The sequence below is a fragment of the Vibrio sp. THAF64 genome, from assembly GCF_009363455.1.
Lineage (GTDB): Bacteria > Pseudomonadota > Gammaproteobacteria > Enterobacterales > Vibrionaceae > Vibrio > Vibrio coralliilyticus.
Genome location: NZ_CP045355.1, coordinates 459,366 through 574,708, shown reverse-complemented (window position 1 = coordinate 574,708; position 115,343 = coordinate 459,366). Strand labels below are relative to the sequence as shown.

Genomic DNA, 115,343 nt, shown 5'->3' with positions numbered 1-115,343 from the left:
CATGGCATTAGGTGCCACCCCAGTATTCTGGATTACTGACACAAACTATTTGTGGACCATCTTGATCACCTGTCTGCTAACGATGATCATTGTTCGCCGCCCTAAACGCTTAGCTTGGTGGATTTTGCCAGTATGTGATGCAATAGGTCTTGCGGTGTTTGTTGGTATTGGTGTTGATAAAACCATGGCCTATCAGGATTCAGCACTGGTTGCGATCATCATGGGTGTGATTACCGGGTGTGGCGGCGGTATCATCCGTGATGTACTCGCTCGGGAAGTCCCAATGGTACTAAGAAGTGAAGTCTATGCCACGGCGTGTATTATTGGCGGGGTATTCCACACCACAGCGCTGGCGATGGGACATGATCCTGACACTGCATTCTTAGCCGGTGTCTTTTCTACTTTGTTGATTCGCCTAGGCGCGATTCGCTGGCACTTGTCTCTACCAACATTTGCGCTCAATCGTTAATTAAAACGCTCAAGGCACACAAAAAAAGGTCACCGAGGTGACCTTTTTGCTTTCAGTGACAAATTACTTTTGAACTCGACGCAGAACGTCTTTCAGCAAGTCAAAGTCATTGGCAAGATCTTCAGAAAGCAGTTCCATCGCGGCATGTTTTGCCAGCGGACCTGGCAAATCAATGTCGGAGTCCAAAATCTCATCCACGACTTCTTTGAATTTCGCAGGGTGAGCCGTACAAAGGAATAGACCCGTTTCGCCTTCTTGTAATTGCTCTTCCAGGACGCGGTATGCAATGGCACCGTGTGGCTCACATAGGTAACCGAGCGAGTGCAAATCTTTCACTGACTGCGCACTTTGCTCATCAGAAACCGCACCTTTACCTAATGTCTCCAGTCCCCACTCTTTCACGCGGCATAGCTCTTCGATGCGCGGCCAGTTGTTTGGCTGGCTTACATCCATCGCATTCGATGTCGTCGCAACTGTTGGTTTTGGCTCCCAATTACCTGTCTCTAGGTAACGTGGCACAGTATCGTTGGCGTTCGTTGCAGCAATAAAGCGTTTAATTGGCAGACCCAGCGCTTTCGCCAATAGACCAGCGGTTAAGTTACCGAAGTTACCACTTGGCACTGACACAACAAGATTCTCACGCTGCTCTTTACTCATTTGCGCTGCAGCTTCAAAGTAATAACAGATTTGCGCCATCAAACGACTGATGTTGATTGAGTTTGCAGAGTTTAGACCAATTTCTTCACGCAATGCCGCGTCATCGAAAGCTTGCTTAACAAGTGCCTGACAAGCATCGAAGTCACCATCGATCGCTACGGTGTGAATATTGTTACCAAGCGTACAGAATAGCTTCTCTTGCAGTGGGCTGATCTTGCCTTTCGGGTAAAGAATCACAACATTGATGTCTTCCATACCGTAGAAAGCGTGTGCCACGGCTGCACCAGTGTCGCCAGAGGTTGCGGTCAGAATAGTAATCTTGCCGCCGTCTGATACCGCCGCAAGAGATTGCGCCATAAAGCGACCACCGAAGTCTTTAAAGGCTAGAGTTGGACCATGGAACAACTCTAAGGCATAGACACCATCTTTAACCTGATTGATTGGTGCAGGGAACTGAAACGCCGCGTCAACCATAGAGTTAACTTGATCTTCACTCAGCTCATCACCAATCAACACTGACAAAATTTTAGTGCTACGAGAGACGAAGTCTTCTGCTAGCAGCGCATCAACATCATCAAATTTCGGCAATTCCGATGGAAAAAACAGACCTTGATTACGGCCTAACCCTTGGCGAACGGCTTGGCCAAAGGAAACTTGTTCATCATTTTCTTTTATATTGTAAAGCTTCATAGCTCACTTCCTGTTACTTTCGAGCCCTGCTTGTCTAATCGGCAAACATGGACGAATCCTTCTTGGTTTTGTACGTAATTTTGTTCTAACCAGCGAGCAACTCGCTCAGCGACATCTTTATCTTTGCAAATACTAAACAGCGTCGGGCCACTTCCTGAAATGCCCGTCGCCAGAGCGCCTGCTGTTGCCGCATATTTACGTGCATCAGCAAAGCCCGGTAGCAGTTTCTCACGATACGGTTCAGCGATCACGTCTTTGATCATCTTAGCCGCCAGCTCTGGCTGGTTCGAGTGGCAAGCATGGATAAAGCCGGCCAAGTGTCGACCATGAGCAATGATATCCTGACGACGATATTGAGATGGTAGGATCTCACGAGCTTCCGCCGTTGATACCTTAATACCCGGGTACGCCATTACCCAGTACCAGTCATCAAAACATGGCACTTCCTGACTGATGATGCCGAGCTCTTCAAGCATTAGTTGAACACCACCCAGATAGCATGGTGCGACATTGTCGTAATGTACGCCACCAGATATCTGCCCTTCCATCTCACCCATTAATGCCAATAGCTCAGTTTTATCCAACGGATTACCATGGAACTGGTTTAACGCATCCAGAGCCGCGACAATAGAGCAGGCACTGGAGCCTAACCCAGAACCGATCGGCATGTTCTTCTCAAGCGTCATTTCAAGAGGTAACAGAGTCACGCCTTTCTTATCTAGCTCTCTGGCGAACACTTGCCAACAATCATAAACGATATTTTCTTTAGGGTTTTCCGGTAGCTTGGAAACAAAATCGCCCGCTGTTTTGAGGCTAAAAGACTCGTTTCCAGCTTTCACCATCACTCGGTCACCAAGCAAGGTGCCATCAATAGGCGATACCGCAGCACCGAGCACATCAAAACCAACACTCACGTTACCTATTGACGCTGGGGCGTAAACCACCACATCCATACCACTACTCATTCGTTTTAAACCCCTAGTTTCCATCCTAAAGTACGCATCACATCTGAGAATACCCCAGCAGCAGTTACTTCTGTACCCGCACCATAACCACGCAATACCAGTGGAATTGGCTGATAGTAACGGCTGTAGAAGGCCAATGCGTTCTCACCATCCTTGATCTTGAACATAGGATCATTTTCATCAACGGCAGCAATGCTAACACGACATTGGCCATCATTGATTTCTCCAACATAACGTAGCACTTTGCCATCTTCCGCAGCCTTGGCAGACCACTCTTGAAAGTACGCATCCGCCTCAGGCAATCGTTCCATGAACTCATCTACGCTGCCTGAATCATCAAAACCTGGTGGTAATGCTTGATCAACAATCACATCTTCCAGTTCTAAATTCATGCCGGCTTCACGTGCAAGAATTAGTAGCTTACGAGCGACATCCATACCAGACAGATCATCACGTGGATCTGGCTCGGTAAAGCCATTATCTTTAGCAATATTGGTTGCCTGACTTAGCGTCATACCTTCATCAAGCTTACCGAAGATGTAGGACAGCGAACCAGAAAGAATTCCGCTAAAGCGCTCAAGTTCATCCCCTGCGGAGATAAGATTTTGCAGGTTTTCGATCACTGGTAGGCCAGCGCCAACTGTTGTTTCATACATTAACTTGCGACGTGAACTACGGGCAATATCGCGCAGCTGATGGTAATAGGCCATGCTCGCCGTGTTGGCTTTTTTGTTTGGTGTGACAACGTGGAAGCCCGCTGCCAAGAAATCCGCATATTGGTTAGCGATAGATTCCGAAGAGGTACAATCCACCAGCACTGGGTTGATAATGTGGTTGCGCTGGACGAGAGAAATCAATCGCGCGAGGCTAAACTCTTCAGTTGCGTCGTTCATGCGGTCACGCCAGTGCTCTAAAGGCAGACCTTCACTATCGAGCAGTAGCCCCTTGCTATTCGCCAAACCACAAACTCTTAGAATGATGCCTTTTTCCGCCAGTTTCGCTTGCTGACGCTGAATTTGATCCACCAGCTCACCACCAACGCCGCCTACACCAACCACAAATACATCCAAGAAGTGTTTAGAGTTAAACAGGTTCTCATGACACGCTTTGATCGCTTCAGAAATCTTATCTTCGGGGATCACAGCAGAAATCGCACGTTCCGATGAGCCTTGGGCGATAGCCACGATGTTAACGTTCACTTCTGCCAAAGATGAGAAGAACTGAGATGCGACGCCGCGAGAAGTGCGCATACCATCACCAACCAGAGTAACAATGGCTACATCGTCCATAAACTCAACTGGCTCAAGAAGACCATCTTTGAGCTCCAACTCGAACGAGTCGCTGAGAGCTTGCTGAGCGATGGCTTTATCTTCCGCTTCAATACAGAAACTGATGCTGTACTCGGAAGAAGACTGAGTGATCAACACAATTGAGACACCCGCTGAAGACATGGCACCGAAGACGCGGCTCGCCATTCCTACCATGCCTTTCATACCAGGACCTGAAACATTGACCATAGTCAGGTCGCTCAGCGTGGTAATACCCTTAATGGAAAGCTTGTCTTCCCCAGTATCTTGGCCGATTAACGTGCCCGCTCCTTGTGGGTTAAAGCTGTTTTTGATCAGACATGGGATATGGAATTGGGCAATCGGAGCAATAGTTTTAGGATGAAGTACGGAAGCGCCAAAGTAAGACAGCTCCATCGCTTCCTGATAGCTAAGTGATTTCAGTAGACGCGCATCATCAACCAGGCGTGGGTCACAGTTGTAGACGCCATCGACATCTGTCCAAATTTCGCAGCAATCAGCACGCAGACACGCTGCTAATACTGCAGCCGAGTAGTCAGAGCCGTTGCGACCTAGAGTGACAAGTTCGCCCTCTTCATTACCTGCAGTAAAGCCAGGCATGATATTGACGTGGCCTTTAGGCAGTGGATTTTGACGGAAATTCTGAGTAGAGACCTCAACATCAACCATAGCCTCTAAGTGTTCACCGTTCGCATAAAGGTATTTAACTGGATCAATCAGGCTAGCGGGTTGGCCTTTTGCTTCCAATACCGCTTTCATAAGCTGAATGGATACACGCTCACCTTTACTAATGATACGAGCATTGACGTTATCTGGACACATACCCAGCAGGTTAATACCGTGCACAAACTGACGCAGTTGAGTCAGAGATGTTTTTACTTGGTTGTCATAGCCTGAACCATCAATGTTAGGCAGGACTTGTTTGATATCCTGATACAGATCGCGGAAAGAGTCTTCCAACTCAGCGATTTGCAGCTCGGCCTCACCATTTTTCAACGCTCCATCAATAACGGCAACCAGTTTATTGGTTGTTTTACCTGGTGCAGAGAGAACAACAGCAACCTCTTCCTGCTGAGCATTATTAGCAATAATATCTGCTGCTCGTAAAAAACGATCAGCATCTGCTAATGATGAGCCTCCAAACTTTAAAACACGCATCCCTTCCTCCAAATATCTGTAAATTTAGTTATAAAAAAAGGCCTGTATCTTGTGGGATACAGGCCTTTTTTTTGAATTTCTTTCGCTTAGCAGCCTGCCCCAACATGTGTAATGTCGGTAATAATAATGGTTGTGGTCATTACTAGGTGGCTGTGGTTTTGCATAGTTTAATTTTGTTGCGATTGTGTGTTTGCTTACCCATACGTTTAACCTATTTGTTTAGCATGAGTCAACGAAAAGTTTTTATTTTTTGTTTACACTTCGGCCTAATTGGCTTCTGTGAGCCAGTTCAATAAGTTATCTCATCAGAAAACAAAATGAGTCAGAGTGCATATTAATTAGATCCAGTTTTAGCTGAAAAAGATTCTCCCAGTGCTTTTGTTTTATGCTTTAATTGATCTTGCAGTGGATAAATAACGACCAAGGAGTGGCAAATGAAAAAAACACTAAGCCTTTTGCTTACTCTTGTTGCGTGCTCGTCAGTGGCTACAGAGCTCCCTGCTTTACCATCACAGCAAAAAGCATCCCCACATAAGCTATTCCTCTCCAGTGAGACCGATCAACACGACTTTGATACTTGGAAGATTGATGGCGGTTACTCTTATAATGTGTTTGATAACATTGATTTGTATGTAGGAGCCCGTGTTAATCAAGGGAGTAATACCAACGAAAGTGGATTTTTAAGTGGTGTAAGCTATCAGATAACGCCAAGAGTCTCGGTAAAAAGTACCCTGCATTCTTACAACGAAGAAAACACGGCAGAGGGGACGGATAAAGTCATTGCCGCAGAAGTTTCAAGTCGCATGAGATTGACTGAAAATCTCGATCTCCATGCCACTCTCGAACATCAAGAGTGGCAACAAGAGCTGGAAGTCGGTATCGGCTTTCGCTTCTAACTCCAATCCAACAATTCTGTAGAGGTTAACACTCCATTCCAGTCGGCGTAGACGTAGTCGCCAGGCTGGATCATTTGGTTGTGTATCGTCAAAGTCACATTCGTATCACCCGCCCCACGCTTTTCCGTTTTAAATGGGCTGGTTCCGAGCGCCTTGACTCCCAGTTCCATTTCCGCCATTGCAGCTGCATCACGGATCGCACCATAAACAATTACGCCTTCCCAATTGTTATCAATCGCTAGGATCACCAATTGATCACCAAGCAAGGCTTTTTGGCAGGAACCATGCCCATCGACGATCAGCACTTTGCCTTTACCGTCCTGGCTTAAGGTTTCTCTCACTTTGGAGTTATCGTGATAGCAGCGCACCGTGACAATTTCTCCCCAGAATGCACTTTTGTTACCAAAAGTGTGTAGGGGCAAATCCAACGACGTTACTTTATCTTCATGTTTATCACATATATCCGGTGTTATATCTTTCATTTTTCCTCCATGAATATGGCTTTAATTTCTTATCTGCATCGATACTTCCACTCACCTAAACTGACTTTCGCTTTGTCAGCCAGACAGGAGAGTAAAAACAGCTCATTACCATCAACATAGTAAATCGCGTTCTGCTGATATTTACGCCCTAGCTCTAGTGCCTGTAGCTCATCAATATCGACGGCGAAACTCTCTTCAGCCCAACCGAAACTTTCATCTCCCACTAACACTTCAACAAAGTAAGTATGGCTAAATTCTTGAACTAAGTAGCGATTATTTCGCTGATTTTGTTGTTTGGACTGCCACTGACTGGCGGGGTTCCACGCCGTGATAATGGCAAACTGATGACAGCTCGGCGAGCGAATGAATTTGAAGTAAGGGTCTGAATATTCTTGCCAAAGTTGTGCATCAACCATCATATAAACCACAGTTTTACATTTGTTTTAGACTATTAATATTTGTTACATTCGAACTCTTGATATAAATCAACAAAGTGCATGGAATTAACATTCTGACGTTGTTAGCATGCTGTTAACATTATAGAATCCGCCTCAAAGACTAATAGAACGTGTGAGGAAAAGGGACCTCAAGAAGCGAATTGGGACCAAGGAAGGCGGGCAACCAAAGAAACAATGTATTTTTACAGTCTTTGGTTTATTATCAACATCACATTACCTGTATGTTAGGTTTTTGCCTAGAATTTATTCTATTAGCACAATTTTTTCACAAGTTTAGGTACCGCCAATGCAAACCCCGCACATTCTTATTGTTGAAGATGAGCAAGTAACTCGTAACACTCTAAAGAGTATTTTTGAAGCAGAGGGATACGCTGTTTTCGAGGCCAGTGACGGTGAAGAGATGCACCAGGTGTTGTCTGACAACCAGGTAAATCTGGTTATTATGGACATCAACCTTCCAGGTAAAAATGGCCTTCTGCTTGCACGTGAACTGCGTGAGCAAGCAAATGTGGCATTAATGTTCCTGACTGGTCGTGACAACGAAGTCGACAAGATCCTTGGTCTTGAGATCGGTGCAGACGACTACATTACTAAGCCGTTCAACCCACGCGAACTCACTATCCGTGCTCGTAACCTGCTAAACCGCTCGATGAGCACCAGTGTAGCAACGGAAGAGAAACGTAGCGTTGAGAAATACGAATTCAACGGCTGGGTATTGGATATCAATAGTCGCTCACTGGTTAGCCCAAGTGGCGATGGCTACAAGCTACCACGTTCTGAGTTCCGTGCCCTGCTTCACTTCTGTGAAAACCCTGGCAAGATCCAGACACGTGCTGACCTGCTTAAGAAGATGACTGGTCGTGAGCTTAAGCCACATGACCGTACTGTCGATGTGACTATCCGTCGTATCCGTAAGCACTTTGAGTCAGTCTCTGGTACGCCAGAAATCATCGCGACAATTCATGGTGAAGGTTACCGATTCTGTGGTGATTTAGAAGAGTAATCACCGAGATGAAGAAAGAAAAATGGAGCCAATTGGCTCCATTTTTTGTTTTTTCTTTGTCAGCTGTGACTAAAATGGTAACAACTTATGAGCAAACTTTGATTCAGGCAGAGCTTAATAACACTCTGCCGAATGTGCCTTTAGCCTTTGCCACCTTTGATGGCATCAATGATCTCAGTCGTTGAGCAACCATCTTCAAAGTTAAGTACTTTAACTTCACCTCCATTGGCAATCACTTCTTTACCACCCGCAATCTCTTCAGGCTTGTAATCACCGCCTTTCACAAGCATGTCTGGCAATACTTCTGAAATCAGGCGTTGAGGCGTTTCTTCGCCAAACGGGACAACCCAATCAACCGCACCAAGACCAGCCAGAACCGCCATACGGCGATCTGTTGGGTTAACCGGACGACCAGGGCCTTTCAAACGCTTAACAGATTCATCCGTGTTCACAGCGACAATCAGGCGGTCACCCAATTCAGCAGCATGGTTCAGGTAAGAAACGTGTCCAGCGTGCAGAATGTCGAAGCAACCATTGGTCATCACTACCTTCTCGCCCTTCGATTGTGCGTTCTTGACCGCTTCAATCAGAGCCTGTTCAGTGATGACACCAAAATCAGTGTCTTGACTACCATGAACCGCTTCCGCCAATTCAATGGTTGATACCGTTGATGTACCCAGCTTACCAACCACGACACCTGCGGCTGCATTTGCCAATGCACAAGCTTCATCAAGCGGTTTACCCGCAGCAACTGACGCAGCAAGGACAGAAATCACAGTATCACCGGCACCTGTAACGTCATAGACCTCTTTGGCAAGAGTTGGCAGGTGGAACGGCTCCTGACCGCGGCGTAGTAATGTCATACCGTGTTCACTGCGCGTCACCAACAGTGCCTCAAAGTCGAACTCTTCAATCAGCGCTAAGCCTTTCTCGACCAGTTCTTCTTCAGATTTTACCTTACCCACAACCAGCTCAAATTCTGCCATGTTTGGAGTCAGTAATGTCGCACCACGGTAGCGTTCAAAGTCTGCGCCTTTAGGGTCAATAAACACAGGAACCTTGGCAGCACGTGCTTTCTGAATAAACTGCTGAACGTGCTCCAATGCACCTTTCGCATAATCAGACAGAACAACCGACTTCACTTTTGGCAATGCCTGTTCCATACGGTCTAAAATCAGCTCGGCATCGGTATTTTCAAATTTGTCTTCGAAATCTAGGCGAATCAGCTGCTGACCACGGCTCAAAACACGAAGTTTAGTAATAGTTGGATAGTTTGGCAGAGCCACAAAGTCACACTTTACTTTCAGTGCAGACAGCGTCTCATTGAGCACTTTGGCAGGCTCATCAATCCCAGTTAAACCTACGATATGCGCATGGCCGCCCAAAGAAGCAATGTTCATTGCTACGTTAGCTGCACCGCCTGGACGCTCCTCGTTATTTTCTACTTTTACTACAGGAACTGGGGCTTCTGGGGAAATGCGTCCAGTAGGGCCATACCAGTAACGATCAAGCATGACGTCACCGATGATCAATACACCAGAATCACTATAGTTCGGTAGGATTGGTTTCATTATGGGTCTCCAAATTCTAATTCGGGCAAGAGTTTAACACAGGGGATAAGGACCCTAAACCTATTCTAGCCACTCATGCCAAAGCGCTTTAACCAGCTCTCGCTCTTTGGTCAGTTTTTCTTCAGCCACATCCGCATCGAGATTGAGCAAATTGCGATGGTGAATTTGATCGCGCATCGTTGTGTATGCCTGAGTCAATGCCATCGCAGGGGCTTCATCCAGAATGCTTTGTGCCATCATGGATTCAAAGATTCGGACGTTATCACTCCATCGAGTCAGCTTAGGCTTTTCATGACTAAATCTTAAGACCAGATACTGAGCAAGAAATTCCACATCGGTAATACCACCAGGGTCTTGTTTGAGCATAAAACGGCCTGACTTTTTCCCACCAAGGTGTTCACGCATTTTCACCCGCATCTCAGCCACATCCGTTTTGAGCTTTGATTCCTCTCGCGCCAAACTCAAGATGTCGTGCCTTGTTTGAGAAAATGCCTGTTGTAGAGGTTGATCGCCGTAGATCATCCGAGCCCTCACTAACGCTTGGTGTTCCCATGTCCAGGCTTCATTATGCTGGTATTCATCAAATGCATCTGCCGGACTTACTAGCAAGCCCGAAGCCCCTGAAGGGCGTAAGCGAGTATCCGCCTCGTACAAGATGCCTGATGCCGTTCTTGTTGAGAATATATGGATGATGCGCTGCGCCAAACGTAAGTAAAATTGACGGCCATCAATCTCTTTTTTGCCATCGGTATAGGCATGAACTGGGCAGTCATGCATAAAGACGATATCCAGATCCGAGTTGTACCCCAGCTCCCAGCCGCCCACTTTGCCGTAACCAATCACAGCAAAGCCTCGACCCTCTCTGTCTTTTAAGTGCGTCGGCTCACCATATTTCTCCGCCATTTGCAGCCACGCTTGATTCACCACAGACTCAACAATCGCTTCGGCGAGGTAAGTTAAGTGGTCACTGACTTTCATGACAGGCAGCACTCCTGCAATGTCTGCAGCAGCAATGCGTAAAATACAGATCTGCTTGAACTGACGCAGTGCTTCCATCTGTTGCTCCATATCGTCTTCCGGGATACGAGCAAGGAAATCACGCAGTTCAGTGCGGTAGCTTTCCAATGGTACGGGATTGTATAACTGCTGAGGGTCAATCAACTCATCAAGCAGAATCGGATAACGCCCAAGTTGCTCTGAAATCATTGGACTGGCCGTGCAAAGGCGAACCAGTTGTGTCAGTGCCGCTGGGTGCTCATCCAGCAATTCCAGATAAGTTGTTCGGGTCACTATCTTATGTAGTAAATGCAGGACGCGAGGTAAACCAAATTTGGCATCCTGATGAGAATATATGGCCGCGAATATCTTCGGCATTAAGCGGTTGAGCACTTCCCTGCCTCTTGGGCCCAGCGTTTTCTTGGCTAAGTCTTTCTTAAACTGAATGATGGTCGACGCCATCTCAGCGGCCTCAGTAGTGCCAATGTCCTGTTCTAGAACCGCTTCAATTACGTCGGGCTTTTCCGCCATGTCCCATAGTTCATGGAAGTGCTTGGCGACTTCTGAACACTCTTCTTCCTCATCGCCGATAAGATTATTGAATACTTGATGGACGTTGTGCATATGTTGACGCACTTGTTCGATTAACGAGGTCCAATCTGGATACCCCATTGCAACAGCGAGTTGCAATTGTTCATTCTCACATTCAGGCAGTGTTTGCGTTTGCTTGTCGGCCATTGCCTGCAACAGGTTCTCTAACCGGCGCAGGAATTTATACGACAGCTTAAGGTTATTAACCTCTTCACTGGTCAGCTGCTCCAACTCTTCAATCGCATCGAGGGTCACTAACAACCCGCGTTGGCGCAGATTCGGCTCACGGCCACCACGAATCAACTGAAATACCTGAGCGATAAACTCAATTTCACGAATGCCGCCCGCGCCGAGTTTAATATTGTTGCTTAACCCCCGTCGACGCACTTCGCTGCTGATCATCGACTTCATACGCCTCAGGGACTGAATCGCACTGAAGTCGATGTAGCGACGGAACACAAACGGACGCAGCATCTGACGCAACTCTTGATACTGTGGGTACATTTCACGCCCCATCACTCGCGCTTTAATCATTGCGTAGCGTTCCCAGTCGCGCCCCTGCTCCTGATAGTAATCTTCGAGCGCTGCGTAGCTCATCACCAATGGACCGCTGTCGCCAAAAGGACGCAAGCGCATGTCCACGCGATAACAGAAGCCATCAAAGGTCTGCTGGTCGAGCGCTTTGATTATGCGTTGTCCTAGACGAGTAAAAAACTGAGCATTGGCAATGCTACGACGAGCACCTTGAGTCTCACCGTTCTCCGGATAAGTAAAGATCAGATCGATATCTGAAGAGAAGTTCAGCTCACCACCACCCAGTTTACCCATACCAATAACCAGCATAGGCTGCGCCTCACCTGCATCATTGCATGGCGTGCCCCACAGCTCACAACACGCTTTGTACTGCCACTGATAGGTTTCGAAAATCATTGCTTCTGCCAACTGAGACAGATGCTCTAGGCTTTGCTCAAGCTTCCAATTACCTATGAAGTCACGCCATGCAATGTATGTCATCTCTCGATTACGAAACTGTCTGAGTACTCGGTGACCTTGCATTTCATCACTGCATCCAGCCAATAACTCGGCCAAACGCTGTCGATATGTTTCGTGTCGAGACTCTACCTCTAACATCTTTGGCAAGTGTTGATGCAAATACTCATCTTGCTGCAGGGTATCGACAATAAACTGACTCAATCCGGCCACATAATTGAGCTCCTCACGATAAGAGTCAGGCCACTCTTGAATAGCCTGATGTTGCAGTAAGGACTCCAGAGCAGTCTGGGAAACAGAAGCAAGACTCGCGGGCAATTGCATGGTTCTTCCTTGGGTCGATAAATTCGTTGATAGGGATTTTATACCAATAAAAAACGCCCACTAACAATGAGTGGGCGCTTATTCGTACTATTCTGGCGATCAGACTTTAAAGGATGTGATCTTGGCATCCAGAGCTTCAGCATTTTTCTGCATGATTTCCGAGGTTTCGAGCAATTCAGATACCACAGTCACCGATGCTTCCACCAGCTCACGTACGTTCGTCAAGTTCTGATTCATCTCTTCTGCGACGCTGCTTTGCTGACCCGCTGCCGTCGCAATCTGGAAGTTCATGTCGTTGATTTGATTGACCTGAGCAACAATCCCGTCTAGCTCGCTCCCAGCATTAGTAACCAAATCAACGCCCTCAGCCGCCTCAACAACACTCTTCTCCATCAATTCCACTGCAGAGCTCGCGCTGGATTGTAGTTGAGTGATCATTTCCTGAATTTCGACCGTCGCTCCTTGAGTACGCTGCGCAAGGTTTCTCACTTCATCAGCCACGACTGCAAAACCTCGACCGGCTTCGCCCGCTCGTGCCGCTTCGATAGCCGCATTCAGTGCCAGTAAGTTGGTCTGCTCTGAGATTCCCTGAATCGTACCAACCACACTGCCAATCGATTCGACGCTCTCTTCAACCTGATTAACAGCTTGAGCAGAGGCGGAAATGTCTTTCGATAAATCACTGATTTTCTGCACTGTCCCTTGCACAAAGCGCTGACCACTTTCCGCCTGACCAGACGCATTCTCCGTTAGCGAGGAAGCATTTTGTGCATGATCAGCAACAGTCTGTACTGTGGACGACATTTCACTCATCGCCGTTGCCAGTTGATCAATCTCGTTAAACTCTTCTTGTGCTGACTCTTTGGTTTCTGACATGCTCATAGTCATGACTTCAGTCAGCCCTGCAAGCTCTTGTGATGCGTCAATTTGTAGCTTGATCATTTCCTGCAGTTGCATCCGTGTCTTTTCCAGTTCACGTGCCACATCACCGTATTCGTCTTTACAGTCCATCTCAATCGGTACCGATAGATTGCGGTCCGCCATTAACTTGATAGAGTCACTAAGATACTGTGTCTGACGCAGCATGATACGTGCTGCAAACAAGAGTAAAACGACAAATACCACGATCATGGCTGCCGTCTGCCAGGCCACCTGTACCATGTAAGCTTCGTAATGTTCCTGAGCAACCTGAGCGTTTTGAGTAGCGGCGAGAAGAGAATCATAGAAGGTGCTCGCATCCCATAATTGCTTGCCGATGATCAGAATGGTACTGAACACCATCAACATCACCATCTTGGGAACCAGACGAATATCCGTGATCACTCGCTCCCATGGCTTAAATGCCATTTTGGTCATTGTTAGTTCTCCGCTAAGTCTTATATATTGTTTTTATTCCTGATAACTGTCAGGACACTATTAACTATCGCTCGTTACCATCATCTAGATAGCGAATATGTATTTATTTTGAGCCTCGTATGAATAGAAATGATATCAAATCTGATACAAAACCAATGAGCTTACTGTCACTAATCCTGTCTTTCATGGCGTTATTTGTGATCTCTGGCCTGCTGTTTTTCCCTCTAAGCAGCCAAACGCGTCAGGTTCTTATCGGCTTAGACTTTATTATCTGTAGCGTCTTTCTCCTTCAACTGAGCATAGATTTGATCCGCGCAACAGATCGTGTGCAATTTATGAAACGGCATTGGATAGACTTCCTAGCTAGTATTCCTATGATTGAGCCGTTGCGCTTTGCGCGCCTGTTCCACATCTTGCGCGTGATTCTAGTCATCCGCTCAAGTAACTTTCTCATCAAGCAGTTGCTGGTAAATCGCCGAGAAACAACCCTTGCATCGATTCTGTTGTTAATGGTGGTCTTGCTGACCATAGGCTCGAGTATGATGTTGTTTGTTGAAGGCAAATCACCTGATGCCAATATTCAAACTGGCGGCGATGCGATGTGGTGGGCACTCGTCACCATTTCAACGGTGGGTTATGGGGATCATTTCCCTGTCACGGACGCAGGTAAAATCTTAGCCTCTGGGTTGATCATCTGTGGCGTTGGCATTTTCGGTATGATTTCAGGTTTGATCACTTCGCTGATCACCTCACCGACGGAAGTTCAAGCAAGACGTTCTGAAAACAAAGAGCGGCTATTGTTAGAGCTGGTACAAAAGCAAGATGAAATTCTGCGCCGTCTAGACCGATTAGAACAGCAGGAAGAAAAAAAACGGGAGCCGTAAAGCTCCCGTTTCACAAATCACTATTATCCACTTAGTCTTGCCAGTAAGGCTCCGCTTCAATACAGATAATGCGAGTCTGTTCCATGGCATGAAGAATGGAGCTCTCTTGGCGAGACAACCAGCGCTGAAGCTGTTCTTGTTCATCACCTTCCAGCTTATCGACCATATTGTCTAACGTGCGGAGTTTAAGGAGATCATCGATACCGTGGAGTAAATCGCTCCATGGTAGGCGGAAACTGTTGCGCTCTTCAAAATCGAACAAACTCGCGAAGCTCACCCCCGTATAAAGGTTACGCATCAGGCGATATTGTTGATCAATATAGTCCTGACTGTTCAGCGCACGCTCTGGCGGAAAGGCTTCCATTAACTCAGCCCAAGTGCGATCCAACTGCTTCACAGAAAAAGGTTCAACCGTTAGTGCCATCTTGTCGCGCGCTTTGTCATCAAGAAATGGCTGCCAGCCCCGGGTCAGGATCCAACGACTGAGATCAAGCAAAAGACCCGTGTATCTGGCGGAATTGAGTAACGTCAGCATCTCTTCACGATCAGGCAAGGCTTCTTGAACCAATTTCAGCTCACCGACCAGAAACTTACGCGCATCAAGCTTACGCAGAGCATGACCTTTATCGTCGAGTAACGCTTCTAAATAGTCATAGTCATTTAACCATTCTAGCTCTTGCTCAAGCCACTTGAGTTCCTGACGTACTAATGCACTAGCACGACGAGGGACCACGCCTCCGTATACCGTCAGCAGTTGACGAATAAAACTGATAGAGCTTTTAATTTCATTCAAGGCTTCTACCGATTCACGCTCAACATAAATTTGCTCGTGGTAATGCCAGTGTGACAAACCATGCTCCAAAGAGTTGATAAAGCAAGACTCAACCGTGTCGTGTTTGTCCGTACTGACTAAAGCCAGCGGTTTGACGTCATCGCCAGTGTAACCACTTGCTAAACGATAACCTTTAGCCGCCTTGCTGAGATTACCAAGGCGCATGCCCCCTTCTTCAGAGAAGCTACGCGCAAGCGTAAATAGAGCGTCTGTTTGGCCTGATTTCAGCTCTAGCTCTACTTCACAAATCGGGTCTTCTTTATCACCTGCTTCTACTTTGCCCTGATCGAAAGCGACTTCGATTTGGCTGCCGTCTGGCATGGCAATCAACCATTGCTCACGAGTGAAGTTTGTCGAGAAAAGCGGGGTAAGTTCGGATTGCAGCGTTTCAGTGTCTTTGCCAGTCGGCCAGATATCTGATGGGTGAAGAGAAAGAAGCGGATCATTGCTGTCATGCTCGGCGTTGAATTCAGGTCGCTGGTGTAAACCTGCCACCACACGTCCGGACGTCTTGACCGTCTGGACATACACATCGTCAAAACGGCGAATTCTTAAGCCAATGTCATGCTGGCGTAACCAATTGTCGGGAGTATCAAAGTAGGTATTTCCTAGCTCACGACAACTGTGCTGAAGTACTTTGGTTTGGGAGATTTTATCTCGTAAAGCATTTGAAAAATCAGGAGAAACAAAAAACTTCAGTTCTATCTCGGTTTCCATAGTTATACCTTTTAAAGCAGATACAAACAGGATATTGCCAATTTTCGTACTGGGCAAGAAAGAAATATCGCAGCAATGATGATCTAAAACAGTTTTAATGATGGATTTAATGCGTTAACATGCGCGCCTTTATAGCCATCGTTCAACATTTCACCACGAATGGTGTATGTTATTTTTAGGTTATATTAATTAGGTTGAATGACCATGCCAGTAAATACAATTATGGGGTTATTTGCAAAGTCCCCAATTAAGCCTTTGCAGCGCCACGTAGTGTGTGTCAACGAATGTTGTTCTCACCTAGTGAATTTCTTTGAAGTCAGTTCAAAGGGTGACTGGGAAAAAGCATCAGAAATTCGTGCACAGATTTCTCACCTTGAGAAAGAAGCTGACGTACTTAAGCGCGAAATTCGCCTTAAACTTCCTCGCGGTTTGTTTATGCCAGTAGATCGTAGCGACATGCTTGAACTACTGACTCAGCAAGACAAACTGGCAAACCTAGCAAAAGATATTGCTGGCCGTGTATACGGTCGTCAATTGACTTTCCCAGAGCCTCTCCAAGAAAACTTCATTGCGTATGTTAAACGTTGTCTCGATGCAGCGAATCAGGCGCAAAAAGTCATCAATGAGCTCGATGAGTTATTGGAAACTGGATTTAAAGGCCGCGAAGTAACGCTTGTGGCTGAAATGATCCATCAACTGGATGTGATTGAGGACGATACTGACGCGATGCAGATTCAACTTCGCCAACAACTGATGGCGGTTGAAAACGATCTGAATCCGATCGATGTAATGTTCCTTTATAAGATTCTTGAATGGGTAGGTGGCATAGCTGATCAGGCGCAACGTGTTGGTGCGCGTCTAGAGCTAATGTTGTCTCGCTCATAAACAAATAAGTTAACCAAATAACGAAGAGCATTTTAATAGCACTCCCCTGATAGGCGTTAAATAATGAGACGCCGAAGGGGTTTTTTCGTGCCGAATTTGCTCCGCTTGTTATCAACAACTAGGTATTACGATGGATATCCTTGCGAACTACGGCACTGTCCTGATTATTATTGCAGCAGTTTTTGGCTTTATGATGGCTATTGGTATTGGCGCGAATGACGTAGCCAATGCGATGGGTACATCGGTAGGCTCTAAAGCGCTAACCGTAAAACAAGCGATCATTATCGCGATGATCTTTGAATTTGCGGGGGCATACCTTGCAGGCGGTGAAGTAACCGACACTATCCGTAAAGGCGTAATCGAAACGTCACTCTTTGCTAGCCAGCCGGACGTTCTTGTCTTCGGTATGATGTCAGCCCTTCTTGCGGCAGGTACATGGCTTCTTCTTGCTTCTTATATGGGTTGGCCTGTATCAACTACTCACTCGATCATTGGTGCCATCATCGGCTTTGCCTGTGTGTCTGTGGGTACCGAAGCGGTCGATTGGGGCTCAGTTCAAGGCATCGTAGGTAGCTGGATCATTACTCCAGTCATCTCAGGTTTCTTTGCGTACGTGATTTTCGTCAGCGCCCAGCGCTTAATCTTTGATACCGAGAAACCACTCTTCAACGCTAAACGTTTCGTCCCAGTCTACATGTTCATCACTACCATGGTGATTGCGCTGGTAACGATCAAAAAAGGCCTTAAGCACGTTGGTCTGCACCTTTCTGACGGCGAAGCATGGATGTGGGCAGCTGCGGTATCTGCACTGGTTATGGCGGGCGGTTACTTCTACATTCAGAAGAAATTCTCAAGCCGCGAAGATGATCACGGTTTCGCTGGCGTAGAAGGTATCTTCAGCGTACTTATGGTTATCACAGCATGTGCAATGGCATTCGCTCACGGTTCAAACGACGTTGCTAACGCGATTGGCCCTCTGTCTGCAGTTGTATCTACCATTGAACACATGGGCGAAATCACAACTAAGAGCACCATCGCTTGGTGGATTCTACCTCTTGGCGGTTTCGGTATCGTTGTTGGTCTGGCGACGCTTGGTCACAAAGTAATGGCAACTGTTGGTACAGGCATCACTGAACTGACACCAAGCCGCGGTTTCGCAGCTCAGCTAGCAACAGCGTGTACTGTTGTTCTGGCATCAGGTACTGGTCTTCCTATCTCGACCACACAAACACTAGTTGGTGCGGTATTAGGTGTTGGTTTTGCTCGCGGTATCGCAGCATTGAACCTAGGTGTTGTACGTAACATCGTTGCATCTTGGATTGTGACCCTGCCAGCAGGTGCACTACTTGCGGTTGTGTTCTTCTACGCAATTCAGGCAATGTTCATCTGATGAGCAAGTCAATGATGTGTTAACACACTGTCATTATTGACTCAAATCCACAGAAAGGGAGGCTCAGCCTCCCTTCTTTGTTGCAGTGACTGGGGAAACTACTTACTATTTGGCACTAGCAAGTTATAGACAAAAGACTGTTAAAGGATTTACCGTGAAAAAACTGGTTTGCTTCGTTCTAGCATCACTGCTCGCTGTTCCAGCAGCAATGGCTCAAGACCGATACATTTCTGATAAGCTATTTACCTACATGCACTCTGGTCCTAGCAACCAATTCCGCATTATCGGCAGTGTCGATGCCGGTGACAAAGTGAAGCAACTTTCGACCAACCGAGATACTGGCTACACCCAGATTGAAGACGCCAAAGGTCGCAAAGGCTGGGTAGAAAGCCGTTTCGTCACAAGACAAGAAAGCATGGCGCTTCGTCTTCCTAAACTAGAGAAAGAACTGGCAGATGTTAAAGGAAAGCTTGCCAATGCTCGATCTAGCGCTGACCAAGAAAAAGCAGGTCTAGCGGATTCACTAGAAAACCGTAATCGCCAGATTGCCGACCTTGAGAAGAGCTACGGTGAAATCAGTCAACAACTGACAGCCTCACAAGAAGAAGTCCGTAATCTACGTGCTAAGCTGGATACGCAGAAAGATGACCTACTACTGAAGTACTTTATGTACGGTGGTGGTGTAGCGGGTATTGGATTACTATTTGGCCTGCTCTTGCCACACATTATTCCACGCAAAAAACGCTCTCCATCTGGCTGGGCTTAAATACAGAACATCAAAAAAGGTCGCCTTGGCGACCTTTTTTATTATCCTTTCCAGTCATATAAAGCTGGCACTTCAATCACCGAGCCTTTAAATGAAATCGCACTGCGTTGCGGTTCAATGTGCTGCAACTGAATGTCATTGCTAATCCAGTCACCTTCGCGATATTCGGTCCCATTGACTTTCACCCAACGTTTGTCTGGGTTGCTTGAGTAAACGTGTGTCTGGAAATTCAGCGGTGGCAGCTTTCCTTGCCACTGGCGGCTGTGTATCGCTAGATCGGACGCCTCACTGTCATCATATTTCGGCTCTGGGTTTGCACTCGACTCCAGTGCAGATTCAACCCGCATAGCCAGTTCAGGTGATAAGCCAGATAAATCTAAACCATCCAATAGTGTACTGTTTTGTGACTGAGCAGGCGGCTGAACGCGCGGTAGAACAGGTTCTTGAGGTTGAACCACTGGTGGTTGAGTTTCTTCGCTTGCCACTTCTATATGACCAGTGTCAGCCTTAGCATATTCGTAAGTTTCACGAAGCTCGCTAAATGATGGGTAAGGCAAAGTCTGATACGCAAACGGGACTTCTAGCACTTGAGGTTTCGCTTGATGGCTCGCCTGCCATTGCCCTCGTTGCTCGAGGTAACTCTGATATGTACTTAGAGCTCCCGTCACCAACGCAGGGGCAACAATAACCGTAGCTAACAACCAGCCTGATACCGTCCGTCGAGGTCGCACATCATTGACTGATTGGTAATGATTCACGCCGTTAAATGTCTGATGGTTTTGCTCAGAGTGGTCTAAAGCCTGCAGTACTTTTGACATTATGCTTTCTCCTCTGAGGCAGTTAACGAAGGGGCATGCTCTTGAGATAACTTTTCAAGACGCTGCAAGGTTCTTCGTCCGGCAATGCCATCCACATGGAGTCCCTGCCATTGCTGGAAAAGCTCAACCTTACGCATCAGTTCCTGATCATAAACATCGGACTCTCTTTCGGGCTCACCCAGAACTTTAGACAAACGATCATCCAATTCAGCGATCGCACGTCCTGACATATTAGGTTTCAAAGTCTGATGCCAGTAACCTTGCCAGATCTGGTGATATTGCCCCTGCCATAATTCCTTGAGCTTGGAGATAGGCAGTTCAATTCGCTCCGTTCCTAACAAGAGCTGAGCAGAATTCTGTGTGAGCTTATATAGCACAGCATAACTTTGCAGGCTGTCTTTGCTGAGAGACAAAAGCACGGGAACATTAGCTTGTCTGAGCGTATTCAGCGTGCCGCGTGATTGAGTACAACGGAACGCACTTTGGTCACTTTGCTGGCAAAGACGCTCAGCCACAGACGCATTCAGCCCCCACACATGATAAAGCTCCGCAATACCCTGCTGGAAATCCGTTGCACGAGCAAGAGTGGATTGTAATTCAACAGGAAAAACTTCCTTTTCTATCGCTTCCACATTTGACGCTGGGTACGCTTCACTTAGGTGCGCTTCAATCGACGCACTGAAAAGCATTGGAGCTAACCAATAACTACCGACAGCCAGTACAGCTCCTACGGCAGCGGCAATACCAATTGGAGAACGCTGTGGCAATGAAGGCACTGGTTGAGCGGGCTGATGATACGAGGTTTGAAAACTCATCACCTCTTCACAAGCCGCTTCAACACTTGAATGGCTCGGTACCGCTTCTCCGATGCTGTAAGCTCGTTTTAAAGCCGCATCACAAATCAGATTAATCAGGCGTGGAATACCCAGCGACTGCTGAGCAATATGCTTGAGCGACTTAGCAGAAAGCAAACTCGCTTCGCCACCCGCCAATTCAAGACGATACTGAATATAACTGGCGGTTTCTTTGCTATCCAATGGCAACAGGTGGTATCGCCCCGTAATACGCTGCGCTAGCTGGCGCAATTGAGGCATCTGCAATTTCTGTTGTAACTCTGGTTGGCCAACAAGTAGCACTTTGAGTAGCTTCTGGTTGTCCGTTTCAAGATTAGTCAATAAGCGCAACTGCTCTAGCACTTCAGCGGACAAATGCTGTGCTTCGTCGATCACCAGCAAAGTCTGAATACCATTCGCATATGTACTTAGCAGAAATTCATGAATCTTCTGATTCAGTTGTTTGAGCGTTGCGCCAGATTGATACTCAATCGAAAATTCATCGCAGATTGCTTCAAGCAACTCTATGCTTGAAAAGGTAGGGTTGAGGATTAGACCAGGCTGAGTATCCGTACCGAGTGATTTCAGCAATGCGCGTGCAACGGTTGTCTTCCCGGTACCAACTTCACCAGACAACATCGCAAAGCCCCCACCCTCGCCAAGGCCTACTTGTAAGCGAAACAGCGCTTCTTTGTGCCTTTGGCTTTGGAACAGGAAACGAGAATTCGGCACAATCGAAAACGGCAGCTCTGTGAATCCAAAATGTTGTTTATACATACTTCTCGTCTCTGGGAATTTACCGATAAGAAAAGTACCATTGCTGGCATGAATAGCCAATTCTAAAATCCGAATTTAAGAGAGACATCTGTGCAAATATTTCTGGTTGGTGGTGCAGTCCGCGATAAACTGCTGAAAATCGACGTTTACGACCAAGACTGGGTCGTGGTTGGCGCATCGCCTCAGGTATTACTGGACCAGGGGTTTGTTGCTGTTGGAAAGGACTTCCCTGTGTTCCTACACCCTAAAACCAAGCAAGAGCATGCCCTAGCAAGAACCGAACGCAAAACTGGCTCAGGCTACAAAGGCTTTGATTGTTATTTTGCTCCTGATGTCACCCTTGAAGAGGACCTGATTCGCCGAGACCTGACTATCAATGCAATGGCAGAAGATGAGCAAGGTCGGATTATCGACCCTTACGGCGGCCAAAAAGATCTCAATGATCGCGTTCTTCGCCACGTTTCAGATGCTTTTACAGAAGATCCTCTTCGCGTACTTAGAGTCGCGCGCTTCGCGGCGAAATTGCATCACCTTGGTTTTACCATCGCCCCAGAAACTCAACAGCTAATGGCTCAGATTGTCCAGTCTGGAGAGCTAATTCATTTAACGGCTGAACGTGTGTGGCAGGAATGGCACAAATCGCTATCAACCCAAGATCCACAGATTTTTCTATCGGTCCTGCGTGACTGCGGTGCCCTCAAAGTGATACTTCCTGAATTGGATCGCTTGTTTGGTGTACCTCAACCAGAAAAGTGGCACCCAGAAATTGATACCGGTATTCACAACCTTTTAGTGGCGAAACAGGCTGCCCTACTCAGCCCCTCTAACAGAGTGCGCTTTGCCGCGCAGATGCACGATTTAGGCAAGGGAGTGACCCCAAAAAATGAGTGGCCGAGCCACAAGAAGCACTGTCACACGGGCCTTAGCATCATCAAAAAACTGTGTGAGCGTGTCCGTATTCCGAATGAATATCGCGATCTTGCGTTAATGGTGTGTGAGCAACACTCCAATATCCACCGAGCAGCAGAGCTTAGAGCCGATACCATTATCAAGATCCTCAATGGCTTTGATGTATGGCGTAAGCCCGAACGTTTAGAAGAAATCTTGCTGTCTTGCATGGCTGACAGCCGCGGTCGTACCGGCTTCGAAGATATTGAGTACCCTCAAAAAACTATTTTTGAGCAGGCATACCAAGCAGCACTGGCGGTTAACGTTCAAGACATCATACAAGATGGATTCAAAGGTTCCGCAATACGAGGAGAAATGGAGAAACGCCGAATAGAAGCCGTTCGGGTAACAAGAGGTTAAACATTGCATTCAAAGAAAGGCAAAACCCGAAAAACCTAGCGTTAGTGCCTGCTTGACTTACCCCTGCCTAGTCTCTTCCCTAAAAACAAAAACGCCCCCGAAACCGGAGGCGTTTTTAAAGCTTTAAGCTAATAATTCAAGCTATGAATTACTGACCTTTAACTTCTTTTAGACCGTTGTAAGGAGCTTTAGCACCTAGAGCTTCTTCGATACGGATTAGTTGGTTGCTTTCTTTTAGGTGTAGCAGCAACACGGTCAGAACGTCTCATAGTTCCTAAGCTCTAAAACGCAAAATGCCTCACTAAAAAGTGAGGCATTCATTAAAGCTTTAAAGCTAATAATGCAAACTATGAATTACTGACCTTTAACTTCTTTAAGACCGTTGAAAGGAGCTTTAGCGCCTAGAGCTTCTTCGATACGGATTAGTTGGTTGTACTTAGCAACACGGTCAGAACGGCTCATAGAACCAGTCTTGATTTGACCTGCAGCTGTACCTACCGCTAGGTCAGCGATAGTTGCATCTTCAGTTTCGCCAGAACGGTGAGAGATTACTGCTGTGTAACCTGCGTCTTTAGCCATCTTGATTGCAGCTAGAGTCTCAGTTAGAGAACCGATTTGGTTGAACTTGATTAGGATAGAGTTAGCTACGCCTTTCTCGATACCTTCAGCAAGGATCTTAGTGTTAGTAACGAATAGGTCGTCACCAACTAGTTGAAGCTTGCTACCTAGTAGTTCAGTTTGGTGCTTGAAGCCATCCCAGTCAGATTCGTCTAGACCATCTTCGATAGAAACGATTGGGAATTGGTTAGCTAGCTCAGCTAGGTAGTGGTTGAACTCTTCAGAAGAGAAAGTCTTACCTTCGCCTTTCATGTTGTAGATGCCAGCTTCTTTGTCGAAGAACTCAGATGCCGCACAGTCCATCGCTAGAGTAACGTCTTTACCTAGTTCGTAACCAGCAGCTGCAACAGCTTCTGCGATAACTTCTAGAGCTTCAGCGTTAGACTTAAGATTAGGAGCGAAACCACCTTCGTCACCAACTGCAGTGCTGTAGCCTTTAGACTTAAGAACTTTAGCTAGGTTGTGGAATACTTCTGCACCGATACGTAGACCTTCTTTAAGAGTCTTAGCGCCAACTGGTTGGATCATGAACTCTTGGATGTCAACGTTGTTGTCTGCGTGCTCACCACCGTTGATGATGTTCATCATTGGTAGAGGCATAGAGAACTGACCAGCAGTACCGTTTAGTTCAGCGATGTGCTCGTATAGAGGCATGCCTTTAGCCGCAGCAGCAGCTTTAGCGTTAGCTAGAGAAACAGCTAGGATTGCGTTAGCACCGAACTTAGATTTGTTCTCAGTACCGTCTAGCTCGATCATTACTGCGTCGATTGCAGCTTGGTCTTTAGCGTCTTTACCAACTAGAGCTTCAGCGATTTCACCGTTTACCGCTTCAACAGCTTTAAGAACACCTTTACCTAGGAAACGAGCTTTATCGCCATCACGTAGCTCAAGAGCTTCACGTGAACCAGTTGATGCGCCAGATGGAGCAGCAGCCATACCTACGAAACCGCCTTCTAGGTGTACTTCAGCTTCTACAGTTGGGTTACCACGTGAGTCGATGATTTCACGACCTAGAACTTTAACGATCTTAGACATTAATGTTTCCTCTCGTTCAAATATAAATGTCAAATTTAAAAGGCAGCAGCACAACCTTCGCCACTGCCCGTATCCTTTTTACTTCTCTAATTCGCCGCGTTGGAATTCACCAGCCGCTTTTACGAACCCTGCGAATAGTGGGTGACCATCGCGAGGTGTCGAAGTGAACTCTGGGTGGAATTGAGCCGCTACAAACCATGGGTGAGCTGGATTCTCAATAACTTCCACAAGTTTCTTATCTGCTGACAGGCCTGACACTTTTAGGCCCGCTTTTTCAATTTTTGGACGCAGATTGTTGTTCACTTCGTAACGGTGGCGGTGACGTTCATGAATCGTCGCGCTACCGTAGAGTTCACGAGCTTTAGTCCCTTTCTCTAGGTGACATAGCTGCGAACCAAGACGCATCGTACCGCCTAGGTCAGACTTTTCGGTACGTTCTTCAACTTTACCTTCGCCGTCTACCCACTCTGTGATCAAACCTACCACAGGGTACTTCGTCTCTTTGTTAAATTCTGTTGAATGTGCACCTTCCATACCCGCAACGTTACGCGCGTATTCAATCAGTGCCACTTGCATACCCAGACAAATACCTAGGTAAGGAAGCTTGTTTTCACGAGCGTATTGCGCAGCACGGATCTTGCCTTCCACCCCACGATCACCGAAACCACCAGGTACCAAGATAGCATCTAGACCTTCCAGCGCTTCTTCACCTTTGGTTTCTACGTCTTGTGAGTCAACGTACTTAATCTTAACGCTCAAACGGTTCTTCAGACCTGCGTGTTTCAGCGCTTCGTTGACTGACTTGTAAGCATCCGGCAGTTCGATGTACTTACCGACCATACCAATGGTCACTTCTGCCGTTGGGTTTGCTTCTTCATAGATAACCTGTTCCCACTCAGTCAGATCAGCTTCAGGAGCAGAAATACCGAAACGAGAACAAACTAGGTCGTCAAGACCTTGAGATTTGATCAATTGAGGGATCTTGTAGATTGAATCTACGTCCTTCATAGAGATAACCGCTTTTTCTTGCACGTTACAGAAAAGAGCGATCTTCTTACGCTCGTTCGCTGGGATCATGCGATCAGAGCGACAAACAAGAATATCTGGTTGGATACCGATAGACAGCAGCTCTTTAACTGAGTGCTGAGTCGGCTTAGTTTTCACTTCACCTGCTGCGGCAAGGTAAGGAACCAGTGTCAGGTGCATGAACATAGCACGCTCACGGCCTAGCTCTACAGCCAGCTGACGAATTGCTTCCATAAATGGTAGTGATTCAATATCACCAACCGTACCACCCACTTCAACGATAGCAACGTCATGACCTTCAGAACCTGCGATTACGCGGTCTTTGATGGCGTTAGTGATATGAGGGATAACCTGAATCGTTGCGCCTAGGTAATCACCGCGACGCTCTTTGCGTAGAACATCTGCGTAAACACGACCGGCAGTGAAGTTGTTGCGCTTAGTCATCTTGGTGCGAATGAAACGCTCGTAGTGACCAAGGTCTAGGTCAGTTTCTGCGCCATCTTCCGTAACGAACACTTCACCGTGCTGAGTTGGGCTCATTGTGCCCGGATCAACGTTGATGTAAGGGTCAAGCTTCATCATAGTCACTTTAAGACCACGAGCTTCAAGAATAGCGGCAAGAGATGCTGCTGCAATACCTTTACCTAGAGAGGATACAACCCCGCCAGTAACAAAAATGTAATTTGTCGTCATGTTTAACCTGAAATTGGTTGAATGAGGGAAATGGATTTCTTCTGGACGGGAGATAAATATACCAGAAGACCCTTATCGCCACAACGTGAAATCTATCACACTGTAATTTTTTATTTTTTGCTTCAAATCAAATTCGAGCAGCTCGATACACTGGGTTTATTGTTGCGACTCTCGCCGTTTCACCTCATCCCACATGCTATCAAGTTGCTGTAAATCGAAGTCCGTCAACTGCTTACTTTGCTCAGCCACCATCTTCTCAACACTTTTAAATCGACGAGAGAATTTGAGGTTTGCTTTGCTTAATGCCGATTCAGGATTTTGTCCAAGATGACGGCTTAAGTTGACGACCGCAAACAACAAATCCCCAAGCTCAAGCTCTACTTTTTCATCATCGGGGGCAACTTGCAGCGCCTCATCCATGACTTCATCGACCTCTTCGCGCACCTTGCCCACAACCGGACCTAGTGAGTCCCAATCAAAACCAAATTTAGCGCACTTTGTCTGAATTTTGGTCGCTCGTGAAAGGGCCGGGAGCGAACTCGGTATTGAGTCTAGGATACTTTGCTCTTTTTTGCCGACTTCGGCTTTTTCTTTGGCTTTTTCCGCTTCCCAGTTGGCGTTGATTTCTTCGTCCGATTCAAATTCAACATCAGAAAAAACATGGGGGTGACGGCGAGTCAGCTTCTCATTCACTGTGTCAACAACATCTGAGAATTCAAACAGCCCCTGCTCTTTCGCCAGTTGGCTGTAAAAAATCACCTGAAACAACAAATCCCCTAGCTCTTCCTGCAAATTCGGCCAGTCACGATTATGAATCGCATCCACCACTTCGTAGGTTTCCTCAATGGTATGAGGAACAATTGTGTCAAAGCTTTGTTTTAGGTCCCAAGGGCAACCATTCTCAGGGTCACGAAGCTGCGACATTATCGCTTCTAGTCGTTCAATCGGGTGATTCATAATCTTTGTTCCTTTAAACCTATCTAAAGAAAAAGGTGAGCGGTACAACCACTCACCTTTAAAAATTTATTGTCATCCCCAATCGCTCGTTTCACTCTAGGGAATGACTACTCTTTTTTACTAAGTAGTTGGCTCTTCTAACAAGGCAACAAACTTACGAGACTCCTGAACATAGCTTGCCTATGTGATGGAGCGAGTATAGTGAAGTTAACGCTGTTAGAAAGCCAAATACGACGTAAAAACTAGCCGAGGCGTTTTACCGACATAACATCTTTAATCTGTTCAACTCGCTTCGACACACGCTGCAGAATCTCAATGTTAGTGACCTCTAGATCAAAGTCCATAATCGATAGCTGCTTACGGTAATCAACACGGCTCTTCATGCTGGTGACTTTGATTTTCTCGTTGGCAAACAAGGTGGTGATGTCTTTGAGTAGTCCACTACGCTCCATCGCTTCCACACGGACGGTCAGGATGTAAGAACCAACAAAACCACTGCCCCAAACGGTATCGATGATACGCTCTGGAGCGTGATGACGCAGCTCTTCAAGCTGTTCACAGTCGGCGCGGTGAACCGAAATACCTCGACCTTGAGTGATATAACCTGCGATTTCATCCCCTGGAATCGGCTGACAGCAACGCGCAAGGTGCGTCATCAGGTTATCAACCCCTTCCACAACCACTGCGTCTTTCTTAGGACGGCTTTGCGCAGGCGCTTTGGTTTCAGCTTCCTGTAACTTCTCTAGCGCTTGCTGATCTTCTTCCTCGGCAGTGGGCTTATTCACCAAGGCATTAATGTGGTTAATGATCTGGTTGATACGCAAGTCACCACTGCCGACACCAACATACAATTCGTCGGCACTGTTGACGTTAAAGCGCTTCAACGCATACTGCTCGGCGTCTTTCAGTGTCGCGTTGATTTTGGCCAGCTCGGCTTCAAGAATCTCTCGGCCCGCTTCTAGGTTCTTTTCACGTGATTGTTTACGGAACCAAGCATTGATCTTAGCGCGCGCTCGACCAGATGTGACAAATCCCATTGATGGATTCAGCCAGTCACGAGATGGATTCGGCTCTTTAGCCGTGATGATTTCGACCTGATCGCCCATCGTCAGTTTATGGGTAAACGGTACTATACGCCCTGCAACTTTGGCGCCGATACAACGGTGCCCGACTTCTGAGTGAATGTGGTAAGCAAAATCAAGTGGCGTCGCGCCCATAGGCAGGTCGACCACATCGCCACGAGGCGTAAACGCGTAAACGCGATCATCAAATACCTGACTACGTACTTCATCAAGCATTTCGCCGGAATCTGACATTTCTTCCTGCCAATCAAGCAGTTTACGCAGCCAAGTAATTTTCTCGTCGTAGCCACTTCGGCCACCGCCACCTTCTTTGTATTTCCAGTGCGCTGCAACGCCAAGCTCCGAGTCTTCGTGCATGTCTTTAGTACGAATCTGGATCTCGATGGTTTTCCCTTCAGGGCCAAGAATCACAGTGTGGATTGACTGATACCCGTTCGGTTTTGGGTTCGCAACGTAATCATCAAATTCACTTGGTAGGTGTTTGTATTTGGTATGAACAGCGCCTAGTGCTGCATAACAATCCTGAAGTTTGTCGGCGATAATACGAACAGCGCGAACATCAAACAGTTCGTCAAATGCCAGACTCTTCTTCTGCATTTTGCGCCAGATACTGTAAATGTGCTTAGGACGCCCACTTACTTCTGCATTGATGCCTGAAGAGGTAATTTCATTCGAGAGGTCATCCACAAAATCCGTAATGTACTGCTCACGAACGATGCGACGCTCAGAAAGCTGTTTCGCGATCTGTTTATAGGTATCAGGCTGTTGATAACGGAAAGCGTAATCTTCAATTTCCCATTTCAACTGACCAATGCCAAGACGGTTTGCCAGAGGCGCGTAGATGTTTGAACACTCTTTCGCCGCAGCTTGGCGCACTTCGTCCGGGGCTTTCTTTACCTCGATCAGATTACAGATGCGTTCAGCAAGCTTGATGACCACGCAGCGGAAGTCATCGACCATCGCTAATAGCATACGGCGAACATTATCTACTTGAGCCGAGGCAGCGCTGCCTTCCATAGTGACATTGAGCTGTCCCAGTGCCGCCATTTCCTCAACGCCATCAATCAATTTGATCGTTTCTTTGCCGAAATCCTCTTCCAGTGCTTCACGTTCATAAGCCCCACTGGACACCACTGGAAACAACAAAGCAGCCACTAAGGTGGCTTTGTCCATGGAGAGAGTAATGAGAATTTCGATCATTTCACGCCCACGCCATAACAGCAGTGGGCCTTGATCGTTGTCTTGTAGAATGGTTTCACAATGTCGATATACCTCTTTAAGGCGTTTCGACACTTTATTGTCTTGCTCTAGGCTCGCAATCCAATTATCTAGTTCAAACTGTTCGTCTTGATTCAAATGTGCGCTTCTTACCGCAACCATCGTCTTCGTCCTGTAATACTTTTTATCTTCGACCTACCCCGTGTTGAGACTGCTCACCACGGGCTAAGTTCGCATTAATCCTTCACAAAAAGCGCCATTGATTCTAAGTGACTGGTATGGGGGAACATATCTAACATACCCAGTTTCTTTAACTCGAATCCCTGACTTAGCAAGCTCTGAGAATCTCGGGCTAGAGTAGCAGGATTGCAAGAAACATAAACGACTCTTGTCGCACCTAGCGCAGAAACTTGCTCGACAATTCCACTAGCGCCAGCTCGTGCTGGATCGAGCAGTATTTTATCAAACTTTTCTCTCGCCCAGAGCTGACCAGACATATCTTGTTCCAAATTTGCCTGATAAAACTGAGCATTATCAATCTGGTTAACTTGAGCATTATGAGTAGCTTTACTCACCATCTCATCGACCCCTTCAACACCGATAACGCTTTTTACCTGCTTAGCGATAGGGAGGCTGAAGTTCCCTAACCCACAAAACAAATCTAACACTCGATCTTGCTCAGATAACGCCAGCCAATCCAACGCCTGAGTAACCATCTGCGCATTCACTTGTTGATTAACTTGAATGAAATTATTTGGCTCAAACGGGATGTTGACGCCAGTTTCCTGATAAACACCCGCTTCACCTGTTTCAAGCATCAACTGTTCATTGTTTGGCATCAGATAAAGCGTAATCTGATTGAGCTTGGCAAATTCAAGCAGTGCATCATGATCTTTATTGTTCAGTGGCTTGAGGTGGCGCAAAACCAGAATGCGCGTGTTATCTGCTTTCACTAACTCGACATGGCCAATGTTCTCTTGTTGAGAAAAGCGTGATAGCAGCGCATATAAATCAGGCAATAACTCATCCAATTCCGGCGCCAAAACAGGGCAGTGAGTCAGAGTGACGATGTCTTTACTCTGCTTTTTACGGAAACCAAATTTCAGTTGACGCGTTTTTTTATCCACCATGACACTGATGCGAGCGCGGCGACGGTAGCCTTCCGATTCGCCCACTATCGGGGCCTCTAAGTTGAGGCTCTGCCCAGCAAACTTGCTCATCAATTGGCTCAGCGTTTGCTGTTTGTGCATCTGCTGGTGCTCACTACTCAGGTGCTGCATATTACAGCCCCCACATTGCTGATAATGTGGGCAGAAAGGCTCAACTCGTTGTTCACTCGGCGTTTGCACCTTAATCAGCGTCGCTCGTGAGAACTTACTCTTACTTTCGGTCAACTGAGCTAACACTTGCTCTCCCGGCAGTGCCCCTTCAATAAAAATTGGCTTCTTATTTTGATAGGCTATGCCTGCACCGTGATGATCGAGTTTTTCGATTTTCAACGATTGATGCTTAGTGTTGAGTTGAGTTTTCTTTTTCGGTTGGAAGAAACGCGCCATGCTTTGCTCTGTGCCTTTTAACTATTGCTCTGTATTGCTGTCCAGGCGTCACCTTTTCAGGCCTGAATCATTGTCTGAGCCGAACGAGTTTATTATGCTTAAGGATTCGACGGCTTCTTTTATTTGTGGAAGTTATTTTCCCATATCCACACCACGATGTTTAGACAATAATGACAAGATATGGCTTACGCGCCCGCGTTATTACCCTCACACTCGCGCCGACGTTGATCATTGGCCTGTTACTGAGTGCGTTTTTCTCCTTTAATCGCTATCACGACTTGGAAAAGCAGGTCATCAATTCAGGCTTAAGTATTATTGAACCTCTGGCGATTGCCAGCGAAGAGGGACTAAAAAACAACAGCCGCGAATCTGTCCGTCGAATTATCAGTTATGCGCACCGGAAAAACTCAAAGTTTGTTCGCAGTATCGCCGTCTTCGATTACAACCACGATTTATTCGTTACTTCCAACTTTCATCCGAACTTTGAGTCCCTCACCTTTCCACGCAATGAACCTATTCCTCTGCTGGTGACGTCTGATCTTCAGGAGAACACACTGATTTTGCGCGCGCCGATCATTGCCGAGTCCGGTTTGATATCGACGCCTAAAGGGCAAGATACCAATCCAGCCCTTGGCTACATTGCCGTAGAGCTCGACCTCTCTTCCCTGCGCCTGCAACAGTATCAAGAGATTTTCTCTGCGTTTTTAGTACTGCTCTCCGGGTTAGGACTATCAGCGGTGTTTGCTTATCGCCTGATGCATGACGTCACCCGACCGATTTCTCATATGAAGAACATGGTCGACAGAATTCGTCGCGGTCACCTCGATGTTCGAATTGAAGGTAAGATGCATGGTGAGCTTGATTCTCTCAAAAATGGTATCAACGCCATGGCGGTTTCGCTGTCGGAATACCATGTGGAGATGCAACACAGTATCGATCAGGCGACTTCGGACTTACGGGAAACACTCGAACAGCTTGAAATTCAGAACGTTGAATTGGATATTGCGAAGAAACGCGCGCAGGAAGCAGCACGCGTGAAATCCGAGTTCCTTGCCAATATGTCTCATGAGCTTCGCACACCGTTGAATGGCGTGATTGGCTTTACTCGTCAGATGCTCAAAACCAAATTGACCAACAGCCAAGCGGACTATTTGCAGACCATCGAAAAGTCAGCCAATAACCTGCTCAATATCATCAATGACATTTTGGACTTCTCTAAACTGGAAGCAGGCAAGTTGGCACTGGAGAATATTCCGTTTGAGTTCCAGGAAACCCTCGAGGAAGTAGTGAGCTTGCAAGCTACCAGCGCCCATGAAAAAGGCCTAGAACTAACCCTTAAAGTCGATCCTAAGATCCCGGCAGGCTTAGTTGGTGACCCGCTGCGAATCCAGCAAGTACTCACTAACCTAGTAGGTAACTCGATCAAATTTACCGAGCGAGGCAACATCGACATCAGTGTCGAGCTGCGTTCTCAAAAAGAAGATGCGGTTGAATTACAGTTTATGGTGCGCGATACCGGTATTGGTATTTCCGAGCGCCAGCAAGCTCAACTGTTCCAAGCATTCAGTCAAGCAGACGCCAGCATTTCTCGCCGCTACGGCGGGACAGGGCTTGGTCTGGTCATCACCCAAAAACTCGTGAGTCAGATGGGGGGAGAAATCAGCTTAACCAGCCGCCTGCACCAAGGCTCAACTTTCTGGTTTACGCTCAGACTCAACTCAACAGACATGCCAGTGAGCGATTTGCTGGAAACTCAAGTACTGCGACAACGCACCCTGCTACTCGTCGAGCCGAACATGCAAGCAGCCTCGGTGACGCAGCAAACCCTGGTACAAGAAGGGCTAATTGTCACCTACCGCTCATCAATCCCGGAAGAAGCCAGTCAGTTCGATTATGTGCTACTTAATCTCGCACCGAACAAAACCAACGAAGCTGAGCTGGTTGAACAGTGGGTGAAGCAAGCCCAGCAATGTGCGCCTCAAGTGGTAGTGGGTATCCCTAGTACTGCTCTGGCTCTGTCGGATCACCTTATCCAGACACACCATGTTCATTGCATCACCAAGCCATTATCTCGACGAAAACTACTACAAACGTTAGCCGCCAATCAAGAAAGCTTGCCAATGGTTGAGATTGAACCGGCATACAACGAGACGCTACCGTTAACGGTTATGGCCGTCGATGACAACCCAGCAAACCTGAAACTGATCAGCGCCCTCCTCCAGGAGCGGGTCGAAAAAGTGGTGACTTGCACCAACGGCCTCGATGCAGTAGCTCAAGCGGAAACCCAGCATTTCGATATCATCCTGATGGACATTCAGATGCCACACATGGATGGCGTAACCGCTTGTGGCAAAATCAAGCAAACTGAACTTAATGCCAACACTCCTGTGATCGCCGTCACCGCGCACGCGATGAGTGGCGAACGTGACAGACTACTCGGAGCGGGCATGGATGATTATCTCACCAAGCCAATTGAAGAACATGTGCTGCAACAAGTGTTAATGCACTGGAACCCAAATACCACGGAATCTGAAATGGAGAAGCTCGACTTGCCGTCCGATGTTGAGCCTTCAGAACACTCTTCGTCAGCAGTGATCGAACATGACAACATCATCATCGACTGGCAAGCGGCGCTAAAACAATCCGCCAATAAAGAAGATCTTGCCCGTGATATGTTGCAAATGCTGGTCGACTTTATTCCGGAAGTTAGTAGTGTGGTTGAAGCAGCGCTGGAAGAAGATGACTTTGACAGCGAAACGCTGGTTCATCACGTACATAAGCTCCACGGCAGCAGCTCATATTGCGGTGTCCCAAGGCTGAAAAAAGTCTGTGCCACAATAGAGAAAGCTCTGCGTTCAGGTGCAAGCCTAGAAGATATTGAGCCAGAGTTGTTTGAACTGCAAGATGAAATGGAGAAGGTCACCGCGAGTGCGGCACCTTATTTAGATTCGTAGATAACGGTAGCAACGGCGTAATGACGTTCATCAGAAATAGACAGGTGGATATTCTCCACCTGTTTTTTTTGGGCAAATTCTAGAGCTTTACCAGACAACGACAAAAGTGGCGCACCGTGCTCATCATTGGTAATGGTGAAGTCATGGAACGTCACCCCCAATGCAATGCCAGTTCCCAATGCCTTTGACGCCGCTTCTTTGGCAGCAAAGCGCTTGGCTAAAAAACGCCCCTGCTGCTTCAGCGATTGGAAGCGTTGTAACTCGATATCAGTCAAAATACGTCGGGCGAACGCTTCACCACTGCGGGACAGCGCTTTTTCAACACGTTCAATTTCCGCAATATCTGTTCCTAAACCAACGATTGCCATTGTGATTACTTACGCGCTTCTACCATCAGTGCTTTCATATCTGCCACCGCTTTATGCAAGCCATCAAATGCTGCACGACCGATGATAGAATGACCGATGTTTAGTTCATAGATTTCAGGGATAGCAGCAATCGGAGCTACGTTATGGTAAGTCAGACCATGGCCTGCATTCACGGTGATACCTAAGTCAGCCGCATAGCTTGCGCCAGCTGCAATTTTCTTCAGTTCATCTTGCTGATCTTCATCATTCTCAGCATCCGCATAATGACCAGTGTGCAGCTCGATGTAAGGCGCGCCACACGCTTTTGCTGCATCAATCTGTTCACGATCAGCATCAATAAACAAAGAAACTTTAATGCCTGCTTCCGTCAGTATTTTGGTTGCCGCTTTAATTTTTTCTACGTGGCCCGCCACGTCCAAACCACCTTCGGTGGTCAGCTCTTCACGCTTTTCTGGAACCAAACACACGTATTCAGGTTGGGTTTGCAGAGCAATTTCAACCATCTCATCCGTCACAGCCATTTCAAGATTCATACGAGTTTGGATCGTTTCCCTTAGGATACGTACATCACGATCGACAATATGGCGGCGGTCTTCTCTAAGGTGAATGGTAATGCCATCTGCTCCAGCACGCTCGGCGACTTCCGCTGCATGAACAGGATCTGGGTACTTAGTACCGCGCGCGTTACGTAATGTGGCAATGTGATCGATGTTAACACCCAGATAGATTGAGCTCATTTTCCAATACTCCGTGATTTGGGCGCTAAGATTTGCATAAATAGCTCCCGACTCTTTAATGGTTTGCCGCCAAGATACGGCTTTAATGCTATACGTGTAAAGCGTTTTGCCGCTTTAAGTTGTTCTTTTGTGGTGAACCTTCGTTCACTAATCGCAATCAGTTCATTCCCGACGAAAGTCAGATTGTCACGTCGAACTGAAGCGATAAATCCCTTCTGCTCTCGATATCGATAGGTCATCTCAGGTTCAATCGGCTCTCCAGTACCCGCGCAATGCAGAAAGTCGACGCCATACCCCATTGCAGACAGCAGTGCCAGTTCAAAACGACGCAATGCCGGTTCCGGATTCTCACACTGAGCCAGTTCAGTAAGAGCATGCAGGTAATCATGAAACAGGGCTGGCATTGACACTTCCGCCATCAGCACTCGGCCAATCAACTCGTTGACATACATGGCGGAATAAAGGTTGATCCCCGTCAGTGGCAAGCCCAGACTGATCGGCTCCGCTTGACGCAGTGTCTTCATCGATCCTTTACCCGACCACTTAAGTAATAGAGGCGTAAAAGGCTGCAACGCTCCTTTGAGGTTTGAGCGTTTACTGCGCGCACCTTTAGACATTAAAGTGACACGACCGAACTCCTCACTAAAAACATCGAGAATTAAACTCGACTCACTGTAAGGGCGACGGTGAAGAACAAAGCAGCGCTGTAAGCCTTCTGAGGTCATAGAGATTGCCAGATGAATGTTACATAAAAAATAAGGAGCCTGATGGCTCCTTATTCTAACTCATGTTGGAGCGAAGTGAATTCGCTGCCAAGCTTATAAATCGTCGATGTAGCCCAATGAACGCAATGCACGTTCATCATCAGCCCAGCCAGATTTCACTTTAACCCACGTTTCTAGATACACTTTACGGCCGAACAGTTCTTCCATGTCCAGACGAGCTTCACGGCCTATGGTCTTAATTTTCTCACCGCCTTTACCAATCACCATTTTTTTCTGGCCATTACGTTCAACCAGAATCAGTGCATTGATATGGAAGCCATCAGTTTCAGGGTTGTAATCGAAACGTTCAATTTCTACCGTCACCGAATAAGGTAACTCTTCACCTGTGAAGCGCATGAGTTTCTCACGTACAATTTCCGACGCCATAAAGCGCTGAGAACGGTCAGTAACATACTCTTCTGGGAAGTGATGGGCCGCTTTTGGCAGATGCTCACGTACATGCTTACGTAGAACATCGATATTTTTGCCTTGCTTCGCGGAGATAGGCACCACATCAACGAATTCCATCTTCTTCGACATGTCCATCATGTGCAGCATAACGTCGTTACGGTCTTGTACGTTATCGACTTTGTTGACACACAATACCACTGGGAAGTTCGACTTCTGCAGCTTAGTCAGCACCATTTCGTCGTCTTTGGTCCAGTGAGTACCATCAACAAGGAAAAACACTAGGTTCACATCACTCAATGATGAGTTGGCAGCGCGGTTCATTAAGCGGTTGATCGCACGCTTTTCTTCAATGTGAAGACCTGGAGTATCGACATAAATCGCCTGATAATCGCCTTCAGTATCGACACCCATAATGCGGTGGCGTGTTGTTTGGGGCTTACGAGAAGTGATCGAAATTTTTTGCCCAAGAATTCGGTTCAGTAGCGTTGATTTACCCACGTTTGGACGACCAACAATAGCAACAAAGCCACAATGTTGGTTTTCCGGTGAACTCACTTCACCACTCGATGAGAAAAACGCATCGATATCGAATTCGTTGTTATCTGTTGAATCAGTCATTGCTCAGTTGCTCTAGTGCTAGTTCCGCAGCCGCTTGTTCTGCCTTGCGGCGGCTGGTGCCTTTACCTATTACAGGCGATCCGACACCTGCGACTTCACACGACACAGTAAACTGCTGGTTGTGTGCTTCACCTTTAATATTAGTCACTGTGTAGACAGGCAGTGGTTTTCTTCGCCCTTGTAGGAACTCTTGAAGACGCGTTTTAGGGTCTTTCTGAGAAACACCCGGTTGAATCGCTTCAAGGCGTTGCTTATACCAGCTAAGGATAATGCCACGCACCACTTCAATATCACTGTCTAGGTAGATTGCACCTATGATAGCTTCAACAGCGTCAGCCAGAATTGAGTCACGACGGAAGCCGCCACTCTTCAATTCACCTGGACCTAATTTTAAGTGATCTCCTAGTTCGAATTCTCGACCTAGCTCCGCCAGCGTATTACCACGAACAAGTGTCGCACGCATACGGCTCATGTCCCCTTCATTCACTTTCGGGAAACGGTGATAAAGATCGTCAGCAATGACAAAACTTAAAATTGAATCGCCCAGAAACTCAAGACGCTCATTATGTTTTCCATGAGCACTGCGGTGAGTCAGCGCTAAGTTAATAAGCTCTGCATCATTGAACTGATAGCCGAGCTTTTTCTCTAGTTTGGCAATAGGAGAATTCATGCTCTCTCATTAAATTGTTTTTCATTCTCTATAGTTGAGTTGACGCAGCCAAGACGGCTGCGACATCAAATATAACGAGAAATTAGTTAATACCACCGATGCGGTTAAACCTAACACCAGTTGGGATCCATGATGGTAAGAAGCTATCTGCACTGCGTTCGAACTCGAAGCTGATCCAGATACCAACCGCTTTACCAACCAGATTCGCCTCTGGAACAAAGCCCCAGTAGCGGCTGTCTGCACTGTTGTCACGGTTATCACCCATCACAAAGTACTGACCTTCTGGCACAACCCACTCATTAACACCACCACGTGGCTGATAAGCCGACACGCGATCGCGGCGTAATGGGTTCACCAAAATTTGGTGTTCAACTTCACCCAGTTTTTCATTCAGTTGAATCAGTGGCACACCATCTTGGATAAATGGGCTTTCTTCCACATTCGACAACGGCACCTGAGTACATTGGCTTTCGCCTTTAGGTTGAACACACACTTCTTTCTTGCTGCTGTAACGCACCGTATCACCCGGTAGGCCAACAACGCGCTTGATGTAGTCAATGTTTGGCTGAGGTGGGTATTTGAATACTACGATGTCACCACGCTCTGGCTTACCCGTTTCAACCAGTTGTGTACGCCACACTGGGTCCTTTAGACCGTATGCGTATTTCTCAACCAGAATAAAATCCCCAACCAGTAAGGTCGGCATCATTGAGCCTGAAGGAATTTGGAACGGTTCGTAGATAAACGAGCGCAATACCAAAACAGCCGCAATGACAGGGAAAATTGAAACACTGTTTTCAATCCACCATGGCTGCTTTTCCACTTGTTCAGCAGTTGCAGTATCCAGTCCGTTTGTCTGAGCTTCAACTGCAGCGAGTTTAGTCTGACGTTTCTTCGCAAACACCAGCTTTTCCAACACCCAAACAATACCAGTGACCAGAGTGACAATAACCAAGATCAGTGAAAATGTATTTGCCATTGACTTCCCTTACCTCAAAAATACGAAAGTGAAAGAGCCGAAACCCTTTCACTTAACAAGTTCTTATATTGAGTCGTTACCCAACAAATTAATCTTTACCTACGTGTAAGATCGCTAAGAAGGCTTCTTGAGGCAGCTCTACGTTACCGATCTGCTTCATACGTTTCTTACCTTCTTTCTGCTTCTTCAGTAGCTTCTTTTTACGGCTCACGTCACCGCCATAACATTTTGCGATTACGTTCTTACGTAGCTGTTTAACCGTTGAACGCGCAATAATATGGTTACCAATCGCAGCCTGAATCGCAATATCAAACATCTGACGTGGAATGAATTCTTTCATCTTCTCTACGAGCTGACGGCCACGAGTCTGAGATTGATCTTTGTGCGTAATCAATGCCAGTGCGTCCACTTTATCGCCGTTAAGAAGTACATCAACACGAACCATGTTAGACGCTTCAAAACGCTGGAAGTTATAATCCAGAGACGCATAACCACGAGACGTTGACTTCAGACGATCAAAGAAATCGAGTACCACTTCCGCCATCGGAATATCGTAAGTCACAGCTACTTGGTTACCGTGATAAACCATATCAACCTGAACACCACGCTTCTCAACACATAGAGTAATCACATTACCTAAGTAATCTGAAGGTACAAGGATGTTACAACGCGCAATCGGCTCACGAATTTCTTCGATATCATTCACTGCTGGTAGCTTAGCTGGGCTATCAACGTAAAGAATTTCGCCATCCGTTTGCTCTACTTCGTACACTACCGTTGGCGCAGTGGTAATCAGGTCGAGATCGTACTCACGCTCCAGACGCTCTTGGATGATTTCCATATGCAGCATGCCGAGGAAACCACAGCGGAAACCAAAGCCTAGAGCAGCTGAGTTTTCTGGTTCATAGAACAGAGACGCATCGTTTAGACTCAGTTTACCTAGTGCATCACGGAAGTTTTCATAGTCATCCGAAGAGACTGGGAATAATCCGGCGTATACCTGAGGCTTCACTTTCTTAAACCCTGGTAGCGGATCTTCACAACCGTGCTTAGCTAGCGTTAGCGTATCACCAACAGGCGCACCTAGGATATCTTTGATACCACAGACAACCCAACCTACTTCACCCGTTTGCAGTTCCGTCGTGTCTTCCTGCTTAGGTGTGAAGATACCAAGACGATCCACACCCCAAACTTGGCCAGTGCTCATCACCTTGATCTTATCGTTCTTCTTCAGGACACCATTTTTAATACGGACCAGAGAGACAACACCTAGGTAGTTATCAAACCAAGAGTCAATGATCAAAGCTTGCAGTGGCGCTTCTGGATCACCTTCTGGTGCCGGAATCGCAGAGACGATGTTTTCTAGTACGTCTTCAATACCTAGGCCCGTCTTAGCCGAACAGCGCGTGGCTTCCATCGCATCGATGCCAACAATTTCTTCGATCTCTTCTGCTACTCGCTCAGGATCCGCAGCAGGTAGATCGATCTTGTTCAGAATTGGTACCACTTCCAGATCCATTTCGATCGCGGTATAGCAGTTAGCCAACGTCTGAGCTTCAACACCCTGACCAGCATCAACCACCAGCAACGCACCTTCACATGCCGCTAGAGAGCGAGAAACTTCGTAGGCGAAGTCAACGTGCCCTGGAGTATCGATGAAGTTCAATTGGTAGGTTTCACCGTCTTTAGCGGTATAGTTGAGTGTCACACTTTGAGATTTAATAGTGATGCCACGCTCACGTTCAAGGTCCATGGAGTCCAGAACCTGAGCTGCCATTTCACGGTCACTCAATCCACCACAGTCTTGGATCAAACGGTCTGATAGGGTCGACTTACCATGGTCGATGTGGGCGATAATCGAAAAGTTACGAATGTGCTTCATGATTTGGTGTGACTAAACTCTTTAAAATAGGGACATAAGAAAGCCGTCTTGTGACGGCGTTTCAATCAAGTTGGCAGATTCTACCCAATTTCTGTGCACTTCGCACTAGCTAATTGGATCTCCCAAAACCCGAAGTAATATGACTTCTCGCAGCGACTGGCGTTCAAAATTAACGGCCAGACTTTTTGCGCCATAAATGCCTGCCACAGTAAAGATAGCAGATGTCAGGATAGCAATACCTTCGCCAAGACCAAACGCAGGCGCTAATAGCCACTGTCCAACCGCAGCGCCTAGAATCATGGCAAACAACGGCACTAGATAAACCACTGCGGCCGATTGCAGCAGGCTTTTTTCCGGCAAGCCGATTTCCACCACCTGACCTTCTTTAACCCGTTTGCTGGTCACTAGGTGCCAGTGCAGAGACTTGTTTCCCACCGCTTTTGAGACAATACCGGTACCACAGCTTTTTTGCGACGAGCAGCTGCTGCAGCTGGTTTGCTGTTCACAACTCAGCTCCACATCATAGCCCTTAGGCCCTGATTTCACTGCAGATACTGTCGCTAAAGCGGTCATCATTGCGTGGCACTCGCTTGTTTATTGATGGTGACCGATTGAGCAATTCGCTTAGCGGTTGCTGGCGGAATATCTCCGATCACAGAGATCTCTTTGTCACCTTTTACGAAGCTATGAAGTGTGCGACGCCCTTGACGAACCAGTTGGCCTTTAAGTGAGTAATTGTCACTCTCAGACACATAGATGGAAAAACTGAACAGACCATCAGTGTACATCTGAGTTTCGACCATGCGGTTAGTATTCGCCATTCGATAACGGTTCAACTCTTTGGATTCAAACCCTTTCGGAATCCAACCGACCGTCCAAAAGCTTTTCTCTAGCTCGCCTTTTGGCAGGGACAATACGTCGGGCAATTTAACGGTATTCAAACCGCTAAGAATGTCAGAAATCTGATCATTGACGCTATAGGAAATGGTGCGGAACTGTTCCAGCACTTCGCCATCACGATCAACCAGATCAGCTCTTAGTGGAAGCTTAGTTTGCTCATCGATCCACAGGATATAGGAATAGCGTAACCCGTCTTTCGGAGCAATTCTCAATACTTGGCAAGCCGCACCCGCTTCACGCGCTCGACCGACTTGAATAAAGTCGTAAATCTCACTCAGCTCATCAACATTAGAATTTAGAAGCGGGATAGTCGGGGCAACCATGTTACCGGACTCAATGGTAAACGGCTCAACACCAGGCTCAATGTAACTGACCTCATCACCTCGGCGAATCACTTCACGTACAGGTCCACTTAGATAAACAAGGTGAGCGAGTTGCTGACCTTCGCTGCGAGCGTGGCGATACAGCAAAGGTTCGATGCTGTTTTTCTTAATCAGGATATAAGACAGTTCATAATTGAGATGCTGACTGGCTTCGTTCATTTGATGCAACAAAGCCTCTGCAGGTTTTTCTTCTGCAAAGGCTAGTGGCGAACTCAAACTGAACAGTGTCAGCGCACTGATCAGAAATTTTCTCATTCAACTACCGTTTCTGGGTTGTCATTATGCTCTACAGCGTTATCGCTATTGAGGCGAAGCTGTAATTCATAGTCTTGAAGCATGGCGTTAATTCGACGGCGCTGCTCTTGCACGTTAGTTTCACTTGACGCTGTTGGCTGTTCCACCGAAGAACGTGTCAAGCTCACTGGTTCAGCACTGCCTGCAAATGGAATCGTCTGCAGAACAGGCAATTGCTCCGCTTCCGGTTGGCTAGGGTCGCTACCACCATATTGTTGTACGCCTAAGATCACAGCAAGTGACACACACGCGGCAACCGCCACCTGACCAAATTGGCTGAGCCAAGCTGGCAACTGACGACGCGCTTGAGAAGGCGTCGGCTGCGCTTCTATGCGTTGTTCATTAATGTCGGCAATCTTGCCAGAGGTGAACGTTGAATGCGCGGGCTCATCTTCTAGCGCAAGTGCAACGCTGTCTGCAATGTTCCACTCCGGTTTCTCCGGTGCTTCACCTCGCATCACATCACCAATTAAATGGTAATTTTTCCAGGTTTGTAGGCTAGCTTGGTCTTGCTCTAATTCACCGATTAAAGCCTTATCGACCAACTCTCCATCCATGAGTGCTGAAAGTTTCTCTTTGTCAGCCATTCTTTTCACCATTAACGTTACTGGTACTAGCGTTGCAAAAGGGGTTGAATCTTTTTCTCAACCGCTTCACGAGCTCGGAAGATACGCGAGCGCACCGTTCCAACAGGACAATCCATCACCGCAGCGATTTCTTCGTAACTCAAGCCATCAAGCTCGCGCAACGTCATTGCGGTTTTTAAGTCATCAGGTAGTGCTTCGATCGCACTAAAAACTACTTGCTTCAATTCCTTGGACAACGTTAAGTTCTCAGGGTTCGAAATTTCTTTTAATGCACTACCAGTTTCGTAATATTCAGCTTCTTCAGTATCCACATCTTGCGCAGGCGGTCTACGACCCTGAGCGACGATGTGGTTTTTCGCAGTATTAACAGCGATTCGATATAACCAAGTATAGAAGGCACTTTCGCCACGAAAACTTGGTATAGCGCGATACGCTTTAATAAATGCTTCTTGTGCTACGTCAGGTACATCCCCCGGATTATTGACGTAGCGAGAAATAAGATTACATACTTTGTTTTGGTATTTAGTGACCAACAAATTAAATGCTTGCTTATCTCCATTCTGAACTCGCTCAATTAACACTTGATCGGTCAGCTGCTCGTTCATTCGAGCGGGTACTCCTATTGTTATTAACCCCTATCTTGTCAGATATGAGCATTAATTATGCAAAATGTAGTATTGACACCACTGCTTACTTGAGCACTATTGTGACTCAGTAATGAATATAAAGTTCAAACTTTCTTCGAATTTTATTTGAGAAGTGATGGACCAGTAACTTCTGTTCCAGATTGTGGGGACGAAAGAGTTCAAAAGCAATGTTATTTACGAAGAATTGCATTCACTCCAGTGCTACTATAGTGAGCTAACTCTGGTATTTTCAGAGTCCATATTGCAATTTTAAATTGATTTAAGAGCGGGAACGCTCTGTAGCTGACGCTAAAAAGTTGGATTGGCGCCAGTACAACTTAACTCGGGAATTTAAAAGTTTTATGAACGCAAACCGTGAACATCAATGTGATGTGTTAGTGGTGGGTAGTGGCGCAGCCGGTCTGTCGTTAGCGTTACGTGTCGCGGAATATGGCAAAGTCATTGTATTGAGTAAGGGGCCAAGAAGTGAAGGCGCTACATATTACGCTCAAGGTGGTATTGCCGCTGTTTTTGACGAGTCAGACAGTATTGAATCGCATGTAGAAGACACACTAATAGCTGGCGCTGGCCTTTGTGAGCAAGAAACCGTTGAGTTTATCGCTGAAAATGCCAAAGAGTGTGTCCAGTGGCTGATCGATGGTGGGGTCCCATTTGATCGTGAAGATGGTGACAGTGACGAAAAACCTCGTTACCACCTGACGCGTGAAGGGGGTCATAGCCACCGTCGAATTTTGCATGCCGCGGATGCTACCGGTATGGCCATGCAAACGTCCTTGCAAGATAACGCTCACAACCACCCAAATATCACGGTCCTAGAGCGACACAACGCACTCGATCTAATCTGCGAAGATAAAGTCGGTGGCGACAGCAAGAAAATTGTCGGCGCTTATATCTGGAACCGAAACCAAGAACACGTTGAAACGGTTCGAGCCAAGTTTGTAGTACTGGCAACAGGTGGCGCGTCTAAGGTTTATCAGTACACCTCTAACCCTGACGTTTCCTCTGGTGATGGTATTGCGATTGCGTGGCGAGCAGGCTGCCGGGTTGCGAATATGGAGTTCAACCAATTCCATCCAACTTGCCTGTATCACCCTGAAGCACGAAACTTCCTGCTCACCGAGGCTCTGCGTGGTGAAGGCGCTTACCTGCGTCGTCCGGACGGCACTCGCTTTATGCCAGACTTTGATGAGAGAGAAGAGTTAGCTCCTCGTGATGTCGTCGCGCGTGCGATTGACTTTGAAATGAAACGCCTTGGGGCTGACTGCATGTATTTGGACATCAGCCACAAGCCAGCAGATTTCATCGAGAAGCACTTCCCGACCATCTACACACGCCTGATGGACCTTGGCATCGACATGACCAAAGAACCGATTCCGGTTGTACCTGCGGCCCACTACACCTGTGGTGGCGTAATGGTCAATAAACAAGGTGAAACGGATCTGTCTCAACTCTATGCCATTGGCGAAGTGAGTTATACCGGATTACATGGCGCCAATCGAATGGCATCAAACTCACTGCTAGAGTGTGTTGTTTATGCGTGGTCAGCGGCCAACGATATTATCCGCCGAATGGATACTGCCGAACTTCCTCCTTCTCTTCCAGCATGGGATGAAAGTCAGGTTAGCTGTTCTGATGAAGAGGTTGTGATTCAGCACAACTGGCACGAATTGCGTCTGTTCATGTGGGACTATATGGGAATCGTTCGTACCGATAAGCGCCTAGAACGCGCGCTACGTCGTATTCAGTTGCTGCAGCAAGAAACGCACGAGTACTACAGTAACTTCAAGGTATCTAATAACTTACTTGAGCTACGTAACCTACTTCAAGTCGCGGAACTGATGGTGCGCTGTGCAATGGAGCGCAAGGAAAGCCGCGGTTTACACTACACGCTCGACTATCCGGAACTGGCCCCAGACAGCGGCCCAACCATCCTTGAACCAGAGAAAATCGATTCTTAATAATAAAGGGAGCTTAATGCTCCCTTTTTAATATCACTAATAACTGCCGATAGTGCTCTTCCTTAACACTGTCTCGCCAAATTATTCTCTTGCGGCCAACTTTAGGCCAGATCAATATTCCGAACCAGGCTAAGCTCAAAATACTTCTTTGTATCTCGATGGGCTCACCATCCATTTCGCAGGAATCCGTAGAAGAGAAAACTAAGCCCCCTTGCATCGGCTCAGCAAACCAGTTTGTTTGACTATGATATTTAAGGAGTAACGCCACCGTAAAGACGGTAGCCGTCAGCGGGAGTTCGGAAGTAATCAAAAAACAACAGGCCAACATCAGGAAACTGATGTTGGCCTGTTGTGAAACGAATGACGTGGAGGCGAAGAGCCTAACGCACTTTACTGAGGTTGTGGGCAACAATCTTGTCGACCATAGAAGCGTGACCTAAGTTTTCACTGCGACCGTGGCCCATAATCCAAGTAAACAAGTCTGGGTCATCACATTCAAGCAGAGACACAAAGTCACGCTGCTCATTGTCTTTCAGTTCTTCAAAGCACTCTTCAAAGAAAGGCATAATGACAACATCCAGTTCCAGCATTCCGCGGCGACACGCCCATTTAATTCGCGCTTTTTCTTCGGTGGTGTACATTCTAATTCCTCACCTGTTCGGTTGTTTGCGCCGAGTTTAACAATCAAAATTGCCGACAACTACTAACTCAGTCACACTCCCGAGCTAGCTAACACATTTACGGCATAAATCCATACAGCTGAAAGGTTGTTTCCGTTAGTGCTTAAGCGCTAACATAGTACTATTCGATAGCATTCAGGTAAACATCATGGAATGGCAACACGACTTTGCTCCACTTTCTCTTTCTAGCAATGACTCTCTTCCCGAACTTGTACTCACCCACCTCACGTCGTGGGGAATGATCACCGCACAAGGCGATGATAAAAAGTCTTACCTACAAGGTCAGGTGACCTGTGATGTTGTTCAACTAGCCGAAGATAGCGCTACTTTTGGCGCGCATTGTGATGCAAAAGGAAAAGTGTGGAGCGTATTCCGCTTGTTCCACCACCGAGGCGGTTACGCGATGCTACAGCCAAGCTCCGCGATTGAGACTGAACTCGCTGAACTCAAAAAATACGCTATTTTCTCCAAAATAGAATTTGCACAAAGTACCGATGTATTGCTGGGCTTAATTGGCGATAAAGCGAACCATGTCGTTGAAGAGCTCTCGCAACAACGCGGTGATGTGCGAACTATCGAAGGTGGTACCGCGATTAAAATTGATCAGCAACGCTGGTTGCTGGCCATTGATGCCACTACTGCGGAACAACTATGCCAATCAATAAATGCGACCAAAGCTTGTGAAAACATCTGGACTCGTCTGGATATTGAAGCCGCTATACCTGCAGTCACACAAGAGCAGCAAAGCGAGCATATTCCTCAAGCGCTTAACGTCCAAGCTCTGGGTGGAATTAGCTTCAGCAAAGGTTGTTACACAGGCCAAGAGACCGTCGCTCGTGCCAAGTACCGTGGTATGAATAAGCGCGCATTACAAATCGTCAAAGGCCACTCTGCATCCGAGATCAAAGCCGGTGCGGAGATAGAACGCTCTGTGGGTGATAATTGGCGCAGCGCTGGCCAGTTGATGAGTAGCTACCGCTTCAATGATGGCGTAAGCATCGGCCTTATCGTACTACCCAATAACCTTGATTCTGATACCCAATTCCGTTTGAAAGATACGCCAGATTCGGTCTGGACTATGCAAGCACTGCCGTATTCTCTTGAAGATGACGAATAAGTTTGAGACAAAACTAACCCGCTACTTGACCGAGCAGCGGGTTTCTTTCCGTATCTTGCCCCATCAGTCCCCAGCCATCACCATTGAAGACGCGGCTCAGCAGCGAGGGGTTAGACCAGCTCAGATGGTCAAATCCATGCTATTACGCGATATGGGCGATTTGTATGCGCTGGCTTGCGCGCCGGGTGACCAATCTGTTGATCCCAAAAAAGTGCGAGCATTACTCGGTTGCCGCCGAATGACCTGCGTTGATCTCTCCATGGTTGAAGAACTGACTGGCTACCAGATTGGCACAGTAACGCCTCTGCTGTTGCCGACAGAGATGCCGATTGTCTTTGATCGCCAGCTCCTGAATGAGGAGACGGTTACCATAAGCAGTGGCTCCAACATGGCAGGGATAGCATTGACACGAGATGATCTCATTCGTCTCTGCAATCCAGTACTCGCAGACATCTGCCGTTGATAAGCCTTTCAAATCCTCTTATATCACGTCATACAACTTGCACTTCAATGTGACAAAGATCTCAATAAGAAACATATTCAATTTAAATTATTATTCAAATCGAAAGCATATATAGTCAAAAATAATATTTTAGTTTATGCTTATTTTCGTTGGTTAAAGTGCGAGCGAATTATGATGTATTGCTTGGTGTGTTTAGCTGCTGAGCGTTTGAATAGTAATAAACACACAAATCCTTCTCCAACGAAAAAGTGAATCCACTGATTGTTTCAGGACATCCACTTTTTGTGTAATGCATCTGTGACTATTCGCCCGCAATTATGCGGGCTTTTTTTATGCAAAAAATTTACCGTAAGCTGGCATATTATAAAAAAGTTAAACTATTCTTAGAAATGTCATAAATCTCGGGTTAACTATTGCGCTGAATGATTAACCAAGACGAGTTCCCATCACAGAACATAAGTGAGGTAATTGTCACAATAAAATGGATATTTATCGGGCGTTTTGCCTACAACAACACAAATATCCAAACAAACTCATTTTACTGCATATTCCTCCACCATAATCACATAAATAACAGGCGGAAAATCGTATACTTTGCAGTGCTTGCTAAACATAAGGATTACTCTATGAGACTGTTTAAGCGCTATACACCAGGTATGATTGCTAAACACGTAAGTCGGCTATTTAAGGGAAGAATTTATATCTACGGTATTGGTAAGTTTGAATTTGATAACGGTAAGCTTGTCTTACCGGAAAAAGCCGAACGGCGACACTTCCAAACGGTCAAGGAAGTGAATCAGGAAATTATGAGACTACGCTGTGCATACGCGTAGGCAAGAATTAAAAAGGGTTGGCAATCGCCAACCCTTTGTCATTTAAGATTCCATCAAGGTAAGGTCGCTTCATGATATTGCGCTAATACTGGAAGATTCCCTTTTAGGCCAAGGGCGCGCTTCATGATTTCATCTTTCGCTCCTGGCAATTGTCCTACCAAAGCCATGCCAATGCCTCGCGCTAGCTTTTTCGCAGGGTTATCACCAGCAAACAGATCTTTAAAGCCTTGCATCGCAGCAATCATCTTCGCAGCTTCAGATTTACGCCAGCGTTCATAACTGCGCAAGTTACGCTTAGTGCCGATATCCTCACCTTTACGACATAAGGTCATCACTTCTTGCGCTAGACTCGCAGCATCAAGCAAACCAAGGTTAACGCCTTGCCCGGCTAATGGGTGGATAGTGTGCGCGGCATCCCCTACTAGAGCGACCCGTTCAACGGCAAAGTCACGCGCATAACGCATTTTGAGCGGGAAAGCGAAACGTTGACCAACGACTTCACACAAGCCCAGTCGAGCGTCAAATTCTGCCGTCAGTGACTTGTTGAACTCTTCATCGGACATCGAGACTAAACTCTCTGCTCGATTCGGTTCTGTAGACCAAACAATCGAACTCATATTACTTTCTCCCATAGGTAAGAAAGCCAGAGGTCCTTGTGGGGTAAAGATCTGACGAGCCACTTTGTCATGCGTTTCTGCTGTCCAGATATTTGCAACCACAGCGCTATGTCCATAGTCCCAGTGCGTTAACGGAATATCCTGTTGTTTGCGAACCCAAGAGTTGGCACCATCCGCGCCGACCACCAGTTTAGCTGTCAATGCGTGACCATTGTCCAAAGTGAGCCAAGCTTCACTTTCACCAACCGCCATTGAGCTACACTGTGCAGGCATAAACAAACTGACATTTGACTGCTTCTTCACCTGCTCAAGTAGTGATAACTGAATCACACGATTTTCAACAATGTGTCCGAGATCGGGTTGAGCTAGCTTTTGCGCATCAAATTCAATTCGAGCAAAGCTGTCTTGTTCCCAGACTTCCATCGCCGAGTATGGCGCAGCACGGCGCTCTACAATGCCATTCCAAGCCCCTAAATTACGCAATATGTTTTCACTTGAACGACTCAAGGCTGACACGCGAACATCCGGTAAGTCCGCTAATTCGCTATCAGGTACTCGGCTTTCTATCACCGCAATACGCAAATCGGTATCTTTAAATGCTGCGGCCAAAGCCAGGCCAACCATGCCACCACCGACAATTGCAATATCAACGCTTTGCATCATCTGAATTCAATCCTCATTCAAGCTGCTATCGAGCAACTAAGCCTAAAGTTCTTGCTAATAAAGGCGCTTTCAACACCGGAATATTGTCCATCGCGGCCAAGCTGAGATTTCGACCAATACGTAGTGTGAGATAATCATTAGAAAAAATATGAACCAGAGACGATGTCAGTGAAATCGTCGCACTGCGATCATTTTCGCGGCGGCGTTTAAATTGGCTCAATACCGAATAATCTCCGGGATCGCCGCTATGACTGGCTATCGCCTCAGCCAATGTCGCTACGTCACGAATCCCAAGGTTAAACCCTTGGCCAGCAATCGGGTGCAATGTTTGCGCTGCATTACCAACAATGGCAAATCGATGTGAGGTGTTCTGCTCTCGATAACGTAACAACAATGGATACGCAGCCCGCTGGCCGACTTTTTCCAATTTCCCCAATCGCCAGCCAAATGCGTGCTGGAGCTCTTTTAGAAAGGCATCATCATCGAGCGACATAACGCGCTGTGCATCATCTGGTCTTAAACACCAAACCAGAGACATGCGATGTTCGCTCATTGGCAATAGAGCCACTGGTCCAGAAGAGGTAAAACGTTCGAAAGCGCGACCTTGGTGATGCTCTGCCGTCTTAATGTTAGCAATGACCGCGACTTGCTCGAAGTCGTGCTCGTTGAAATCGAGCCCGATTTGCTGACAGCAGGTCGAAATCGCACCGTCCGCCGCCACCAGCAGTTTCCCACTGATGGTTTGGCCATTATCTAGTTCGATGTGAACGCATTGCTGCTGTCGTTCGATCTGATTAACCGAGGCTGGGCACAGTAAAGTGATATTAGAGTCCTGAGCGACCTTTTCATGATAGAGACGGCCAACATCTGCTAGTTCGACAACATAGCCCAGAGCTTCAACGCCAACTTCGAGGTTATCAATCTCAGTCATACCTGCATGAGAGCGGTCAGAAACATGAATATGGCGGATAGCAGTCGCGAAGGTTGAAATGTCTTCCCACAGCCCGAATTGCTTAAGAATATTCACAGTACCGTACGACAGAGCAATAGAACGAGAGTCAAAGCCAGGATGAGCCTGATGGTCGACTTGGTAAGGCTCGACAACCGCGATAGACAGCGGCTGCTGAGAGAGTTTATTGATCGCCAGTGCCAGCGTCATGCCCGCCATTGCGCCACCAGCAATTACAACATCAAACTGCTTCATGGGGAGTCCTGATTAGTGGATGGTCGGAGCCTTTTGCTCTACCGGCTTTTGGCCAAATTCAGCGTGAATCGTCAGCGCACACGCTTTAACATGTTCAATCACCTGCTCTAGCAGTTGAGCTTGCTCTTGCATATCGTCATCTTCATCGATGCCCAGCTTGGCAATCTCTTCTAAATCTGCCAACGCTTCTTTAACATCCGTTGAAGCTTTTTTCAGATCAGCATTCACAAGGCCTAAGCCAGAAATGTAGTGATTCACCCATTCAGCAACACCGTCAGCGGTATCAAACAGGCTTGCACTGGCATCTTCATCAGGGATCAACATCGAGATATCCATGCCTGAACCGGTAAATTCTACGATGGTTGCGTCCAATGTCGCCTGAGCTAATTGCAGTGACTTAGCAGGCCAGCCCATACCATCATTGGTGTAATCAAAGATTAGCGGTTGCCAGCTTTTGTCTGTCAGACTTAAACCACCGCTTAGCATTCCCGCTAAAAGGCCATGCAGTTCCGCAGGGTTCACCGCCAGACCAGCAGACTGAAGTTCACTTGCTAATGTCAGGTATTCTGGAAGATTGCGTTCGCTCATGAAAGAGACCTAAATTTGCTAAATAAAGCCAATCCTACCATTTACCAAGGCCAGCGAAAACGAGCGATTGCGCAATTGTGGATAGCTTTTACACAATTTGCCCAATTACTGTGTTATTGCGTCATGATTTGTGCACCTTGATTGGGAAAAGCTTGAATCTTAACAAGCCTTTTCCTATAGTTTCCTCCTCGGTGATTGTCTGCATATCACCCCTACTAACGCATTTAGAGTCGGTATGAGTAATCAAGCAGTTGAAGTCGAAATTTTAGGCAAACTAACCCGGGTTAACTGCCCGTCTGGACAAGAAGAGTCTTTACGTAACGCCGCTCAGCACCTTGATGAGCGTTTACAAGACATGGCTGCCAAGACAAAGATTACCAACGAAGTTCAACTGCTCACCTTTGTCGCTTTGAACGTCTGTCATGAGCTCGAAAGCCGTGATACAGTAGATGAACAACAGCAAAATGCGTTAAATGAGCAATTGGAAAAGCTCACGGCATCACTCAGTGATGCACTAAGTAAAGTAAAGCCAGGACAGCAATAGCCTTTACCGCAAGCAAGAATTTACCCTGGAGTGTTCGTGAGGGGATTAAGTCCCTGAGCCGATAAGCAATCCCTAAGGGTTAGTACTTGATAGCTATTGAGCAAGCTCGGCTTGAACCGAGAAGCCTACGGTTATCATTGCTGATCCGCCTTGAACCAGCTGGTTCAAGGGTCAAAATCTCCAACGGCACTCTGGGGTATCCTCCTCGGTACCCAATAACCATGGGTACTCTTATGATTCTTTCTCGACAAGATTTCAGAAAACTAATCCGCACCAAGCGCAATCAACTCAATGATGAAACCCAGCAAAAAGCGGGGTTGGATTTAATTGCCCAATTTGCTCAATTGCCGGAAGTCTCTTCAGCTCAACACATTGCCCTTTACCTGTCTGCTGACGGTGAAATCAATACCGCCCCACTGATTGACTGGTTAAGACAGCGAGGAAAAACGATTTACCTCCCTGTTATCCATCCATTTTCAGCCGGACATTTGTTGTTTCTACGCTACGATCTTGAAACACCTATGGTACTTAATCGCTATAAGATTCAAGAACCTAAACTGGATCAAACCCAAATCATTCCCGCCCGTCAGCTCGAGCTTATCTGTACGCCACTAGTAGCGTTTGATCACCATGGACATCGTCTCGGCATGGGTGGAGGGTACTACGACCGAACGTTGGAGCCTTGGTTCCATCATCAATCTGGGCCTAAACCCATAGGCCTCGCGCATGACTGCCAACAGGTCGAGCAACTGCCCACTGAATCTTGGGATGTGCCTTTACCAAAAATAGTGACACCAAAGCAGATCTGGGATTGGGAATAGCCTTAGATTGGTTATATAATCGCGCCGCAAACGTTAAATTCAAACCTCATTCAGGAGATGGGCATGACTCAAGATGAAATGAAGAAAGAAGCTGGTTGGGCAGCACTTAAGTATGTTGAAAAAGACAGCATTGTCGGTGTTGGTACAGGCTCTACGGTAAATCACTTCATCGATGCACTCGGTACAATCAAAGACGATATCAAAGGTGCAGTTTCTAGCTCAGAAGCATCGACTGAAAAGCTGAAAGGTTTAGGCATTGAAGTCTTTGACTGTAATGAAGTATCGAACTTAGATGTCTACGTTGACGGTGCTGACGAAATCAACGCAGCACGCGACATGATCAAAGGTGGTGGCGCGGCGCTAACACGCGAGAAAATTGTTGCGGCTATTTCGGATAAATTTGTCTGTATCGTAGATGGCACCAAAGCTGTTGACGTTCTGGGTGAGTTCCCTTTACCTGTAGAGGTCATCCCAATGGCGCGTTCTTACGTCGCTCGTGAAATGGTGAAACTTGGTGGCGACCCTGTGTACCGTGAAGGCGTGGTGACTGATAACGGCAACGTTATCCTGGATGTGCATGGCATGCAGATCACCCACCCGAAAGAAATGGAAGATAAAATCAATGCTATCGCAGGTGTTGTGACGGTTGGCTTATTTGCTCACCGTGGTGCGGATGTGGTGATCACTGGCACGCCTCAAGGGGCAAAAATCGAAGATTAATTGAAGCTAGTTTCGGTTATTTCATTACAAACGGCACCATTAGGTGCCGTTTTCGTCTTTTATCCTATAAAAATTATTCCTTATTCCGTAATTTTCTTACCCAAAGTGTATTTTTTTTGTTAACTTAGTGAGCAGAAGACGCACAAGGAAAACGTTTGCGTCAGGCTTTTTGCTAACAAAACGTTTGCTTTAATAACATTACACCGCTTGTGCGCCAGTTAAGCCCCAAATTTCCATTTTAAGGACGAAGACAATGGCCAAAGTTTCACTGGAAAAAGACAAAATTAAGATCCTCCTGCTTGAAGGTCTTCACCCATCTTCGGTAGAAGTACTGCAGGCTGCTGGTTACACCAATATTGAATATCACAAAGGCTCGTTACCGGAAGACGAATTGCTAGAAGCGGTAAAGGATGTTCATTTCATCGGTATTCGCTCCCGCACTAACCTGTCGCAGGAAGTGATCAACGCAGCGGAAAAGCTAGTGGCGATTGGTTGTTTCTGTATTGGTACCAACCAAGTCGATCTTAATGCAGCCGCCGTTCGTGGTATTCCAGTGTTTAATGCCCCATTCTCGAACACACGCAGTGTGGCGGAATTGGTTCTCGGTCAGGTCCTGCTTCTACTGCGCGGGATTCCAGAAAAGAACGCCCTAGCACACCGTGGCATCTGGAAGAAAAGCGCCGACAACTCGTACGAAGCACGAGGCAAACGCTTAGGTATTATCGGCTATGGTCACATTGGCACGCAGCTAGGTATCATCGCGGAAAACCTCGGGATGCGTGTTTACTTCTACGATATTGAGAACAAGCTATCACTTGGTAATGCAACTCAAGTACATACCATGAGTGAACTGCTGAACAAGTGTGATGTGATTTCTCTGCACGTTCCAGAAACCGCGGGCACCAAAAACATGATGGGTGCAGAAGAATTTGCTCGTATGAAACCAGGGGCGATTTTCATCAACGCAGCGCGCGGCACTGTGGTTGATATCGAAGCGCTTTGTCATGCGATGGAATCTGGTCATCTTGCTGGTGCTGCGATTGACGTTTTCCCAACCGAGCCTAAAACTAACGCAGACCCATTTGAATCACCACTGCAGAAGTTCGACAATGTCATCCTGACACCACACGTGGGTGGCTCAACACAGGAAGCCCAAGAAAACATTGGTGTCGAAGTGGCAGGTAAACTGGCGAAATACTCTGACAACGGTTCGACGCTTTCAAGTGTTAACTTCCCTGAAGTGTCTCTACCTGAGCACCGTGACTGTTCTCGTCTATTGCACATTCACAAAAACCGCCCAGGTATCCTGACTCAGATAAACACTATCTTCGCAGAAGAAGGCATCAACATCGCGGGTCAGTATCTACAGACTAGCGCCGATATCGGTTATGTCGTTATCGATGTTGAAACCAGCCGCTCTGAAGAAGCACTTAAGAAACTCAAAGGTATTGAAGGCACGCTACGCGCGCGTATCCTTCACTAAATAAAACCTCAACGCTTTCAAAGCCACTGCCGTTGCAGTGGCTTTTTTAATACTCCACATTTCTGCCCTTACCAAACATCACACCATAATGTTCTCTTGTGAACAAAAACTGTTCATTAATGAGCTTCTTAGTTATCACGAAAACTAGCAATTACGGAATCAAAGTCGAAGTTTTTCAGACTAACTTTCTGTATTTTCGTAAAATTTAATACTTATGCAACATTTATCACAGAAATAACTCTCATTATTCATACAATGCCCAACACTTTCGAACGAAATACATTTTGCTCGTTCGCTTTTCCTTTACTTACCATCGCACAATAACAATGAGGTCCCTATGTTTGGAATCTTCAAACCTAAGGCGCACATCGACCGCTTATCTTCCGATAAGCTCGACAGCACTTATTCCCGATTACGTTGGCAGCTCTTTATCGGTATCTTTGTCGGCTATGCTGGCTACTACTTAGTTCGAAAGAACTTCAGCTTGGCAATGCCTTACCTGATCGAACAAGGCTTTAGCCGTGGCGATCTTGGTGTTGCTTTAGCGGCAGTTTCGATTGCTTACGGCTTATCTAAGTTTTTAATGGGTAGCGTCTCCGATCGCTCAAACCCGCGCTATTTCCTCAGTGGTGGCTTGCTGATGTCCGCGCTGATCATGTTTTGCTTCGGCTTCATGCCTTGGGCAACGGGCAGCATCACTGCAATGTTCATCCTGCTTTTCCTAAATGGTTGGTTCCAAGGGATGGGTTGGCCTGCCTGTGGTAGAACCATGGTTCACTGGTGGTCGCGTAAAGAACGTGGGGAAGTCGTTTCAGTATGGAATGTCGCCCACAACGTAGGCGGAGGCCTGATTGGTCCTCTCTTCATCCTTGGGCTATGGGCATTTAATGACGACTGGCGTACCGCTTTTTATGTTCCTGCTTTTTTCGCCACGCTGGTTGCCATATTTATCTGGATGACAGTTCGCGACACACCACAATCCTGCGGTTTACCACCCATTGAAGAATACAAAAACGACTACCCAGACGACTACGATAAATCGCATGAAAAGGAAATGACCGCCAAAGAAATCTTCTTTAAGTACGTATTTTCTAACAAGCTACTCTGGTCAATCGCCATTGCGAACGCGTTTGTCTATCTCATTCGCTACGGTGTGCTTGACTGGGCGCCGGTTTACCTCAAAGAAGCGAAAGACTTCACGGTTGATAAATCTTCATGGGCTTACTTCCTTTACGAATGGGCGGGTATTCCAGGCACCTTATTGTGTGGTTGGATTTCCGACAAGCTGTTCAAAGGTCGTCGCGCCCCAGCCGGTATCCTGTTTATGGCCTTAGTGACAGTTGCGGTCTTGGTTTACTGGTTCAACCCAGCCGGTAACCCTGCCGTAGACATGATGGCGCTGGTTGCCATTGGCTTCCTGATTTACGGTCCGGTTATGTTGATCGGTTTGTATGCTCTTGAACTTGCACCGAAAAAAGCCGCAGGTACCGCTGCTGGTCTAACCGGACTATTTGGTTATCTTGGCGGTGCAGTGGCTGCGAACGCGATTCTGGGTTACACCGTGGATCACTTTGGCTGGGATGGTGGATTTATCATTCTCGTAGCATCTTGTATCGCGTCGATTATTTGTCTAATTTATGCATTTGTTGGCGAACGTGCTCACCATAAACAGAAAGAAGCCGAAAAGGCAGCACTCGCTTAATACTCATCAAAGAGGCAGCATCGCTGCCTCATTTCAATCAAGGAATGAAGAATGAAAACAACGTCAGTTTGCGCTACATTTCTGGCTCTTAGCCTATCTGCTGGAACATTGGCTAAGCCTCTGGTTATCGCTCACCGCGGCGCATCAGGCTATCTACCAGAACATACTCTAGAAGCAAAAGCTTTGGCTTACGCAATGAAACCGGATTACATCGAGCAAGATGTTGTCATGACTAAAGACGATCAGTTGGTTGTTCTCCACGATCATTATTTAGATCGAGTCACCGATGTCGCTGAGCGCTACCCTGATCGTGCTCGCGCCGATGGCCGCTATTATGCAATTGACTTTACGCTTGCAGAAATCAAAACCCTAAAGGTGACAGAAGGGTTCAATATTGACGACAATGGCAATAAAGTTGCGGGTTATCCGACTCGTTTTCCGATGTGGAAATCCGATTTCAGCGTCCCTACTCTGGCTGAAGAAATTGAGCTGATTCAAGGGCTCAACAAAACGCTTGGTTACGATATTGGTATCTACCCTGAAATCAAAGCCCCTTGGTTCCACCGTCATGAAGGCAAAGACATCTCTTCCGCAGTGCTTAAGCTATTAAAGCAGTACGGCTATGACAGTCAGGATGACAAAGTATACCTGCAATGCTTTGACGCCAATGAGCTCAAACGCATTAACGATGAACTCATGCCTAGTATGGATATGGATCTCAAGTTAGTGCAGCTGATGGCTTACACTGACTGGAACGAAACCATGGTCTACAAAGGCGATACGGCAACCCCGTACAGCTATGATTGGATGTTCGAATCAGGCGCAATGAAGGAAGTTGCCAAGTACGCCGAAGGCATTGGTCCTTGGAAACCTATGTTGGTCGATGATGAATCAACCAAAGACAACATTATTATCAAACCGTTGATGAAAGAGGCAAAAGCAGCAGGCCTAGATGTTCATCCATACACTTTCCGAGCAGATCCAGGCCGTATTCCAAGTTATACGGATAACTTCGAGGGCATGATGGATATCTTCTACAATCAGGTCAAAGTAGATGGCCTGTTTACCGATTTCCCAGACAAAGCAGTTAGCTTTCTCAACAAATAGCCCATAAACAAAAAAGCCTTAGTCCATGACTAAGGCTTTTCTTTAACAACTAATATCAAGTTAAGGCTTCAGTGAACGCTCACCGCGTGCAATCCCCACCACACCGCTTCGCGCAACTTCAATGACATCAGTTACTTCTGAAATAGCTTGAATGAACGCATCCAGCTTTTCACTGGTACCCGCCAGTTGAACCGTGTATTGAGAAGCGGTGACATCAACAATCTGTCCACGGAAGATATCCGCTGTACGCTTTACTTCTGCACGAGCAAAACCACTGGCTTTCACTTTAACCATCATCAGCTCACGCTCAATATGATCAAGCTCGGTGACTTCCTGAACTTTCAGTACATCAATCAACTTATTAAGCTGCTTCTGAATCTGTTCAAGCTGCATGTCATCCGAAATCGTTGTGATGTTCAAACGCGACAGCGTTTCATCATCTGTCGGTGATACGGTTAACGACTCAATGTTGTAACCACGTTGTGAGAACAGACCTACCACTCGGGATAATGCGCCCGGTTGGTTTTCCATTAGCAGTGAAATAATGTGTCTCATATTATGTTCTCTCCGTTTTGCTTAGCCACATCTTGTCCATACCTTCGCCTTTGATTTGCATTGGGTACACATGCTCAGTTTCATCAACATTGATATCAACAAACACTAAACGATCTTTCATTTCTAATGCTTGTTTCAAACCAGACTCAAGCTGGTCTGGAGTTTCAATGCGAATCCCCGCATGTCCGTACGCTTCTGCAATCGCAACGAAGTCCGGAACGGAGCTCATATATGAGTTAGAATGTCTTCCTTGGTAAACAATGTCTTGCCACTGTTTCACCATACCTAGGAAACGGTTATTCAGGTTAATGATCTTGACTGGAATGTCATATTGCAGCGCCGTCGACAGTTCCTGAATGTTCATCTGGATACTACCATCACCGGTCACCACTACCACCTCTTCATCAGGCTTAGCAAATTTAACCCCAAGGCCAGCTGGCAGCCCGAAGCCCATCGTGCCGAGACCACCAGAATTAATCCAGCGACGTGGTTTATTAAACGGATAGTAAAGTGCTGCAAACATCTGGTGCTGACCAACGTCAGAAGCAACGTACGCATCGCCATTCGTCAGCTTGTGTAGTACTTCAATCACCTGTTGCGGTTTAATTCGCTCAGGCGTGGATTCATAAGACAGGCACTCACGGTCACGCCAAGTCTGGATATCATCCCACCAGCTTTGAAGTGCTTCGCCATCATTGGTAGCACCTTGCTCTTCCAGCAGTGACACCATACTCGCCAGTACTTTCTCTGCAGAGCCAACAATAGGCAAGTCTGCTTTGACGTTCTTCGAGATAGATGACGGGTCAATATCAATATGCATTACTTTGGCATTCGGACAATACTTTTCCAGATTGTTGGTGGTTCGATCATCAAATCGCACACCGATACCAAAGATTAAGTCTGCATTGTGCATGGCCATATTGGCCTCATACACACCATGCATCCCCAGCATACCAAGAGAGTTTTTATGCGTACCCGGGAAGGCACCTAGCCCCATCAAGGTACTAACGACAGGTAAGTTTAATGCCTCTGACAGCTTCAAAATCTGCTCATCCGCTTCAGAAATTACGGCGCCGCCACCGACGTAAAGCACCGGCTTTTTCGCCGCAAGTAGTGCTTTCAAGGCCTTTTTGATCTGGCCTTTGTGACCCGTCGTGGTTGGCTTATATGAACGCATTGAAATACTGGCAGGATATTCGTATGGCAGTTTGATCTGCGGATTCATCACATCTTTGGGCAGATCGATAACAACCGGGCCAGGACGCCCTGTTGTCGAAATATAGAAAGCTTTCTTCATGATTTCAGGAATATCTTCTGCTTTCTTTACCAAGAAGCTGTGTTTAACAATCGGACGCGAGACGCCGACAATATCACACTCTTGGAAAGCGTCATTGCCAATCAGGTTGTTAGGCACGTTACCTGAAATCACGATCATAGGAATAGAATCCATATACGCGGTCGCAATACCTGTCACAGTATTGGTCGCGCCTGGACCTGAGCACACCAGAACCACGCCTGGTTTGCCAGTTGCACGAGTATAGCCATCTGCCATATGGGTAGCGGCTTGTTCATGACGAACTAGGACGTGCTTGATTTGATCTGTCTTAGCATGAAGAGCATCGTAGATATCCAAAACAGAACCGCCTGGATACCCAAAAATTTGTTCAACACCTTCTTCGATCAGAGATTGAACAACCATCTCCGCACCGGACAACATTGCTGCCATATTATTCTCCTCACCAGTTTACCAATTAATAAGGTCAACTAATTGGGCTGGTTTTACATAGTCTAGGGCTTATTCGTAGCCTAAATCGAAATACTTCCACTTTTTCGGCTATGTCTTGTTCTGTCGTAACAGAAAACAAGTTCACGCAACAAATGTAACGTTTTCTTATCAAAGGATCTAATGCGACTTAACTCTCATTTTAAACAAGATGCTATTTATCAAACTAATATAAGGAAAGAACACCAGCCGAAGCATAAAAATCAGAAAATATGACAAATTAACCCAAAAAATTCAGAGTAAAATATTATTCAACACTGTATCTCCACGATATTTTCACCGTAAAAGGTCGTAAAATTCAGGTATAAAAAATCCCTCACCGGCAAGTTTGAACCGATTGAGGGATTTTTAAACACTTCGAAATTTAACTTGTCAGAGATTTACTTTTTCATTGCTGTATCACTGTACATTTCTTCGATTTCGTCCTGATATTTGTCGTTAATAACCTTACGGCGCAGTTTCTGAGTCGGGGTTAATTCACCTTCATCCATCGAGAAGGCTTTTGGTAACAATTTGAACTTCTTAACCTGCTCAAACTTCGCCAGCTCTTGCTGCAGGTCATTCACTCGTTTTTCGAGCATTTCTACCACTTGATGATGCTTAATCAGCTCAACACGATCATGGTATTTGATGTTCAACTCTTTCGCGTACTCTTCCAAACTGTCGTAGCACGGCACAATAAGCGCAGAAACAAACTTACGCGTATCCGCAATCACGGCGATCTGCTCGATAAAGTGGTCTTTACCGATTGCTCCTTCGATCATCTGCGGTGCAATGTACTTACCACCAGACGTTTTCATTAACTCTTTAATGCGATCGGTAATAAACAGGTTGCCGTCTTCATCAATATGACCCGCATCCCCAGTTTTGAGGAAGCCATGCTCATCAAACGTTTTTGCCGTTTCTTCCGGCATCTTGTAGTAACCACGCATCACCATAGGGCCACGGACGAGAATTTCGTTGTTTTCGCCAATCTTTACCTGTGCACCAGGCATCGCCATACCTATGGAATCTGGGTTGAAGCTATTGTCTGACCAACACGACACCGTCGCTGTCGTTTCTGTCATGCCATAGCCAAGCTTGACGTTGATTCCCATCGCATGGAAAAAGCGACCAATCGTCTCATCCAACTTCGCACCACCACATGGCATAAAGTTAATTCGACCACCCAGTAGAGCGCGTAGCTTGGACAGCACCAACTTGTCAGCCAGCTGATGGGACTTTTTCAATATTAAAGAGGGTTGACGCCCTTCCTGATCACAGGCGGCCATTTTAGCGCCCATATTCACAGCCCAGGTGAACAGCACCTTGCGAATCATCGGAGCCTTGGAGACTTTTTCATGAATAGCTGAGAAGATTTTCTCGTAAAAACGTGGAACCGCACACATCACTGTCGGTTGAACTTCACTCAACGCTTCACGAACCTGCATCGTATCCTGCAGGTAACAGTTGGTAGCACCACGATACAATACGTAGAATGTCCATGCTCGCTCAAACACGTGTGATAAAGGTAGGAAACAGAGCGAAACATCATCTTGAGACAAACTTAATCGGGCGTCATGACCTTCGAGTTGAGCGGCGACATTGCCATAGTCCAGCATTACCCCTTTTGGCTGACCCGTCGTACCTGAGGTGTAAATCAAGGTCAGCAAGTCTTCAATATTGGCATCATTGAGGCGAGTATCTAATTCGCTCTGCATGGCTTTATCAGCAGCAAAGACAAACTGCTGCCAAGAGCGAGAAAAATCATAATCGCCTACATCAACATCGTCCGACATCGCCACAACCAATTCCAATTGCGGGGATTGTTCAAAAATCGACACAGCCGCATCAAACTGGGCCTGTTCGCCGACAAATAAGATACGCACATCAGCGTCTTGCAGAATGTAGGAAGATTGCGCTGCGGTATTGGTAGGGTAAATAGGCACTGTCACCGCACGGGTTTGAAGTGCCGCGAAATCCGTGATGGTCCACTGAGGCATATTGTTGGCAAAGATGCCGATTTTGTCTTGGACTTTTATGCCGTGCGTCAATAACGCAAGCGATAATGCATCTATCTGCTGGCCAAACTGCTTCCAACTAATGCCGTTCCACATCTCACCCACTTTATGTTTAAGAGCAATACGGTCACCGCTTTTGGCAATTTGTTCGCGAATTTTTTTTACAATATGAAAATCTAAGTTGGCCATCTCTAACTACCTTTAAGCTTACACCTGTAAGCTTTTTTGAGCGCACAAGTGTACATTTCAGGTCACAAAAGGCAACTGACAGGCATCAAAGTTACCAACTAAATAGTAAAAAACCTTGAATGGCGAATAGCCACTCAAGGTTTTATTGATCTCTTAAATAACAGTAAATTAGTCTAGAGCAACTACTTCACCACAGATCATCATTAACTGGTCACGTAGCCAGATGTGACCTTTATCTTTCTCACTTGATTCATGCCAGCTCAGGAAGCCGCTGATCTTGCCGTTTTCAAATGGGAAGTCCAGAACTTGTAGCTGATCTTTGTTCGCTGCATTTTCTACCATCCAACGTGGTGCAATCGTCACGAGCTCAGATTGACCAACAACGTAAAGTACGTTGCTCAGGCTCGTACCTTCGTAGTATGCCTGCACATCTAAATCACGATACGCCTGCTCAGAGAAACTACGCTGACCATGTACGCGAGAAAGTTTCGCATGACGCTCACCTTTCAGAAGGTCCGCCGTTACTGCTTCTTGGATGCGTGGGTGAGACTTAGACGCCACTACCACTAGCTCATCTTGGAAGATTTCAGTGCTTGAGAAACCTTGCTCATCAAAGCGAGCGTAATCAATCACGAAGTCGATTTCCTGGTAGCGCATTCTTTCAGCCAGCTGGCGATCAAATTCCGCATCAAGGTGAAGCTGTACATTTGGCGCTTGATCATGAATTGTCGACATGATCTTAGGAGCGAAGCGCATATCGCATGGGCTGCAGATCGCCAGTTTGAACAAACGCGTTGATGTTTCAGGCGAGAAAATTGAGCTTGGTAGCTCGTTACGGATAAGTTGCAATGCTTGGCGTACAGGGCCAAATAGCTGACGAGCGCGTTGAGTCGGTTGGATACCACGACCCTGGCGCATAAACAGCTCGTCGTTAAACATTACTTTCAAACGAGCTACTGCGTTACTTACCGCTGGCTGAGACATGCCAAGGTTATGAGCAGCACGGGTAATATTTTGCTCTTGCATTACTGCATCAAACACAGTCAGAAGGTTTAGATCTACTCCACGTAGAGTGCTTTCCATTCGGTAGCTAGCAATCGCACTCATAGACTCTTTTTTATCAATCATCAGGCAAGCCTCTTGTATTCGTCAATGTATAAATGGTTCTTAAAATGAATATTGGTTGGGAATAGATAACCCGTATTTTGTTATATTTATCCGTCAGATGACTCCTGGCGGATTTCTACTATCAACGAATCAATCAATCATTAGCAACAAGATTGATAATTAATCAGTATTTTTTACTTAAGTCATAAAATTAAGCTTAATAATCATAACCTTAAGCAACATATAAAAAAGTATAAATCACTCATACTGTAAAGATTTAGCCAATGAATTAAGTTTAAGAATGAATGCTAAGAGCTTGACGGGAACTATTGGTAGGAAAAATAAGTCCTAGGGTAGATACAAAAACAGCATCAATAGATTGATGCTGTCAAGATTCTAATGATTGAGTGGTGGGCTAGATGTTAGTCACGTAGCTAGGAAAATCGACTTTCTCCCACAAGCGATGTGTCAGCTCCATTTTGTTTTCCCAGTCACCTTTCACCAGCCAGTCTGCGATCGCCTCTGCAACATCAGGGTAACTGACACTTTCGGCCTGCTCTTCGTCAAGCCACTGGCGAACAATCGAGGCATCCAACATATCCATACAACTTGCCAAGCCAAGATCTTCCAATGTGGCGACATTGCTCATCTGCTCAAACTGACCAGACAGAGGTTTAAGCAATAGCTTTTTACCTAGCGTCAATGCTTCTGAGGGCAGCTCAAAACCGCCGTTCGCTATCACGCCATTGCAGCGATTGAGGTGATACTGGAAGCCATGAAAGCTCAATGGCAAATAGTGCACATTGTCGACAATCTGCTCTTCGATGATATCAGGGTGATAACACACAAATCGTTGCTTGGAAAAACGCAGTAACAGATCTGCGATCTCATGGATACTCTCAAATGGCAAATAAACGAGGACAAAATCTTCACCAGCAACCTGCTCTTTTTGTGTGTGAACAATAGGCGGTAAAATAGGTTGATCAAAGTGATACCAGTGTAAGCCGATGTGGTGCTGAGCTGGGGCAAAATAGTGAATGATTTTCTTATCTAACCAACTAGCCCCTTTGAGTGGTACAGAATAACGAAATGCATTCTGATGGCTGATACTAATGGATGCCTTGCCCTGTCTTCTGGCCGCCCACGCAGAGACTGGCTCAAAATCGTTGAGTACTAAGTCAAATCGACTTAAATCCAGTTGTTTGACCTCTTTATAAAAAGCAAACAGATTGTTGTTCAAGCAGGTTTTTTTATAATTAACCTGACCATTTTCGGTCACAAAAGTGAGGCCACGGCGAGTGTGATAATTACCGAACGCTTCCATTGAAAAATACTTGTCTTCTGCTCGGCCTGAGAAAAGGAATTCAACGTCAATACCGCGCTGGTTCAAAGCATGACTCATTGCTCTAGCTCTGGCGATGTGTCCGTTACCCGTCCCTTGCACGCCATACAATATTTTCATTAGCCTAACCTCCTATCACAATCGCCAATGCCATCTGAGCGCAACCGATTCCAAGAAAAGCGCCCAGAATGACATCTGTCAGAAAATGCACTCCAAGTAAGATTCTTGAAGTCGCTATCAACGCAGCCCAAACGAATGCAAACAATTCGAGTTCGACATAGAAATAACTGATTAACGTCGCCATCAAAAACGCGGCTGCCGTATGCCCTGAAGGCAAGCTGTAACGGTCTGAAGGCGTAATGAATGACGTCACCAGCTCTGACAGCTCTTCTGGGCGACGACGTTTAAAGAGGTTTTTAGCTGTCCAGTAAATAGGTAGCTCTACAACAAATGCAAGTAAACCGGCCAGTAAAAAGAGTGTACCGACTTCTCCACCAAACCACCAAGCAACAAGGCCGATCACGGCATACAAATGCCCATCCCCCGTGTGAGAGATGGCTTTGCTCCATCGAGAGAGCGGGTATGAGAATTTATGTTGTAGACAAAACAGTGAGAATGCCAAATCAAACTTGGCGATTGGTTCGATTGAACGCATTACCGACTCCTTGCAACGACGGTTCTGCGTTCAAATTAAGAGAAGTAAGTGACAAATCAGTGAAGCTTTCAGGTTGATTCAGTTACATCGTCAACATCAACGCCAGCTTGGCACACGCAATGCCCAAACCCGCCCCTATAACGATATCAGTAAAAAAGTGCACACCTAGAAAAATCCGTGAGGCGCTCACTGCTGCTGCCCAGCCATACGCTGCAATCGCATATTGAGGGTAAAAGCTCGCGATTAATGTAGCCATCAAAAATCCAGCCGCAGTATGACCGGATGGCAAGCTATACTGATCCGCCGGTTGAATAAACGAAGTGAGTGATTCGGAACGGTCATAGGGACGACGGCGCCGGAAGCCATTCTTCAAAGCCCAGTAAATGGGTAATTCGATGATAAATGCCAGAATGCCGACTTTAAGAAAAGCGACACCTGTGGTCGTATCCAGTGCCCACGCAATCAGACCAATCAGCAAATACAGATGCCCATCTCCAGTATGAGAAATCAGGCGACTCAGCTTAGCCAGCGGCAGGTTAAAGCGATGACCTAAGCAAAATGAGGACAATGCCAAGTCAAATTTGATGATGGGCTCAACGGCACGCACGGTACTTTTCTCCTGTAATCACATGCGAAGTCACATCATAGGTATAGTGAGATGAACCAGAGATTAATCATCTCGTTCATCTTGCCATTCACTGCTCGAATAGCAGAACAATATCTTCAGCATCCCTAATATGGTTTAACTCCACAAATCAGTTCATTTGACTATTGATGAATAAAAAAACAACTTTAGGGTTGACGTACTCGGTGGAGTGCGGTACTAATTTGTTAACTTAATTTTGTGGTTTATTTAACGCCCTAATAGGAACCGTTAACAATGATGAAGCGTTTTTCTATCCTGCTGAGCCTCCTCCTTATCGTGACACGATCGCGCGGGTAGGCTGTGGAAGAAAAATAACCACAACGAGATATCAGAAACCCGCACGCAGATGCGGGTTTTTTTATACCTAAATACCGGAAGAAAACGATTAACTGTGTGGCAAACACACGAGTCAGGAAGGAAGCAAACATGAACGATCAAGTCATTATTTTCGACACCACGTTACGTGATGGCGAACAAGCGTTGTCAGCAAGCTTGACAGTTAAAGAGAAACTGCAGATTGCCTATGCGCTAGAAAGGCTGGGCGTTGATGTAATTGAAGCGGGCTTCCCAGTTTCATCTCCTGGTGATTTTGAATCAGTACAGACCATCGCCAAACACGTGAAAGATAGTCGAGTCTGTGCGCTTGCACGTGCCGTTGCAAAAGACATTGACGCAGCAGGTGAAGCGTTAAAAGTTGCAGATCAATTCCGTATTCATACCTTCATTTCCACTTCCACCGTTCACGTTCAAGATAAACTACGCCGCAGTTATGATGACGTTGTCGAGATGGCGGTCAAAGCGGTCAAACACGCTCGTAAATACACTGACGATGTTGAATTTTCCTGTGAAGACGCTGGCCGTACGCCAATTGATAACTTGTGCCGTATGGTTGAAGCCGCTATCAACGCTGGCGCCAACACGATCAACATTCCTGATACCGTAGGTTACACAGTGCCAAACGAGTTTGGCGGAATTATCCAAACTCTGTTTGATCGCGTTCCGAATATCGATAAAGCCATTATTTCGGTTCACTGTCACGATGACTTAGGCATGTCGGTTGCGAACTCTATCGCAGCCGTTCAAGCAGGTGCTCGTCAAATCGAAGGCACCATCAACGGCATCGGCGAACGCGCCGGTAACTGTTCTCTAGAAGAAATTGCCATGATCATCAAGACACGTCAGGAATTCTTGGGTGTCCACACAGGCCTTAAACACGACGAAATTCACCGCACCAGTAAATTGGTCAGCCAGCTATGTAATATGCCAATCCAGAGCAATAAGGCAATTGTTGGTGCCAACGCATTCAGTCACTCTTCAGGTATCCACCAAGATGGCATGCTAAAGAACAAGAACACCTACGAAATCATGACGCCTGAGTCTATCGGCCTTAAGAACCAAGCACTAAACCTAACAAGTCGTAGTGGTCGCGCAGCAGTGAAAAGTCACATGGATACCATGGGCTACAAAGAAGATGAGTACAATCTAGATGCATTATATGAAGACTTCTTAAAGCTAGCTGACCGTAAAGGCCAAGTTTTCGATTACGATTTGGAAGCCTTGATGCATTTCTCAAATCTTCGCGAAGAAGATGATTTCTACAAATTGAACTACCTAAGCGTTCAGTCAGGTAGCGTCATGGCAACTACAAGCATCAAGCTGCAATGTGGTGATAAAGAGACGTCTGAAGCTGCGGTAGGTAACGGCCCTGTTGACGCGCTTTACCAATGTATCTATCGCGTCACCGGATATGATATCGTGCTAGACAAGTTTGATTTAACCGCGAAAGGCGAAGGTGAAGACGGGCTTGGTCAGGCAGATATTATCGCCAACTACAAAGGTCGTAAATACCATGGTACTGGTGTGTCGACCGACATCGTAGAAGCTTCTGGTCAAGCATTATTGCACGTAATCAACAGCATTCACCGTGCAGATAAGATTGCTGAAATCAAGCAGAAAAAAATCGCAACAGTATAAGTAGACTCTAGGGATGCGAGTCATCTCTGGAACAAAAGATATAAAAATTAAAGGATTACCATGACAGACAAATCTTACAATATTGCCGTTCTACCAGGAGACGGCATTGGCCCAGAAGTAATGCAGCAAGCACACAAAGTGCTAGACGCAATCGAAAAGAAACACGGTATTACCTTCTCTCGCAACCAGCACGATGTGGGTGGTATTGCTATCGACAATCATGGTTGCCCACTACCAGACAGCACAGTAAAAGCCTGTGAAGAAGCAGATGCAGTACTATTCGGCTCAGTCGGTGGCCCTAAGTGGGAACATTTACCGCCAAATGATCAGCCTGAACGCGGTGCTCTTTTACCTCTGCGTAAGCACTTTCAGTTGTTCTGTAACTTGCGCCCAGCACAAATTCACAAAGGCCTAGAAGCTTTCTCACCTTTACGTGCAGATATTTCTGGCAATGGCTTCGATATCGTCGTGGTACGTGAACTGACAGGTGGTATCTACTTCGGTCAACCAAAAGGTCGTGAAGGCGAAGGTGCAAATGAAAAAGCATTTGATACCGAGGTTTATCACCGTTTTGAAATTGAGCGTATCGCGAAAATTGCGTTTGAATCAGCTCGCCTGCGTGATAAGAAAGTTTGCTCAATCGACAAAGCGAACGTTCTGCAGAGCTCTATCCTGTGGCGTGAAGTGGTCGAAGAAGTGGCCAAAAGCTACCCAGATGTCGAGCTGTCACACATGTACATCGACAACGCAACCATGCAGCTAATCAAAGACCCATCTCAGTTTGACGTCATGCTGTGTTCAAACATCTTCGGCGACATCATCTCTGACGAATGTGCAATGATCACTGGTTCTATGGGCATGCTACCTTCTGCCAGCTTGAACGAAAGCCAATTTGGCTTGTATGAACCAGCAGGCGGCAGTGCACCAGACATCGCAGGTAAAAACATCGCAAACCCTGTTGCACAGATTCTTTCTGCTGCACTAATGCTGCGTTACAGCCTAGGTGAAGAAGCTGCTGCACAAGATATTGAAGCAGCAGTATCTAAAGCACTGTCTGCTGGAGAGCTGACCGCCGACCTAGCGGGTGATAACCCAGCTCTTTCAACTTCAGAAATGGGCGATAAAATCGCTGAGTACATTCTAAATTCATAATAATTATTCGCTCCTGATAAGCCGTTGTCAGGAGCTATACACGGGATAGTAATAATGGGCAAAACACTGTATGAAAAAGTCTACGACGCACACGTTGCCGTAGCCGCCGAGGGTGAGAACCCAATTTTGTATATCGATCGCCACTTGGTACACGAAGTGACTTCACCTCAGGCCTTTGATGGCCTGCGTGAAAAAGGTCGTCAGGTGCGTCAGGTCAGCAAGACCTTTGCCACCATGGACCACAACGTTTCCACTACCACTAAAGACATCAATGCGTCTGGTGAGATGGCACGCATTCAGATGGAAACGCTGTCAAAGAACTGTGAAGAGTTTGGGGTAACCCTTTACGACATTAACCACAAATACCAAGGTATCGTGCATGTAATGGGCCCTGAGCTTGGTATTACGTTACCTGGCATGACGATTGTTTGTGGTGACTCTCACACAGCCACTCACGGCGCATTTGGCTCGCTAGCTTTTGGTATCGGTACTTCTGAAGTTGAGCATGTTTTAGCAACTCAAACCCTGAAACAGGCGCGTGCTAAAACGATGAAGATTGAGGTGAAAGGTAAGGTTAATCCTGGCATCACAGCGAAAGATATCGTTTTAGCCATCATTGGTGAGACAACAGCAGCAGGCGGTACGGGCTATGTGGTTGAGTTCTGTGGTGAAGCCATTACTGATCTTACGATGGAAGGTCGTATGACAGTGTGTAACATGGCTATCGAGCTTGGCGCCAAGGCAGGTCTAATCGCACCAGATGAAACCACGTTCGAATACATTAAAGGCCGTAAATTCGCGCCACAAGGCAATGATTTGGAAGCGGCTATTGAATACTGGTCTTCACTCAAAACGGACGATGATGCGGAGTTTGATGCAGTCGTTACTCTAAATGCCGCGGAAATCAAACCTCAGGTGACTTGGGGTACAAACCCTGGTCAGGTAATCGCCGTTGATCAACCTATCCCAGCACCAGAAAGCTTCGCAGACCCTGTCGAGAAAGCATCGGCAGAAAAAGCATTGGCGTATATGGGGCTAGAAGCTGGCAAAGCACTATCAGATTACAAAGTCGATAAGGTATTTGTTGGCTCTTGTACTAACTCTCGTATCGAAGACATGCGCGCCGCTGCAGAAGTAGCAAAAGGCCGTAAAGTTGCAGATAACGTGCAAGCTCTTATCGTACCGGGCTCTGAGCAAGTAAAAGCGCAAGCAGAAGCAGAAGGCTTAGATGTCATCTTTAAAGAATCGGGCTTTGAATGGCGCCTTCCTGGCTGTTCAATGTGTCTGGCCATGAACAACGATCGCCTAGGTCCACACGAACGTTGCGCATCAACTTCAAACCGTAACTTTGAAGGCCGCCAAGGTCGTGATGGCCGTACCCATTTGGTAAGTCCTGCGATGGCAGCAGCGGCAGCAATTGCTGGTCACTTTATAGATATTCGTGAGTTGGACTAAGGAGAGAACAAATGTCAGGTTTTAAACAACACACAGGCTTAGTCGTTCCTCTAGATGCCGCGAACGTCGATACTGATGCTATTATCCCTAAACAGTTCCTACAAAAAGTTTCTCGTTTGGGCTTTGGTAAACACCTATTCCATGATTGGCGCTTCCTAGATGATGCAGGTGAGCAGCCAAACCCAGAGTTTGTAATGAACGCACCTCGCTATCAAGGTGCTTCAATCCTACTTGCTCGTGAAAACTTCGGCTGCGGCTCCTCACGTGAGCACGCCCCGTGGGCACTGGCAGACTATGGCATCAAGGCAATGATTGCACCAAGCTTTGCCGATATTTTCTATGGCAACTCAATCAACAACCAAATGGTTCCTGTTCGTCTCACAGAGCAAGAAGTGGATGAGATCTTCCAATTCGTTGAAGCAAACGAAGGCGCACAAGTTGAAGTAGACCTAGAAGCGAATGTGGTTCGAGCAAATGGCAAAGAGTACTCATTTGAAATTGATGAGTTCCGTCGCCACTGCCTATTAAACGGACTAGATAACATCGGTTTGACACTCCAGCACGAAGATAAAATTGCCGATTACGAAAGTAAGATTCCTTCATTTCTCAAGTAATTAAAACCGATATAAAAAGGTTGGCTCATGCCAACCTTTTTTTTATTTTTGAAAGTTATCAATTGTAGGCTCGGTCTAAAATCATAATGCTGTTATGAATAGGACTGACCATGAGATTCTTTCTTGCTTTTGTCGCCACTTTGATATCTTTCCACGCTTTCTCTGCTCCCAAATCTGAACTTTGGCCTTATTGGAATACGAGTAATGAATCCAATACCACCAAAGTCGACCATCAGCCTTGGCAACAAATACTCGATAAATACCTAGTCACGGAAGGCGAATACACGCTTTTTAAATACTCATCAGTCAGTACCCAAGATAAACAACAACTCAATCACTACATAACGCAACTGAGTCATATCAATCCACTTCAGTTAAGCAAAGCTGAGCAGTACCCTTACTGGGTAAATTTGTATAACGCGATTACAGTCGATTTGATTCTAGACGCTTACCCAATCAAATCGATCACAAAACTAGGTGGGTTATTCAGCTTTGGCCCATGGGGAGATGAAGTGGTTACCATCAATGGAAAAGAGCTCACGCTGAATGATATTGAGCATCGAATTTTACGCCCGATATGGAATGACCCAAGAACTCATTATGCGGTCAACTGTGCTAGCTTAGGCTGCCCAAACCTACAATCTCAGGCATTTACTGCAGATAATACAGAAGCCTTACTTGAGCAAGCTGCGACCACCTTCATTAACAGTGAAAAAGGCGTGCTCATCAAAAATGGTAAAACTCAACTATCTTCCATTTATGATTGGTTTGCGGATGACTTTGGTAATAACCAACAGTTGATCCAACATCTGGCAAAATACCGTCCAGAGTTATCGGATTTAAGTGGTAAGTTTAGTTATGAATACGATTGGGACTTAAACGAAAAGAAATAGTGATAACCCAATACGAATGGTGTTACTACCCAGCTCCAGAATAAGTGAAAACTGAACGAAGTAGCGTTTAGCAAGCAAGTCCTTTTGGAACTCGATAGAAAATCATATATACCATAAAACACAAAACCCAGTCCTTAGACTGGGTTTCTCAATAAGTGGCTGACAGTGGGAATGCCTAGTCCTAGTTTGCGCTCAAACGGAACTTGTTAGTTACAGGCCTAAAATCATACTGCAGATGCGAAAAAGCCCTAACATAACTGCTAGGGCTTTATCTAAATAAGTGGCGGAGCGGACGGGACTCGAACCCGCGACCCCCGGCGTGACAGGCCGGTATTCTAACCAACTGAACTACCGCTCCGCAATGGTTAGACTCTGGAGTCTAAATAAGAACCTGGCAATGTCCTACTCTCACATGGGGAAGCCCCACACTACCATCGGCGCTACTTCGTTTCACTTCTGAGTTCGGCATGGAATCAGGTGGGTCCAAAGCGCTATGGTTGCCAAGCAAAATTCTTTGCTGGTGCTGATACCCAGACTCGAACTGGGGACCTCATCCTTACCAAGGATGCGCTCTACCACCTGAGCTATATCAGCATAATTTTGCTCAAGATATTTATCTCAAACAAGGTATTTAAAGCCTGGCGATGTCCTACTCTCACATGGGGAAGCCCCACACTACCATCGGCGCTATTGCGTTTCACTTCTGAGTTCGGCATGGAATCAGGTGGGTCCACAACGCTATGGTCGCCAAGCAAATTCTTTATCAATTTGCTCGCAAATTCAAACGCACTTTAGTGCGGCCCTTTAGGGTGAGATTTGCTTGCAAATCGAATAATTCGGAAAGCTGTTTTTAAGTTCTGTATTTACACATTCAAAGTTCTTGCTTTGAGTCCATCAAAACCCTTTGGGTGTTGTATGGTTAAGCCTCACGGGCAATTAGTACAGGTTAGCTCAACGCCTCACAACGCTTACACACCCTGCCTATCAACGTTCTAGTCTCGAACAACCCTTTAGGACCCTCAAGGGGTCAGGGAAGACTCATCTCAGGGCTCGCTTCCCGCTTAGATGCTTTCAGCGGTTATCGATTCCGAACTTAGCTACCGGGCAATGCCATTGGCATGACAACCCGAACACCAGAGGTTCGTCCACTCCGGTCCTCTCGTACTAGGAGCAGCCCCCTTCAATCTTCCAACGCCCACGGCAGATAGGGACCGAACTGTCTCACGACGTTCTAAACCCAGCTCGCGTACCACTTTAAATGGCGAACAGCCATACCCTTGGGACCGACTTCAGCCCCAGGATGTGATGAGCCGACATCGAGGTGCCAAACACCGCCGTCGATATGAACTCTTGGGCGGTATCAGCCTGTTATCCCCGGAGTACCTTTTATCCGTTGAGCGATGGCCCTTCCATACAGAACCACCGGATCACTATGACCTGCTTTCGCACCTGCTCGAATTGTCATTCTCGCAGTCAAGCGGGCTTATGCCATTGCACTAACCTCACGATGTCCAACCGTGATTAGCCCACCTTCGTGCTCCTCCGTTACTCTTTGGGAGGAGACCGCCCCAGTCAAACTACCCACCAGGCACTGTCCTCAACCCGGATGACGGGTCTAAGTTAGAACATCAACACTACAAGGGTGGTATTTCAAGGACGGCTCCACCGATACTGGCGTACCGGTTTCAAAGCCTCCCACCTATCCTACACATGTAGGGTCAATGTTCAGTGCCAAGCTGTAGTAAAGGTTCACGGGGTCTTTCCGTCTAGCCGCGGGTACACTGCATCTTCACAGCGATTTCAATTTCACTGAGTCTCGGGTGGAGACAGCGTGGCCATCATTACGCCATTCGTGCAGGTCGGAACTTACCCGACAAGGAATTTCGCTACCTTAGGACCGTTATAGTTACGGCCGCCGTTTACCGGGGCTTCGATCAAGAGCTTCGACTTACGTCTAACCCCATCAATTAACCTTCCGGCACCGGGCAGGCGTCACACCGTATACGTCATCTTACGATTTTGCACAGTGCTGTGTTTTTAATAAACAGTTGCAGCCACCTGGTATCTGCGACTCCCGTTAGCTCCATCCGCAAGGGACTTCACCGACAGGAGCGTACCTTCTCCCGAAGTTACGGTACCATTTTGCCTAGTTCCTTCACCCGAGTTCTCTCAAGCGCCTTGGTATTCTCTACCCGACCACCTGTGTCGGTTTGGGGTACGATTCCTTACAATCTGAAGCTTAGAGGCTTTTCCTGGAAGCATGGCATCAATGACTTCACACCCGTAGGTGCTCGACGTCGTGTCTCAGCCTTAGAGAGAGCCGGATTTACCTAACTCTCAAGCCTACGCACTTGAACCTGGACAACCGTCGCCAGGCCCACCTAGCCTTCTCCGTCCCCCCATCGCAATTGTAAGAAGTACGGGAATATTAACCCGTTTCCCATCGACTACGCCTTTCGGCCTCGCCTTAGGGGTCGACTTACCCTGCCCCGATTAACGTTGGACAGGAACCCTTGGTCTTCCGGCGAGGAGGTTTTTCACCCCCTTTATCGTTACTCATGTCAGCATTCGCACTTCTGATACCTCCAGCAAGCTTTACAGCTCACCTTCAACGGCTTACAGAACGCTCCCCTACCCAATACATAAAATGCATTGCCGCAGCTTCGGTTTACAGCTTAGCCCCGTTACATCTTCCGCGCAGGCCGACTCGACTAGTGAGCTATTACGCTTTCTTTAAATGATGGCTGCTTCTAAGCCAACATCCTAGCTGTCTAAGCCTTCCCACATCGTTTCCCACTTAGCTGTAATTTGGGACCTTAGCTGGCGGTCTGGGTTGTTTCCCTCTCCACGACGGACGTTAGCACCCGCCGTGTGTCTCCCGGATAGTACTTACTGGTATTCGGAGTTTGCAAAGGGTTGGTAAGTCGGGATGACCCCCTAGCCTTAACAGTGCTCTACCCCCAGTAGTATTCGTCCGAGGCTCTACCTAAATAGATTTCGGGGAGAACCAGCTATCTCCAGGTTTGATTGGCCTTTCACCCCTAGCCACAAGTCATCCGCTAATTTTTCAACATTAGTCGGTTCGGTCCTCCAGTTGATGTTACTCAACCTTCAACCTGCCCATGGCTAGATCACCTGGTTTCGGGTCTATATCCAGCAACTCGACGCCCAGTTAAGACTCGATTTCTCTACGGCTCCCCTAGATGGTTAACCTTGCTACTGAATATAAGTCGCTGACCCATTATACAAAAGGTACGCAGTCACACCACGAAGGTGCTCCTACTGCTTGTACGTACACGGTTTCAGGTTCTATTTCACTCCCCTCACAGGGGTTCTTTTCGCCTTTCCCTCACGGTACTGGTTCACTATCGGTCAGTCAGTAGTATTTAGCCTTGGAGGATGGTCCCCCCATATTCAGACAGGATATCACGTGTCCCGCCCTACTCGATTTCACCTAAAATGCGCTGTCGGTTACGGGGCTATCACCCTGTATCGCAGAACTTTCCAGAACTTTCACCTGACGCATTAAAGGCTTAAGGGCTAGTCCAATTTCGCTCGCCGCTACTTTCGGAATCTCGGTTGATTTCTTTTCCTCGGGGTACTTAGATGTTTCAGTTCCCCCGGTTCGCCTCATTACCCTATGTATTCAGATAATGATACCTGCTTATGCAGGTGGGTTTCCCCATTCGGAAATCCCAGACTCAAATGACTTTTACTGTCTAATCTGGGCTTATCGCAAGTTAATACGTCCTTCATCGCCTCTGACTGCCAAGGCATCCACCGTGTACGCTTAGTCACTTAACCATACAACCCCAAAGGGTCTTACAATCAAACAACCAAAGTTGTCTGCCATTATTTAAACATGATGCAGACTCGATTTTGCCGGACTCAAATATTAAACATCACAAGGATGTTTCCAAGAACACTTGAATGTGTGTTGGTACCTAATGAACAAGTCATTAGGATTTGAGAACTTTTCAATGAATAACAACGCATCTCATAGAGATGGGGATTGTTGTTATTCGTCAGCTTTCCAAATTGTTAAAGAGCTAGATTCATAAATGAACCATTTTTAAAGATTCTTTTTCAAGAACACTTAAAGATGGTGGAGCTAAGCAGGATCGAACTGCTGACCTCCTGCGTGCAAGGCAGGCGCTCTCCCAGCTGAGCTATAGCCCCATCAAGGTGTCGATACTGTTGCCAATCTCCTGGGAGGAAGATTGGTGGGTCTGAGTGGACTTGAACCACCGACCTCTCGCTTATCAGGCGAACGCTCTAACCACCTGAGCTACAGACCCAGTATCGTCTCTTAAACTACATAAACCATCAATCTGTGTGGACACTCATCGTGAGTAATCATCGTATAAGGAGGTGATCCAGCGCCAGGTTCCCCTAGCGCTACCTTGTTACGACTTCACCCCAGTCATGAACCACAAAGTGGTGAGCGTCCCCCCGAAGGTTAAACTACCCACTTCTTTTGCAGCCCACTCCCATGGTGTGACGGGCGGTGTGTACAAGGCCCGGGAACGTATTCACCGTAGCATTCTGATCTACGATTACTAGCGATTCCGACTTCATGGAGTCGAGTTGCAGACTCCAATCCGGACTACGACGCACTTTTTGGGATTCGCTCACTTTCGCAAGTTGGCCGCCCTCTGTATGCGCCATTGTAGCACGTGTGTAGCCCTACTCGTAAGGGCCATGATGACTTGACGTCGTCCCCACCTTCCTCCGGTTTATCACCGGCAGTCTCCCTGGAGTTCCCGACATGACTCGCTGGCAAACAAGGATAAGGGTTGCGCTCGTTGCGGGACTTAACCCAACATTTCACAACACGAGCTGACGACAGCCATGCAGCACCTGTCTCTCAGTTCCCGAAGGCACAAGACTGTCTCCAGTCTCTTCTGAGGATGTCAAGAGTAGGTAAGGTTCTTCGCGTTGCATCGAATTAAACCACATGCTCCACCGCTTGTGCGGGCCCCCGTCAATTCATTTGAGTTTTAATCTTGCGACCGTACTCCCCAGGCGGTCTACTTAACGCGTTAGCTCCGAAAGCCACGGCTCAAGGCCACAACCTCCAAGTAGACATCGTTTACGGCGTGGACTACCAGGGTATCTAATCCTGTTTGCTCCCCACGCTTTCGCATCTGAGTGTCAGTATCTGTCCAGGGGGCCGCCTTCGCCACCGGTATTCCTTCAGATCTCTACGCATTTCACCGCTACACCTGAAATTCTACCCCCCTCTACAGTACTCTAGTCTGCCAGTTTCAAATGCAATTCCGAGGTTGAGCCCCGGGCTTTCACATCTGACTTAACAAACCACCTGCATGCGCTTTACGCCCAGTAATTCCGATTAACGCTCGCACCCTCCGTATTACCGCGGCTGCTGGCACGGAGTTAGCCGGTGCTTCTTCTGCAGCTAACGTCAAATGAATGCGCTATTAACACATCCACCTTCCTCACTGCTGAAAGTACTTTACAACCCGAAGGCCTTCTTCATACACGCGGCATGGCTGCATCAGGCTTGCGCCCATTGTGCAATATTCCCCACTGCTGCCTCCCGTAGGAGTCTGGACCGTGTCTCAGTTCCAGTGTGGCTGATCATCCTCTCAGACCAGCTAGGGATCGTCGCCTTGGTGAGCCATTACCTCACCAACTAGCTAATCCCGCCTGGGCATATCCTGACGCGAGAGGCCCGAAGGTCCCCCTCTTTGAGCCGAAGCTATTATGCGGTATTAGCCATCGTTTCCAATGGTTATCCCCCACATCAGGGCAATTTCCCAGGCATTACTCACCCGTCCGCCGCTCGACGCCGTTATCGTTCCCCGAAGGTTCAGATAACTCGTTTCCGCTCGACTTGCATGTGTTAGGCCTGCCGCCAGCGTTCAATCTGAGCCATGATCAAACTCTTCAATTTAAGATTTTGTTCGGCTCAATGAATACTGAACATTACATAAGTAATGTTTGAATTGACTGTGCTGAATCCGAAGATTCAATGGTCACTTCGTTTCATTGAAACCTAATTTGAAGCCTAAGCTTCTAATTGGATTATCATCAACGAGTGCCCACACAGATTGATAGGTTTATATTGTTAAAGAGCTGTGCTTTTCAAGAAACTTTCTCTCAAAGCGGAGGTGCATTCTAGCGAGATAATTTGAAGAGTCAAACACTTTTTCAAACTTATTTTCTCAGAAGCTTTTCACCTCTCTAACACTGCTGAAGCCTTGTGGTGTCTGCCGTGTCAGTGGGTGCGCATTATAGATAGGCGAGGAAAGAAGGCAAGCACAAAAATCGTTTTTTAGATAAAAAAACGCTTGAATGACTATTAATCATTCAAGCGCTTATTTAGTACCAATTTATCATCACCTTATTGGCAATATACCCACAGAAGACTGTGGATAACTAGTCATCAGTATCGAAGAAATAAGAGATCCTTGAGCGAGGATTTAAATACTCACGAACTTTATCTGGCAGTTTATTTGGCAAAATAGCATTGACTATCTTTATCTCTTTCTCTGCCAAATCGATGATGGGGGCTTGCGTTCTCGGAACGGAAGGATCATAAATAAGGACGTTTGGGAAAAGAATGTTACGTGCATTCACCGATATCACTAACCCCACCATATCGTTGGACAGTTGCACCACCGTCCCCGGAGGGTAGATACCCATGAACTTAATTAGGATATTTAGGTTTTCGTTGTTGTATAGGTTCTTACAGTTCTTATATAAATGAGAAAGTGCCACATAGGGTATCTTTTGCTCTGAAGGAACGTTGCTGTGGCACAGATTATCGTAAGCATTAGCTACCGAGATAATTTGCGTCAGCTCATCGATTTGCTCCCCTTTCAAGCCTTCTGGATAACCCGAGCCATCATTCAATTCATGGTGCTGGGCGATGACCGTTCGCGCACTTTCAGGAAAACTCTCCATATTATTCGCGATATCCAAACCATATTTAGTATGCAGTTTAAGATAGTTCTTTTCTGGTTCACTTAAAGGGGTCTGCTTACGTACAATTGCAGAGGGGACTTTGACTTTTCCCATATCGTGGAAAAGAGCAGCAAAAGCGACTTCTTTAATTTTCTGCGCTTCAAGCTTCTTAGCTTGGGCTATCATCATGGCGATGACAGAAACATTGAGGCAATGGAAATAAATATCTTCAAATTCACTTTTACCGTTCATCAAGTGTAAAGTGACATGATCATCACTAAGCAGCTTATCAACGATATCATCAACCAACTGCGCAGCTTCATCCACAGCCTGTTCTGGTCGGTTGCGAATTTTATTCATGACCGCCCGCATTCTCGATAGTGAGCGCTCAAACTCTTTTTCGCAATTAATCACTCTACGCCGATACGCACTGAGCTTTTCAATCCGATCTTGCTTCTCTTTCCATAATTTCTGCGCTTCAAGATCGATCTCCTCTGCAGAGGTATCATCCTTTTTCTCAGTCTCAGTCGAAGGGGGAAGAGGTTGAGTATCACTTTGATTCGGATTCATAAAGACATGCTTAATGCCTAAGTGACGAATCAGACGGATCTGTTCCTCGTCTTTAATCTTAAAGCTATTAAACAAAAACGGGTGCTCATTCCATTTGACCGGGAGTCGGATATGCAACCCTGGCTGAAGTCTGTCTACTGTAATTTTGATACTAGCCACGATCTATATACAACTTAATCTTTATTAACCAATTTATAATTTTAGATGATTCAAAACCTGAATTCATCACTCGTAAGCTTTAGTGAGGTACGCGTGTGATCCGCTTAAACTTTGCATGTCATTTAACCAGATCGCAATGCAGCATCCAACGAATACCAAACTGGTCTTCAACTTTGCCAAAGCGTCCTCCCCAAAAAGTGTCAGCAAGAGGCATCATGATATGACCACCGTGTGATAGCTTATCGAACACTCTGGCCTGTTCATCGAGATCGTCCAATACCAAAGATAATGCCATATGATTCCCAGAGCGCTCTTTTGCCACTAAACCATCTGAAAGCATCAACTTCATCCCAAACGCTTCACATTCTGCATGCATAATCCAATCAGGATCAGCGCCCTCTATTTGTTGCGGTGCGTCCTTAAAATACTGCTTGGTGACAACAACCCCGCCAAAAGCTTTGCAATAAAACTCCAGAGCTTCATCACAACGTCCGGCGAAAAATAAATAGGGGGTGAGTTGATACATTAGTTTGGGTCCTTTCAGATAGTATTCCTCTCTAAAAGATAGACAACAATTGCTTAACTAGCAGAAAAAATTAAAGATTTTTGATATTTATGGGTACAACTGAAAGCACTAACAAAATAAATGGGACGGTAAAAATGCACGAATACAAGAAGGAAACGCTACGAGACGACTGCCTCCTCCGCGTTGTTACTGGAATAGAAACCATAAACACCAGAAACAACAAAGCCCCGACTTTCGTCGAGGCTTTGTTGTTTAAATATGGTACGGTGGGCGGACTAAATCATTTTAATTATAACATTGATTTTAAATGATTTATTTCAACACAGAAGTACAAGGGGCTACAAAAAGGGTTACATAAACAAAAAGTCATTCATACTTAAGTAACCCTCACTATTTGATGAGGTATTATTTTTGGTTAGAAATTCAATTGTGTGAAGTTCGTTGTACACAGAGGCAAAAACCGCCTTTACTTTAAGTTACCGCCAATCAGCCCATGTACACCTAAAAGGTGTTTATTCGAAGCCTCTATATTTGCTAGTAGAGAATGGCTACATCAATCTAATGCGTATGCAGCCTAACCCATTCAAACACTATCGCTATCTCGGCAACGGAGACAAACCTAGTTCTTTGAGGAAGCTGTTATGTTTGTCCAAAGCCTCATTGATATCTTTCTCAATGTTTACCAGCTTCTGATGCTCTGCTTGTAAATCCACCTTAGGTTCAGCTTTGGCCGTACTTACGTATCGCGAGATATTCAAGTTAAAATCATTCTTCTCGATCTCTTCCATTGAGACTCGACGAGAATAGCGTTCCTCTTGCTCTCTAAATCTATACGTATCGACTATCTTTTGAATGTCTTCTGGGCGGAGTTTATTCTGGCGTTTACCTTTTTCGAAGTTCTCTTCATCACTAGCGTTGATAAACAAAACATCATCATACTTCTTACATTTTTTGAGCACTAAAATGCAAACAGGGATACCTGTTGAGAAGAACAGATTCGAAGGTAGACCAATAACAGTGTCAATGTGCCCATCTTTTAATAGCTTACTGCGTATGCGTTGCTCAGCCCCGCCTCTAAACAAGACACCATGAGGCAAGATAATAGCCATCGTGCCTTCATCACTTAAAAAGTGGAAACCATGTAAAAGAAAAGCGAAATCAGCAGCAGATTTAGGAGCTATACCGTGATTTTTGAAACGAAAATCTTCCTTAAACTCGGCTCTATCTGATTCCCATCGATAACTAAATGGTGGGTTAGCAACTACAGCATCGAACTTAAGCTTTTTAGCAGGGTTCTTTTCATTAAGCACGTCCCAATCATTGAATAACGTATCACCATGAAAAATATCAAATTCTGTATCCTTTACTCCATGAAGCAACATGTTCATGCGAGCTAAGTTATAGGTAGTGATATTTTTTTCTTGTCCGTAAATCTTACCGATGCTGCCACCAGCAGACGTGATATGTTTACGCACATTCAATAGCAAAGAACCTGAACCACAAGTAAAGTCCAATACTCGGTTCAAATTCTTCTTTTTACCCATCTTTGGTTCTTGGCTGTCTAATGTGACAATTTCCGAGAGGATGGTTGAAATTGGTTGCGGGGTATAAAATTCCCCTGCTTTCTTACCACCGTTGGCAGCAAACTCGCCAATAAGGTATTCGTAAGCATCCCCTAAAATATCAGTATCAGTAGAGAACTGAGCAATCCCTTCTGAAACCTTTTGGATAATAGTACATAGCTTTGCATTACGATCTGATGGCTTTTTGCCTAACTTTTCTGAGTTTAAGTTGATCTCAGAGAACAAGCCTTGAAAGCTACTATTAAAGCTTTCATTTTCAATGTACTTAAACCCTTCTTCTAACGTTTTGAGCAACTCATCATCTTGAACCCTCGCCATTTCAGCGATACTTGACCATAAATGCTCCGGCTTAATGATGTAATGCAATTTACGGCGCATTTGCGTTTCAAAAAACGAGATGTCATCAGGGTTTTCGTCATACCACACTTCCAGCGGGTTAGACATTTTTAGATCCCTAAGTACATCTTTAGGCAAATCAAGGTAGTCTTTTCCTAACTCTTTCTTAGCTGCGGCTTCAAAGTTATCAGATAAGTAACGTAAAAATAGAAAAGACAGCATGTAGTCACGGAAGTCATCGGCATTCATTGCACCACGCAAAGTGTCCGCAATATCCCACAGAGTTTTACCTAATTTGTTTAATTGCTCTTGAGTCATCTTAATATATCTCTAGTTATTGCTCTGTTACTGTTTTTTGCTCTGCTAAATCAGGAAACAGATCTGGGTTAAACCGATAATTTTCCATAAAATCGCTTAAAATATTCCTGAAATGGCCTTTATTTTCTTCTGTCATTTCCATTGGCTCAAATAGAGAATAATTTCCATGACTTAAAATATTAACCAACCTAGCATGCAATATTCCTTCAGGGTCGTTAGCTTGTTTTTTAATACAAGCAGAAAAATTATTAAACCCATGAAATGTAGCAGTCTTTTCCAATATGCTTCGTAATATCGTAAAATGATAGGTAAACAAACTTCCAGACTCAGAAGCTTGGTGAAGTTGCTCTAACAATGCTACATGATGGAAAAATGGCGTATCTCTAGTATATTTTAAAGAATATTTTTTATTATCTTTATCGTGCTTTAGAAAATACGGCTGTAGTTTTCCTTTATCATTCAGCTCATTCCACATCACATTAAAAAATAGTGCATGATGTGATGAAATAACAGTCTTAATTGAACCATTACCTGTTTTTAACAATTGAGCAAGATGACTCGCAACCGAAATAGCATTATGATCATCCAACGAAGAAATAGGATCATCAATATATAAATACTTCACCCAGCTATAAGCTTCTTGTCCATCAATAGCTAATTGAGCGACTGCCAAAAAGAAACACCAAACAAAAATATTTTCTTCACCACGAGAAACTTTAATGTGTTCAACAATCTCATGTGAATCATCGTCATTTTGAATCTCTCGTTTAAAATTAACCGTCCATTTCTTGTAATCAATTTGAAAATCAAAATCAGCATAGCGTTGTAATAAAGGACGAATACGATTCTCCATCTCAAGTTCTTGCAAACCATCAAAAAAGTGAGAGTCTTGATTAATCTTTAGTACTCGTTGTTGATCATTATCTAGATCGTTATCCCAAGAAAACAAATCTTCCGTAAAAGCGTTAAAATAAAGAGTATCTCTTGTTGTTTCCTCAACATCTAATGGTGTTTCGACATCGTCCGTGACATTAGCAGGACGCGAAATAACTTCTTTACCTAACTCTTTAAATACCATCGATAAGCGAGTTTTACCAGTACCATTGTAAGCAAAGACTAGTATCTGATTTACTGTTTGAGTTTTTTTTCCTCGAGGAACACCATTTTCAAATACATCTCTAAACTTTCCAGACACCTTGCCAAGATCAGAATAAATCAGTTCACTCATGCAATAGATTCCTTAATTTCTGGGAATAATTTCTGCATTAAGCCTTTTTTATATTTTTTCAATACTTCAATTTTTTTTGTTTGAGCATCTATCAATTTATCTAAAGACGATAAACAATCGACAATTCTTTGTTGCTCACTTTGTTCTATTGGGTAAATAACATCAATCTTGGAGATGCGACCTGATGATATACCAAGAACTTTAGCTCCTTGAGATTCTTTCTGAATTTTCTTTCTCATTACTTCTGACTTAAAAAGATATCCACCAAAACCTTTAACTAAATAATTTTCTTTTTGTCTCGCTAATATTGTATGAAGTCCAGAAAGCAACTTTTCTCCATTTATATTAATTAATTCAATACTTTTACCAACATCATCTATATCTTCTGAAGCATCTGCAAAAACCATATCACCTTCTTGACAATAAGACTCTTGTTTAATTTTATCCAGAGATATTTCTTCACTAATAAATGGAACATGTTCTTTCGTTATATCAAACAGTGTTGAGAACTTAATATGGATATCTCCGTAATGAATATTTTTAACTATGCCATCATCGTAATTAAGCTTATCTCTAGATAATGAATTTGTAGTTTTTAAAGAATAAACCTCTTCAAATGTTTTTTTAATCCATTTGACATTACAAGCAAAACCAAACTCAGGTATACTTTTCCCTTGTTCTGGAAATAGTTTTTGCATCAAACCTTTTTTATGTAATTTTAACGATTCCAATTTTTTAGTATTTGTTGTAATCAAATCATCCATAGAAGAAAGACAATCAACTACTTTTTGTTGTTCTTCAAGATCCTGAGGAATATAAAGTACAAAGTTTGATATATCATCTTTTGTAAACCCTTGAATCGCCATACCTTGATTAAACTTTAAAAATTCAGTGCTTTTACTTTTTAAGTAATAAGCTAAAAAGTAAGCATCACCTTCACTGGGAGTAAAGTTAGCAAAGTCCTGACTAGTGCATAAGTTTTTAGTTGTGACTGCCAACTTCCCCACACCAACTCTTGAAACTAAAAGTATCGTGTTTTCTGGTACTAGTTTTGTTGCTGATTTAGCTATTGCATCTTCAGTAATAAATCTTGTTACTTTTATTTGATGTATTGAATCATCAGTTATATCTGAACTTGATACCCATGGTATAAGTCCCGTCCAAAAATCTGGATTAGTCTTACTAGGTGTTCCTCCCCCGAGAAAAGTACCAATTTCTTTCAAGCGTTTCTTTGTCCACGCTTTGTTAAACCCAGAAAACCTAAACTCTGGCACCACCTCTAACTTACTCATAAGCTGCTAACCCCGAAATCTCACGCCCTTGGGCTAGTTTATGTAGGTAAGGAACCAAATCTTCCATTAATGCTAACTCTTTCTTAGTACGTTCTTTCCAGCTAAGATCTAGTGGTTCCAGCAGATCCCCCAGCTTCTCGCCATCGAAAATCATTCGTCCCATAATTCCACCAACAAATGCCTGTAAACTCTCGGAGGTTAAACCGTGCTTTATAGCCATATCATTGAGCTCATTACTCGCCTTTTTCATTTTAAATGCCTGATAACCAGCATGAATTTGTGAAACATCTAATGCTTCACCAGAAGGTAAACTATGTATATAAGCAATCAGCTCATCACGTTCAGACATCAAATTCGCTTGCGAGCAAATTAAATCGATGAGTTGCTGGCGCGTCATGCTTTGCTTGCTTGTCCCCTGAGTCGATTTAGCAATTAATCCCATGATGTAGTCATAATCGATTAAAGCAGATGCAAACAACACAAACTCAAACTCTAGCTGTTCGACCTCTTCAGGCAACTCTCCTGCCCCTTTATTCGTGTCTAGCTTGCGTTTCAAGTCTTTGGCTGTTTCTAAATACGCTCCTTTAAAGCCACGTAAGGTATCAATCGGTAATGTCGCTGCTACCTGAGCTTTCTGTTCGTCATCCAGTTCTGTGTACTGCTCTAGTTGGTTCTTAAATTTTTGTACTTCTTTGAAGTGATTGATAAAAGAAGCTCTTTGCGCATCACCTTGAAGATTTGTCACTTCTGAAGGCTCACAAGTTAAACCTTGCTTTTGCATAAAGGCTTCTAGCTTATCAACTGCGTCTTTATACTTTTCAACGATAACAGGCGCAGGATCTACCAACCAAATCTGCTCAGCACCTTCTTCTTTTTTACCAGAGAAAAGTTTAATCGCTTCATTGACTTCTTTTTCTTGACCTCGGAAATCTAAAATATTCCCCCAAGGCTTACTATCATTCAATACGCGGTTAGTACGAGAAAATGCTTGAATAAGACCATGGTGTTTTAGGTTCTTATCCACGTATAAAGTGTTCAGGTATTTGGAGTCAAAACCGGTCAATAACATATCAACGACGATGACAATATCGATCTTGTTTTTATGTGGGTAATCAGCATTGTCGTATTGCTGATCTTTAATCCGCTGCTGTACATCTTGGTAATAAAGATCAAACTCATTGATAGTATGATTCGTTGAGTATTGATGATTGTAGCTATTAATAATATCGATTAGAGCTTGCTTCTTACGCTCAGGCTCTACTTCGTTATCGGCTTTTTCTTGTGGTAGATCTTCCTGTAATTGCTGGATATCTTTCACATTTCGAGCGAGTGTATTTAAATCTGAATCTTCTTTTTCCTTATCACTAAGCTGCGCTGGTGGTGAAAAAACACAAGCAATATTTAAAGGTATATAGTCTTCAGATTCTGACGCTTTAAGCTCTTGCTGGCTCTTAAACTCTTCGAAGTATTCAATCGCATGATTGATAGAAGCTGTTGCTAAAATGGCATTGAATCGGCGGTGATTCGTCACAGCATCATGCTTCTCTAATATCTCTTGAACGACAGCCCGTGGTGGAGGTGTAACTCTTGTCACCGTAGCTTCAGCTTCATCATTGCTAGCGTCTGCTAATTGTTTGCTCGCAGAATGTTTGCCAAAAAAATCAATATGGAAGCTTAGAACGTTCTTGTCTTCAATTGCATGAGTAATCGTATAGTGGTGTAGCTCTTGTTCAAAGATACTCTCAGTGGTTTTAAAGGAACCCACATTGCCATCGATTTGAGTATACGTTGAGTTTTTCTCGAATATAGGAGTACCAGTAAAGCCAAACAATTGTGCTTCAGGGAAAAACTCTTTAATCGCTTTATGGTTTTCACCAAACTGAGAACGGTGACATTCATCAAAGATAAAAACAATACGCTTATCTCGTAATGGCTCTAATCGCTCTTTGAAGGTTTTCTTACCCTCTTTCAGTTTACTCTGGTTGCGTTTGCTATTTTCATCTAGCGCTAAGCCGAGTTTCTGGATCGTTGTAACGATGACTTTATCAGCATAATCTTCTGACAACATACGACGAACTAACGTTTCTGTATTGGTGTTCTCTTCCACACAACCGTCTTGAAACTTATTAAATTCTTCTCGGGTTTGACGATCCAAGTCTTTTCTGTCGACTACGAACAAGCACTTTTCAATATCAGGATTATCTTTAAGTAACGTTGACGCTTTAAACGACGTTAGTGTTTTACCTGATCCTGTTGTATGCCAAATATAGCCATTTCCTCTCCCTTCATGGATACAGTCAACAATAGCTTCCACTGCATAGATTTGATACGGACGCATAACCAGAAGCTTTTGTTCTGATTGAACCAGTACCATATAGCGACTGATCATCTGACCAAGAGTACACTTCGCTAAGAAGGCATCGGCAAAGTCATGTAAGTGCGAGATTTTACGGTTATTCTCATTAGCGAGTTGATAAACAGGTAAAAAGCGCTCATCAGCATTGAAGCTAAAATGCTCATTACGGTTGTTAGCAAAGTAATAAGTGTGGTGTTCATTGCTAACAATAAACATCTGAATGAAGCACATCAGCGTATTGGTATAGCCATTACCAATATCGTTTTTGTAATCAACGATTTGTTCCATTGCTCGACGAGTCACAATCTCGTAAGTCTTCAGCTCAATCTGCACTGTAGGCACACCATTGATCAATAAAATCACATCGTAACGGTGATTGCTCTCATCCGTATTCATACGCAATTGGTTGATAACTTCAAACTCATTTTTACACCAGTCTTTGATATTCACTAAGGTGTAATGCAGCGGTGTGCCGTCCTCACGCTGAAAGTAGCCACGTTCACGTAGCGTTTGAGCAGCTTCAAATACATCAGCCGTAATGATGTCTTGATACAAACGCTCAAATTCATTGTCTGTAAGGTTGACGAAGTTTAACGCCTCAAATTTTTCACGAAAGTTCTGCTTCAAGGCTCGATCTGTTCGGATATCTTCACGGTATGAATACTTCAGATCGCCCAGCTTATCTATGAGCGCTTGTTCAATTTGTGCTTCTTTCGTTATCATTTTTTGCTACCAAATACATAAATGAATAAATGCGTTATTACAACGACTTGTCTCGACGGTTTAGCATTGTACCCTAACCGCTCCTATCTATGAATCGAAAGGGGGTTGACTAAGTACGCTTTCTGGTTAACTTGCAAGCAGTGAATGACATGTAATCTCGACATACACCATCCCTACTCTTTTCATTGTCTATCTAATCCTCGATAAAATTAGTGCTTTCCAAGATTTTCCGATTAGGAAATCCTCCTTTAAACATTCCCAAACTGCTGTTTCAACAAGACTCAGACTAACTCACCGAAACAAAAAAAACTCAGGCATATATTATCTTCGTGCCTAGCTGAACTATCGCATAACTCCTTGCGGCACAGAGCACGCCAACCTTGAACACTCAATTTGCTACTCGAATATTATTTTCTAAACATCCGTATTCACGTTCTTTTGGTGAGAGGCAACCGACTATGGCTAAAAACTTTAGTTAAACATCTTCTTAGGAAAATTACATGACAACACTAAACTTCACTTCAACCTCATTACCAGTATCCAAGCAGTTTCATCAGCTATTAAGCAAGTACTGTCAAACGTTATTAACTTTAGATAGTTTAGAAGCCTCCAGCCAACGCTTGACGGTTTGCTTCCGTGATAAGAGCTATAGTGCTGAAAGCAGTGGTTGCCACCCTGTTGAAATTGGCCTCAACATAACCAATGAAGCAAACGTGACAATCATTTACATCACTGATTTCGCTTATATAGGAAATCACTACCCAGAGTTAAAACGTCATATTGATTTCGATTTTAGTCACCAACTCTATTTCACTGTTGAATCGGAGTGGCAACGTATCCAGTCATCAGAAGTGGAGGATCTATATCGAATTTGGGAGCAAAAATTTGTTAGCCATGTGCGAGCAGGAGACTATGACGAAATTAAAGCCATATTCTAATATCTTCTAACGAGACAGTTCTAGCAGAAAGAAGATGGTCTGCTAATCCTTGGCTCCATACGCCTCAATCCAAAAATCTTCAGGCATATGTCATCAATGTGAAACCCCATCATTGATTCCGACAGGAGCCCGTAATGACTACCCCTAATTCTGATTACAAAAAACAGCAACGCTATCAGGAAAATGAAATCCTAGAGCATGCAGCTGAGATACTGGCAACACGCTACGTGCGTGGTGATGCCCTAACCAAACCTGAAGCTACTAAAGAGTACGTGCGCTGTAAGCTAGGCAGCCATGAGCATGAAGTGTTTGCCTTATTACTGCTGGATAACCAAAACCGATTGATTGAATTTAAAGAGCTGTTTCATGGAACGGTGGATGCGGCCAGTGTCTACCCACGTGAAGTGGTGAAAGCAGTATTACATGTGAATGCCGCAGCGGTGATATTCGCCCACAACCACCCATCTGGAGATTCAACACCTTCCCAAGCTGACAGACGGATAACAGAAAGGCTCAAAGACGCGCTCGCGCTGGTGGATGTCCGTGTCCTTGACCATATTGTGACAGGCGATACCTGCACCTCGTTTGCTGAAAGGGGGTGGTTATGATTGAACAACATTACGGAGAGCTGTGCATTGATGACTCTTTACATGCGTCACTGGAAGCACTTCTGAATAAATACACTCTGCCAGAGAACGCCGAGCGACTCGTACTGAACTGCCGCCAGATGAGTTACTACCGACATCGTCAAGGTTTGCATCCGATAGAGGTACAGTTTAAACGTGAGTCAGCCACTAGCCCTTGGCTGGTGGTGTTCTTTGCAAGCTTCTCTTATCCCGATGACAACAGCACAACCGTTGAGCCTGAGCTTTACTTTCATCTGGCTAATCGCTGGTGCTATCAACCCGATGTGGGGAGCACGGATTTATCCCACCCTGAGGTACAAGAGCTACTATCGGTATGGATGAAAGCCTTTGCTCCTCACCTTTCCAGAAACGTCTTTGATGACGTGCAACTGACGATGGTCGGCACGTTCCACTAATTCCCACTCTGTTATTTCTTATTTGAATCCTGAAACAAGGAGGACTCACTATGTCTGAATTAACCTTTACAGCATCCACTTTGTCTATCTCTAACAGTCTGCATACACTGCTTAGTAAACTATTCACCACTCATTTGTTGGACAATGAAACTCTCGCCACCAGTCGTTACCTGGTGTTAAACTTTCGCGATAAAAGTTACAGCGCGGATGACGGGGGGTTTCATCCGGTTGAGATGGCGATTTGCCACACCTCAACAGGAGAATGGAACATTGAATACATCACTGACTTTGCCTATATGGGAAACCATTACCCAGAGCTAGAACGAAACTTAGATTTTGATTTTCGGGTTGGGCAGTTCTTTGTCGCCTATCGTGGTTGGCTACCAATACAAGGTAGCCCTGATGCCAAAGAGCTCTATCGATTGTGGGAGTGTAATTTTCTTGCTTATGTCGATACGGACGCCTATAACGAGATAGCCGTCACTCCACAATAGCTCATGACTTCCCTTCTCCTTGACACCATTAAGCTTGTCACCGCTCTTATTACTTTGTTTACCCTCTCTCCTTTCTTTGGCGCTATCGGAACTCTGACAACGTTAGGGTTTCTGGTGGTGCTGTTGATTGGATTATTGGCAGTAATTGCAGAGCTCAGTGATAAGCATAAGCCTCGTTAATGTTAATCGGCTCACGCTTTAGTGAAGCCGATTGATGCTGTTTTCCCCGTTGGACATTATGTGTCTGACTCACCTCTACTCTCCCGACATTAAATGTCCACCTCCGGTCTTGGAGCTTTGATGTATTAAGAGTGTAGTCATGAGCAATAAAACCAGCATTGAAGGGTTATCCGCTTTGCTGCACACGCTGATGCTTATTCCTCAACATCGTTGGATTACCGTTAGGGAGTTGCAGCAACAGTTAGCCCAACTCGATATCCACCGCACCACTCGCAGCATTAAACGCTACCTCGATGAAGTCATTGTAGAGGTGTTTAACGTGGAGTGTGATTCGATGAGCATGCCTCATGCTTATCGGAAAACTTCAGAGCAATTACTGAAGCTCAACAAGCAGGAAATGCTTTATTGGCAACTGACGGATAAGTACTTACTGCCGCTTGTTCCTGATGCACTGAATTATGGGCAAGGTCGCTCCTCGGAGAGAGACAAACCCTTACCCCACAAGGGTTCAGCGCATTCAAAAGAGCAAGCATGGTTAGCCAAAATCCATGTAGCACTGCCCAATATTCGTGAGTGGAGTAATGAGCAGCGGCAAGTACTGAATGCGGTACACACGGCATTACTCAACAACCGTATGCTCAACATATCGAGTCAAGTTTTGCAGCAAGAGAAGGCGCTCATCGAACCACTGGGACTCTCGGTTCAATGTGACGCGCTCTTGCTGCTTTTTCGTTTATCCGGTCAACCTACGATACGCACCCTCGCCCTACCTTTGATAGATGAGGCCAGTGTATCGACGTTTTCTTTTATCTATCCCACTGATTTCAATCTAGAGCGGTTCATGCGTGAACACGCTGAAATCCGTGCATCCCAAATTTAACTCACCACTACGGAGAGATACCTATGAATACCTTAACTCGAGCCATCATGATGTGCATGCTGATTCTCGGAGTCACCGCTTGTAGCGAACAGGAAGAAGCGAAAACCCTCACCGCCGATATTGAAGTGTCGATATCCACCAACCCTCACTGGGGAACACTGACCTTTGATGTTCAATCTATCGCTGACAGCACAGTAATAAGCAATGTCGTTATCAATCGAGGCAATTGCCGATTACCTGCAGGCACAGCCTCTGAGCTCTCTAGAAACGTTTCGTTAAAGCTCGGCGAAACGTACACCGGATACAGCAACAACTGCACCGTGGACAGCGTGAAGGAAATCGAAGTCACTTCCAACGCTGGCACCTTTGTCTACACCTTCTAACTCTCAACGCCTCAATAACACTCAACCAACTCGTAAGGATAAACTATGAACAAGTCATCTCTACTTATCACTACAGCGTTAGTTTTCTCCACCTCGTCCGCCTTTGCTGGTGGAACACTGGGCGGTAACCCATCTGCAGATTCGGGTGCAGTCAACGTCAATGTGGGCAAATGTACTCAATACAAAATGGATGTGAAAGCAGCGCAACAGGCAGGCAAAGACGTAGCGACCATCACCGTTCCTGGAGGCTGTGAAGTCATCAAAGAAAAGTAATGCCACCTGCAACGGTAAAAACAACAGTGGGGAGCAATTACGCTCCCTATTCATTTTTTTGCTTATGAACCTAAGATCCTGTCAAACCGCTTTTGGACAAAAGCTTCTTAGAGCTACAACTTAATCTAGTGAACTACTAATTAGCTCAGATATGAAAAACTGGGTAACTCCTTCTATCCTCAACATCAAGAATATAACAACCATATTTCGGTCATCAACGAAGTATCATTTTTCCCATTAGCTATAGTACCTACAACAATTAGGTGACATAGATAGGTAAAGAAATGATTGCTGTATTATTTGAGGCAATGGCTGTTTCGGAAAAGAGAGACAGATACTTCCAGTTGGCGGAACAATTAAAGCCACTTCTCAGTGATATCGATGGTTTTATATCAATCGAGCGTTTTCAAAGCACAACAAACCCAGACAAATTTATATCTCTATCTTGGTGGAAAGATGAAGAAGCCATCAAGCATTGGAAGAAAAATGTGCATCACAAGCTTGCTCAAGACGAAGGAAAATCTACTATTTTTTCTTTTTACAAAATCAACGTCCTAACCTCAACACGAGAATATTGTTCACAATAACATAGAGATAGTAAAATGCATGATATACATATAATTTTAAAAAATAGTCCTGGAGAATTAGCCCGATTTGGTGAAGTCCTTGGAAAGAATGGAATTGGACTAGAAGGCGGTGGAGTTTTTGCTCATGAAAATGAAAGCCATGCCCATTTTCTAATCGAAGATGGAGAAAGAGCGAGGGACATCCTTACAGAGCATGGATTTGAAGTAAAAGGGGTCACTTCTCCACTTATACGAAAACTCAAACAAGAACAACCTGGTGAGCTTGGTGCGATATCTAAGGCGTTAGGAGAGAAAGGCGTTAACATTATTGTTCAGTACAGTGATCATGATAATCGATTGATACTTGTAACTGACAACTATACATTGGCCGAAAATGCAACAATTGACTGGGCTGTATAAACTTGAGTAAAAAAAATATCTCTTCAGCAACAATAGACTTTAGTCAGGAAACCGACATGGCAGCCTTAGCGGCTGCCATGTCGGATGCCTCTAGGATGAAAATCCTATGTGCGTTGATGGATGGAAAAGCTTGGACTGCAACCGAATTAAGCGTTGTAGCAGAGGTTTCACCATCCACTACTAGTTCTCACCTATCCCGCCTGCTGAAAGCCAATCTTGTTATATGTTTATCCCAAGGGCGACACAGATATTTTCGCCTCTATAGTAAGAATGTCGCTGTATTACTCGAAAAAATGATGGGAATTACTTTCCAAGTAAATCGTCCCTCTCATTCCAAAGTACCTCAAGAACTTCTCCAAGCAAGAACCTGTTATGACCATTTAGCAGGCGAAATAGCTGTTCAACTGTATGATTCACTATTAAAAAATAAATGGATTGACAGTGATGGCAAAGGTATCACTAAGCAAGGACAAGAAAAATTTTTAGAACTAGGTATCAATATCGATGAGAAAACTAGAAGGAAAAAATGTTGTCCATGCTTAGATTGGAGCGAAAGAAAGTTCCACGTTGGTGGTCACTTAGGAGCAGCGCTACTTAGTTTTTTTGAGGATAATAACTGGATAGAAAGAGTCCCCGGATATCGCGAAGTTGTTATTACTAATAAAGGTAAAAAAGAGTTTCATGGGCATTTTGACATTGATGTATAGGTGTTCTTAGAGAGCATAGCATGTAAATTGTTACTCAAGGGAACGTCGATGAATCAGAAGATACTATTTATATGTAGGCATAACGCAGGACGTAGTGTCATCGCTGAGTCGTTGGCCAAACAGCATTTGCCTTCTCAGTTTGCCGTCGCGAGTGGCGGCTCTCACCCAACCGGTTCTATTAACCCTGTGGTTAAACAATTTCTGCAAGGCAAAAATCTGCCAGTTCCACACAAATACGCACATTCCTGGGAAGAGAGGACGTCATTTCTTCCCGACATAGTGATTACCCTTTGTGATTCCTTGCAACGAAGAATCATAGCGATGAGCAACATACTTCAACAAGCGGAGCTCAATCAGCAAGATCTCAAAGATGAGCTCGCAAAGCTCAGCGCGATGTAAGCCCTTTGATAACTCACTCGTTCTACTTTTATCAGCCTGATTATCTGTCGTATGGATGTCATAGAATGGATTTATCATCAAAGTGGTTATTGTTGACTAGGTAGACTTATTTGAAGACCGACAGCTATGTTACGTTAGAAGATAAAGCCAAACGGAAGTGTATTTTTAAAATCCCTAGCTACCTTCGCTCGTACCCTAACTTTGATCATGTCTGTACGGTTCAACCCAATGGAACCAAACTGTTTAAGCCATTCGGAGGTGTTATCTCACTCGACGCCATACTTGGTCGTAAATTGCCGAGAGTTGGTTTTGTCCAAGTGGTCAACCTCATCGGCTTGCATCGCACAGAAAACCTGTTGTTTATGCCCCCTCAAAACCACAGCGTTGTTGGCTTCGAGATGGGCGAAAAATATTACATCGTTTTGCACCATGACCAACCGATTCTCCGCCAAATGATTGTCAATTAAATCAAACCTACAGCAATAAAACTGTCACATCCTGTCGCTAAAGTACCTCGCGTTATCCTCCGCAGCTCCGAACTAGAACCTATGAAGCGAAAAGCACATGAAAAAGATCAACAGATCATTCGATTAATGCAAAAACAAGGGCTGATAAAGAAGGAAGCCCAAGAGTTAATAAAGGAAAATGTCTACCGCTTAAGCAAAAATGATGTCACTAAAGTCAATAGCTACGCACAACACTTTGGGTTGACGGCGAAAGAGAATCTGATTGATGAAATCCTCGAATTGCGTCGCGAATCACTTCTGGAAAAATACCAATGACTTATCAATGAGATAGACCCAACTTAGGGTTTTGTTTCTCGAAACACTGAATTGGCGAGCTACTTTTTAATATCGCAGAATTACATCGCCAGCACTGTCAACACAAATGCATCCTGTTTCATTAGAAAATGCAAGCCAGTACAAGACATTTTTATGACAAAACTGTTGCATAAGCTGTTATCATACTGACTGAAGTCAATTCCAATGCAAGGATGCTGGTCGATGGAGCGCTTTACACTCAGTGATAGAACACTACTGGATTCTAGTAGCCCCGAATATTTTTGGATAAGCTGGATGCTCAGCGAAGGCTACTCTGTCTATAAAATAAAAAACAGCGTCATGAAAGCCTTTGGCGGTGATGAAACGATTGCCCAGACTATGTTAGATGTGGTCAAAGGCACACAATCCAAATTCAACTTGATCCAACTCGTTCAACAAAACAACGTTGAAGTGGAATAATTTCTGTAATTTCATCAAAGCGACATCTAAGCACATTAGTATGGACATGGGTTGTGAATCGAGAGACGCGCTGTTTACAGTCCATGTTTAACTCCATTCTAGTTTTGCACCTCATTATGAGGTGCTTTTTTGTCTCAAGAATAAGCTTAAGCGCGGCGCTCTAACTCAAACACGTTATCATCGGGTTTACGTTCGAACAGTTTGAAGACCAGCTGTTGAGCTGGCATCGGCTTCGTCAGGTAGTAGCCTTGCCCGGTTAAACACCCCATCTTGTAAAGGTCAGACTGTTGTTGCGCAGTTTCAACCCCTTCTGCAACAACCGTTACTCCCAACTCATTACCGAGCTGGACTATATTCTTTAACAGCACTAATGATTTATTACTGGTTGAATAATTCATTACAAAACTACGATCAATTTTGATTGTTTCGAACTCGAAATCTTTAAGATACGAGAGAGAGGAAAAGCTTGTACCAAACCCATCCAGCTATCTCCAGACTGAATATAGCTCCACAACTGCCCAAATGCCGCTTTGGGCATATCAGCATGACGTATGACATTATGCGGTTTACCGAGCAACTCTTCCTCTTCATAACCAGCCACACGGCAAAAATCTTCATTACAGTAAGTAATGTGGCTACTCGGTGCAGTGGTCGAAATTAAGTTATCGTACTCTGAGTATTGTACTCGTTCGTCTTCCGTGGACATTGTGTCTGAATCCCTTAATTATAGATAGATAAACTGAGCAACTGCTCAATTTTAGAAACATTCTATATCAACTCTGTCACTTGATATTGACAATTATCAATAACAAATCAGTACTATACAACTCGGCGGTTAACATTACATTTCCCATTATTTACTAGCAGAGGCACTGACACAAAAGCGCTAATTCTTTTCCCCAAAAAAGATTTGCGGTAATAAAATGACAAGCCGAGTCATCCATTACGTCAACGTTGTAGCATTGATTAAAAAAGCCATAACAATAACTAGTTATAGCTGTACAACATCTATTCGCTCAACTTCTTTACCCATTATAGTTTGATCGAACAGTCCCTCAATTTTCTCCATTTCAGTGAGCTGAAAAGCTGCGTTATCAGCTCACTGATTGAGTTAATTAGCAGATGAGGATGTCTGTTCTGCAGATGCTGCAGTTGAATGAACAACTTGATCAATTTCGCTGACTCTTTGACTTACTTGAGAAAGGCTTTCCAGTTGCATGAGTCGGTATCGTTTCTCACAGCATCGACAGCCAACTTATCCACTCTTTCAACACCCACAAAAGTAAAGTTAGCCTCTCAACCCAAGCCTCAATATGCAAACTCTCCGAGTAAAAGCACAACCAACATCAAAACAGCTCTTGACGCCTCCCCTGATTGATATGCTCTTGTATCTTACTGACTAAGTTGGCGTCGCTCACACTCAAAGAGCCCGAATAGCCAAAATGTAAAAAACGAAACTCCGCAATGACCATAGTTGCTACCCGCTCTCTACTTATACACGCATAATAAACTTCGATATTCCGATAACACTTCAGCAATCGAAGGATAATCCGACATCAACTCTCCTAACTCACGCTCAATGACACTCACCTCTGATTCAACGAATTCAAGCTCGGAGCTCACATCTCTGCCATAGCGCGTTATTCGCTGTAAGTTATACCTGAGCTTACGCAAATTGATTCTCAAGTGAAGCTCAATCATGTTGAACTGATGGCGGGATTTTAACGCGTGATGGATATCATCCATACAAAACTCGCATACTCCATGCTCTATCTGAAACGGAACCGTTTCTTGTACATCAACCTTTGATTCAAAAGTACATAGCTTGCAGGTGTGATTTAACATTTTTATCCTCACTAAGTCTTAAACGAGCGCGCGCTTTTCCAACCACACTTCAGGCGCGCAAGGCTTGTAGAGACAGTACCCCTGAAGATGCGGTACACCTACCCCAGTTAATGTCTTAAACATCGCCGATGTCTCTATGCCTTCCGCAACCAGACTGATATTGTGTGTACGACCAAACTCACACAAATGAGTGATGAGCTTTAGGCAGGCATCACGTCGCATCGCTTCGTGAATCAACGCTCTATCCAATTTAACCTGATACAACGGAAGCCTAAATAAGCTTGTAATCGCACTCATGCCTGCCCCAAAATCATCGATGGACAACTTGAAGTCGTGGATATGAAGCTCATTAAGTGTTGTTGTAATGGTAGGGTCTTCATCAAGTAGGTAGGATTCGGTCAATTCCAGCACAATACGACTAGGGGAAACACCAAATCGAGCAACAACCTCACACACATCTTCAACAAAGCTCGCCTTCAGCAATTGATGCGCCGACACATTTACATTGACTAAAGGTCGCGCGTTATGTGTGGAGTCAAACATCACCAAATATTGGCAGGCATACTCTAGAACTAACAAACCCAATGCATGTATATGCCCTAACCGCTCGGCGATAGGAATGAACTCTGCGGGTGAAATCGAACCCAACTCAGGGTGCTCCCACCGAGCTAACGCCTCAAAACTTATCAGGTTTCCTGTTGACGCTTCGACTATTGGCTGCAACGCTATCACAATTTGGCGAGTGTCAATGGCCGCTTCTAATACGTCTTGTATGGCAAAGTGTCGGTCAATGTCACGTTGTGACTCCCCTGTATAGGTGACCGGGGAGCATACCAATCGCGTGTACTCAGAAAGATTAAAGATTTGCTCTAAAGGGTGGGTGGTATCCAAGTCACTGACGGGCAGCCCCCCAAGGCCAAGCCGGCTGGTGAGTGTAGTACTGCAAATACGCCTCTGCTGAAACACCGTTTCGATTTGACTCATCAATGAACACGCCATCTCATCATCCAACTCTTGCTCCATCGTCACCACAAAGACATCTGCACTGATTCGATACAACCCATATTTTAAGTTCAAGACATCATCTAGGGTCGACACCAGAGTTGAGGAGAGCTGGCCTGTAGCGTCATACCCCACTCGTCGTTGAAACTGTTGCAATTGAGTTAGGCAGCACACAAGAATCCAACCATTTTTGTTCAGCTTTGACGCATTTTGTAAAAACTGATGCCGATTCAGTAGTCCCGTCTCACTGTCATGGTTAGCCATATGCGTGAGATACTGATTCAGGAACACTTCTTCTGACACGTTTTTGTGAGAGCCGACCATGGCAAAGCCACCTTGATACTCCACTCTCACCCCCGTGGCTTCAATCCATAGATAACGGCCTGAGGTGTTTTTTACCCGATAGCGGGTTTTGACACGTGTCGAGCTTTGCTCTTTTTGATGACCATCCACTTCTTGCGCCAATCGCTCTCGGTCTTCAGGGTGAACAAGTGCGAGCCAATCATCCAACGTTAAATAATCTGTCGAGAGTGCGAACTGTTGGTAGAAGGAGTTGTTGTAGAACTGAACGACATTGTCGTCACTCATAAACCACAAGCCTTCACTTGATGTATCAAAAAGGCTGAGCAACACTTCGGGTAATGCCTGCGTGTCCATGTTTTTTCCTAATTTAGAAGGAGCGTCCCTTCATTTTTCCATGTCATCATGACAACAATTCAAGTCGCCCAAGATGGGCATTGGTAGATGTTGATTTGCTCTTGGTCGACAACTGTACATTGACAAACCAAAAGGGTTTATGTTTTTCAATCAATACACCGCTACACCTCAAATACCTCTTATATATAGAAAAGCCATAAGGTTGCACTAAAAACGCCAATGTAATGCTGGGTAAAATCCTACGAGGTGTTGTGTGCACAGGTACTCAAACGTATAACAAACCCATTAAATGCACCTAGTGGAATGTAAACAACACAAAATCACAAAACAGGACATTAAGTTGTCACTTTCAGCCAAAACTATAAAGGTGGGATGTAATACACAAGCAACAACTAGGGTGATGCTTTGGTGCTATCGCTCCTATCTCAAGTGGATTGCGAAAAGCAAAGGCGTGAGTCACGGAGATTATAGGGATTGGGCAATGATTAAACGCTGGGCTCATCACTTTGTCCATTACGTTAGCCGTTCAGTAACATGACATACTCTAAGGTGCTGTAGGTATATGTTATCAACAATAACACCAATAGCATCAACCGCGGCTTGCTGAGGGCAGTTCACAAACCGTGATTGATGCATTGTTTCTATGTCTTCAAACTGATGTTTGAACTGACAAAGATAATCCAATTAAACTTGAAACTTTTTAGAGTGGTTACTGAGTTCCTCTGCTGACTGAGCGACACTAGAGCTGGTCTGCATTAGTTGATTTGTACTTGCTGCCGTTTCAATAGAGCTCTCGCTAATCTCTTCGATTCGTTTAGCGATATCACCGGTTACCTGAGACTGTTCTTCCGTTGCGGTGGCAATCTGATCCATCATTTCATCGATTTGCGTCACTGCGTCATTAATTTGTTCAAATGTTTTGCTGGTGTTCAATGAGCGCTGACTCACTTCCTCAACTTGCAATACATTTTTCTCCATTCCTGAGATAGACTTGTTCGCAGCTTGCTGGAGTGTCATAACCATTGTTTGAATATCCGTTGCAGAGTCCTGGGCTTTTTGCGCTAAAACACGGACTTCATCAGCGACGACTGCAAACCCTCGCCCTTGCTCTCCAGCTCTCGCCGCTTCAATCGCAGCGTTAAGAGCCAATAGGTTTGTCTGTTCACTGATGCTATGGATGACGGTAATAACCTGATCAATGTTTGCACTGCTGACTTTAAGTTGCTCCATTTCTTTCGCCAAGTCTCTCATGTCAACAACGAGTTGCTCTATCTGCTGATTTCCTTCATTGAGAAGATCTATTCCCTCGATGCTTTTCTCTTTAGCGTTGCGTGAAGACTGAGAAGCAGATGCAGAGCTCGTCGCAACTTCTTGGAACGAAACATTCATTTGATTTACCGCGGTAGCAACAAGTTCTATGTTTTGATGCTGCTGCTTGATCGCCTGGGTGGTGCGCACTGCAACGTTAGATGAGTCTTGAGCACTTGTTGTGAGTAGTTGGCTAGATTCAACAATGTGTTTAATCAATGCCCTAAGGTTCAGCGACATTTCTCTGAGTGACGAGTATATTGTGCCTTCTTGTGTGTTATTGCTAAAAGTATTGGTTAACTTGCCTTGCGCCACTTGGTTCGCAAGCTCCATCATTTCTAATGGCTCCCCACCCAAAGGCCTTTTGATAACACCTGACAAGTAGATGGCAACAAAGGATATAAAAATGATAGAAATACCAAGTGTCACCCATGTGTTAAACTGCATTTTAGCTATATCAGCAAACGCTTCATTACTTTCTATTTCTGTCACTATTGCCCAATTGAACCCATCAACGTGGATTGAGTTAAAAGATGACAGAGTCTTTTCCCCTCTATACCCTAGCACTTCCCTTGTCTCTGCATGACCACCCAACGCCGACTTAACGGCTTCTGTGTTCATTCCATTTTTTTCTACTGTTCCAGCAAAAGACGCATTGACACTGTGACTGCTCACGGACCGCATTGAGTCCGATCGCATTCTGAAGTCCTCTCCTACTAGATAAGTTTCAGAGGTTTCCCCCATACCATCGTCTAAATGCATGATGTTATTTATTGCCTCTAAGGACAATTGAAGCACCACATAGAGCTTAATAGCGCCATTCTGGTCATAGATAGAGGTTGCTAGAAATGAGGATGGAGCATCACCAGAAGGCGAGTAACGAGCGAAGTCAGCGATGCCTATTCGCTTACTCTCGGATACGCGTTTGATGAGCGACGCTAAATTAGAATTCGAATATGGTCCAGAAAAGACATTCGTATTGAGGTCTTGTTCTTTTTCAACAGTGTGAAAGATTTCCCCTTGAGGCTCTACGAGTAGAACATCATAGTACCCATAGAGGTTTGCATACCTTTCGTAAAACGTAACCCCTTCCTTGTCAACAGGAACAAGGGCTCTTTCAATCGTTCTCTCACCTACCAGAACCCAGCTCAAATCGTCAGAAATGGTTACCGTTTTCCACTGAGTCATCACAAGCTGGTTATTATAGTTTCGTGCAATCGCCATCCCTTCAGAGCCATCTTGAGCGCTTTCAACACTGTGAATGTTTAGGGCCGCGGAGTTTTTGTGTGACTCCACCATGGTCAAGAAAGGCGCATTTGACCTTAACTTTTTATCCGGCCCCACTAAGAAAGTGTATTCATTGATTGATGCTGCCGTATCGCCACTGGCCAAATTTTGATCGACCCGCTCTACAGGCAAACGCAGTGCCACGTAACCAAGCAGCTTGCCTTGTCGATTCGAATCTGTCACGGCTTCAACCAGGAAAGCAGAGAACTCATCCGCAGGTGGATAATAGGAAACATCACCCCAAAATGCTTTGTTGCCCGAACCTTGTTTTTGGGCTTTAGTGAATGCTTCATTTAACCCTGATGAGGCGATTGTTGAATCCGAAACGTTCAAACCAAGGTCTTTTAACTTGGCGGCAGAGTAGATAATGTCACCATCAACGTTTAAAAGTAACGCATCATGCCAATCAAAGCTGGTGCGATAAGTCTCAACATGAGCACCAAAAATACCGTCATTGATTCTCCATCGAGCATTATCTTTGGCGGCCTCATTCGGTTGAAATGATTGACTGAAAGCCTTTATCGCTTCTTTCGTGTCGTAGCTTTGTGAAAAGAGAGAGAGCTCTGTCTCTAACTGAGACACTAAAGACTGAATTCGACCAGCCTTATCTCGAACATCTTTATCTAAATTGTAAGCCGACTGATCATAAAAAGAATTCACCATCTCAGACAAAACACTCATGTCACTCCTTCTATCGTCTAAAAACTCCGTCAACTGCTCTTGTTTCACAGAGCGAACCGACTCGAGATTATTAAACGCTTTATTGCGCATGGCATGTTGTGACGTCGACAGTGAAGATATTGAGGAAATGATCACTGGCAAGATACCAACGAGTAATAAAGAACCGACGAGCAATGTCGATAAGGGAAGCTTATTCAAGGTGCTGTTCATTATCCAACCTTATCCAGTTATATTCATTTCGAAACGTTTCGATGCGATAAACATCGCATAAATTGACACAAGTTATGAGAAAAGTAATATTACAAATGTCTTATATGTGACACATGTTACATAAACAAATGCTAATTTAAACGTTTTCTTTACCCTGAATTATCACGGATGTTTACTTGTCAAGTCGCCATAGGTCTATGTGCGACATTGATTACGTGCTAGGTTCTTAAACAATCCAACTTGCGAGCTAGCATTCACTTTTACATTAACTGGGTATGAATATGAAAACAGCCAGCTTGATCCTGACCGCATTGACTTTGATGAGTAGCCAAGCAATAGCTAAAGATACACTCGCCATAGTGGTCTCCACTCTGAACAATCCCTTCTTTGTATCGATGAAAGATGGCGCCGAGAAAAAGGCAAACGAATTAGGGTATGACATGATCACATTAGACTCTCAGAACGACCCGACCAAAGAGCTTTCTAATATGGAAGATTTAACGGTACGAGGCGTGAAGGCGATACTGATTAACCCTACTGACTCTGACGCCGTTTCCAATGCTATTCGCATGGTCAATCGTACTGGCATTCCCGTTATAACACTAGACAGAGGAGCAACACGAGGAAATGTTTCTGCACACATCGCTTCAGACAATGTCGCTGGTGGCGAAATGGCAGGTAACTTTATAGCGGATGCCCTAGGGAAAAATGCTACAGTCATTCAACTTGAAGGCATTCCTGGAACCTCTGCAGCTCGTGAACGAGGTGCTGGCTTTATGAATGCCAAAGACAAAGCGCAATTAACACTTCTCTCTTCTCAACCCGCAGACTTTGACCGAAGCAAAGGATTGAACGTGATGGAAAACTTGTTGGCTTCGTACCCGGAAGTGCAAGCTGTTTTTGCGCAAAACGATGAGATGGCACTCGGCGCTATCAAAGCGATTCAAGCCTCTAATAAGAGTGTTCTAGTTGTCGGATTTGATGGTACTGATGAAGGTATCACTTCTGTCAACAATGGCGAAATGGCCGCAACTATCGCACAACAACCTGAGTTAATCGGCGCATTGGGCGTAGAGATAGCGGATAAAGTCTTGCAGGGAGAAACGGTCAATAGTTACATTCCAGTCCCTTTAAAAGTCATCACTGTTAAATAATGTAATGTGAAGCCCTAAAACCGGTCCCTGTCACAACATGTTTTGTTAACGGGGACCTAAACAACTGACACTCTCTTAAAAACGGATTCACAGTGCAGCGAGTAACCAAAAAATGAAACTGAACAGAGCATGGCGTCACAACAACATCTGGGTAATTTTTAATGTTGTTTTAGCGTCTTCGATCGTGCTCTTTGCTTATTACTCTTATTACAACTGGTCATCTCTGGTATTAGCCGCTAAAAAAAACAGGAACCCCATGTAAGACTGCTCAATAATTCCGTCATGTCTTTTCTGAAGACGCAAGAGTCCCTTTTAGAGGTGTTGGGCAAGCAGCTTATTTATCGAAATGGTTTTCCTACCCGCCCAATACATGACTCTCTGCTCGACAACGCCATGGAGACCTATCCCGCATTCATTGGTCTAGGTTTGGCAGATTATGATGGTAAGGCATTGGTGGTCAGCTCCAACTTCGATCTAGAGCATTTACCCAACTTAATGGAACTGGCACAAACTAGAGTGTCTTACATGGAAGCAAGAGACAGTGATAAGCTGCATACGGGTCCAACGTATACCATCAACACCCTGGACAGTCAGGCATTGGCCATTCCCGTTCGTAAAGCTATTTATTTGGACGACTCAAACAAGGCCGTGGCGGTAATGACGGCGGGGGTTAGACTTGACAAATCCTCTTTATTTAAAGACTACAATCGAACAAATCAAACTCAAATCATCGAAATCATCCGTAAAGACCGCTACCCTTTATTTACGACGGATAAAAGCACTCTTTATACTCAGCCTATCGAGCAACACTACTACAGTGAGTTAATGAAAAAACTCCACGGAAGTAGTGCTGTTTCAACCTTCAACTTCGTCGACCCCAGTTCAGCGAGCTCGCGTCAAGTAGTTGCACTATACAACAGTTACCTCGATTATTGGTTTGTATCGAAACTTGATAAACAAATAATCCAAGAAACTTTCTATCACAGAATGATGCTTAGCATCGCGCTCTTTACTTGCTTTGGATTTTTAAACTCACCCAATCAGTCGCCAACGCTGAAAAGAAAAAGGAAAATGAGCTGGTGACACTAGCCCACCTTGATTCTTTGACGGGACTAGGCAATCGCTCTTTAGCGGTGAAAAAGATCGACCAAGCTATAATAAGTAGTGCCCAAAGCGGGCATTACTATGGCATTTTGTTTCTTGATATAGATAACTTTAAAACCATAAATGACACCTATGGACATGAGCATGGTGACATCCTGCTGAAGGAAACCTCACAACGTATTCTCCATCATTTACGAAAACGTGACTCTCTCACTCGCTTTGGAGGCGATGAGTTCGTCATTTTACTCCCAACTTTTGAGTTGGATTTACTTGCTGCTCAAGAACAAATCGCATCCATTACTTCAAGGATGCGCCAGGGACTCTCTGAAGCCTACAAGTTTGAATATTATGAGTACAGTAGTAGCGTCAGTGTTGGGGTTGTACTGTTTAATAACGCATCTCAAACAAGCTCCGATTTACTCAAACAAGCCGACATTGCGATGTACAATGCAAAGCGCTCAGGTAAAAATAGAGTCAGCTTTTTTAAGCCAGAGATGCAAAAGACGATTTCTTCTAATTTTGAGCTAGAAAGAGACTTACGAACGGCATTAAAAGAGAAGCAGTTTGAACTCTACTATCAACCGCAAGTGAATGAAGATGACATCGTTATTGGTGTTGAAGCACTCATTCGCTGGAGACACCCCTTAAAAGGATTAGTAAGTCCTTATCATTTCATTCCTTTGGCCGAAAGCATAGGATTAATAATGCCTATAGGCGAATGGGTACTCAAAACGGCTTGCACGCAGTTGGCTAAGTGGCAAGGTGACTCGACCAAATCCCATTTGTCGATTTCAGTCAACATCAGCTACCAGCAGTTCCGCTCGAACAACTTTCCCAAGGTCATTCAACAGCTAATTGAGAAATATAGCATCCCTGCAGGTAAGCTAAAGCTAGAGCTGACTGAAACCATGTTAATTGATGACATAGAGCAAGCAATACAATGCATGAACGAGGTCCAAGCCTTAGGTGTTGAATTCGCTTTGGATTATTTTGATACAGGATACTCATCGTTGAGCTACCTTAAAAAGCTTCCTATTAGTCAGTTAAAGATTGACAAGTCTTTCATTTGCGAACTTGAGTCGACGCCAAACGCCCGATCAATTATTGAGACGATTATTTCGCTATCCAATATTCTTGGGTTGCGTTCAGTTGCTGAAGGCGTCGAAACGAAATACCAACGAGATTACCTCGAATCATTAGGATGTATCGTGTATCAGGGTTATTACTACTGTCAGCCTCTACCGATTGAAGAGGTAGAGAGTTACATAGAGAGCACTCATTTTTCTAGCTTGTAACTTGCGTCATCACTCCTAATGGTTTTCGCACTTACCAAAACGATCACATGTCACACGTAAAACAAAAGCTCTGCAATGAAATTGCACACAAATTAAATACACGCCCACGCAAAAGACTTGGGTATAGGACACCAACGGAGGATATTCATGCGCATCTGTAGAAAGTGTCTCACTTCGAACTTGATACTAAGTGTGGGCTGACTGATACACGTTATTTTCTATTGAAGCCCCTGCAAATTCAAAGATCAGAAGCCCTATTCGACGCAACCCTAAATGCTCATAAAATCCATTGGATTCATTTTCAACCCAAGTGTAAAGCCAGTATTTATTACCCAACTGATTTTCGACTTCATTCAAAAGCTTTCGACCTAACCCTTTCCCTTTGAAAGTGTTATCGACATATAGTTTTTCGACTTCAAAGCCATCACTGGACGTTTGATAATGCGATTCAAGATTAACCATTACATAGCCTTGGATCACTTCCTGTTCTTCACTTACAAACACACGATAATTAATCTTATCCAATATTTCTAAGAAGTAGGTTGCAGTGAAAGTAGACAAGACATACTCAGCGTATTCAGCTTTGATACCTTCTCTAGCATATGTGTCTAGCCAGACTTTAATGGACAATGCCGCTAATTTTACGCTATCACCTTTTGTCGCTTCCCTAACCATTTCACCTCCAAACACATAACGAATGACATGGATTCCCCCTCCCGAGGATCTGCCACACTCATGTGGTCATTGCTTAAACCGGAGGCACCATGTCTGATTATTCTTATTTTGGCGGTATCGACTTAGCTAAAAATCACTTTAGTATTCATGTCGTTGACGTAAAAGGTAAAGTCGTTCTGCACAAGTCGGTTAGCCGCTCTAAATTGCTCACTACCATATCAAACCTTCCTCATATGTGCATAGGCTTAGAAGCGTGCGGTGGAGCGCTTTACTGGGCAAGAACTCTCAACAAACTTGGTCACGACACTCGCATCATGGCAGCCAAATATGTCGATCCTTATCGGACCAAAGGAAAGAATGACCTCAATGATGCTGTCGCTATCTGCGAAGCCGTTCAACGTCCTTCGACTCGCTTCGTCCCGATAAAGTCTCCTGAGCAACAAGCCATACTGTCGATACACCGCATGAGAGAGCACTGGGTTCGTGAGCGCACTGCCATCATGAATCGCATCCGTGCACTACTATCAGAGTTTGGTCTTGTCATCCCTGTCGCGCGCTCATCTCTAATGAAGCAAGTTCCACTCATGCTTGAAGACGCCAACAATGAACTGCCTCAACTAGCAAGAGCGGTGCTGCATGATGCTTATCTGCATCTCAACGCTCTCAATCAGCGTATCGCAGATACTGAGCAGGCATTCGAAGCCTTCGCAAAGGTCAGTGATAACGTACAACGCATCATGAAAGTTCGTGGCATTGGACCTCAAACTGCTACTGCGATTTTGGCGTCAATTGTTAATGGCGCTCAGTTCGACAAGAGTCGAGACTTCTCGGCCTGGCTTGGTCTGGTTCCTAAGCAATACACAACTGGGGGTAAACCAAGGTTAGGTCGAATTACCAAGCATGGTGACAAATACCTCCGCACGCTTTTAGTCCACGGGGCAAGAACCGTCATTGCCAACTTAGGAGATAAGCAAGACAGGCTTAGCCAATGGTGTCGAGGCGTATTAGAGCGAAGGGGTATGAATCGCGCTGTGGTCGCATTGGCAGCTAAGAATGCGCGAATCATCTGGTCACTGTTACACAATCAAACGGAATATGAGAACTATGCTGCCTAAGTAAAAAACTTAAACAGCATAAGAGTTAACCCACAGGGTCATTGCAGACGCTAATGATGGAGATAGGTTAAGACCACATGCGGAGAGCCTGGTAATTTGGCGGACACTTTTGATGTCATCTAACGAATAAGGCACCGCTGTCGCGCAAAGTCATCAGGGCCACGATGTTGCGAACCATCAATAAGTAGGCCGAATGTAGAGCGGCAGTCCAAAACCCATCACTTGAAGTTTAGCGATGTTTGACAACCGGGGGAATCCATGTAGCCCAATTAAGGGGTGAACAACGCTACCACCCATACTTAAAGCATTGTGCCATAAACACTAAATTTGAAGTAGAAGCAAAAATACCAAGCGTTGTGAATCCCTCTTAAATTGCTTGTTATGTGCGAAGTTTCGCTGTGTGATAATCTAGTTTATAAAGCACTGGAGACATTTGCATTTGCTTTACTTCAATACCTTTCCGTTCACAGATGTCTATTACCTTATCCGCATCATCTTTGGCTATCTTTGTGCCGAGAATTACATATTTAGGCTTGGGAACCTGATAGCCCATCTCTTTCTGCAACATTCCATTACTGAAGACTAAACGCCATTCTTTTTCATATGACCACTCTTGGCTTTTTACAAGAGCAGCTTGATTTATGTACAAAATATTATTGATAGTTTTTTCTTGAGAAAATATACCTGAAGCATCGAACATATTTTCTGAATAGATGGCGGGATAAAGCATTCTTGTCAGTAAATCATCATTACCCAAAGCGCTGAAATCATAGGCTATACAGAAGCCTTTATGGTAATCAGCGTAATGAGACCACATAAGAATTGATGTAGGATCTTCCGAGAAGCAACACACTTTAAAGGCTTGCTTCATGTTTTCAGAAAGTTCTGAAATCATGCCTAGCCCGCGCTTTTTTAATGTAGCAGCTAAAGCATCACCTATTGTTTTGCCAAACTCCGGACGGTCAGGATAACTGAGTTCCATGAGCTTAGTCATGGGGTTGTCAGTATTTAAAATAGCATCAATTGACTCTTGATCTTCCTTAGATAGGATTCCTGCTTCAAAAGCCATATCTAAAATTAATGTTGGATCATATGGGTCTAACTCATCTTTTTTCTTAAACGAGCAATCATATGGATCATTGAAATTTCTAGGGTCTGATAACCAGACGCTATCTTCCTCTAGGTTTTTGAGCGAGTACTCATCTACTGATCGATATTTATAGAGAAACTTAGGCAAATTCTCGAACTTTAAGCGAATAGCCTTATCTATTTTTTCGACTGACGTTTCTTTTGAAAACACCAACTCTTTGTATTCTTGAAACCACTGCACTATAAACTTCCCTCCAAGCTAACGCCCAATTAAGGTGATGAGATGGTCTCCCCCTACCACTTCACATGTCTATCAGCCATGCTTGGAGTGTTCAGGTCCCGAAGCAAAAGGAGAAGACCATGACTCAGCATAAAATCATCGGCGTCGATTTAGCAAAAAATATCTTCTTTCTTTTTGAAATCAATCATAAAGGAAAGAACCTCAGTCGTAAAAAACTTCAACGAAGTAAACTACTTAACTACGTCGCAAATCAAACTCCTTGTATCCTGCGATGGAGGCTTGTTCCGGTGCGCATTACTGGGCTCGGGAATTCGAAAAATTTGGGCATAAAGTTTTGCTATACCCACCTCAACATGTCAAAAATCAGCGCCGTAAGCAGAAGAATGACTATAACGATGCGGAAGCAATTGCTGAACTAGCACTCTATCAACGCGCCCACCCCGTTCCACACAAGTCCATCGAACAACAAGATATTCAATCATTGATTCGAATGCGCAGACTATGTGTCACCGAAAGAACGCGTTTAATTAATCAAGTTAGAGGATTAGTTGCTGAATACGGCATCATTATTCCCAAAGGAAAAGCGTCTTTTAGGCAAGCTATTCCCGAAATATTGGAAGAGGTGGAAAACCAACTATCGCCAATATTGCGTGAACTTCTATCACGTCAATATGAACGCTATTTATATATCGATGAACAGATCCAATGGTTTGAAGAGAAACTAAACCAAACCGTTAAACAATTTGATAATGCCAAACGACTGATGTCTATTCCTGGCTTTGGACCACTCACTAGCCAAGCTGTCGCCGTATGGCTCGGCTCTGGACAGCAATTTAAAACTGGGCGCGATGCTTCTGCTGCGATGGGACTCGTTCCAAAGCAAGACACGACGGGGGGCAATGTCATTCTTCTCGGCATTACCAAGCGGGGCAATACTTACATTCGCTCATTACTGGTTCATGGTGCTAGAGCTGCTTTAAGACGAGCCAAGTTCAAGTCCGACAAACTCAGTAAATGGATGCTTGAGTTGCAAGAGCGACGCGGTGCCAACCGCGCTGCGGTCGCACTCGCAAACAAACTCATGCGGATCGCTTGGGCTGTCATCGCCAAAAACGAAGAGTATCAACCTGTATAAAACACCATGCACCACCAACCCTTTGCAAAGTACGTAGTGAGATGAATAACAGGATAAATCCTACACGTTGAAAACCTTGTGCTCACGCTGGCTTTTAAAGTCGATAAGGTGATTAGGACTTCGTGTTCGGCTGCCTCATCTTGGCCAAGGCAATAGCCGTTAAAACAGGCCGTATATATGGTAGTTAACCTGCACTTTTAATCACACTGCTGACTTGCAAAACAGGGGGAGACCATATAGGTGAACAACGCCTCCACCCAACCTAACGCACAGTGCCATAAACATTAAATTTGAAGTAGAAGCAAAAGTGCCACGCGTTGTGAATCCCTCTTAAATTGCTTGTTAGGTATTCGGGCATAGAAGCACTAGGCGAACGAGTATCTATTTGACAGAATCGAGCATTGCGTTCAGTTGACGCTTGCTATTTTCATCTTCCAATGGAAACCGTTCCCAATTATATATGTAGTAAAAGCAGTCAGTTACCTCTCCAGTATTCTTTCCTACTTCGTGCCAACGACCAGTGGTTTTAATATTTCGTTTTTTTGCACTATTTACTACTGCCTCTAGATATTTTTTTATTCGGTCTTCTGAACCATGAAAAGCAACAAAACCATGTTGGATTAGAAATGCTAATGCGTCCGCCACCGGATCTGAATGATGGAATGATCTCAAATTTATTCTCCTATAATTACCTAACGCTTATTAAACGACAAACAGTCGCCTTTGACACCTTCAATGTTGCAGCATCCTTCATACTTGCTCAACTGATAATCAATAAGTTATGCCACATAAAGAGGAACTAAGCTGCAAGGTTTTGCCTAATAGCGGGAAAACTCCATCATCAACTCATTCGGATGATTTTTGATAGGACCAAAAGACATTAACAGGGTATGTATGAGTAAAGGCCTATCCAAGATTGGGAAAAGTCGTGTTGTCTTTTTACTGGAACCGTACTTGGCCCTGCTCTCGCATCGCATATCCCTTCAGATATATGTTATCTACAAAAACGCAAATAACAGGCAATAGCGGCTTGTAGGTATCACCCTACAAGCCGCATTGTTGTGTTAGTCGATGTCGTTTCTCGCTGCATCTACCGCAAACATATCCGCTCTCTCATTTCCCTCAATGCTAGAGTGCGCTTTGACTTTAACTACCTCAACATACTTTCGCTCTTTCCCACCTCCCTATGACTCCCCGCTTTCATGCATGATGGTTATTGACGAATATTCGTCGACAATCTCAATACAAGGAGCTACTCATGGGAAATAAACAACAATCAGGCAACAACGCCCCGCTATGGCCGACCAAAAATGGCACCTCAAATCCATCAGGTGGAGGTCGCACCAACTATCCGCCAAGCAAAAAATAGAAGCAAACCTAGGCTGCCATAGTGCAGCCTAGGGAGCGTAGTGTTGGAAGTAACGCTGGTAACGATTTGTCGTATAGATAGTCAGGTAGCGCACAGCCCCCCTCCTTATCAAGCGCTCTCATAAACAGTGCGTATACCAGCAAATCCGTACCTTGACGCCCTACATCCATGTTGTCAAAAAACGTACTCAAGGCTTTTACAGAGGGGAGGCTTTTTCCGCTACGCCACTCTTTAAAACGATCTTGTTGTACATCGCGCTTTAGCACACCATTTCGCTCATGCTCACTAAAAGGTAAGGCAACATACTCCGATAACTGAGCGTAAGTCTGATTAGTCTGCTCTTTTAATAGGCCAAAAAACTTGCCAAGGAATGTGCTCTCTTGTCGCTTAAAAACCTGACCGAACACCCCGTATTGTCGGGCATACGAACTAGGAGTGTACTCTTCATGGTGTTTATCCCAATCTTCAAGAAACATCGCATCAATAATCGACATAAAGGACAACCAAAAATCATGACAGAAACAAAGCATCGCCTGCTCAGTTTCTTTTGAGGTAAGTTCACTTGGCGATTTGAGCCAGTTTTTTACAAGCACCTTTTCTGGCTCACTGAGCAACGTAAAGTCGAGAGCTGGTAGGTAATAGCCTGAGATTAACTCGCTTTGGTTGCACTCATTGATACCAGGCGCATCCTGCATAAAAGCCAACTGTTTTTGATAGGCGGCGCAGCGCCTATCGATATAGCTAACCAAGAGCCCGAGATTCAACTCACCAGACGTCGAAGACAACCCTTGCTGAACGCCTTTAAGAGTGTGTGACCACCAAAAAGATAAGTCTGCTTGATGAATACCACCATCGGGAAAAGAAACGTTAAGGGACCATCCTTTACGAACAAACACTCTCGCCAGTTGCCAAGCAAACTGACGTATCGATTTCCACCGTATTCCCTCCTTACTAATATTATCCAACGTGCGGTCTGTCGGCAGCTTACTCTTTACCACTGACGCATTTAACCACTTTATTTTTTCTCTTGGGGAAACAGGGAGTCCCAAAAACGCTGAGACTTCATCCGGCGAAGGTAGAAATGGGTTACCCAACTTGATAATGGGCATTCTAAACTTTTCGTTGAGCATTAGAGATAACTCGTTCCTCAAGCAATACCGGCACGTTAAGAGAAACAATCGAAACCATCAATACCAATAATAAATAAGAATAACAGCTTGTGGGGGACATCCCACAAGCTGCGTGCCACTGACCTTATAACGCCGCGGCTTCAACCGCTAACAAGTCTGCTCTTTCATTGCCCTCAATGCCAGAGTGTGCTTTGACTTTAAGTACCTCGACATACTTCCTAGAACTCAGCTCATCCACTTGTTGCCACAGATGACGGTTCTTGACGGGTTTCTTATCCGCTCGACGCCAACCTCGGTCTTTCCAATCGTCCATCCAGATATTGAAACCTTTTACACAGTAATCGCTGTCCGAATAGATAACGTCCTCATCTTCTGCGTATTCCAAGGCTTCGATTAAGGCCAGTAGCTCAAGCTCAGCATTGTCGGTTTTTCGATTGATGGTGAAGCTCTCTTCATGAACAATCTCATTGTCTTCATCCATGACCACCAGCCCAATGCCTCCTCGCGTACATCCGTGTTGGTTGTTTGGTGCTGCGCCGTCTACGTAAATTGAATAACTCATTTTTTATCTCTCTCTAATTGCAAAAAGAGCGCATGACTTTACTTAGCCAGCGCCCTGTTGATGGTGTGATTTGATGTTTGTGTTACTGAAAGGATTCTTGGTTGTCTCGCATACTCAGACGCGATTCCATCCATTCTTCGATTTCACTTTCTAGCCATCCCACTGCTCTTCCTCCCAATGGAATGGTTTTTGGAAAAATGTCTTCATCCATGAACTTGTAAATAGTGGAACGGCCTAGCCCTGTTAGTGACATCACGTCTTGTAGTCTTAAGAACCTCATTGTCATTGGGAATTATCTCCTGTGTATATACTCATGAGATAAGCCGCTACAGTAAAAAAATGCAGTCGTGTCTAATCTGCACTAGAGCCAAAGAAGTAACGCTGCTCATTCCATGCTTCAGCAAGACTGCTCATGCGATGAAAGACACAACGCTTGATGTTCTTGTCTTGCTCCCTACAGCGTGTCCCCAAGCCATAGTTTCCTCGGTCATTGAGAAACACCAATGAGCGCGCTTTGCCGCTGTAGTGCTTTTCTATCGCTTCTTGCCAAGCCTCTTTAAGGTGCTCAACCAATTCGTTGCGTTTATCCCAACAAATAGCGGGGCCAAAATGCTGGCTGTAGTCAGTAAACAGCATCACCCGATAATTGTGGGACGGCACCTTGTCCTCTCGCTTACGCCATACATAGAACACAGACTCCGTATCGAGCTTTTCTTTAAGCAGCGTAAAGTAATCGTTAATGATGCTGAGGTCGGTATCTTGATGGTCTTCTGGTAGAAACAAATCCAAGCGCGTAGCCAAGGCCGCGTCAAACGCCTCCGTTGCTTGTTCAAAGACTTCAGTCATTCTGGTTAAGGCAGATTCGTATAACCCCTTGTCACTGAAAAACACGGGGTAGTCGTTGAACGTGTTTGAATGGGTAATGTTGGGAAGGTAAGTATTGTTAGACATGAGTAATACCTCTGAGTGTGTGAATGACATAGGTATTACTCGCGCTGTATTTTTTAAGGTGAGTCGTGACTGCAACCAAAATTCATGCTGCGGTTATCGGCGTGTTTGGTGTTAGGCTTCGCTAGACGACTTATTCGATAGAAAAGTTCATTTAACTGCAATGGGAACGCTTCATCCCCTTTTAGAAGTTCGTACACGTCATCAGTAGCGGAATACGCCAGTCCTGAACATCTTCTACCATAGTCGGTTTCGACCGCGCTATCCCATGCTTTTCTGACTCTGGACAAGTAGCGACTCCTCTCACCCCTACTTTTACCTAAACAAAGATAAAGCCGCTTATCAAAGAACAAGACAAGGTGGTACAGGCTGGTGGACTCATCGGCTTTGACCCAAACATGGCGAATGACCGTTTGGTGATATTGGTGAGGCCTACGCCTGTACTTCATTAGGCACAACTCATTGGTTTCCAACTCCAAGGTACGAAAGAAACGACTGAATACCTCAGAATGGTCTCCATCGAAATCACTTGGTAGACGTACAGTAAAGTGAGCGACACAAAGCTTAGGGTATTGACCTAGTGCTTCCGTCAGCACTCGGTCGATGTCTTCCAGATGCTCAAGGA

The 115,343-nt window shown here is 45.2% G+C and carries 103 protein-coding genes, 4 tRNA genes, 4 rRNA genes, 1 other RNA gene, 2 pseudogenes and 1 other annotated feature (2 of these 115 cut by a window edge); of the genes and pseudogenes, 47 read left to right on the top strand and 67 right to left on the bottom strand.

Features of this window, described 5'->3' with window-relative positions:
* A protein-coding gene (locus FIU99_RS02705; RefSeq protein WP_029236075.1) for a TRIC cation channel family protein crosses the window boundary here: on the top strand, window positions 1-469 show its 3' portion. Its footprint begins 152 nt before the window's first position; only the last 469 of its 621 coding nucleotides appear in the window; its start codon lies beyond the left edge, outside the window; the stop codon is at window positions 467-469.
* Between the two features lie 63 nt (window positions 470-532).
* On the opposite strand, the gene thrC is transcribed toward FIU99_RS02705, so the two are convergent.
* From thrC to thrL, 4 genes are all read right to left on the bottom strand, one after another.
* Window positions 533-1,816: a threonine synthase gene (thrC, locus tag FIU99_RS02700; RefSeq protein WP_006957763.1), complete on the bottom strand. Its 1,284-nt coding sequence runs from the start codon at window positions 1,814-1,816 to the stop codon at window positions 533-535.
* Window positions 1,813-2,769, bottom strand: coding sequence for a homoserine kinase (gene thrB / locus FIU99_RS02695; protein WP_006957764.1), 957 nt, complete (start codon window positions 2,767-2,769; stop codon window positions 1,813-1,815). The genes thrC and thrB overlap by 4 nt, the downstream gene beginning before the upstream one ends.
* A gap of 17 nt (window positions 2,770-2,786) precedes the next feature.
* Window positions 2,787-5,246: a bifunctional aspartate kinase/homoserine dehydrogenase I gene (gene thrA, locus FIU99_RS02690; protein WP_006957765.1), complete on the bottom strand. Its 2,460-nt coding sequence runs from the start codon at window positions 5,244-5,246 to the stop codon at window positions 2,787-2,789.
* Between the two features lie 31 nt (window positions 5,247-5,277).
* Window positions 5,278-5,397 (bottom strand) — a sequence feature (Thr leader region).
* Window positions 5,333-5,410: a thr operon leader peptide gene (gene thrL, locus FIU99_RS27735; protein WP_080555901.1), complete on the bottom strand. Its 78-nt coding sequence runs from the start codon at window positions 5,408-5,410 to the stop codon at window positions 5,333-5,335. It overlaps the preceding feature by 65 nt.
* Before the next feature lie 270 nt (window positions 5,411-5,680).
* Here thrL and FIU99_RS02680 point away from each other — a divergent pair, with 270 nt between their 5' ends.
* Window positions 5,681-6,142, top strand: a complete 462-nt coding sequence (locus FIU99_RS02680) for a hypothetical protein (RefSeq protein ID WP_006957766.1) — start codon at window positions 5,681-5,683, stop codon at window positions 6,140-6,142.
* Here the strand turns inward: FIU99_RS02680 and FIU99_RS02675 are convergent.
* Both FIU99_RS02675 and FIU99_RS02670 read right to left on the bottom strand, forming a co-directional pair.
* Window positions 6,139-6,624, bottom strand: coding sequence for a putative 4-hydroxy-4-methyl-2-oxoglutarate aldolase (locus tag FIU99_RS02675; protein ID WP_006957767.1), 486 nt, complete (start codon window positions 6,622-6,624; stop codon window positions 6,139-6,141). The two genes, FIU99_RS02680 and FIU99_RS02675, sit on opposite strands and share 4 nt — an antisense overlap.
* Window positions 6,625-6,653: 29 nt before the next feature.
* Window positions 6,654-7,043, bottom strand: a complete 390-nt coding sequence (locus tag FIU99_RS02670) for a DUF3293 domain-containing protein (RefSeq protein ID WP_006957768.1) — start codon at window positions 7,041-7,043, stop codon at window positions 6,654-6,656.
* Between the two features lie 325 nt (window positions 7,044-7,368).
* Between FIU99_RS02670 and arcA the strand changes: the two genes are divergently transcribed.
* On the top strand, window positions 7,369-8,085 hold the full coding sequence (gene arcA, locus FIU99_RS02660; RefSeq protein WP_152471991.1) for a two-component system response regulator ArcA: 717 nt from the start codon (window positions 7,369-7,371) through the stop codon (window positions 8,083-8,085).
* An 8-nt stretch (window positions 8,086-8,093) separates the two neighbouring features.
* A complete protein-coding gene (locus FIU99_RS27285) occupies window positions 8,094-8,270 on the top strand; it encodes a hypothetical protein (RefSeq protein ID WP_006957770.1) in 177 nt (58 codons plus the stop codon).
* Here FIU99_RS27285 and hldE read toward each other — a convergent pair.
* The 3 genes from hldE to FIU99_RS02645 all read right to left on the bottom strand — a co-directional run bounded on the left by hldE (window position 8,226) and on the right by FIU99_RS02645 (window position 13,913).
* Window positions 8,226-9,656, bottom strand: coding sequence for a bifunctional D-glycero-beta-D-manno-heptose-7-phosphate kinase/D-glycero-beta-D-manno-heptose 1-phosphate adenylyltransferase HldE (gene hldE / locus FIU99_RS02655; RefSeq protein WP_006957771.1), 1,431 nt, complete (start codon window positions 9,654-9,656; stop codon window positions 8,226-8,228). The two genes, FIU99_RS27285 and hldE, sit on opposite strands and share 45 nt — an antisense overlap.
* Window positions 9,657-9,716: 60 nt before the next feature.
* Window positions 9,717-12,557, bottom strand: a complete 2,841-nt coding sequence (gene glnE, locus FIU99_RS02650; RefSeq protein WP_006957772.1) for a bifunctional [glutamate--ammonia ligase]-adenylyl-L-tyrosine phosphorylase/[glutamate--ammonia-ligase] adenylyltransferase — start codon at window positions 12,555-12,557, stop codon at window positions 9,717-9,719.
* Between the two features lie 99 nt (window positions 12,558-12,656).
* Window positions 12,657-13,913 (bottom strand): methyl-accepting chemotaxis protein, encoded by a 1,257-nt coding sequence (locus FIU99_RS02645; RefSeq protein ID WP_006957773.1) that lies wholly within the window; start codon window positions 13,911-13,913, stop codon window positions 12,657-12,659.
* 119 nt (window positions 13,914-14,032) lie between these two features.
* Here FIU99_RS02645 and FIU99_RS02640 point away from each other — a divergent pair, with 119 nt between their 5' ends.
* Window positions 14,033-14,797 carry a potassium channel family protein gene (locus FIU99_RS02640; protein ID WP_006957774.1) on the top strand — a complete coding sequence of 255 codons (765 nt, stop codon included), beginning with the start codon at window positions 14,033-14,035 and terminating at the stop codon, window positions 14,795-14,797.
* 31 nt (window positions 14,798-14,828) lie between these two features.
* On the opposite strand, the gene FIU99_RS02635 is transcribed toward FIU99_RS02640, so the two are convergent.
* Entirely contained in the window at window positions 14,829-16,346 is a 1,518-nt protein-coding gene (locus FIU99_RS02635; protein ID WP_006957775.1) for an inorganic triphosphatase, read from the bottom strand.
* A 204-nt stretch (window positions 16,347-16,550) separates the two neighbouring features.
* On the opposite strand from FIU99_RS02635, the gene FIU99_RS02630 reads away from it, so the two are divergent.
* The 3 genes from FIU99_RS02630 (at window position 16,551) to FIU99_RS02620 (ending at window position 19,387) form a co-directional block, all read left to right on the top strand.
* Window positions 16,551-17,231, top strand: coding sequence for a TIGR00153 family protein (locus FIU99_RS02630; protein ID WP_038163663.1), 681 nt, complete (start codon window positions 16,551-16,553; stop codon window positions 17,229-17,231).
* 130 nt (window positions 17,232-17,361) lie between these two features.
* Window positions 17,362-18,621 carry an inorganic phosphate transporter gene (locus tag FIU99_RS02625; protein WP_006957777.1) on the top strand — a complete coding sequence of 420 codons (1,260 nt, stop codon included), beginning with the start codon at window positions 17,362-17,364 and terminating at the stop codon, window positions 18,619-18,621.
* 154 nt (window positions 18,622-18,775) lie between these two features.
* Window positions 18,776-19,387, top strand: a complete 612-nt coding sequence (locus FIU99_RS02620) for a TIGR04211 family SH3 domain-containing protein (protein WP_006957778.1) — start codon at window positions 18,776-18,778, stop codon at window positions 19,385-19,387.
* A gap of 41 nt (window positions 19,388-19,428) precedes the next feature.
* Here the strand turns inward: FIU99_RS02620 and FIU99_RS02615 are convergent, their stop codons facing one another.
* Window positions 19,429-20,205 carry a general secretion pathway protein GspB gene (locus FIU99_RS02615; RefSeq protein ID WP_006957779.1) on the bottom strand — a complete coding sequence of 259 codons (777 nt, stop codon included), beginning with the start codon at window positions 20,203-20,205 and terminating at the stop codon, window positions 19,429-19,431.
* Window positions 20,205-21,815, bottom strand: a complete 1,611-nt coding sequence (locus FIU99_RS02610; protein WP_006957780.1) for an ExeA family protein — start codon at window positions 21,813-21,815, stop codon at window positions 20,205-20,207. Before FIU99_RS02610 ends, FIU99_RS02615 begins: the two co-directional genes overlap by 1 nt.
* Before the next feature lie 90 nt (window positions 21,816-21,905).
* On the opposite strand from FIU99_RS02610, the gene FIU99_RS02605 reads away from it, so the two are divergent.
* Window positions 21,906-23,123, top strand: coding sequence for a multifunctional CCA addition/repair protein (locus tag FIU99_RS02605; protein ID WP_006957781.1), 1,218 nt, complete (start codon window positions 21,906-21,908; stop codon window positions 23,121-23,123).
* 354 nt (window positions 23,124-23,477) lie between these two features.
* Here FIU99_RS02605 and eno read toward each other — a convergent pair whose 3' ends face one another.
* The 5 genes from eno to rlmD form a co-directional block, all read right to left on the bottom strand.
* Complete coding sequence (gene eno, locus FIU99_RS02600; protein ID WP_006957782.1) at window positions 23,478-24,776, bottom strand: phosphopyruvate hydratase; 1,299 nt, start codon at window positions 24,774-24,776, stop codon at window positions 23,478-23,480.
* Between the two features lie 78 nt (window positions 24,777-24,854).
* Window positions 24,855-26,495 (bottom strand): CTP synthase, encoded by a 1,641-nt coding sequence (locus tag FIU99_RS02595; protein WP_006957783.1) that lies wholly within the window; start codon window positions 26,493-26,495, stop codon window positions 24,855-24,857.
* Between the two features lie 156 nt (window positions 26,496-26,651).
* Entirely contained in the window at window positions 26,652-27,452 is an 801-nt protein-coding gene (gene mazG / locus FIU99_RS02590; RefSeq protein WP_006957784.1) for a nucleoside triphosphate pyrophosphohydrolase, read from the bottom strand.
* A gap of 242 nt (window positions 27,453-27,694) precedes the next feature.
* Entirely contained in the window at window positions 27,695-29,914 is a 2,220-nt protein-coding gene (relA, locus tag FIU99_RS02585) for a GTP diphosphokinase (protein WP_006957785.1), read from the bottom strand.
* Window positions 29,915-29,988: 74 nt separating this feature from the next.
* On the bottom strand, window positions 29,989-31,308 hold the full coding sequence (gene rlmD, locus FIU99_RS02580) for a 23S rRNA (uracil(1939)-C(5))-methyltransferase RlmD (protein WP_006957786.1): 1,320 nt from the start codon (window positions 31,306-31,308) through the stop codon (window positions 29,989-29,991).
* 170 nt (window positions 31,309-31,478) lie between these two features.
* On the opposite strand from rlmD, the gene barA reads away from it, so the two are divergent.
* Complete coding sequence (barA, locus tag FIU99_RS02575; RefSeq protein WP_006957787.1) at window positions 31,479-34,262, top strand: two-component sensor histidine kinase BarA; 2,784 nt, start codon at window positions 31,479-31,481, stop codon at window positions 34,260-34,262.
* On the opposite strand, the gene acpS is transcribed toward barA, so the two are convergent.
* From acpS to rpoE, 11 genes are all read right to left on the bottom strand, one after another.
* On the bottom strand, window positions 34,247-34,630 hold the full coding sequence (acpS, locus tag FIU99_RS02570) for a holo-ACP synthase (RefSeq protein WP_006957788.1): 384 nt from the start codon (window positions 34,628-34,630) through the stop codon (window positions 34,247-34,249). The genes barA and acpS overlap by 16 nt on opposite strands.
* 5 nt (window positions 34,631-34,635) lie before the next feature.
* On the bottom strand, window positions 34,636-35,367 hold the full coding sequence (gene pdxJ / locus FIU99_RS02565; RefSeq protein WP_006957789.1) for a pyridoxine 5'-phosphate synthase: 732 nt from the start codon (window positions 35,365-35,367) through the stop codon (window positions 34,636-34,638).
* Window positions 35,364-36,092 (bottom strand): DNA repair protein RecO, encoded by a 729-nt coding sequence (recO, locus tag FIU99_RS02560; protein WP_006957790.1) that lies wholly within the window; start codon window positions 36,090-36,092, stop codon window positions 35,364-35,366. Before recO ends, pdxJ begins: the two co-directional genes overlap by 4 nt.
* Window positions 36,093-36,185: 93 nt before the next feature.
* Window positions 36,186-37,160: a GTPase Era gene (era, locus tag FIU99_RS02555; protein WP_006957791.1), complete on the bottom strand. Its 975-nt coding sequence runs from the start codon at window positions 37,158-37,160 to the stop codon at window positions 36,186-36,188.
* Window positions 37,153-37,830 carry a ribonuclease III gene (rnc, locus tag FIU99_RS02550; protein ID WP_006957792.1) on the bottom strand — a complete coding sequence of 226 codons (678 nt, stop codon included), beginning with the start codon at window positions 37,828-37,830 and terminating at the stop codon, window positions 37,153-37,155. Before rnc ends, era begins: the two co-directional genes overlap by 8 nt.
* An 82-nt stretch (window positions 37,831-37,912) precedes the next feature.
* Complete coding sequence (gene lepB, locus FIU99_RS02545; protein ID WP_006957793.1) at window positions 37,913-38,809, bottom strand: signal peptidase I; 897 nt, start codon at window positions 38,807-38,809, stop codon at window positions 37,913-37,915.
* Between the two features lie 88 nt (window positions 38,810-38,897).
* The gene (gene lepA / locus FIU99_RS02540) at window positions 38,898-40,691 is read right to left on the bottom strand and encodes a translation elongation factor 4 (protein WP_006957794.1); all 1,794 of its coding nucleotides are present in this window, start codon (window positions 40,689-40,691) and stop codon (window positions 38,898-38,900) included.
* A gap of 105 nt (window positions 40,692-40,796) precedes the next feature.
* Window positions 40,797-41,267, bottom strand: a complete 471-nt coding sequence (locus FIU99_RS02535; RefSeq protein WP_006957795.1) for a SoxR reducing system RseC family protein — start codon at window positions 41,265-41,267, stop codon at window positions 40,797-40,799.
* Entirely contained in the window at window positions 41,264-42,229 is a 966-nt protein-coding gene (gene rseB / locus FIU99_RS02530) for a sigma-E factor regulatory protein RseB (RefSeq protein ID WP_006957796.1), read from the bottom strand. The genes FIU99_RS02535 and rseB overlap by 4 nt, the downstream gene beginning before the upstream one ends.
* Complete coding sequence (locus FIU99_RS02525) at window positions 42,226-42,855, bottom strand: RseA family anti-sigma factor (protein WP_006957797.1); 630 nt, start codon at window positions 42,853-42,855, stop codon at window positions 42,226-42,228. The genes rseB and FIU99_RS02525 overlap by 4 nt, the downstream gene beginning before the upstream one ends.
* Window positions 42,856-42,881: 26 nt before the next feature.
* Window positions 42,882-43,460, bottom strand: coding sequence for an RNA polymerase sigma factor RpoE (rpoE, locus tag FIU99_RS02520; RefSeq protein WP_006957798.1), 579 nt, complete (start codon window positions 43,458-43,460; stop codon window positions 42,882-42,884).
* Between the two features lie 383 nt (window positions 43,461-43,843).
* On the opposite strand from rpoE, the gene nadB reads away from it, so the two are divergent.
* Window positions 43,844-45,460, top strand: a complete 1,617-nt coding sequence (gene nadB / locus FIU99_RS02515; protein WP_006957799.1) for an L-aspartate oxidase — start codon at window positions 43,844-43,846, stop codon at window positions 45,458-45,460.
* Window positions 45,461-45,473: 13 nt separating this feature from the next.
* Here the strand turns inward: nadB and FIU99_RS27730 are convergent, their stop codons facing one another.
* The gene (locus tag FIU99_RS27730; protein WP_039951233.1) at window positions 45,474-45,788 is read right to left on the bottom strand and encodes a hypothetical protein; all 315 of its coding nucleotides are present in this window, start codon (window positions 45,786-45,788) and stop codon (window positions 45,474-45,476) included.
* Window positions 45,789-45,840: 52 nt separating this feature from the next.
* Window positions 45,841-46,101 carry a succinate dehydrogenase assembly factor 2 gene (locus FIU99_RS02510; RefSeq protein ID WP_006957800.1) on the bottom strand — a complete coding sequence of 87 codons (261 nt, stop codon included), beginning with the start codon at window positions 46,099-46,101 and terminating at the stop codon, window positions 45,841-45,843.
* Window positions 46,102-46,288: 187 nt separating this feature from the next.
* Here FIU99_RS02510 and ygfZ point away from each other — a divergent pair, with 187 nt between their 5' ends.
* The 3 genes from ygfZ (at window position 46,289) to FIU99_RS02495 (ending at window position 48,553) form a co-directional block, all read left to right on the top strand.
* Window positions 46,289-47,257 carry a tRNA-modifying protein YgfZ gene (gene ygfZ / locus FIU99_RS02505; protein ID WP_152471989.1) on the top strand — a complete coding sequence of 323 codons (969 nt, stop codon included), beginning with the start codon at window positions 46,289-46,291 and terminating at the stop codon, window positions 47,255-47,257.
* Window positions 47,247-47,720: an aminoacyl-tRNA deacylase gene (locus FIU99_RS02500; RefSeq protein WP_039951234.1), complete on the top strand. Its 474-nt coding sequence runs from the start codon at window positions 47,247-47,249 to the stop codon at window positions 47,718-47,720. The genes ygfZ and FIU99_RS02500 overlap by 11 nt, the downstream gene beginning before the upstream one ends.
* A gap of 626 nt (window positions 47,721-48,346) precedes the next feature.
* Complete coding sequence (locus FIU99_RS02495) at window positions 48,347-48,553, top strand: DUF1107 domain-containing protein (protein WP_006957803.1); 207 nt, start codon at window positions 48,347-48,349, stop codon at window positions 48,551-48,553.
* 53 nt (window positions 48,554-48,606) lie between these two features.
* Here FIU99_RS02495 and FIU99_RS02490 read toward each other — a convergent pair whose 3' ends face one another.
* From FIU99_RS02490 to FIU99_RS02480, 3 genes are read right to left on the bottom strand one after another with little or no spacing between them, the layout of a single operon-like run.
* Entirely contained in the window at window positions 48,607-49,833 is a 1,227-nt protein-coding gene (locus FIU99_RS02490; RefSeq protein WP_152471988.1) for an FAD-dependent 2-octaprenylphenol hydroxylase, read from the bottom strand.
* A 25-nt stretch (window positions 49,834-49,858) separates the two neighbouring features.
* Window positions 49,859-51,037 carry a 2-octaprenyl-6-methoxyphenyl hydroxylase gene (ubiH, locus tag FIU99_RS02485; protein ID WP_006957805.1) on the bottom strand — a complete coding sequence of 393 codons (1,179 nt, stop codon included), beginning with the start codon at window positions 51,035-51,037 and terminating at the stop codon, window positions 49,859-49,861.
* 12 nt (window positions 51,038-51,049) lie between these two features.
* Entirely contained in the window at window positions 51,050-51,625 is a 576-nt protein-coding gene (locus FIU99_RS02480) for a YecA family protein (protein ID WP_006957806.1), read from the bottom strand.
* A gap of 235 nt (window positions 51,626-51,860) precedes the next feature.
* Between FIU99_RS02480 and FIU99_RS02475 the strand changes: the two genes are divergently transcribed.
* The 7 genes from FIU99_RS02475 to glpQ all read left to right on the top strand — a co-directional run bounded on the left by FIU99_RS02475 (window position 51,861) and on the right by glpQ (window position 58,002).
* Window positions 51,861-52,169, top strand: a complete 309-nt coding sequence (locus FIU99_RS02475) for a cell division protein ZapA (protein WP_006957807.1) — start codon at window positions 51,861-51,863, stop codon at window positions 52,167-52,169.
* 19 nt (window positions 52,170-52,188) lie between these two features.
* Window positions 52,189-52,371, top strand: a non-coding RNA gene (ssrS, locus tag FIU99_RS02470) — 6S RNA.
* 31 nt (window positions 52,372-52,402) lie between these two features.
* Window positions 52,403-52,990 (top strand): 5-formyltetrahydrofolate cyclo-ligase, encoded by a 588-nt coding sequence (locus FIU99_RS02465; protein ID WP_006957808.1) that lies wholly within the window; start codon window positions 52,403-52,405, stop codon window positions 52,988-52,990.
* A 63-nt stretch (window positions 52,991-53,053) separates the two neighbouring features.
* Window positions 53,054-53,710, top strand: coding sequence for a ribose-5-phosphate isomerase RpiA (gene rpiA / locus FIU99_RS02460; RefSeq protein ID WP_006957809.1), 657 nt, complete (start codon window positions 53,054-53,056; stop codon window positions 53,708-53,710).
* 253 nt (window positions 53,711-53,963) lie between these two features.
* Window positions 53,964-55,193: a phosphoglycerate dehydrogenase gene (gene serA, locus FIU99_RS02455; RefSeq protein ID WP_006957810.1), complete on the top strand. Its 1,230-nt coding sequence runs from the start codon at window positions 53,964-53,966 to the stop codon at window positions 55,191-55,193.
* Window positions 55,194-55,530: 337 nt separating this feature from the next.
* Complete coding sequence (gene glpT / locus FIU99_RS02450) at window positions 55,531-56,895, top strand: glycerol-3-phosphate transporter (RefSeq protein ID WP_006957811.1); 1,365 nt, start codon at window positions 55,531-55,533, stop codon at window positions 56,893-56,895.
* Window positions 56,896-56,946: 51 nt separating this feature from the next.
* A complete protein-coding gene (gene glpQ, locus FIU99_RS02445) occupies window positions 56,947-58,002 on the top strand; it encodes a glycerophosphodiester phosphodiesterase (protein WP_006957813.1) in 1,056 nt (351 codons plus the stop codon).
* A 60-nt stretch (window positions 58,003-58,062) separates the two neighbouring features.
* On the opposite strand, the gene ilvN is transcribed toward glpQ, so the two are convergent.
* The 7 genes from ilvN to FIU99_RS02410 all read right to left on the bottom strand — a co-directional run bounded on the left by ilvN (window position 58,063) and on the right by FIU99_RS02410 (window position 66,240).
* Window positions 58,063-58,557 (bottom strand): acetolactate synthase small subunit, encoded by a 495-nt coding sequence (ilvN, locus tag FIU99_RS02440; RefSeq protein WP_006957816.1) that lies wholly within the window; start codon window positions 58,555-58,557, stop codon window positions 58,063-58,065.
* Between the two features lies 1 nt (window position 58,558).
* Complete coding sequence (locus FIU99_RS02435; RefSeq protein WP_006957818.1) at window positions 58,559-60,283, bottom strand: acetolactate synthase 3 large subunit; 1,725 nt, start codon at window positions 60,281-60,283, stop codon at window positions 58,559-58,561.
* Window positions 60,284-60,720: 437 nt separating this feature from the next.
* The gene (locus FIU99_RS02430) at window positions 60,721-62,529 is read right to left on the bottom strand and encodes a long-chain fatty acid--CoA ligase (RefSeq protein ID WP_006957820.1); all 1,809 of its coding nucleotides are present in this window, start codon (window positions 62,527-62,529) and stop codon (window positions 60,721-60,723) included.
* A gap of 168 nt (window positions 62,530-62,697) precedes the next feature.
* Window positions 62,698-63,657, bottom strand: a complete 960-nt coding sequence (gene leuO / locus FIU99_RS02425; protein WP_006957822.1) for a transcriptional regulator LeuO — start codon at window positions 63,655-63,657, stop codon at window positions 62,698-62,700.
* A 394-nt stretch (window positions 63,658-64,051) separates the two neighbouring features.
* Entirely contained in the window at window positions 64,052-65,098 is a 1,047-nt protein-coding gene (locus FIU99_RS02420) for an MJ1255/VC2487 family glycosyltransferase (protein ID WP_006957824.1), read from the bottom strand.
* A gap of 4 nt (window positions 65,099-65,102) precedes the next feature.
* Window positions 65,103-65,633 carry a phosphatase PAP2 family protein gene (locus FIU99_RS02415; protein ID WP_006957826.1) on the bottom strand — a complete coding sequence of 177 codons (531 nt, stop codon included), beginning with the start codon at window positions 65,631-65,633 and terminating at the stop codon, window positions 65,103-65,105.
* Window positions 65,634-65,715: 82 nt separating this feature from the next.
* Window positions 65,716-66,240: a phosphatase PAP2 family protein gene (locus FIU99_RS02410; protein ID WP_006957828.1), complete on the bottom strand. Its 525-nt coding sequence runs from the start codon at window positions 66,238-66,240 to the stop codon at window positions 65,716-65,718.
* A gap of 465 nt (window positions 66,241-66,705) precedes the next feature.
* Here FIU99_RS02410 and leuA point away from each other — a divergent pair, with 465 nt between their 5' ends.
* From leuA to FIU99_RS02385, 5 genes are all read left to right on the top strand, one after another.
* Window positions 66,706-68,253 (top strand): 2-isopropylmalate synthase, encoded by a 1,548-nt coding sequence (leuA, locus tag FIU99_RS02405; RefSeq protein WP_006957830.1) that lies wholly within the window; start codon window positions 66,706-66,708, stop codon window positions 68,251-68,253.
* 60 nt (window positions 68,254-68,313) lie between these two features.
* Window positions 68,314-69,405: a 3-isopropylmalate dehydrogenase gene (gene leuB / locus FIU99_RS02400; protein ID WP_006957832.1), complete on the top strand. Its 1,092-nt coding sequence runs from the start codon at window positions 68,314-68,316 to the stop codon at window positions 69,403-69,405.
* 54 nt (window positions 69,406-69,459) lie between these two features.
* Window positions 69,460-70,860: a 3-isopropylmalate dehydratase large subunit gene (gene leuC / locus FIU99_RS02395; RefSeq protein WP_006957834.1), complete on the top strand. Its 1,401-nt coding sequence runs from the start codon at window positions 69,460-69,462 to the stop codon at window positions 70,858-70,860.
* 11 nt (window positions 70,861-70,871) lie between these two features.
* Window positions 70,872-71,474 (top strand): 3-isopropylmalate dehydratase small subunit, encoded by a 603-nt coding sequence (leuD, locus tag FIU99_RS02390; protein WP_006957836.1) that lies wholly within the window; start codon window positions 70,872-70,874, stop codon window positions 71,472-71,474.
* Window positions 71,475-71,584: 110 nt separating this feature from the next.
* Window positions 71,585-72,367, top strand: a complete 783-nt coding sequence (locus tag FIU99_RS02385; RefSeq protein WP_006957838.1) for a DUF547 domain-containing protein — start codon at window positions 71,585-71,587, stop codon at window positions 72,365-72,367.
* Window positions 72,368-72,648: 281 nt separating this feature from the next.
* Here FIU99_RS02385 and FIU99_RS02380 read toward each other — a convergent pair.
* From FIU99_RS02380 to FIU99_RS02310, 14 genes are all read right to left on the bottom strand, one after another.
* Window positions 72,649-72,725 (bottom strand) — tRNA-Asp (locus FIU99_RS02380).
* A 31-nt stretch (window positions 72,726-72,756) separates the two neighbouring features.
* Window positions 72,757-72,872, bottom strand: a 5S ribosomal RNA gene (rrf, locus tag FIU99_RS02375).
* A gap of 13 nt (window positions 72,873-72,885) precedes the next feature.
* Window positions 72,886-72,961 (bottom strand) — tRNA-Thr (locus tag FIU99_RS02370).
* Window positions 72,962-73,003: 42 nt separating this feature from the next.
* Window positions 73,004-73,119 (bottom strand): 5S ribosomal RNA (gene rrf / locus FIU99_RS02365).
* A 163-nt stretch (window positions 73,120-73,282) separates the two neighbouring features.
* Window positions 73,283-76,171: ribosomal RNA gene (locus FIU99_RS02360) — 23S ribosomal RNA — on the bottom strand.
* Window positions 76,172-76,470: 299 nt separating this feature from the next.
* Window positions 76,471-76,546: transfer RNA gene (locus tag FIU99_RS02355), tRNA-Ala, on the bottom strand.
* A 42-nt stretch (window positions 76,547-76,588) separates the two neighbouring features.
* A tRNA-Ile gene (locus FIU99_RS02350) sits at window positions 76,589-76,665 on the bottom strand.
* Between the two features lie 66 nt (window positions 76,666-76,731).
* A 16S ribosomal RNA gene (locus FIU99_RS02345) occupies window positions 76,732-78,284 on the bottom strand.
* Together the 16S, 23S and 5S rRNA genes with 4 tRNA genes alongside form the textbook arrangement of a ribosomal RNA operon.
* A 485-nt stretch (window positions 78,285-78,769) precedes the next feature.
* Entirely contained in the window at window positions 78,770-80,026 is a 1,257-nt protein-coding gene (locus FIU99_RS02335; RefSeq protein WP_029236357.1) for an HD-GYP domain-containing protein, read from the bottom strand.
* A gap of 118 nt (window positions 80,027-80,144) precedes the next feature.
* Window positions 80,145-80,552 carry a VOC family protein gene (locus FIU99_RS02330; protein WP_006957092.1) on the bottom strand — a complete coding sequence of 136 codons (408 nt, stop codon included), beginning with the start codon at window positions 80,550-80,552 and terminating at the stop codon, window positions 80,145-80,147.
* 596 nt (window positions 80,553-81,148) lie between these two features.
* Window positions 81,149-82,789, bottom strand: coding sequence for a type I restriction-modification system subunit M (locus FIU99_RS02325; RefSeq protein ID WP_152471987.1), 1,641 nt, complete (start codon window positions 82,787-82,789; stop codon window positions 81,149-81,151).
* Between the two features lie 16 nt (window positions 82,790-82,805).
* Window positions 82,806-84,017 (bottom strand): AAA family ATPase, encoded by a 1,212-nt coding sequence (locus tag FIU99_RS02320; RefSeq protein ID WP_152471986.1) that lies wholly within the window; start codon window positions 84,015-84,017, stop codon window positions 82,806-82,808.
* Window positions 84,014-85,309 (bottom strand): restriction endonuclease subunit S, encoded by a 1,296-nt coding sequence (locus tag FIU99_RS02315; RefSeq protein WP_152471985.1) that lies wholly within the window; start codon window positions 85,307-85,309, stop codon window positions 84,014-84,016. Before FIU99_RS02315 ends, FIU99_RS02320 begins: the two co-directional genes overlap by 4 nt.
* The gene (locus FIU99_RS02310) at window positions 85,302-88,388 is read right to left on the bottom strand and encodes a type I restriction endonuclease subunit R (RefSeq protein WP_152471984.1); all 3,087 of its coding nucleotides are present in this window, start codon (window positions 88,386-88,388) and stop codon (window positions 85,302-85,304) included. The genes FIU99_RS02315 and FIU99_RS02310 overlap by 8 nt, the downstream gene beginning before the upstream one ends.
* Window positions 88,389-88,888: 500 nt before the next feature.
* On the opposite strand from FIU99_RS02310, the gene FIU99_RS02305 reads away from it, so the two are divergent.
* The 15 genes from FIU99_RS02305 to FIU99_RS02235 all read left to right on the top strand — a co-directional run bounded on the left by FIU99_RS02305 (window position 88,889) and on the right by FIU99_RS02235 (window position 95,911).
* Window positions 88,889-89,326, top strand: coding sequence for a DUF2787 family protein (locus FIU99_RS02305; RefSeq protein ID WP_152471983.1), 438 nt, complete (start codon window positions 88,889-88,891; stop codon window positions 89,324-89,326).
* A gap of 134 nt (window positions 89,327-89,460) precedes the next feature.
* On the top strand, window positions 89,461-89,934 hold the full coding sequence (gene radC, locus FIU99_RS02300; protein ID WP_152471982.1) for a DNA repair protein RadC: 474 nt from the start codon (window positions 89,461-89,463) through the stop codon (window positions 89,932-89,934).
* Entirely contained in the window at window positions 89,931-90,368 is a 438-nt protein-coding gene (locus FIU99_RS02295) for a DUF2787 domain-containing protein (RefSeq protein WP_172974055.1), read from the top strand. The genes radC and FIU99_RS02295 overlap by 4 nt, the downstream gene beginning before the upstream one ends.
* 50 nt (window positions 90,369-90,418) lie before the next feature.
* Window positions 90,419-90,862 carry a DUF2787 domain-containing protein gene (locus FIU99_RS02290; protein ID WP_152471980.1) on the top strand — a complete coding sequence of 148 codons (444 nt, stop codon included), beginning with the start codon at window positions 90,419-90,421 and terminating at the stop codon, window positions 90,860-90,862.
* 3 nt (window positions 90,863-90,865) lie between these two features.
* Window positions 90,866-91,042 (top strand): hypothetical protein, encoded by a 177-nt coding sequence (locus FIU99_RS02285; RefSeq protein WP_152471979.1) that lies wholly within the window; start codon window positions 90,866-90,868, stop codon window positions 91,040-91,042.
* 139 nt (window positions 91,043-91,181) lie between these two features.
* A complete protein-coding gene (locus tag FIU99_RS02280) occupies window positions 91,182-91,922 on the top strand; it encodes a transcriptional regulator (protein ID WP_152471978.1) in 741 nt (246 codons plus the stop codon).
* Between the two features lie 23 nt (window positions 91,923-91,945).
* Window positions 91,946-92,305, top strand: coding sequence for a hypothetical protein (locus FIU99_RS02275; RefSeq protein WP_152471977.1), 360 nt, complete (start codon window positions 91,946-91,948; stop codon window positions 92,303-92,305).
* Between the two features lie 45 nt (window positions 92,306-92,350).
* Window positions 92,351-92,578: a hypothetical protein gene (locus FIU99_RS02270; protein WP_152471976.1), complete on the top strand. Its 228-nt coding sequence runs from the start codon at window positions 92,351-92,353 to the stop codon at window positions 92,576-92,578.
* A 284-nt stretch (window positions 92,579-92,862) separates the two neighbouring features.
* Window positions 92,863-93,165 carry an antibiotic biosynthesis monooxygenase gene (locus FIU99_RS02265; RefSeq protein ID WP_088733540.1) on the top strand — a complete coding sequence of 101 codons (303 nt, stop codon included), beginning with the start codon at window positions 92,863-92,865 and terminating at the stop codon, window positions 93,163-93,165.
* Window positions 93,166-93,180: 15 nt separating this feature from the next.
* The gene (locus tag FIU99_RS02260; RefSeq protein WP_152471975.1) at window positions 93,181-93,564 is read left to right on the top strand and encodes an amino acid-binding protein; all 384 of its coding nucleotides are present in this window, start codon (window positions 93,181-93,183) and stop codon (window positions 93,562-93,564) included.
* Between the two features lie 56 nt (window positions 93,565-93,620).
* On the top strand, window positions 93,621-94,271 hold the full coding sequence (locus FIU99_RS02255; protein WP_152471974.1) for a helix-turn-helix transcriptional regulator: 651 nt from the start codon (window positions 93,621-93,623) through the stop codon (window positions 94,269-94,271).
* A 48-nt stretch (window positions 94,272-94,319) separates the two neighbouring features.
* A complete protein-coding gene (locus FIU99_RS02250) occupies window positions 94,320-94,670 on the top strand; it encodes a hypothetical protein (RefSeq protein WP_152471973.1) in 351 nt (116 codons plus the stop codon).
* A gap of 110 nt (window positions 94,671-94,780) precedes the next feature.
* Window positions 94,781-95,137: a hypothetical protein gene (locus FIU99_RS02245; protein ID WP_152471972.1), complete on the top strand. Its 357-nt coding sequence runs from the start codon at window positions 94,781-94,783 to the stop codon at window positions 95,135-95,137.
* Between the two features lie 81 nt (window positions 95,138-95,218).
* Window positions 95,219-95,452, top strand: a complete 234-nt coding sequence (locus FIU99_RS02240) for a hypothetical protein (RefSeq protein ID WP_152471971.1) — start codon at window positions 95,219-95,221, stop codon at window positions 95,450-95,452.
* Window positions 95,453-95,674: 222 nt separating this feature from the next.
* Window positions 95,675-95,911, top strand: a complete 237-nt coding sequence (locus FIU99_RS02235) for a hypothetical protein (protein ID WP_152471970.1) — start codon at window positions 95,675-95,677, stop codon at window positions 95,909-95,911.
* A 146-nt stretch (window positions 95,912-96,057) separates the two neighbouring features.
* Here FIU99_RS02235 and FIU99_RS02230 read toward each other — a convergent pair whose 3' ends face one another.
* The 5 genes and pseudogenes from FIU99_RS02230 to FIU99_RS02210 all read right to left on the bottom strand — a co-directional run bounded on the left by FIU99_RS02230 (window position 96,058) and on the right by FIU99_RS02210 (window position 102,901).
* The gene (locus FIU99_RS02230; protein WP_152471969.1) at window positions 96,058-96,396 is read right to left on the bottom strand and encodes an EAL domain-containing protein; all 339 of its coding nucleotides are present in this window, start codon (window positions 96,394-96,396) and stop codon (window positions 96,058-96,060) included.
* Window positions 96,378-96,617: pseudogene (locus FIU99_RS02225) on the bottom strand (PAS domain-containing protein); the annotation flags it as partial. The gene FIU99_RS02230 and the pseudogene FIU99_RS02225, both read right to left, overlap by 19 nt.
* A gap of 782 nt (window positions 96,618-97,399) precedes the next feature.
* Window positions 97,400-97,756 (bottom strand): hypothetical protein, encoded by a 357-nt coding sequence (locus tag FIU99_RS02220; protein ID WP_152471967.1) that lies wholly within the window; start codon window positions 97,754-97,756, stop codon window positions 97,400-97,402.
* Window positions 97,757-97,774: 18 nt separating this feature from the next.
* On the bottom strand, window positions 97,775-99,415 hold the full coding sequence (locus tag FIU99_RS02215; protein ID WP_152471966.1) for a GGDEF domain-containing phosphodiesterase: 1,641 nt from the start codon (window positions 99,413-99,415) through the stop codon (window positions 97,775-97,777).
* A 684-nt stretch (window positions 99,416-100,099) separates the two neighbouring features.
* Window positions 100,100-102,901, bottom strand: a complete 2,802-nt coding sequence (locus FIU99_RS02210; RefSeq protein WP_152471965.1) for a methyl-accepting chemotaxis protein — start codon at window positions 102,899-102,901, stop codon at window positions 100,100-100,102.
* 281 nt (window positions 102,902-103,182) lie between these two features.
* Here FIU99_RS02210 and rbsB point away from each other — a divergent pair, with 281 nt between their 5' ends.
* The 4 genes and pseudogenes from rbsB to FIU99_RS02190 all read left to right on the top strand — a co-directional run.
* Window positions 103,183-104,055 carry a ribose ABC transporter substrate-binding protein RbsB gene (gene rbsB, locus FIU99_RS02205; protein ID WP_152471964.1) on the top strand — a complete coding sequence of 291 codons (873 nt, stop codon included), beginning with the start codon at window positions 103,183-103,185 and terminating at the stop codon, window positions 104,053-104,055.
* Between the two features lie 282 nt (window positions 104,056-104,337).
* Window positions 104,338-105,138 (top strand): PDC sensor domain-containing protein, encoded by an 801-nt coding sequence (locus FIU99_RS02200; RefSeq protein WP_152471963.1) that lies wholly within the window; start codon window positions 104,338-104,340, stop codon window positions 105,136-105,138.
* Window positions 105,135-106,454 carry a bifunctional diguanylate cyclase/phosphodiesterase gene (locus tag FIU99_RS02195; protein ID WP_172974054.1) on the top strand — a complete coding sequence of 440 codons (1,320 nt, stop codon included), beginning with the start codon at window positions 105,135-105,137 and terminating at the stop codon, window positions 106,452-106,454. The genes FIU99_RS02200 and FIU99_RS02195 overlap by 4 nt, the downstream gene beginning before the upstream one ends.
* 47 nt (window positions 106,455-106,501) lie before the next feature.
* A pseudogene (locus FIU99_RS02190) lies at window positions 106,502-106,615 on the top strand (IS30 family transposase); the annotation flags it as partial.
* 25 nt (window positions 106,616-106,640) lie between these two features.
* On the opposite strand, the gene FIU99_RS02185 reads toward FIU99_RS02190, so the two are convergent.
* Window positions 106,641-107,129, bottom strand: a complete 489-nt coding sequence (locus FIU99_RS02185; protein ID WP_152471961.1) for a GNAT family N-acetyltransferase — start codon at window positions 107,127-107,129, stop codon at window positions 106,641-106,643.
* An 89-nt stretch (window positions 107,130-107,218) separates the two neighbouring features.
* Here FIU99_RS02185 and FIU99_RS02180 point away from each other — a divergent pair, with 89 nt between their 5' ends.
* Entirely contained in the window at window positions 107,219-108,244 is a 1,026-nt protein-coding gene (locus tag FIU99_RS02180; protein WP_152471960.1) for an IS110 family transposase, read from the top strand.
* Window positions 108,245-108,623: 379 nt separating this feature from the next.
* Here the strand turns inward: FIU99_RS02180 and FIU99_RS02175 are convergent, their stop codons facing one another.
* Entirely contained in the window at window positions 108,624-109,574 is a 951-nt protein-coding gene (locus FIU99_RS02175; protein WP_152471959.1) for a DUF2971 domain-containing protein, read from the bottom strand.
* A gap of 271 nt (window positions 109,575-109,845) precedes the next feature.
* Here FIU99_RS02175 and FIU99_RS02170 point away from each other — a divergent pair, with 271 nt between their 5' ends.
* Window positions 109,846-110,709 (top strand): IS110 family transposase, encoded by an 864-nt coding sequence (locus tag FIU99_RS02170; protein ID WP_253899450.1) that lies wholly within the window; start codon window positions 109,846-109,848, stop codon window positions 110,707-110,709.
* A 381-nt stretch (window positions 110,710-111,090) separates the two neighbouring features.
* Here the strand turns inward: FIU99_RS02170 and FIU99_RS02165 are convergent, their stop codons facing one another.
* The 6 genes from FIU99_RS02165 to FIU99_RS02140 all read right to left on the bottom strand — a co-directional run.
* Window positions 111,091-111,381, bottom strand: a complete 291-nt coding sequence (locus tag FIU99_RS02165; protein ID WP_152471958.1) for a hypothetical protein — start codon at window positions 111,379-111,381, stop codon at window positions 111,091-111,093.
* A 705-nt stretch (window positions 111,382-112,086) separates the two neighbouring features.
* On the bottom strand, window positions 112,087-113,187 hold the full coding sequence (locus FIU99_RS02160) for a hypothetical protein (protein WP_253899449.1): 1,101 nt from the start codon (window positions 113,185-113,187) through the stop codon (window positions 112,087-112,089).
* Between the two features lie 145 nt (window positions 113,188-113,332).
* Window positions 113,333-113,770: an RNase H family protein gene (locus tag FIU99_RS02155; RefSeq protein ID WP_152471957.1), complete on the bottom strand. Its 438-nt coding sequence runs from the start codon at window positions 113,768-113,770 to the stop codon at window positions 113,333-113,335.
* An 82-nt stretch (window positions 113,771-113,852) separates the two neighbouring features.
* Window positions 113,853-114,050 (bottom strand): AlpA family transcriptional regulator, encoded by a 198-nt coding sequence (locus FIU99_RS02150; RefSeq protein WP_152472389.1) that lies wholly within the window; start codon window positions 114,048-114,050, stop codon window positions 113,853-113,855.
* A 71-nt stretch (window positions 114,051-114,121) separates the two neighbouring features.
* Window positions 114,122-114,721, bottom strand: coding sequence for an inovirus Gp2 family protein (locus FIU99_RS02145; RefSeq protein ID WP_152471956.1), 600 nt, complete (start codon window positions 114,719-114,721; stop codon window positions 114,122-114,124).
* Between the two features lie 53 nt (window positions 114,722-114,774).
* Window positions 114,775-115,343, bottom strand: the 3' portion of a protein-coding gene (locus FIU99_RS02140) for an inovirus Gp2 family protein (RefSeq protein WP_152471955.1). 115 nt of this gene lie beyond the right edge of the window; only the last 569 of its 684 coding nucleotides appear in the window; its start codon lies beyond the right edge, outside the window; it ends in the stop codon at window positions 114,775-114,777.

Excerpts from the sequence above, each read along its gene's own strand:
- thrC (WP_006957763.1), bottom strand. The coding sequence starts at position 1,816 with ATGAAGCTTTACAATATAAAAGAAAATGATGAACAAGTTTCCTTTGGC.
- thrB (WP_006957764.1), bottom strand. The coding sequence starts at position 2,769 with ATGGATGTGGTGGTTTACGCCCCAGCGTCAATAGGTAACGTGAGTGTT.
- thrA (WP_006957765.1), bottom strand. The coding sequence starts at position 5,246 with ATGCGTGTTTTAAAGTTTGGAGGCTCATCATTAGCAGATGCTGATCGT.
- thrL (WP_080555901.1), bottom strand. The coding sequence starts at position 5,410 with ATGCAAAACCACAGCCACCTAGTAATGACCACAACCATTATTATTACC.
- FIU99_RS02680 (WP_006957766.1), top strand. The coding sequence starts at position 5,681 with ATGAAAAAAACACTAAGCCTTTTGCTTACTCTTGTTGCGTGCTCGTCA.
- FIU99_RS02675 (WP_006957767.1), bottom strand. The coding sequence starts at position 6,624 with ATGAAAGATATAACACCGGATATATGTGATAAACATGAAGATAAAGTA.
- FIU99_RS02670 (WP_006957768.1), bottom strand. The coding sequence starts at position 7,043 with ATGATGGTTGATGCACAACTTTGGCAAGAATATTCAGACCCTTACTTC.
- arcA (WP_152471991.1), top strand. The coding sequence starts at position 7,369 with ATGCAAACCCCGCACATTCTTATTGTTGAAGATGAGCAAGTAACTCGT.
- FIU99_RS27285 (WP_006957770.1), top strand. The coding sequence starts at position 8,094 with ATGAAGAAAGAAAAATGGAGCCAATTGGCTCCATTTTTTGTTTTTTCT.
- hldE (WP_006957771.1), bottom strand. The coding sequence starts at position 9,656 with ATGAAACCAATCCTACCGAACTATAGTGATTCTGGTGTATTGATCATC.
- glnE (WP_006957772.1), bottom strand. The coding sequence starts at position 12,557 with ATGCAATTGCCCGCGAGTCTTGCTTCTGTTTCCCAGACTGCTCTGGAG.
- FIU99_RS02645 (WP_006957773.1), bottom strand. The coding sequence starts at position 13,913 with ATGACCAAAATGGCATTTAAGCCATGGGAGCGAGTGATCACGGATATT.
- FIU99_RS02640 (WP_006957774.1), top strand. The coding sequence starts at position 14,033 with ATGAATAGAAATGATATCAAATCTGATACAAAACCAATGAGCTTACTG.
- FIU99_RS02635 (WP_006957775.1), bottom strand. The coding sequence starts at position 16,346 with ATGGAAACCGAGATAGAACTGAAGTTTTTTGTTTCTCCTGATTTTTCA.
- FIU99_RS02630 (WP_038163663.1), top strand. The coding sequence starts at position 16,551 with ATGCCAGTAAATACAATTATGGGGTTATTTGCAAAGTCCCCAATTAAG.
- FIU99_RS02625 (WP_006957777.1), top strand. The coding sequence starts at position 17,362 with ATGGATATCCTTGCGAACTACGGCACTGTCCTGATTATTATTGCAGCA.
- FIU99_RS02615 (WP_006957779.1), bottom strand. The coding sequence starts at position 20,205 with ATGTCAAAAGTACTGCAGGCTTTAGACCACTCTGAGCAAAACCATCAG.
- FIU99_RS02610 (WP_006957780.1), bottom strand. The coding sequence starts at position 21,815 with ATGTATAAACAACATTTTGGATTCACAGAGCTGCCGTTTTCGATTGTG.
- eno (WP_006957782.1), bottom strand. The coding sequence starts at position 24,776 with ATGTCTAAGATCGTTAAAGTTCTAGGTCGTGAAATCATCGACTCACGT.
- FIU99_RS02595 (WP_006957783.1), bottom strand. The coding sequence starts at position 26,495 with ATGACGACAAATTACATTTTTGTTACTGGCGGGGTTGTATCCTCTCTA.
- mazG (WP_006957784.1), bottom strand. The coding sequence starts at position 27,452 with ATGAATCACCCGATTGAACGACTAGAAGCGATAATGTCGCAGCTTCGT.
- relA (WP_006957785.1), bottom strand. The coding sequence starts at position 29,914 with ATGGTTGCGGTAAGAAGCGCACATTTGAATCAAGACGAACAGTTTGAA.
- rlmD (WP_006957786.1), bottom strand. The coding sequence starts at position 31,308 with ATGGCGCGTTTCTTCCAACCGAAAAAGAAAACTCAACTCAACACTAAG.
- barA (WP_006957787.1), top strand. The coding sequence starts at position 31,479 with ATGACAAGATATGGCTTACGCGCCCGCGTTATTACCCTCACACTCGCG.
- acpS (WP_006957788.1), bottom strand. The coding sequence starts at position 34,630 with ATGGCAATCGTTGGTTTAGGAACAGATATTGCGGAAATTGAACGTGTT.
- pdxJ (WP_006957789.1), bottom strand. The coding sequence starts at position 35,367 with ATGAGCTCAATCTATCTGGGTGTTAACATCGATCACATTGCCACATTA.
- recO (WP_006957790.1), bottom strand. The coding sequence starts at position 36,092 with ATGACCTCAGAAGGCTTACAGCGCTGCTTTGTTCTTCACCGTCGCCCT.
- era (WP_006957791.1), bottom strand. The coding sequence starts at position 37,160 with ATGACTGATTCAACAGATAACAACGAATTCGATATCGATGCGTTTTTC.
- rnc (WP_006957792.1), bottom strand. The coding sequence starts at position 37,830 with ATGAATTCTCCTATTGCCAAACTAGAGAAAAAGCTCGGCTATCAGTTC.
- lepB (WP_006957793.1), bottom strand. The coding sequence starts at position 38,809 with ATGGCAAATACATTTTCACTGATCTTGGTTATTGTCACTCTGGTCACT.
- lepA (WP_006957794.1), bottom strand. The coding sequence starts at position 40,691 with ATGAAGCACATTCGTAACTTTTCGATTATCGCCCACATCGACCATGGT.
- FIU99_RS02535 (WP_006957795.1), bottom strand. The coding sequence starts at position 41,267 with ATGATGACCGCTTTAGCGACAGTATCTGCAGTGAAATCAGGGCCTAAG.
- rseB (WP_006957796.1), bottom strand. The coding sequence starts at position 42,229 with ATGAGAAAATTTCTGATCAGTGCGCTGACACTGTTCAGTTTGAGTTCG.
- FIU99_RS02525 (WP_006957797.1), bottom strand. The coding sequence starts at position 42,855 with ATGGCTGACAAAGAGAAACTTTCAGCACTCATGGATGGAGAGTTGGTC.
- rpoE (WP_006957798.1), bottom strand. The coding sequence starts at position 43,460 with ATGAACGAGCAGCTGACCGATCAAGTGTTAATTGAGCGAGTTCAGAAT.
- nadB (WP_006957799.1), top strand. The coding sequence starts at position 43,844 with ATGAACGCAAACCGTGAACATCAATGTGATGTGTTAGTGGTGGGTAGT.
- FIU99_RS27730 (WP_039951233.1), bottom strand. The coding sequence starts at position 45,788 with ATGTTGGCCTGTTGTTTTTTGATTACTTCCGAACTCCCGCTGACGGCT.
- FIU99_RS02510 (WP_006957800.1), bottom strand. The coding sequence starts at position 46,101 with ATGTACACCACCGAAGAAAAAGCGCGAATTAAATGGGCGTGTCGCCGC.
- ygfZ (WP_152471989.1), top strand. The coding sequence starts at position 46,289 with ATGGAATGGCAACACGACTTTGCTCCACTTTCTCTTTCTAGCAATGAC.
- FIU99_RS02500 (WP_039951234.1), top strand. The coding sequence starts at position 47,247 with ATGACGAATAAGTTTGAGACAAAACTAACCCGCTACTTGACCGAGCAG.
- FIU99_RS02495 (WP_006957803.1), top strand. The coding sequence starts at position 48,347 with ATGAGACTGTTTAAGCGCTATACACCAGGTATGATTGCTAAACACGTA.
- FIU99_RS02490 (WP_152471988.1), bottom strand. The coding sequence starts at position 49,833 with ATGATGCAAAGCGTTGATATTGCAATTGTCGGTGGTGGCATGGTTGGC.
- ubiH (WP_006957805.1), bottom strand. The coding sequence starts at position 51,037 with ATGAAGCAGTTTGATGTTGTAATTGCTGGTGGCGCAATGGCGGGCATG.
- FIU99_RS02480 (WP_006957806.1), bottom strand. The coding sequence starts at position 51,625 with ATGAGCGAACGCAATCTTCCAGAATACCTGACATTAGCAAGTGAACTT.
- FIU99_RS02475 (WP_006957807.1), top strand. The coding sequence starts at position 51,861 with ATGAGTAATCAAGCAGTTGAAGTCGAAATTTTAGGCAAACTAACCCGG.
- FIU99_RS02465 (WP_006957808.1), top strand. The coding sequence starts at position 52,403 with ATGATTCTTTCTCGACAAGATTTCAGAAAACTAATCCGCACCAAGCGC.
- rpiA (WP_006957809.1), top strand. The coding sequence starts at position 53,054 with ATGACTCAAGATGAAATGAAGAAAGAAGCTGGTTGGGCAGCACTTAAG.
- serA (WP_006957810.1), top strand. The coding sequence starts at position 53,964 with ATGGCCAAAGTTTCACTGGAAAAAGACAAAATTAAGATCCTCCTGCTT.
- glpT (WP_006957811.1), top strand. The coding sequence starts at position 55,531 with ATGTTTGGAATCTTCAAACCTAAGGCGCACATCGACCGCTTATCTTCC.
- glpQ (WP_006957813.1), top strand. The coding sequence starts at position 56,947 with ATGAAAACAACGTCAGTTTGCGCTACATTTCTGGCTCTTAGCCTATCT.
- ilvN (WP_006957816.1), bottom strand. The coding sequence starts at position 58,557 with ATGAGACACATTATTTCACTGCTAATGGAAAACCAACCGGGCGCATTA.
- FIU99_RS02435 (WP_006957818.1), bottom strand. The coding sequence starts at position 60,283 with ATGGCAGCAATGTTGTCCGGTGCGGAGATGGTTGTTCAATCTCTGATC.
- FIU99_RS02430 (WP_006957820.1), bottom strand. The coding sequence starts at position 62,529 with ATGGCCAACTTAGATTTTCATATTGTAAAAAAAATTCGCGAACAAATT.
- leuO (WP_006957822.1), bottom strand. The coding sequence starts at position 63,657 with ATGATTGATAAAAAAGAGTCTATGAGTGCGATTGCTAGCTACCGAATG.
- FIU99_RS02420 (WP_006957824.1), bottom strand. The coding sequence starts at position 65,098 with ATGAAAATATTGTATGGCGTGCAAGGGACGGGTAACGGACACATCGCC.
- FIU99_RS02415 (WP_006957826.1), bottom strand. The coding sequence starts at position 65,633 with ATGCGTTCAATCGAACCAATCGCCAAGTTTGATTTGGCATTCTCACTG.
- leuA (WP_006957830.1), top strand. The coding sequence starts at position 66,706 with ATGAACGATCAAGTCATTATTTTCGACACCACGTTACGTGATGGCGAA.
- leuB (WP_006957832.1), top strand. The coding sequence starts at position 68,314 with ATGACAGACAAATCTTACAATATTGCCGTTCTACCAGGAGACGGCATT.
- leuC (WP_006957834.1), top strand. The coding sequence starts at position 69,460 with ATGGGCAAAACACTGTATGAAAAAGTCTACGACGCACACGTTGCCGTA.
- leuD (WP_006957836.1), top strand. The coding sequence starts at position 70,872 with ATGTCAGGTTTTAAACAACACACAGGCTTAGTCGTTCCTCTAGATGCC.
- FIU99_RS02385 (WP_006957838.1), top strand. The coding sequence starts at position 71,585 with ATGAGATTCTTTCTTGCTTTTGTCGCCACTTTGATATCTTTCCACGCT.
- FIU99_RS02330 (WP_006957092.1), bottom strand. The coding sequence starts at position 80,552 with ATGTATCAACTCACCCCCTATTTATTTTTCGCCGGACGTTGTGATGAA.
- FIU99_RS02325 (WP_152471987.1), bottom strand. The coding sequence starts at position 82,789 with ATGACTCAAGAGCAATTAAACAAATTAGGTAAAACTCTGTGGGATATT.
- FIU99_RS02320 (WP_152471986.1), bottom strand. The coding sequence starts at position 84,017 with ATGAGTGAACTGATTTATTCTGATCTTGGCAAGGTGTCTGGAAAGTTT.
- FIU99_RS02315 (WP_152471985.1), bottom strand. The coding sequence starts at position 85,309 with ATGAGTAAGTTAGAGGTGGTGCCAGAGTTTAGGTTTTCTGGGTTTAAC.
- FIU99_RS02310 (WP_152471984.1), bottom strand. The coding sequence starts at position 88,388 with ATGATAACGAAAGAAGCACAAATTGAACAAGCGCTCATAGATAAGCTG.
- FIU99_RS02305 (WP_152471983.1), top strand. The coding sequence starts at position 88,889 with ATGACAACACTAAACTTCACTTCAACCTCATTACCAGTATCCAAGCAG.
- radC (WP_152471982.1), top strand. The coding sequence starts at position 89,461 with ATGACTACCCCTAATTCTGATTACAAAAAACAGCAACGCTATCAGGAA.
- FIU99_RS02295 (WP_172974055.1), top strand. The coding sequence starts at position 89,931 with ATGATTGAACAACATTACGGAGAGCTGTGCATTGATGACTCTTTACAT.
- FIU99_RS02290 (WP_152471980.1), top strand. The coding sequence starts at position 90,419 with ATGTCTGAATTAACCTTTACAGCATCCACTTTGTCTATCTCTAACAGT.
- FIU99_RS02285 (WP_152471979.1), top strand. The coding sequence starts at position 90,866 with ATGACTTCCCTTCTCCTTGACACCATTAAGCTTGTCACCGCTCTTATT.
- FIU99_RS02280 (WP_152471978.1), top strand. The coding sequence starts at position 91,182 with ATGAGCAATAAAACCAGCATTGAAGGGTTATCCGCTTTGCTGCACACG.
- FIU99_RS02275 (WP_152471977.1), top strand. The coding sequence starts at position 91,946 with ATGAATACCTTAACTCGAGCCATCATGATGTGCATGCTGATTCTCGGA.
- FIU99_RS02270 (WP_152471976.1), top strand. The coding sequence starts at position 92,351 with ATGAACAAGTCATCTCTACTTATCACTACAGCGTTAGTTTTCTCCACC.
- FIU99_RS02265 (WP_088733540.1), top strand. The coding sequence starts at position 92,863 with ATGATTGCTGTATTATTTGAGGCAATGGCTGTTTCGGAAAAGAGAGAC.
- FIU99_RS02260 (WP_152471975.1), top strand. The coding sequence starts at position 93,181 with ATGCATGATATACATATAATTTTAAAAAATAGTCCTGGAGAATTAGCC.
- FIU99_RS02255 (WP_152471974.1), top strand. The coding sequence starts at position 93,621 with ATGGCAGCCTTAGCGGCTGCCATGTCGGATGCCTCTAGGATGAAAATC.
- FIU99_RS02250 (WP_152471973.1), top strand. The coding sequence starts at position 94,320 with ATGAATCAGAAGATACTATTTATATGTAGGCATAACGCAGGACGTAGT.
- FIU99_RS02240 (WP_152471971.1), top strand. The coding sequence starts at position 95,219 with ATGAAGCGAAAAGCACATGAAAAAGATCAACAGATCATTCGATTAATG.
- FIU99_RS02235 (WP_152471970.1), top strand. The coding sequence starts at position 95,675 with ATGGAGCGCTTTACACTCAGTGATAGAACACTACTGGATTCTAGTAGC.
- FIU99_RS02220 (WP_152471967.1), bottom strand. The coding sequence starts at position 97,756 with ATGTTAAATCACACCTGCAAGCTATGTACTTTTGAATCAAAGGTTGAT.
- FIU99_RS02215 (WP_152471966.1), bottom strand. The coding sequence starts at position 99,415 with ATGGACACGCAGGCATTACCCGAAGTGTTGCTCAGCCTTTTTGATACA.
- FIU99_RS02210 (WP_152471965.1), bottom strand. The coding sequence starts at position 102,901 with ATGAACAGCACCTTGAATAAGCTTCCCTTATCGACATTGCTCGTCGGT.
- rbsB (WP_152471964.1), top strand. The coding sequence starts at position 103,183 with ATGAAAACAGCCAGCTTGATCCTGACCGCATTGACTTTGATGAGTAGC.
- FIU99_RS02200 (WP_152471963.1), top strand. The coding sequence starts at position 104,338 with ATGTCTTTTCTGAAGACGCAAGAGTCCCTTTTAGAGGTGTTGGGCAAG.
- FIU99_RS02185 (WP_152471961.1), bottom strand. The coding sequence starts at position 107,129 with ATGGTTAGGGAAGCGACAAAAGGTGATAGCGTAAAATTAGCGGCATTG.
- FIU99_RS02180 (WP_152471960.1), top strand. The coding sequence starts at position 107,219 with ATGTCTGATTATTCTTATTTTGGCGGTATCGACTTAGCTAAAAATCAC.
- FIU99_RS02170 (WP_253899450.1), top strand. The coding sequence starts at position 109,846 with ATGGAGGCTTGTTCCGGTGCGCATTACTGGGCTCGGGAATTCGAAAAA.
- FIU99_RS02160 (WP_253899449.1), bottom strand. The coding sequence starts at position 113,187 with ATGCCCATTATCAAGTTGGGTAACCCATTTCTACCTTCGCCGGATGAA.
- FIU99_RS02155 (WP_152471957.1), bottom strand. The coding sequence starts at position 113,770 with ATGAGTTATTCAATTTACGTAGACGGCGCAGCACCAAACAACCAACAC.
- FIU99_RS02150 (WP_152472389.1), bottom strand. The coding sequence starts at position 114,050 with ATGAGGTTCTTAAGACTACAAGACGTGATGTCACTAACAGGGCTAGGC.
- FIU99_RS02145 (WP_152471956.1), bottom strand. The coding sequence starts at position 114,721 with ATGTCTAACAATACTTACCTTCCCAACATTACCCATTCAAACACGTTC.